Source organism: Vibrio sp. V38_P2S17PM301, assembly GCF_009904845.1.
GTDB classification, from domain to species: Bacteria; Pseudomonadota; Gammaproteobacteria; order Enterobacterales; family Vibrionaceae; genus Vibrio; species Vibrio proteolyticus.
Map to the genome: position 1 here is coordinate 1 of NZ_WXWO01000054.1, position 107,933 is coordinate 107,933.

Here is a 107,933-nt window from a genome sequence, read left to right on the forward strand (position 1 = left end):
GCATTTGGTTATCAATTGCTGTGGGTTGTGCTGTGGGCCAACCTTATGGCGATGCTTATTCAGTATTTGTCGGCCAAACTGGGGATCGTGACGGGTAAGAATCTGGCCGAGCACCTTCGTGACCATCTACCCAATAAATGGGCGGTGGGCTTCTACTGGATTCAGGCAGAAGTGATCGCCATTGCGACTGATCTGGCCGAGTTTATTGGGGCTGCCGTTGGGTTCCAATTGCTGTTTGGCATCAGCCTGATGCAGGGAGCCGTGGTAACTGCGGCGGCGACGGTGATGATTTTGATGTTCAGCAGGAAAGGGCAGAAGCCTCTTGAAATGATAATCGGTGCTTTGTTGCTATTGGTCGCCATGATCTACGTCGCTGAGTTGATCTTCGCGCAACCTGTCGGCACAGAGATGCTGAGTGGCTTGTTGACGCCAGGGTTTTCAGACTCTCGTCAGGTTTATCTGGCTGCGGGTATTCTTGGCGCTACGGTAATGCCACACGTGATCTACCTACACTCCGCATTGTTTAAAAACAGCTATGGCGAAAGCAAAGTGACTCGGCTTCGCTCAACGCGGTTGGATGTGGTTATCGCGATGGTGATTGCCGGTTTCGTTAATATTGCGATTGTGGCGATGGCGGCTGCGGTTTTTCATGCCAGCGGACATCCACATGTTGCTGAAATTGAAACCGCATATCTGACTCTGACCCCGCTGGTCGGTCAGGCCGCTGCTGCGCTGTTTGGGGTGTCGTTGATTGCGTCTGGTTTATCGTCAACCGTGGTCGGCACGATGGCAGGACAGGTCGTCATGCAGGGCTTTGTTCGATTCTCGATACCCTTATGGTTGCGCCGTACGATCACGATGGCACCATCTTTTGTCGTGATTGGATGGGGAGTCAACACCACCGATATTTTGTTGATGAGCCAGGTGGTACTGAGTTTCGGAATTGCGCTGGCGATCATTCCTTTGTTGATGTTCACGAACAGCGAGCGATTGATGGGGCAGTTCAAAAACAACAAATGGGTAGCATATGCTGGCGTGGTTATCGTGGCCTTGGTTCTGGCATTAAACGCTTATCTGCTGGTAGCGCTGCTTTGATCTCTGAAGAGAAAAGTGAGCCCGGCTGGGGGCCGGGCTGATTGTATTCAGGCGTCTATATTGAGCAGGTCGAGAAAAAATGCGTATTCCAGCGCATCTTCTCTGATTGGCTTAAACCGTCCGGAAGCCCCGCCGTGACCTGCATCCAGATCGGTTTTAAACAGCAAGATATTATCGTCTGTTTTGAACTCTCGCAGTTTGGCCACCCATTTCATTGGTTCAAAGTACTGCACCTGAGAGTCATGCAGCCCGGTGGTGACCAACATATTCGGATACGCCTGAGCACTGACATTGTCATAGGGAGAGTAGCTCAGCATGTAATCGTAGTAGAGCTTCTCATTCGGGTTGCCCCACTCATCGTACTCGTTGGTGGTTAAGGGCAGAGATTCGTCGAGCATGGTGGTGACTACGTCAACAAAAGGCACGTGAGCAGCTACGCCGTGGTATAAATGCGGGGCCTGATTGACAACCGCCCCCATCAATAACCCACCGGCGCTGCCGCCGACCGCAAACACTTTGTCGCCGGCTGCGTACCCTTGGTCAATCAGTGAACGTGTGACGTCGATAAAATCATTAAATGTATTCTGCTTGTTCAGTTTTTTGCCATCTTCATACCAGGGACGGCCAAGCATTTCAGATCCACGAATATGTGCGATTGCATAAACAAAGCCGCGGTCCAGCAGGCTGAGTCGGGTAGAGGAGAACCCTGGTTCGATGGTATGTCCATAGGAGCCGTATGCATACTGGTAGAGCGGATTTGTGCCGTCTTTCTTAAACCGATCCTGACGGTAGACCAGAGTCACCGGAATGCGTTGTCCGTCGCGAGCGGCAATCATCAATCTTTCGGAGCGATAATTCTGTGGCTCAAAGTCACCCAGTACTTTGGTTTGTTTGAGAAGCGTGCGTTTTCCGTCGGCCAAAGAGAAGTCATAATAGGTGACGGGCGTGGTCATGCTCGTGTAGTAGACCCTTACGTTGTCGCTATCGAGCTCGTGGTTGTCCGCCAGATAAGCGGTGAACGCGGTGTCGTTAAACTGAAGCCCGAACTCGTCACCGGTGGAAAGGCGTCTGACGGTGATGCGTGCCAAACCATTCTCTCGCTGCTCGTACACCAGATGATCGTTGAACAGCGTAAAATCCACTAACTGGACATGTTCCTGAGGCGCAATCACATCCTGCCACTGGTTTCGTTCACTGCGCTGACTGGCATGGACTTTCATCAACCGGAAATTGACTGCTTGGTAATTGGTGTAGATAAAGTACCACTCGCCCAATTTTGCGATCTCGTATTCGACGCCGTCTTCACGCGGGAAAAATGCGATGGGCAGTGCTTCCGGGTCGTTTGCATCCAGTATCGACACGCCACTGGTTTCCGTGCTGGAGTGGTAAATGTAGATTTCCTGCCGGTCTTTGCTTTTCCCCATGAAGGTGAAGTAGCTGCTGTCTGGCTCCTCGTAAACTAATTGGTCCTCGCTCTGGGGTTGTCCGAGTCTGTGGCGGTAGACTTGATAGCCGAGCAGAGTTTGTGGATCTTTACGCACATAGTAAAAAGCTTGGTTATCATTTTGCCAAACGGCATAGCCAGCGGTATTTTCAATCACATCAGGCAGATATTCCAAGGTTGTCAGGTTTTTTACCCGTAACGTGTAGACTCGGCGACTGAGCGTATCTTCGCCATACGCCAGCAGGTTGTTGTCGGGGCTGACACTCAAGCCACCAATGCTGAAGTAATCATGGGCTTTAGCCAACTGGTTGGCATCAATGAGCACCTGTTTGTCCGTGCCTTCAGCATCTGTGGCACGCACATAAATGGCATATTCGTTATCACCTGTTACTTCACTGGAGTAATAAAACGGCCCCTTGCGTGTGGGGACCGAGCTGTCGTCTTTAACAATTCGCCCTTTAATTTCGTTAAACAGACGTTGTTGTAACGCCTGGGTGTGAGCCAACTGTTCATCGACGTAACGGTTTTCTGCTTTTAAATGCGAGAGAACGGCCTCGTTGGTGCGGCTGTCGTCGCGCATCCAATAATAATTATCGACACGCGTGTCGCCATGCATTGTCAGGGCGTGAGGGATTTTTTCCGCGACGGGCGGAGTAACGGAGGACGTTTTTTTCAAAGCAGAGGTTCCTTGATAACTACAACCAGAGACAAGTAGAGACAAGTGTGGCAGCGATAATCGCCAAGATAAAGTGTATTGATACATCCTGATGCAATTAGGAAAGGGTGTTTGGTTTTACAACTTGTTAACATGTCACATCCTGAGCATCCCAGTGTGGCACGGATCGATGCCTCACAGTAAAGTATTAATAAGTATTGGTCTGACCAGATTGCTAGGGAAAGTCAACAGAGGCAGGAACACTGTGCAGCTCCACTGTATTAAAGGTTATATACAAAACATTTATTTGGCCGAGTACCCGGATAAGCTGATGCTGCTCGACGGTGCTAGCCGGGCGGATATACCACATTTGCGTCATTTCATTGAAGAAGAACTGATGCGTAGCTTTTATGATTTGCGTGTGGTGGTGGTGACTCACATGCACCCGGATCATGCCGGTGCAGCGCATAAACTGCGTGCGCTGACGGGGTGTTTTATTGTCAGCGCTAACAAAGAGGCTGATTGGTATCAGGGAATTGATGGTTTCTTAATGCACCTGACGGATTTAGCTTTGGCACGCTGGATGGCGAATCGACTCAGAGCCCCCAAGGCCAACTTATGGTATTCACGCCGGTTGGTTGCAGATCATAAACTCAACGACGGCGACTGCATTCCCGGTTTTGAAGATTGGATGGTGATGGAAACACCGGGGCATACCGACCGCGATCTCTCGGTTTATCATCCACAGCAGGACATTCTTTACGTTGCGGACTTAATGGTTGAAGTAAAACGCAAACTGATTGCGCCTTTTCCGGTGTTTCACCCCAACAAGTACCGAGCGTCTCTGGCCAGAGTGTTTGCCATGCAGCCCCAGCTTTTGTTGGCAGCACACGGCGGCGAGATTCGCTTAACGCCTGACGCGTATCAACATTTGATCGATACCGCCCCAAGACGGCCGACCACACACTGGCGGGCGACCAAGATCAAAGCGCGAACACTACTGACTTCCATTATGAAGTTTGGCTTCCTGATCCGGAAAGATAAGCTTTGAGGTATCAAATCCTGCTTTGGCTGCGATGTCGATGTAGTATTCCAGCTTCTCTTCTGCAATGACGGAGTTGCGTGACAGGATCCATAAATAATCCGTATTGTAGCCGCTGACCAAGGCAGTGGAGTAATCCGGTTCTAAGTAGAACACCACATAGCTGCCATAAAACGGGCCGAAAAAGGAGACTTTGAGGTGGCCAATATCTGGTGTGTCGACGAATTTTGCTTTGCCTTCTGCCTCATCCCACTCTTGAAGCTCCTCATTCCAACCTCGGTTAATGACTTTCACGCTCCCGTCCGGATTCAGAGAGTAGGTCGCACTCACCCGGTTTAATCCGCGTTCAAAACTGTGGTCCAGCCGGGCGATTTCATACCAGGTACCGAGGTAGCGTTGCAGATTAAAAGACTGTACCGGCTCGACTTTCGCAGGGATACCTGTACAGCCAATCAAGGTTGTCAGGGCGACAAGCCACATCACTCCCAATTTCATCAGTTTCATTTCAGCTCCTTTAATATCAGGGTATTACGCGACATAGATTCATTATTGGTTATAAGTGACTGATTGAAAAGTGGATCACTTCACATAGGTTGGAATGAAAAAAAATTACATCAAAATGGGATCTGAGGGTTTTCGCTCATCCTGAGTGTCACTTAGTAAGTGAGTGTCTTTGCCTGAAATGTACTGATAAACCAGGATGTTGGTAAGGTTACCTCTTTCGTTCTACCCCTTTAGGGTAGTTTGAGGTTGTAATTGATTTACATCATCTTTTCATTTTCTTTCACATTTAAAAATGCGCTTAGTACAAAACGAATTCGCAGGAAAGAATATGAGCAAGCTGAAGCTGGTCGTCATCGGGAATGGCATGGTCGGCCATCGTTATATCGAAGACTTAGTCGAGAAAGCCGATGTCTCTGAGATGGACATAACGGTTTTCTGTGAGGAACCTCGCGTGGCATACGACCGCGTTCACCTTTCCTCTTACTTCTCTCATCACACCGCTGATGAGCTGTCGCTGGTTAAACACGGTTTCTACGAGAAACATGGCATCAACATGTTGATTGGTGAGCGCGCGATTAATATTAATCGTGAAAACCGCACAGTCTATTCCAGTACCGGTCGTGAAGTGCAATACGACAATCTGATCCTCGCTACTGGTTCCTTCCCATTTGTTCCACCGATCAAAGGCCATGAGAGCAAAGATTGCTTTGTTTACCGCACCATCGAAGATCTCAAAGCGATCGAAGCGTGCGCGAAGAACAGCAAATCAGGCGTGGTGATCGGTGGTGGTCTGCTTGGCCTTGAAGCCGCGGGGGCACTGAAAGCACTTGGTGTCGAAACACACGTGGTTGAGTTCGCGCCGAAACTGATGGCAGAACAGCTTGACCTTGCTGGTGGTAACCAACTTCGTCAAAAGATCGAGCGTATGGGCGTGAACGTTCACACCAGCAAAAACACGCTTGAGATTGTAGCAGAAGGCACAAACGCACGTAACGTGATGCGTTTTGCTGATGGCACTGAGTTAGAAACAGACTTTATCGTCTTCTCCGCGGGCATTCGTCCACAAGACAAACTGGCTCGCCAAATGGCGCTAGAAGTTGGCCCTCGTGGCGGTGTTGCCATCAACGATCATTGTCAAACCTCGGATGAAAGCGTCTACGCCATCGGTGAGTGTGCATCTTGGAACGATATGTTCTACGGCCTTGTTGCTCCGGGTTACAAGATGGCGACCGTAGCGGTTGACCACTTGCTAGGTAACACAGAAAGCAAATTCGAAGGCGCTGACATGTCTGCCAAGCTCAAACTGCTCGGCGTGAAAGTGGGTTCTATCGGTGATGCGAATGGCCGTACTGAAGGTTGTAAGAGCTACGTTTACCAAAACGAAGAACAAGAAGTTTACAAACGCCTCATCGTGTCTGAAGACAATAAGAAGCTACTAGGCGCCGTACTAGTGGGTGACACGTCTGACTACGGCGATCTGCTTCAACTTATGCTGAACGGCATTGACCTGCCAGAACACCCAGATGCGTTGATCCTTCCCGCACACGCAGGCGCTGAGAAACCCGCTTTAGGGGCCGATGCACTACCAGAAAGTGCAGTGATCTGTTCATGTTTCGACGTGACCAAAGGCAAGATCGCTCAGGCAGTGGCTGACGGTCACCATACGCTAGCGGACATCAAAGCAGTGACTGGCGCAGGTACAGGCTGTGGTGGTTGTATCCCGCTAGTGACGTCTGTTCTAAACGCTGAGCTTGCTAAATCTGGTATCGAAGTGAAGAACGACGTGTGTGAGCACTTTGCTTACTCGCGCCAGGAGCTGTTCCACCTAATCCGCATTGAAGAGATCGAAACCTTTGATGAGCTTCTGGAGAAGTACGGTAAAGGTTACGGCTGTGAAGTTTGTAAACCACTAGTGGGTTCTATTTTGGCGTCTTGCTGGGGTGAGCACATCCTTAAACCACAACTAGTTAAGCTGCACGACACCAACGATAACTTCCTGGGTAACATCCAAAAAGACGGCACTTACTCTGTTATTCCGCGTATGGCGGGTGGTGAAGTTACGCCGCAAGCACTGGGTGCTCTAGCAACAGTCGCAGAAGAGTACGACCTATACACCAAAGTAACCGGCGCACAACGTATTGGTTTGTTTGGCGTGCAAAAAGACGATCTTCCAGAGATCTGGCGCAAGCTGATCGACGCTGGTTTTGAAACCGGTCAGGCGTACGCAAAAGCACTGCGTATGGCGAAGACCTGTGTTGGCTCAACCTGGTGTCGTTACGGCGTTCAGGATTCTGTTGGTCTGGGCTCTTACATCGAGAACCGTTACAAAGGCATCCGCACGCCGCACAAGATGAAGTTCGGTGTATCTGGCTGTACTCGTGAGTGCGCGGAAGCACAAGGTAAAGACCTTGGCATCATCGCGACAGACGCAGGTTGGAACATGTACGTATGTGGTAACGGCGGTATGAAACCACGTCACGCAGATCTACTGGCCAGCGACCTGGACAAAGACACGCTGATTAAGTACATCGACCGCTTCATGATGTTCTACATCCGCACCGCTGCACCACTACAACGAACATCGGTTTGGATGGAAAACTTAGAAGGTGGTGTCGACTATCTGCGCGAAGTGATTGTTGAGGACAAACTGGGCATCAACGCGCAACTTGAAGCAGACGTAGCCAAGCTTGTCGACGAGTACGAATGTGAGTGGACGGCAACCATCAATGACGAATCACAACTGACTCGTTTCGCGCACTTCATCAACTCTGACAAGCGCGATGACAACGTTGTGTTTGTACAAGAACGCGAACAACACCGCCCAGCGACCTTCACGGAGAAACACCCTGAAGCGAAAGGCGACATCCTACACGTAGCGATCACTGAAGCATAAGGGAAGGTTGAATATGTCATTTGAAAAGATTTGCCAAATCAGCGACATCGTACCGGGCACTGGCGTTTGTGCTTTGGTTAATGGTCAGCAAGTGGCGGTATTTCGCCCAACAGAATCGGAAGAAGTGCTGGCGATCAGCAACACCGACCCATTCTTCCAATCCAACGTGCTTTCTCGCGGTTTGATTTGTGAGCATCAAGGTGAGCTTTGGGTAGCAAGCCCGCTGAAGAAGCAACGTTTTAACCTGACAACAGGTGCTTGTATGGAAGACGAGCGTTTTAGTGTTCGAGCATACAAAGCCCGGGTCATTGACAGCGGCGTTGAGATTAGCGCGTAGCCGTTTCGCCCCTCCTTCATGTTGGGAGGGGCGGCAGTTTCAATAGACAAAGGTTTCCGTTGTTTATGGTCGGGGGACAGGAAGCAACACTGCACACTGAGTGTTCAGTCTTGGGAAATCTTTCTCTATTTAATCTTTAACTTTCACTTTTTGAATAAGGACACTGACATGTCTACAGACTTTAAACCTGCTGAATTCGTGCAAAGCATGATTAACGTTGGTGAGGCCAAAACGAATACCAGCACACGCGATCTTCTGCTGCGCGGTACCATGGCGGGCGTCATTTTGTCGCTGGCAGTGGTTGTCGCGATTACTGCAATGGTGCAAACGGGGATTGGCCTGGTGGGCGCGCTTGTTTTCCCTGTGGGTTTTGTGATTCTCAGTGTGATGGGTTACGACCTGGTGACTGGCGTATTTGGTCTGGCTCCTTTGGCTAGATTTGCCAACCGTCCGGGCATCACCTGGGGACGTATTTTTCGCTGTTGGGGACTGGTTGGTTTGGGTAACCTGATTGGTTCTCTGATCGTTGCTTACCTTGTGGCTATCTCGCTTACGGGCAACTTTTCATTAGAGTTAAACGCAGTGGCGAAGAAGTTTGTCGCCGTATCGACTGCACGCAGTCTTGGGTTTGAAAACATGGGTATGGACGGGTGGATCACCTGTTTCGTTCGCGCCCTCTTTTGTAACCTCATGGTGTGTCTGGGGGTTATCGGCAACATGACTTCACGTTCCGTATCGGGTCGCGTAGCAATGATGTGGCTCCCAATTTTCATCTTCTTTGCGCTGGTCTTTGAGCATACAGTCGTGAATATGTTTCTATTTCCGCTGGGTATGATGCTTGGCGCCGATTTTGGCATCGCGACCTGGTTCAACTTCAATCTTATTCCAACCATCTTGGGTAACATTATTGGTGGCCTTGTGATGACTTGTCTGCCTCTGTACCTGACTCACGCAAAAACCGCGCCGGCTCTGAATGCAGAAGAGAAGCCAGTCCCTGCAACCACGGCGATGGCAAAATAAGCCTTTGGGTTGGCCCCATTTCTAACGGGTGGGGCCAGCATTAGATTGACGTTTCTATTTCGGATGTTTCTGGCTTAGCTATAAAAAGTCGTCACTCGCAGCGGTGTACTCTGAGTGCTACTTCTTATATCTAAATCTGAACAGGCAGGCGTTGCTATGACTACCAACCACACTCCAGCGAATATCGGGTTTGTCTCACTCGTCGGCGCTGGGCCGGGCGATCCGGATTTGCTGACGGTAAAAGGATATCGAGTCATTCAACAGGCCGATGTGGTTGTTTATGACCGCCTGGTGTCACCGGAAATTCTGGCTCTGGCCAGCAGTGATGCGGAGATGATTTACGTCGGTAAAAAACTCGATTTTCACTGCGTTCCTCAAGAGCAGATAAATCAGATCCTGGTGGAGAAAGCCAATGCAGGCTTGCGTGTAGCACGCCTGAAAGGCGGTGACCCATTTATTTTTGGCCGCGGCGGAGAAGAGTTGGAAGAGCTTGCTTTGCACGGTATTGCTTTTGAAGTTGTGCCTGGGATCACCGCCGCAGCGGGCGCCACAGCATACGCAGGTATTCCGTTGACCCACCGGGATCATGCGCAAAGTGTTCAGTTTATCACCGGGCATGTACAAAAAGATGGGCGTGAAATCGAATGGGGCTCATTGGCACAATCCAATCACACTCTGGTGTTTTACATGGGGCTCAAACAGAGTGGCCACATTACGCAACGGTTACTGAAACATGGCCTGTCAGCGGAAACGCCGTGTGCAATCATCGAGAATGGTACGCGGCGCACGCAACGTGTTTTTACCGGGACACTGGAGCAGTTGCCTGTGTTAGGGAGGGTTGCCGAGAGTCCGGCATTGATTGTGGTGGGGAGTGTGACATCGTTGCATGAAAAGTTGACCTGGTTTAACCGTCAAGAATGATGCTTCAGTCGCAGGGTCTGATGCTGGTAATTTTCCGGCGAACACGGGCGGGAACTGTTATCATAACCGCAATTTAGTGATGAGAGACACGTTCGAGCTTATGGAAAAAATCGCCATCTTTGTGGATGTACAAAACATCTATTACACCACCCGCGAGAAATACCGGGCTAATTTTGACTACAACTTTTTTTGGTCAGTAGCCACCGAAGGGTGTGACGTTGTCACTGCAAATGCTTATGCGATCGCCTCGACCGATCCTGGTCAAAGGCAGTTCCATCACATTCTGCGGGGCGTCGGCTTTAACGTCATACTCAAACCATTTATTCAGCGCCAGGATGGCAGTGCGAAAGGGGACTGGGATGTCGGTATTGCTCTGGACGTATACGAAGCCGCTGCACAAGTGGACAGGGTGATTCTGCTCTCAGGTGACGGCGATTTTGACATTCTGGTTGAGCGTATTCAGCAACGGTTTAATACTCGTGTGGATGTTTATGGCGTCCCTGGGCTCACCGCTAAGAATCTGATCGAGGTCAGTGATCGATTCATTCCTGTAGATGATAATTTTCTACTGCGTAGGCATTGATGTCCTCTGGCCGGGCTGTATTTAGCTCGGTCAATTTTATTACTAATTGTCTGCAGCACATCGTTGGTAACTCTGTTCTATTTCTCCGTAACTCGGATTTTCCCTCCTCAATACCATGCGCTCATTGGGAGTGTTCGTCTCAATTTTATTCAATTAAGACAATAAATTAACGCAAATTGGTGATTTTGTGTCCGATAGAAGTTTATGTGCTCATAATTTCCTATTGAATAAAAATGATAATTGATCTCATTATCGTTTGTGGTTAGTATACGCGCCTTATCAATGATTTGAATGTTGTAGTTTATTGTATGAAACGAGTGAATGTTGTTCTGTTGTCCGTATCAGCATTAACCACCAATCTGTCTGCCAGTGAAGACTTTTCCTGGCTCAGAGATGACACCCGCAGCAGTGAACGGGTACAAACGTATCTGTCTGAACAAAACAAGCTGGCCGATTCATATCTACAACATTTGCAGCCCCTTAAGCAGGCGTTAATCAAAGAGTGGAGTGACAGCACGCCGACCAAAGCGCAGGAGCCCTGGACCATTCTTGGTCAAAGCGAGTTTCTACTGACGGTTAAAGACGAGAAAAGAGTGCTGCTTCAGCGAGACCGAACCACCAAACAATCCAAACTATTGCTTGATGTTGAATCCAGAGCTGCTCGCAACGGCTATTATCAATTGGCGAATTGGTCACTGAGTCCGAATGGCCGTTTGCTGGCTCTGGCTGAAGATAATGAAGGCAACGAAGCGTACCGGATAACTCTGATTGATTTGAAAACTCAGCAAGAGCGGGTGATCGACGAGCACAGTGATACGGAGATCCTTTGGTCGACGAACAGTACGCGTCTGTACACCATCAGAAAAACCAACGGCGACCTGAGACCAGCCAATCTGGTTGAATACAACCTAGAGTCGGGGGACTCTCGTACAGTGTATTCAGAGGCGGATGCGGGATGGTTGTTGTCTGCTTATGTTGCCAGCGACAAACGCTATGCCCTGTTGCAGGTAAACAATGAGTTGTCCAGTGAGCAGCGGATACTGAACCTGAATTCTGGCATGTTATCCGCGCCAATCCGCACGCGTAAAACTGGTGTTGAGTATTACGCCGATATCGCAGAAAACGCTGTCTACCTTGTCAGTAATTTGTCTGGCATGAACCGACTGTATCGGGCGGCTTTGAGCAATACCTCTGACTGGCGAGCCATCTACCAGCCACAAAATGGCGCTCAACTTAACACCTATTATTTGTTCGAACACGGCATTGTGCTTTCCGAACGTGTAAAAGGACAAGAGACATTCGTCATTTTGGACCGCAGCGGCAAAGTGCGGATCAGACAACCGCTCGCTGAATCGGGTACGGTTGGTTGGTTAAGCCGCCCGGGAGATTATGCCAGCAACACCATACATATTCGTTCTATGTCTATGATTCAGCCGCCGAAATGGGAAGCTCTTGATGTGGCCGATGCATCACGTCAGTTGCTGAGCCAGGACGAATACCCAAATTACCGAAGTGATCAATACCGAACCGAACAGATTGACGTAGTGTCGGAAAACGTACAAATCCCCGTCACACTGGCATACAAGCCTTCCGCATTAAGCAAGCATTCGCCTGTGATTTTGTACGGCTACGGCGCGTATGGTTTCACTATGAAGCCTTATTTTATGCCTCAGATCACTTCGCTACTGGATCGTGGATTTATCTACGCCGTTGCTCATGTGCGCGGCGGTGGGTATTTCGGTGAATTCTGGTATGCAGCTGGGCGGGGTGTAAATAAAACCCAAGGCGTAGCGGATTTTGTACATGTGGCCAAAGCGCTCAGTGAGTTTCAACAAGGGCAACGCAAAGTCGCTGCTATCGGAGCCAGTGCCGGTGGAACTTTGGTTGCCGCGGCGATAAATCAAAGCCCGGAAAGTTTTTCGGCAGCCAGCCTCAATGTGCCATTTGTTGATGTGATCGCCAGTATGTCTGATACCCGTCTGCCTCTCACCGCGCAGCAGTATCAGGAGTGGGGTAACCCGGTCAAAGATCGTGCGGCGATGACGCGTTACGATCCTATGAGCAATATCCGCATCCAGGCGTATCCGCCTTTGCTCGTCCGAGTCGGTTGGCATGACCAGCGCGTGCCGTACTGGGAGGGAGCAAAATATCTGGCTCGAATCTCGAAATCAAGTACCACAGCCGGACCGTATCTTCTTAAAACCGATTTTCAAAGCGGGCATGCAACGGACAGGCGCAATGCCCTCGCGCAGCAGGCGATGGATTACGCATTTCTGATTGAACAATTACAACCATCTGATTAACCGGAGTCGTTAATGAAACTTTCCCCAGTGAACGTTGCTGTGCTGAGTGCACTGGCAACAGGCTTCGTGCACGCTGAATCTGAGCCAGGCACGTATGAAAAAATCGTTGTGACCGCCAACAAATATGAAGAACCTTTATCACAAACGGCTGGCTCGGTGGCGGTGATCAGCGGTGACGACATCCAGAAAGAAGGTGCAACAGAGCTGTATGACGCATTAAACCATGAACCAGGCGTCAGTGTGACTGGCGGCGCTGGCCGGCCACAAAACATCACGATTCGAGGGATGTCTGGCAACCGTATCGTAATCGTTAAAGACGGTATCGCAATGTCGGATGGTTATGGGGCGGATGATTTAAATGATAGCGCCGGTCGCAACTCGTTTGACGTTGCGACGCTCAAACAGATTCAGGTGGTAAAAGGGGCCAGTTCGACCAGCTATGGCTCCGGTGCGATCGGTGGTGTTGTGATCCTCAAATCCAATACACCGGAAGACTTCCTCAACGGCGAAAATATTTACGTTGATGCCAGCGGGACGTACACAGGGATCAGTAATAAATATCGTGCTGCGTCTAATCTGGCGTTTCGTGTCGGCGATACCAGTAGCCTTCTTAGCGCGGCGTATTGGACTGGAGAAGAGACGCGCAACCACCGTCAGGATCTCTATAACCGGGATGTCGACGGTGTCAGTGCGGAATACACGCTGCATCACATAGTGAATGATCAGTGGCTGTTGAAAGCAAAAGCTGAGTTGTATTCAGAAACGATGAAGCGCCAAGAGGGCATTGCGTCGATTCAGACTGATGGCCTGTGGAATATAAAGGATTACAACGAAGAGAACACAACGTCGACGTACCTATTCTGGGTTGGGGCTGAGTACGATGCGTTACACACCTGGATGGACGCGCTCGATACTAAGTTTTACTACCGTACCACTGAGTACGATCAAGACACCAATCGCCTGATGAACCGTGACAACAATGGGATCACAGAGCAACGGCGCGAAATCGAACGTCGCCGCTTCAATGATGAATTAATAGGCTGGTCGCTGGATGTGAACAAAGTGCTGGATGTGGGCCGTGTAGAACACACCATGGTGTATGGTGCTGTGATTGAAACCACATACCACGATCGTCCGGTCGATGAAACGCGCTCCGACTGGAATGGGAGAATCAGTGACTCTTCGACGCCATTTGCGCCAGCGCGCGGCTATTCTATGGGGGTATTCTTCCAGGATGCCATGCAGTGGAACAGGTGGACAGCCATGCTCGGGCTGCGTTTCGACGCGCATCGCCTGACCGCTGATGATGCCAATGCGATCGGCTACGAAGACTTGAAAGATAACAGCAGCAGCGAGCTGTCTCCGAGCGCCTCTTTAGCTTACCAGTTTACGCCGGATCTCAATGCCTATGTCAGTTACAAGCACGGCTACCGATCGCCTGAATATGACAAAACATACGGTTACGTCAGCCATGATTTTGTTCCGATCACTCCGTTTGTGATTCTGCCGAATTTCGATTTGGAAGCAGAAACCAGCGACAGTTTCGAAATCGGTACCAAATACGATGACGGTGCGCTGCGTGTTTATGGTGCGATTTTTTACAATAAATTCAATGACTTCATTAGCGTTGTCGACAAAGGTTTTAACGGTGCTAGCGGATTGTTCGAAAAACGCTATGAAAACATCGACGGTGTCGAAACTTACGGTGCGGAAGCGACGGTGGAATACGCGTTTGCTGACGACTGGACCGCTTCGACCAAAGCAGGCTGGGTGAACGGCAAAGATGATGACGGCGAATATGTTCGTTCCATTACACCTCTGGAAGGTAACGTCAGTTTGCGATATGACAATCGCCACCTGAACGGGTACGCACGTCTTAATTGGGCCGATGCCATGGACAGAACGCCAAGCTGCGCGACGGATCTCGGTTTGAAAGCGGATTGTGCCACCACATCTGGTTGGGCAACGGTGGATCTGGGCGTCGGCTACAACTTCAATGCCAACACTTATGTCAGCCTCAACGTGATTAACCTTTTCGACCGCGAATATGTGCGCTACCAGGATGTGGCTGGCGTTGCTGAGTCTCAGACCCGCTTTTCTACTGAGCCGGGTCGCTACTTTACCGTCAACGCGCGTTATGCGTTTTAAGGAGTCAGCATGAAGCCTCAATTGAGTTTACTGGCGTTGAGCCTTGCGGCGACCACAGTGAATGCGGGTGAGTGGGATTACCCCGCGGGCAATGAAGTGGTGGCCGACCCGGCGGCGGCACGCACTTACGTCGAGCTGCATTACCCAACGGCAGGAACCGCAACGCTACGTTATGAGTCGAATAGCCAGCTTGGTCATTACTACAATTTTGATATCCGCGTCGATGGCGCCTATCAACCGCAACGTACCCTTGTGATTCACACCGACACCAGTGGGGTGGTGCAACGTGTGTTTAAGAGCCTCGAAGATACAGTGCTGCGTGACGGCGTGGCGATTACAGCCGCTGAGCTGGAACAACCGCGTCGACTTGAGGCGACAACGCCGCCCGATCTGGCCAGTGGGACGGTCACGACTGCCAGGGTGAACGTAGTGGATCCAGATCTACGCACAATGGACAAGCAACCTGCGCCGGATGGCCCCTGGCTGAGTGTGTCTGACTATCCTAATGCGCCTCGTTTTGTCGAACGTCAGGTGGATGTACTTGATGTGGGTGGACAAATTTATCTGTCAAATTCACGCGTGATGCAAGTTGATGCGGCGTACCTTGAGCAGCAGGACCCGGATAGCGGTACGTGGTCGCAAAGCGACAGTGCCTCCTTTCTGCCGCAAGAAGGTTTGACGCAAATCGCTGACTTAAACGCGCTTAATCGTCTCACATTTGCCTCTGAAGACTTCGTTCAGGTGATGGCTTTTTATCAGATTGATCAGTCGTTGCAGTACCTGCAATCACTGGGCTTTGATCTGTTTGAAGATCCACTTGTGTTTGATGCGCGAGGGTTAGCCAATAACAACTCCAGCTATTTCTTCGGCCCTAAAGCGTTGATGTTCGGTGTCGGTGGTTCTCCGGATGCTATGGACGCTGACGTTGTGGTGCATGAGTTAGGGCACGCCATCCACTATCAAATCGTACCAGACTGGGGCTACGGGCACACCGGCGCTCTGGCAGAAGGATTTGCCGACTATTGGGCGGGTTCCAACAGTTACCGCAAACTGTATCAGCAGGGCAGTGACTTTGAGATTGATACCTTATTTAACTGGGATGGCTATTTCGGTAACAAAGTGTCGACACGCAGCTTGTGGAATCAGCGAGCGCGATACTTCGAACAGAGTGAATACCGAGCTCACGAGAGTGTGGCTGGAGAGTTAGGTGACGAACTGTGGTCAACACCGCTGTTTCAGACGCTGAAGCAAGGTGTGGCTCTCTATGGTGAAGAGGCCTTTAAAGAAGTCGACACCTTAGTGCTTGAGTCCATGTATGGTCTGGGCCGCGGGATGAAAATGCATGATCTGGCTGAGAGTATGATGTTTGTTGCAGACAAGCTCTATCCGGCACGTGAATATAAGCGATTGCTGAAGGAAAACCTGGCGTTGCACGGGTTGTTGAAAGCACCGTTTAATACCGAGTTTGAAGCGCGTTACGTCGACAGCGGACAGCCCGTCAAGATTCGGTTGCTTAGCAATGGCAGGCAAGCCAGTGTTGAGGGGCGCGTTCAATCGTCGACTGGCGAATCTCAAACGCTGCGTTCGGACAAGTTTGAAACGTTGAACACAGAGCTTAAGCTCTCTGAAAATAACGTATGTGGCGAGGTGTTCACTGTCACCACTCAACTTGATTATCAGTACCAGCCGAACTTGCAGACACACACTTGGTCGGATGTGCAGTCTCTTATCGCTGGCATTCCTCAGCTCAACCAAACCGTGCGGGTGCAAAACTCGGTTATCCCGGATGCCACGCAAGCAGACAACGGAAGTGTGAATTACGGATTCAAGAGTTTTAACTTCATTATTAACGACGATAGTCAGCGCATCGATGATGATCTGGTCATTTACGTCAAACTGGCACATGACAACCTGCAAGACGTAAAGTTGGTTCTGGTTTCTCCGGCCGGAACACGTCAAACCTTGATGGCCAATCAGGCTTACTCTCAGTCGTCTCGCTCACTTTACTGGGTGGGTCAGCATGATGCTCAGGCAAAGGCGTTTACGGGCGAATCTCTGGCGGGCACTTGGCGGCTGGAAATCACCGATTTTTCTCTGGGCGATGCAGGCTCTTTGATCGAGTGGTCAGTTGGACGGCTGACAGGCTACAACTGTCGTCAAACGACGGATAACACTACTGAAAATAACAATAACGAATCCGGGTCCGGTGGCGGGTCACTCTCGTGGGGACTACTGCTACTGAGTGGCCTGATGTTCTGGCGTCGTGAGCGCTTTAATTCATCATCTAAATAAAGAATGATTATTATGAAATATCAACTATCTGCTTTGGCCGCAGCTGTGTTGCTGGCAGGCTGTGGTGGTTCAGGTTCCGGCGGGTCTGACACCAGTGCTCCAACTTACAGCTTATCAGGAACAGTGACCGCACAAGCGGCCAATGGCAATGAAAAAGTGTGTGCTGATCTTAACGGAGATTTTCGTTGTGACAGCGGTGAGCCATCCACCACATCACAAAATGGCGCTTTTACCATCACCAGTACCAACAAGGCCATCTTGGAATCGCCATTGGTAGTAGCGCTGGATACCGGCATTTCTTCCTTGTCTCGCGATGCGAACAGAATGTCGTCAGCGAACGCATTTCTTGTCGCGCCAGGTCAACGTAAAACCTCAGGCAACCAAATCAATGCCATCACGACATTGGTTGCAGGGCAGATGGCGGCGGGGGCCAGCTTGTCTGTTGCGGTATCGAACGTCATTGCTGAGCTCAAAGCGATGGGGTTGCCGGCGTCAAACAACCTTCTCAATGAGGGCGACAGCAACGACTACGCGACACTGGAACAGAACATGCTGACATTAATTGCCGCTATGGATAAATCCAAAGCGGATGCGATGCTGGCTGCGTTGAGCAGCAACTTGTCCGACTATCAGGACGTCATTTTGGCGACTGCGCCAACAGATGAGATGATGAACGCCTTGTTGGCCGAGCTAGTGAATGCTACTGCGGAGCTGGGGCACAATGACACCGGTATCGTCAGCTACTTTTCCGATGCCGGTGACAGTTCGGATCCGCAGGCGGACTACCCGGGGCAGGACGCTGATTTCGGTTACGACCACGCAGACGGTGGATTCAAGCTGACCAAGCTGGATGCCAATGGTCAGCCGCTAAGTGCCGATGCAGAAGAATGGTCATGCGTGCGCGACGAGCGAACCGGTCTGGTATGGGAAAGTAAAGTTGACGATGCTGCTTCACCTCAGTTTAAGGACCGTCTGTTCGTTTATCAGGTCAGTGGTCAGTTTGAACCATATGCAGCGGATATTGACGCAACAGGCTGTAAAGCCACTGACGGTATCTGCTCAACCGAGGAGTACGTCGCGTATCTGAATCAACATAAAGTGTGTGGCATTGACCAGTGGCGACTGCCGACCTTTGGCGAATACTACGACCTGATCGATTTTGGCGAAACGCAAACGGATGATGACGGTCGCGTTTATGGCCTGACGACACAGTACTTTCCTCGTCAATCAGTGGCCAGCGAATTTGCTGAGGGAGAAGTGTGGACATCAACCGAATTCTTTACCGAATACGATGCATACAAAGTAGAAGGGGCGCGTTACATCCAGATTGCCCAGACGCGCGGTGAGACTCGCGGCATCACCTATGGTGTCGAGATATACAGTGACCAGGTTGAAGCTGGAATGGGTACGTCGTATCAGCTACCGATCCGTCTGGTATCCAAGGAGGCAAAATAATGAAAAAATTGACGACCAGTATCCTGCTATCACTGATGCCAATAGTTGGGATGGCAGGGCAACAATGCTCGATTGATTTACAAAAGAGCGCACCTAATGTGCGCTATGCGTTCAATAGCAACGGCACCATCAAAGACAAAGTCACCGGTTTGACCTGGATGCGCTGTCCACTCGGGAAAAAGTGGAACAGCACGAACCAGCGCTGTGATGGCGAAGGTACAGGAATGTTCTGGCAGGCGGCATTGAATGAGGTACAGTCAATCAACCAAAGTCAGAACCACGCGCTGTATCACTTTGCTGGCAAAAGTGAATGGCGTATGCCCAGCGTTAAAGAGTTAATGACACTGGCAGAGCATGCGTGCATGAAGCCAGCTCTGAACAGCAAAGCCTTTGCGAATGCGTTTCCTTATTCAACCAATGAAGAGGGGTATGGCGCCGGAGATGTGCGCTCGTACGTCTGGAGTAGCAGCCATATTCAATCAACCAGTGAAATCATACTGTTTGATGTGCGTAATGCAGAAGTGGTGAGTTACGGCCCGACGATGCTTGAAGCGAGTGTGCTTTTGGTCAGCGATCAATAAGCCTGACCATCCAAAGCCCTGCATATGCAGGGCTTTGATTATATTATTCGCAGATATTCGACATTGTCTGATTGCAAAAATGGTGAAATTCGCTAGTATGTGACCTTTATTGATAATGATAGCTTTTATCAATTGGGACAAGTTCCATACGTTAAGCGACCGATAACCATTATGAATCTTTCAAAATCTACCTTTGCTTTGCTGATTGCGACAACTATCAGCAGTGCAAATGCCACATCGCTGAATCAAGCCGAAGCGATTCAAAGCAAAACCAACAAGGCGTCCGCAGCCAGTCAGCAACGCATCGACAACAGCGCTGATACCACTCTTTCCCACAAAGCCGAAATTGAACAGCTTCGGGAAGAGATCAAAAATCTCGAGATTTATCGCAATCACCTGTCTGCCTTAGTTGAAAACCAGCAGCAGGAAAGCGTTTCGTTACAAACTCAGATCGAAGACATCAAACAAACCCGTCAGGGCATTGTGCCCTTGATGTACCAGATGATTGATGGGCTGAAAACCAGCATTGAAAACGACAAACCGATTAAAAAAGCGCAGCGTGAAGAGCGCGTGAACAAGCTCGAAGCGCTGATGACTCGCGCAGATGTCAGTGATGCGGAAAAATATCGTCGCATTCTGGAAGCGTATCAGATTGAAGTGGATTACGGCACTAAGCTGGGTAGCTATCAGGGACCAATCGAACTTGGTGGTAATCTCATCGAAGCAGATGTGCTGTACCTTGGCCGAGTGTCGCTGGTTGCACGCAGTTTGAATGGTGGGCAGTACTGGAACTGGAATCAGTCAGCGAAACAGTGGCAGCCGTTGGATTCAGGCGTTAAAGCCGAGCTGGATAAAGCGTTCAGTATCGCCAATCAACAAATTGCACCGGGTCTGGTGACCTTGCCGGTTTCTGTTGCGGAGGCACAATAATGAAGATGAAAACATTAGTCGCCGCACTGTGTTTGGCGGCATTACCATTAACGTCATTTGCAGATACTGGCCTGGTTAACAAAGCGGCACAAGAGGCCAAGCAGCAGCAGGCACACAACGTACAGCGTGAAGCGGGCTTTAAACAAACAGAAAAAGAGCTTGCGGCGCTTCGAGCGCAGTTGGTGGCAAAGCGTAACGCTATTCAAGCCGATACCGATGCTTTGGCCAAACAGTTCAGCGATAACGAAGACACGTTGGCGCGTCTGGAAGAACAGCTGCGTCTGGAAACCGGCAGTCTGGGTGAGTTGTTCGGAGTCGTGCGTCAAAACGCGAAAGAGCTGGATTCGGAACTGAAATTTTCCGTTATCAGCTGGGATCACAATCAATACAATTCTGTGGTCGATGAGATTGTCGCAGCCAAATCGTTACCGTCTATGAAGCAGTTGCAAGGGCTATGGCTGGCGATGCAAGACCAGATTAATGCGAGTGCTGAAGTCACAACTGGTGCATTGAACTTCATAAATGGTGACGGGGCGACCGAGCAGGTCAACGCAGCGCGTATTGGCGCGTTTGGTTTGGTGACCGAGCAGGGCTACGTTCATTGGAATGGTCAACGACAGGATGCGATTGCTTATGTGAAACAACCGGACAATGCACCGACACTTTCTGTCGCGTCGCAATTGGCTTCCGGCGAGACACAACATTTAGCTCTGGACCCGTCGCGTGGCATCATGCTGGAGCAACTAGCGCAAGAGCCAACGTTGGCGGATCGCTTCGATGCAGGTGGTGTGGTCGGTAAGATCATCATTGCTTTGTTGTTGGTTGGGTTGGGCATTGCGCTGTTCCGTGGAGCGTCACTGTCGATTGCGCGTCAGAAAATTCGTCAGCAGTTGAAAACACCCGACCAGCCGGGTAACAACCCGCTTGGTCGCGTGCTGTCAGTTTACAACAAAGAACAAAACCGCAGTGTTGAAGCGCTGGAGCTGAGATTACTTGAAGCCGTGGTGGATGAGCAGACGGGCCTGGAACGTGGTCTGTCAATGCTGAAACTCTTAGCTGCTCTGGCACCGATGCTGGGTCTGCTTGGAACGGTGACAGGTATGATTGAAACATTCCAGGTCATTACTCAGTTTGGCAATGGCGATCCGAAAGTAATGGCTGGGGGAATTTCTATGGCACTGGTGACGACAGTTTTAGGCCTGGTCGCGGCGATGCCTCTGCTGCTGGCCCACAACATCTTGAGCTCTCAGGCTGAAGCGATTCGCAATATTCTGGAGAAACAGGGTATTGGTCTGGTTGCGGCGGAAGCTGAAAAGGAATCGGCTACCTATAACGCGAAACAAGCTGTAGGGAACGCTGCGTAATGAATACGTTATTCTCCTTTTCCTGGCTACCTGCCTCGATAACGTCCAGTGACTGGGCTTTGTCGTTGTCGCAGTTTATGCAGCAAGGGGGGCAGGTTTTATGGTGGTTGGCGGCTGTTGTACTGGTCAGCTGGTTGCTGGTAACGGAACGTATTTTGTATATCACAATGACGTTTCCGAAACAGAAGGCCGAATGGATAGTGCGTTGGCAAGAGCGTCACGATCAATCGTCTTGGTACGCGCGCTCTATCCGTGAAGGATGGATCGGTGAAGCGCATATTGCGCTGAATCAGAACCTCAGTTTTATTAAAGTGTTAGTCGCTATCTGCCCCATGCTGGGATTACTTGGCACGGTAACAGGCATGATCTCGGTCTTCGATGTGATGGCCGCACAAGGCAGCAGCAATCCAAAATTGATGGCGTCTGGCATTTCGCTGGCCACGTTACCTACCATGGCAGGCATGGTCGCTGCATTGGCCGGGATGTTTGTCCATGCCCGGTTGGCAAAAGCCTGCAACTTGCGTGAATTAAAATTAGAACAAGCTTTAAGGAGTCAGTCATGAGACTCGGTCGACGTCATACCCGAAACGATGAAGCGCAGATCGACTTAACGTCCATGCTGGATATCGTCTTTATCATGTTGATTTTCTTCATTGTGACCAGTTCGTTTGTACGAGAGTCTGGTGTGGAGGTTAATCGACCCCAGGCCTCGAATGTGGTTAGCCAGAAAGACGCCGGTATTTTTGTGGCGATCACTGCGGCTAACGACATCTATATAGATAAGCGCATGGTCGATGCGGAACGTGTTCAGGCAACATTGGAACACCTGATTCTGGACAAGCCTGATGCGTCGCTGGTGATTCAGGCGGATGAACATGCGTACAACGGTACCGTTGTGAAAGTGATGGACGCCGCTAAGGGCGCTGGCATCAAGAGCATTGCGCTGGCAGCGGAGAAAGGCTAATGCGGCGAGTTCTTATTGCCTTGCCTGTGGCTTTCGGCGTGACGATGGCGCTGTTTAGCTTTATGGCCTGGATGGTGGACAACAGTCAGCGCAAAGCACCGGATGCGACTGAAGCACTCAGTTTCAACATGGTAATGGTTGAGAATGAGCAGCAGACGCAACGTCGTCAGCGCAGTTTGCCGGAACCGCCGGAGAAACCGGAAGTACTCCCGCAAACCGAAGTGACGCGGTCTACCAGCTCGGTTGAGCAGGCAAAACCGATGTCTTCTTTGCAACCTATGGGGCTCGATACCGCGGTCGAGGGTGTGGCGGTCAGCGCACCACAGTTCGGTGGTTTTGGAGTCACTCAACAAGTGATGCCGCTTTACCGGGTTGAGCCGCGTTACCCGCCACGCGCCCAGAAGCGTCGTCTCGAAGGAACCGTAGTTCTGAGTTTTACCATTGACGCCTCTGGTCGTACGACGGACATTAAAGTCATGAGTGCGAACCCGGAAGGGGTGTTTGAACGTGAAGCGATTCGCGCTCTGACGAAATGGAAATATCAGCCACAAATGGTGGATGGAGAAGGGGTTGCTCAGCCAGGGCAAACCGTGAACATTGAGTTTAAGATGGACAAGTGATGAAGCGATTACTCCTTTGCATATCAGTCTTACTCCTTTCAGCCTCTGCACTTGCTGCCGAGTTGAGCCAGTACACGGCCATTCGGTTACAAAAAGCGAACGACCTGGCGCAGAAGGAGCAGTACAAAGATGCGATCCAACTGTTACAAGGGATTGATACATCGCGTAAGTACGACCAGGCGATGATCAATCGAATGCTTGGAGTGGTGTATTGGCAAAACGGTAATAACACCAACGCGATTACGTCGTTAAAGTCGGCGGTTAACAGTGGTGCGCTGGTCGACGATCAGGCGTGGCACACGGAAAAAATGCTGGCCGATTTGTTGCTCAATGACGGCCAGTACACGCAGTCACTCAAGCACTACTATGCGTTGGTGAAATCGGTACCTAAGACGCAAAAGGCGGATGAAGTTTGGTTCCGGATCGCTCAGGCGAACTATCAGGTTGAGAAGTGGCAGCCGGTGTTGAACGCGATTGCAAAGTATGAAGCTTTCGGAAATCGTAGCAATGCCAGTGCACTTCAACTTAAGCTGGGTGCGCAGTTAGAGTTAGAGCAGTGGAAGCCCGCTATCCCGACGCTGAAGTTGTTACTCGCACTGGAACCGCAGAAATCAGCCTGGTGGCGTCAGTTGGTGAGCCTTCATTTACGCGTCGGGCAGAACCGCAGTGCGCTGGACACGCTGGCACTGGCCAAGATGCAAGGTGTCGAGTTAAGCCAGCAGGATTTACGTTTGTTAGCCCAACTCTACGCGCAACGTGGGATCCCTGAACGAGCTGCACAGCAATTAGCAGAGTTAAACGGTGCGGCTTCAGACGCTAAATTGCTCAAAGAACAAGCCATATACTGGCAACAGGCAAAAGAGTGGGACAAAGCAATTGAGTTCTGGTCAAAAGCCGCGAAATTCAATGCGCAGTACCATTGGAATGTCTCACAACTGTTGGTACAGGAAGGGCACTATCAGCGCGCGTTGAAGGAGTTAGATAAAGTGACCTCACCGGCGCGTAAAGCCGATGTCGCGTTGGCGAAAACCCGGGCTTTATACAAACTCAATCAAATTGAAGCCGCATTGGTCCAGGCAAAACGTGCAGATGCTACCGAACCGTCTCGCCAGGCCAAGAGTTGGATCAAGTATCTGACAAAGCTGCGCGAACAGACAAAGGATCAAGCGCAAACCAGCTAAACGCTGTTGTTGGTGGGATAACCAAGCCGGAGTCATGTTGCTCCGGCTTTTTTGTAAGTGACTCTTATTCACGAGCGCAAATGAGAACTAATTGCTTTTATTGGTAAAAAAGGCATAATCGTGTCGTCAGTTACTTGTAGGGAAACAACAGGCGGAACATGCAGCACGGGTTTTTTGATGAGTTGTTTCATCACGCAAAACAGATCACGCCTTATCTCGCCGGAGAAATCGGGCCAGTTCCGGAACTCTCCATTCATATCAGTACCCCGGCCTCGGAAACGATTCAGGCGTTGTACCATCGATTAGCTCAGTCAAATCCGGATGCGGGCAGTGCTTACTGGTTAACGCGTACCTGGGACTTATTATGCTGGCAGCCGGTTTATATTGCTTTTCTCTCCATCTATGGTTTTCGCACCTTGCCTGACATTCATCGCATGGCGCAACTGGTGCAGCCGGAATTCATCGCAGGATACCGGTTTGCCGATGCCAATCATATACATGGTGATGAGGAAACCCTGATAGCTGAGGCTGGTCGGCAGCTAACGGAGTTATTGGCGTTTTACCGTGACCAGATTAGCCAATGGAGCCGAATCCGTCCTGGCTTTACCAATCATCTCCTGGCCGATCTGCTGCTTGGTTGTATTATCAAAGTGCAACAGTTCTTTCCTGAGCTGACGAATGACTACTTAACTGAGCAGGCTGCGTTATGGTTGAACGCCTGCCAACTGCCGGATAAACACTTAAAAAGCCTGAGCGTTCACCCTCAAAGTGGACGACTGCAACTGGTACGAACAAGTTGCTGTTTGGTGTTCAAATGTCAGGGCAGGGAACTGTGTGCTGATTGTCCACGTCATCCGGATAACCGCAAATAAACACCGATTAATAGGTGCAGTCTATCTGATCGATAAGCACAATCTATTTTCCCTAACTCGCTGATCCCGATACCCTAATTACTTGGTTGAGTGATTAAATGGGGAAGGCCGATGTCAAAAAGTGCAATCGTTGTGGAAGGTGGCGCCATGCGGGGCGTGTTCGCCGCTGGTGTATTGGATGCTTTTCTGGAGCTGGATCATAAACCTTATGATTTTGCCATTGGTGTTTCGGCTGGCGCATCGAACCTGATTGGTTATCTCGCGGACTACCCACACCGAAGCATTAATGTCATTACTCAGCTTGCCACCAGTAAGCGCTTTTTTGACCCGACCCGATTTATTAAAGGTGGCGATCTGATTGACGTAAAATGGCTATTTGAAGAGTCCAACCGCCGTTATCCCATCGATGAAGAACGTGTCTTCAGTTCGATTCCGTTTCTTGCCGCCGCCACCAATGTGAACACTGGATCAGCAGACTATTACCGCGTGACCCGTGAGAACTTCAGTAAAGCGATTGAGGCAACGACAGCACTACCAATCGCGTACAAGCACACGCCATGTTTTTCTGGTGGGTGTTACACTGACGGTGGTGTGGCCGATTCCATCCCTGTCAAAGAAGCATACCGTCGTGGTGCGCGCGATATTACGGTGATTCTGTCTCATCCGGTCAGCTATGAAATGCCTCAGGCACGTAATCCCTGGTTAATGAAGAAACTGTTTGCTCGTCATCCTGTGTTGGCGGATGCCATGCTTAAACGCGCCGATAACTACAATGACTCGCTGGCGTTTATTCATAACCCGCCAGCCGATGCTGTGATTCGTGTTATTGCACCGCCGGAAGATTTTCACGTACAGCGCTTAACCATGAAACAGTCGGTTCTGATGGAAGGGTATCAAATGGGTTTAGTGACCGGGCGGGAACATGCCAAAGCATTCAAATTCGAATTGACGCCGGAGCGGAAAATCGCGTAGCAGCTCATTTGGCTAACGGTTTTGAATAAAAGAATCAATAATAAAAAAGAGCCAGCCTTAAGCTGGCTCGAGTTCAATCGAGAGTCACTGAAAAGAGTCCGGATAGACTACTTCATCGGCAAACAGCAAAACTCTGCTCGCCAGATGAGGCTCTTGGAATCCTGCATCGTATTGAGGACTTCCTGCCCGGACATTTGCGGATAAGATTTCATTACCCGCACATCGTCACTTCGCTCGTCTGATTGGTAAGCCCGCACATGAGTAAAAGTGGCGCCTAGATTATTATTTAGCATGGATTTGGAAAGGCAAATCCCAAAAACATCCCGTCTCATTTTCTATCCCTCTGACCTCGTTATTGCCCCGCGACGACAGCTGATTATGTTGTAATTGCCGCGCTGAACATTCGCATCCTTATGTGGCCGCTGCATAATAATTATACAATTCGTACAGCGCCTTCGCTGATTATATCGACTAAAATTGATGTGACTCAATTCACATATTCAACTTGATTAATATTTAGCTATTTTCACCTTTTTGGAAGTACTGATAGTAAGTGACTAATTTACATACAGAACTCCATTCTGTCGGCCTTTTTCCTTACTCATCCTCACAGATATTGGCTGACAGCTTAGAGCCTCACAAGATTCAGTGGTAACTTAGCGCCAGATAACTAAGGATAGTGGTATGAAATGGAGTCAAGTCAGCTTTCGTAAGCGAATGCTGATCATCATGACCTTATCAGGGCTGATAGAACTGCTGTTGCTCGTCGCAGCAGGGTTCATTTACGTTAAACATGCCCAAGAGGAAGAAATGGGGCAGAAAGCCTTGGGTGTCGCTGCATTTCTGGCTCGCTCTCCTTATGTGATCAATATGGTCGAGAATCGTGAAATTGTTGAACATCAGCAGCGTTTTCGCGAACTGACGGATTTGATTGGAGCGGCGTTCATTGTGATTGGAGATGCCCAAGGCGTGCGTCTTGTGCACCCGATAGATCAGCGTATCGGACTACCAATGCGTGGTGGTGATAATGACGGCGCTTTGATTGAGGGCCGCGCCTACGTATCGACGGCAAAAGGATCCCTTGGTGTTTCGGTGCGTGGAAAATCTGCGATCTTCAATGCCAATGGCGACATCATTGGTGTGGTGTCAGTAGGCTATCTTATTGAGCGTTTGCAAGATAGAGTCGAACCGTTCCTGACATTTCTCATCCTCATGGCACTTGGTGTGGTTGGCGCGAATGCGATCGTTTCCAGCTACGCATCACGCCGCTTTCAAAAAGCCATTTTAGGGTTTGAGCCTGAGGAGATCGGCCGCTTGTACGTTGAACTCGATGTCACCATGAGTACGCTCAAAGAAGGCATTTTGAGTATTGATGGTGCTGGTAAACTGCGCTCAATCAATCGCAGTGCGTGCGATATTCTCGGCATCGACAAAGACACAGCGCTGAATCAGCCACTTTCGAAAGTGCTGCCGGAAAGTGACTTACACACCGTTCTTCAGACAGGCAAAACCGATCATGATATTAATCTGTATCTCAATGGTCAGCGACTGATTGCGAACCGTAGCCCGATTATTGTTGAGGGCAAGGTGGTTGGCGCGGTATCGAGTTTCCGGCTCAGAGATGAAATTAATGAATTAACCGAACAACTTTCCCAAACCAAAGCGTATGCCGAGCTGCTGCGCTCCCAAACTCATGAGCACCGCAACAAACTCAATACCATCAGTGGGCTGGTACAAATGGGCGAGTTGGAAGCGGTACAACATCTGATCGGTCAGGAGACGGCACACTATCAGAGTCTGATCGAATTTTTACGCGAAACCGTTCGAGATCCGTTGATTGCTGGTATGTTACTGGGCAAGTCGGAGCGGGCGCGCGAGCTCGGGTTGGAACTGGTTGTGGAGGAAGGTTCAAGGCTAAATGGTTTACCTGAGCGCATCAACGCAGAGGATGTAGTGACGATTCTGGGTAATCTGATCGACAACGCGTTTGATGCCACGATGAGTGCAATAAAAGCGGAGCACCACATTGCCCGGGAACGGCGCCAAATTGAAGTGTCCATCAGTGACTTTGGCCATGAGATCATTCTGGAAGTCGATGACCAGGGATGTGGACTGCCTGACGGCATTGCACCAGACACACTGACCGAGCGGGGAGTATCGAGCAAAGATAACCATACCCGCGGCGTGGGGTTGTATTTGGTTAATCAGTTAGCTCAGCGTTACCACGGAGAGTTGGTAATTAATGGACATAAAGAATTTGGAACGAGGATGACGGTGTATTTGCCCAAGGAAGATCAATTATGAGTACGTTAACCCGAGTCATGATCATAGAAGACGATATCGCTATCGCTCAATTGCACCATCGCTATCTGGAGCAGATGGGCGGTTTTGACGTCGTCGGGATAGCGACAACTCAGGCAGAAGCTGAAATGCAGCTTGAGCTGCTTAAACCCCAGCTGGTCTTGCTGGATGTGTATCTGCCAGACGGAACCGGACTCAATATTCTTAATCAGTTACGGGGTGAAAATCTGGGATGCGATGTCATTCTTATCACCGCTGCCCGTGACGTGGAAACACTCCAGACGGCGATGCGTGGTGGTGTGGTGGATTATCTACTTAAACCGGTCATGTTTCCTCGCTTAGAGGCGGCGTTGAAAAAATATCAGTCACGTCAACAGGAGCTGGGGAGTGTGGATGATCTCAATCAAAGCCTGGTTGACAAAATGCTTCAGGCCAATGTCGGGAGTGATAAACCTTCCGGACGTCTGCCCAAGGGGATTGACAGTGTGACGCTGGATAAAATCCGTGCGCTGTTTACCTCACCAGTCAGTCTGACTGCGGATGAGGCTGGGGAAAAAATAGGCGCCAGTCGAACGACTGCCAGACGTTATCTGGAGTTTCTGATCACGGTAGGGGAACTGGAAGCGGATTTAAATTATGGAACGGTTGGACGCCCTGAACGGCGATATGTCAAGGTGTCCCGTTAGTTCCTGGCAGGTTCTGCTTGCGTAAGTATAAGAAACGCATAAGAATTACAACTTAGCGGGGTAAACGGGTAATGAGTGGTTAATGGAAAATATTTTCTTTATTGTCGTTATTTTAGTGATCTTCTTTTTTGTGGTGCAGAAAAAACTGCTCAGGCAAGAGAGCATTAAAGATTCCAGTTATAAGAAAAAAGGACCACTGTTAAATTTACAGGAGGGGGCTTTCTTCAATGCGCTGAAAACCGCTGTTGGTGAGCATGGTGTGGTTATGACAAAAGTAAATATGGCCAATGTGCTTGCCCCTATCGCAACCAACAAAAAACAGTGGTTTATCGCGAACGGTCGGATCGCGAAAAGTTATTTTGACTACATTGTCTGTGATCCAAGAACGCTGGAAGTGCGCGTCGTGATTGAGCTGGATAACGGAAAACCGCTCGATAAAGGAAAAGCCGAGCGGCAGAAACTGCTGATGCACGTGTGCAAATCGGCAGGTATTCCATTAATTGGTACGTCCATCAAGCACAGCTATCAGGTCGGACGTCTGCGCCGTTTGCTGGCTGCACATATTGATTTAATTGAGCCAGACAAAGAGATACGATTTTGTAAGAAATGCGGCAGTCCTATGGTGATAAAAACCGCCAGCCAGGGAGAGTTTCGAGGTCGCCGGTTTTTTACCTGCAGTCGGCAGCCACAGTGCAGTTATACCGAAAACTATAATGTGGTCTTTGAAGACGATGAGTTACCTGAATAACCCGAACGCCCTCTGTTGAGGGCGTTTATGTATTTGTCTTTTCTAATGTTCAATGGGCTGAAGATCAAATTTATGCGCATTGAGTAAAATGTAGTTTTTCTACAGTTTAAGCCCTCTTTCAATCTACAAATTGCCTAGTAACTCACTGTTTATCAGGCAGTGAGAAAAATTCCTACGAGTCCAGCGCTTCATTTTGTGACTTCTCTTCTATCTTAGTTTTCTCCTCCCACCACTCTACGCCCTGAATCCTCTACTGATGGGGTGAGGTAATAAAATAGCTGAAATAGATAAGGTTAACTTGTGGTGATGTTTGCTTATTGCTTCCACATCGGGAAGGACCCAGGTAAGGGGTCCCCCAATTACGTGAACAAACATGGATATAACAATGAACATCAAGTTAACGAGAATGACTTTGGCTTTTGCATCGCTTGGAATGCTGGCAGGGTGCAACGACCAGCTGGATCTCCGGGTGATGGATGGCTATTTGAGTGACGCCGCTGTCTGGCTGGATGTTGACGGCAACTTTCAACCCAATGGTTCGGAGCCGCAAGCCCGCACGGACGATCAGGGATGGGCGAGTTTGGATGCCTCTGGTGTCAGTCGCCAGCAGCGCAGCAGCTTGATTGCCGCGCAAGTTGAGCGTGGACAAACCGTCGACCAGGATATCCCGGGCGTGGCAGCAACACGTGATTATCTGCTACTGGCGCCGGCTGACTATGCGCACGTCAGCCCTCTGACAACCTACATCAGCCTAAAGATGTCTCAGGGCGTCAGCGAAAAACGTGCGATCGCTATGCTGCGCAGGCAACTGCGACAGCCGGATTTAATCCCGGACAGCGACTATGTCGCTAACGAAAATCTATTGGCAGCAAGAGCGGCAAAGGCACTCGCGCAGTTAATGCCGGAAACCCTGAGCGATACAGAGGTAAAGCCGCTGAGTAAAACGTTGGAACAAGCGGCCAAAGTGTTGGGTAAAGAACTGAGAAAAGGCGACAGTGATTTACGCTATAAAACCTTGATGTTGGATTCACGTGGTAAGCCAGTTGTGGTGAGCGACAGTGATGAGGATGGTGTGGCAGATACCCTGGATCTGTTTCCGAATGACAAACTCGAGTCTGCGGATGCGGATCTAGACGGAATTGGTGACCATGCGGATCAGGATGACGATAACGATGGTTTCAATGATGAAGTTGAACGTCAGGTGGGGACTGATCCGTATGATGCGATCAGTCAACCCGCTGATCTCGATGGCGATAAAATTCCGGACTCGCTGGATGCGGACATAGATGGGGACGGATGGTCGAATGAGGACGAAATACGCTTAGACAGCAACCCGTACGATAGCGTCAGCCAACCTGCGGACTACGATGGCGACAAGGTTGCAGATGTCGAAGACAGCGATATCGACGGTGATGGCGTGGCAAACAGCGCAGATGCATTTCCGAAAAACCGTTTCGAAAGCCTTGATACCAATGGTGATGGGTTGAGCGATTTTGCCTCCAGTGATGACGATGGCGACGGTATTCCAGACAGCGTTGATACTAACCCAAAAAGCCCAGACAACAGCACCACTGAACCGACACCTGTGTATCAACAGGCGGTGATCTACTACAAGCGCGACGACGGCAACTATGAAGGCTGGGGTCTGCATTTGTGGAATAACGCGACCTGTGATGCGATCAGCGAAGATGCCCTGAGTGGTGTCGAGTGGGGCAGTCCTTACACGTGGAGCGAGATTGATCCTGAATTTGGCGCCAAATTCACCGTGCCACTGAAAGGTGAACACGGCGCGTGCATGAATTTCATTGTGCATAAAGGCGACGATAAAGCGCTCGGAGGCGATGATCTACAAATAGAGTTTGCCAAAGGCAACACGCTGTACACATCTCATGGCAGTACCACATTGAAGTACTCGCCGGATGAACAGAACACCGTTGCCTTGTCTGGGGCTGCGGCGCATTGGCTGGATGTCACTTCCATTGCCTGGTTCGATCACAGTGAAGCGGCTCGTTACCAGATATGGAGCAGAGAGGCTGGCAACGGTGATATTGCTCAGCCACAACAATTTGAAAAATATGATCTGTCTTTGGCTGGTACAACAGACAACCCGGAATTTCCCCACTTGCGTGGACGCACTGAGTTCATGCTTGACGTGGATGAAAGCACAGCCAAAGCCTTGCTGAAGACACAACTGATCGCCGTGGCACTGGATAATGAAGGTCAACTCTTAGTGGCGACGCAGGTTCAGATTCCTGGTATCACGGATACACTGTATACCGCCGGACCAGATGATGCAGATGAGGCTCGACTGGGCAGCTGGATCGAGGGTGACTCGGCGCAATTTGCCTTGTGGGCTCCAACAGCACAAGACGTCGAATTGTATCTGTATGATCAGGATAAAGCGCTGATCCCTTCGTCACCATTGTCCATGAAGCTCGATCCAAAAACAGGTATCTGGCGTTATCAGGGCGGTGCAGAGTTGGACAATGTGTTCTACCGCTATCGAGTGAAAGCTTACCATCCGAAAACCAGTCAGGTTGAATGGATGATGACGACGGATCCATACTCGCTGTCACTGAGCACATCCAGTCTTCATTCACAACTTGTCGATTTGAACTCGCCCCTTTCTAAGCCCGCAGGTTGGGATAGCCAGACCATTCCGGTGTTGGATAACCCAGAAGACAACATCATTTATGAACTGCATATTCGTGACTTCAGCGTCAGTGATACTAAAGGAACCGAAGAGCGAAATGGTAAATATCTGGCATTTCTGGAAGATTATCGTGACAGTGTCACTCATCTAGAGGCGCTGAAACAAGCCGGATTGACCACCATTCACCTGCTGCCAAGTTATGACTTGGCTTCAATCAACGAGAACGAAGACAAGCGGGTTGACCTCAACGACACCGTTGCCAAATTGTGTGACGTGAGTCCGGGTGCCAGTTTGTGTCAGGATAACACTCCGCGCAGTGCGACGATTCTGTCGTTGTTAGAACAGACCGATCCCAATTCGGGAGAGGCTCAGGCCTTGTTGGCGGACATTCGCTCGCTAGACAGTTTTAACTGGGGTTACGACCCATTCCATTACAGCGCACCGGAAGGTAGTTATGCAGTTGAAAGCGACGGCATATCTCGGATTCGTGAGTACCGGCAGATGGTGCAAAAACTGCACACCATGGGATTCCGTGTCGTACAGGATGTGGTGTACAACCATACCTATTCATCCGGTTTGTACGATAAGTCTGTACTGGATAAGACTGTTCCCGGTTACTACCATCGCCTGAACCCTGTTACGGGAGCCGTCGAAAACTCCACGTGCTGTGACAATACGGCGTCCGAAAACCGGATGTTTGAAAAGCTGGTGGCAGACAGCGTTATGATGTGGGCCCAGGACTACAAAATTGACGGGTTCCGCTTCGATCTGATGGGACATCTGATGAAGTCCAGCATGCTGCACATCTATGAGCAGACTCAAAAAGTCGATCAGGATACTTGGTTCTATGGTGAAGGATGGAACTTTGGTGAAGTGGCCAATGGCCAGCGCGGTGAAAACGCTACTCAATGGCCGATGGCAGGGACGGGAATCGGGACGTATAACGATCGCCTGCGTGACGGTGTGCGTGGTGGCGGACCGTTTGATAGTGGTGACGCGTTATTGCAAAACCCAGGTTTTGCTAATGCCGGCGACCGTTTCTCAGAAGAGTTGCAATCACGTATGGATCTGATTCGCTATGGTATGACGGGGAATTTGCAGAACTATCCGCTGCAAACTCATAGCGGGGCAACAGTCTATGGCCGCGATTACTTATATGGCGATCAAGGCGCGGCGTACACACTCGACCCTCAAGAGTCGATCAACTACGTGTCTAAACATGACAACCAGACCTTATGGGACTTCAATCAGTACAAAGCGCAAGCTGATATTTCTCCGGCGGACAGGGCGAGAATGCAAATCGTTGGTCTGTCGACGGTTATGTTAGGGCAAGGTGTACCATTCCTGCATATGGGCTCCGAGCTATTGCGTTCTAAATCGATGGAAAGGGACAGCTACGACAGCGGTGACTGGTACAACAAAGTCGATTTCAGTATGCAAACGAACAACTGGAACGTTGGTCTGCCAAGAGCCGATAAAGATCAGGCGAACTGGAGTGCGATTCAATCCATCATCAGCAATCCGAATACCGTGGCCACACCAGACGATATTCGCTGGACAGACGATGCATTTAAAGCACTGCTCAAAGTGCGTTCATCGACGCCTTTGCTGAGACTGGTTTCCGAGCAGGAAGTATTGGAAAGGGTACGTTTCCATAATACAGGTCCTGATGCGCAACCAGGTATGATCGTGATGTCAGTCAACGATGGTATTAACGCCGGGGCGGACCTCGATCCGAGTTACGATGCAATCGTGGTAGCCATCAATGCCAACACGTCTGCGCAAAGCCTTCGTATCGATGGGGCAAATAGCTTTGTGTTGCATCCGGCACTCACTTCATCGGCCGATCCACGCGTTAAACAATCAACGTTTACAGATCAGACGTTCTCGATCCCACCACTAACGGCGGCGGTATTTGTTCTACCCCAGATTGGTGAGCAAGGTGAAGGGTTAGTGACAGAGGCGACTCCGGTCGATGTCGCGCCGTATGGCAACACCAAAGTGTACGTGCGAGGCTCGATGAATGACTGGAACACCGAAAATGAGATGACTTATCAGGGCGACGGACTTTATGCTTTTGACGGTTACCTGACCCCAGGTTCGTATGAGTTTAAAGTTGCCTCTGATGATTGGAGCAGTGTGAATCTCGGATACGGTTCTGTCGTTACGGGTTCAGGTTCGATCACTCTGGAAGATGCAGGTAACGGCAACATCAAAGTCACCGTGACGGATCAGGGAGTCTACCAGTTTACGTTGGATGCGTCGCAACAAGACCAACTCAAACTCGCGGTGCTCAACCAAGATTTGGATTACGCCTGTTATCAGGACGACAATCCGGCGTGCGATCTGAGAATCTATCAGGTCATGATGGAGTCGTTTGTCGATGGAGATGCCAGCGCAGATTACGGTGTGGGGTATGGGACGTCTCATCACAAAGGTGATTTGCAGGGCGTCATCGATAGCCTGGATTACATTGCCAGCCTGAACGTCAATGCAATCTGGCTGACCCCGGTATTTGACTCCTGCGCGGGAGAGGGCGTGGACAACAAACTCGACGCTACGGGCTATTTTGCGTGTGACTATTTTAATGTTGATCCGAACTTTGGCAGCAATGCCAAACTGAAAGAGTTGATTGATAAGGCACATCAAAAGGGACTGTATGTCTTCCTGGATGGCGTATTTGGTCACACCCACGTGAATGGCGTTAAACCCTCACCAAGTGGCAAGTTACCTTCTTTACGCAGTGAAGCCGGATATCCCGGGATGTACGTCAATTACCCGAATGAAACCAGCGAAGCGTTCTTTAGCGAAGTCGCGACCTATTGGGTGAAGGAGTTTGGTATTGATGGATGGCGTCTTGATCAGGCGTATCAGGTACCTTTACAGACCTGGGCCCGAATTCGCGTTGCAGTTGAACAAGCCTCGGCAGAGAATCAACAGGCTGGACTTGATTGGGGAACGTTAGGTTACATGGTCGGTGAAGTGTGGAAAGGTGCGGACGAAATTTCTCGTACGACGTACGGCACCGATGAGGAGCCGGGGTTATCATCGGCATTTAACTTCCCACTGCGTTATGGTCTGGTCCAGGCTTTAGCGGTGGAAGAGTCGGGGGCCCGCGGCAACGCACGTGCACTGGATGCCGATTGGAATAAGCGCGCGAAATCTCCGTATCACGCGATGCCGAATCTGATGTTGGGCAATCACGATCTGGTGCGTTTCGGGGATTTGATTCAACGAGGTGGGTTGGGAGACGATCAACTGCGTCATCAGGCGGCGTTCAGTTTCTTGGCGGCGTATTCTGGCCCTATCACATTCTATTATGGTGAGGAAATTGGTGACGAGGTTGCGGATTTCGCGGCGAAAGTGACCTCAGATTGCGCAGCGCTAGGCGTATGTGATGACCATGTCGCACGCTCAAGCGCAAAAATTGAAGGAGTGACCGCAGCTTTAACACCTGAGCAACTGACGCTGAAAAACTATCTGGCTCAACTGATGCAGGTTCGCAGTGAGCATCCTGCGTTGTATAAGGGAGAGCGTCGAAACTTATGGATTGACGATCAATTGTATGTGGATCTGAAAGTTTACGATGACGAACAGATTGTTTATGCGCTGAACACGGGTACGGCTGAACGAGTGGTGTCGTTAGACAACACACAATTAAAAGCCGCCTCGCATTTGGTAGATCTTATCTCTGGAGAGCAAATCAACCTGCAACCCGGGATAACCTCAGTCACGGTTCCGGCATTGACCGGACGCTTGCTGAGCGTGAGATAATCTGAATCATAAAGCCCGCGATTGACGCGGGCTTTGTTTATCAAGACTCGTTTTACGTTACGCGGTAGATAAAGCTTCCTGTTCAGGCTCGTTTTCGTAGGAGCCACATACCATGACCTGATTACGACCGTTTTGTTTCGCGCGGTATAGTTCGACATCTGCCGCAATCAGCACATCTTCTAATGTTAATTCGGCTGCACATTCGCATACGCCGATGCTGGCCGTTAACTGAATACTGTAGCCAGAAACATGAAATGTATGGTTGGCAAACTTCTTGCGCAGGTACTCGGCTATATGCACGGCTTTGTCCACGTCAACGTTGTTCAGGGTGATACAGAATTCCTCGCCACCGATGCGGTAGGCGTTATGGTTGGGCAGTAAATCCCGTAGCAGGTTGGCCGCCTGAATTAACACTTTGTCGCCTGTGTTATGACCGTACTGGTCGTTCACTTTTTTGAAGTAATCCAGATCGAGAATAAGAACAGATAAGGACGTGCTGCTTAAAACCTTACGCTGATTCTCAAAATGGTGGAGTAGGGCATGACGATTAAAAATGCCTGTCAATGCATCGCGTGCTGCCATACGTTCTAAAGACTGCTCTGAGAATTTACGACGCACTTCGTAGATGTGGGACAAAATCCATAAGCTGAGATACACCCCGCTCAGGTTCATGAGCATGCGATAGTCTATTACGTGATTGACCTGATGGATTTTGAGTGAAATCACCAAGGTTTGAATCAGCAACACGCAGCCGGTACTCAGTAACCCATAACGTCGACCTAATAAAAGATAATTGATTACCGGGAATAAACAGGTCCATACGACCAGAGCGGATGAAAACACGCTAATGTATGTACCGACGGCAACAATCAGTACCAGAAAGTAAATGTAGGCCACCGACACTGCAATACGAACCTTACCTTGTCTGGCACGCCAATAGACGTAAACAGAAACCAGAAAATAGGCGAATTCAAGCCCACTCAGTAAGTAAGACTGATTAAAGTACGCATTAAACAACGCGAAAAAGAGAGAGACCGACGCAAGAAATGCGCTCAGGCACGACAGCACGGCGGCTCGTAGCTCGTGAGAAGGGTTAAAAACGTCTGATTCCATGACGAATTATCCTTAGCGCCTGGTGATTGTGGGATGGTATGAATATTCCTCCATACTAATGAAACCGAATTCATTATCAATTTTGATGTTTGAATAAGTGATCTTGATATCGCTTCTAAGTATCCATGTAAATGCTGTTAAACCTGTCATTAAATAGTGACATCGGTTAAGCGCCTGAGATTAAAATGGATAAACTTTCAACAAAGTGGTGATATGTCGGCCAAACAGTTCAAATTACTGGAAATTACGCTTGCACCTTTAAATAACAGCCGTTAATATCCTCCTCGTTCTCAGGGAATGCGTCCGTAGCTCAGTTGGTTAGAGCACCACCTTGACATGGTGGGGGTCGGTAGTTCGAGTCTACTCGGACGCACCATTCCTGATAACGATCAATATATTTTGCGTCTGTAGCTCAGTTGGTTAGAGCACCACCTTGACATGGTGGGGGTCGGTGGTTCGAGTCCACTCAGACGCACCAAATTCCAAAACAAAGCCCGCTTATACAGCGGGCTTTGTTGTATTTGGACTTTTCATTACAGGGTAAATCAGGCCTAAGTAACGGTTTGCTTTGAATTGTCGATACGAAAAAAATCCGGGCATCTGCCCGGATTTGAATTAGCCAAATGATGTTGTTATTTTTATTTGCTGCTTAACGCACGATCATCTGTTCACGGCCAGGGCCAACAGACACCATTTTCACTGGCACACCCATCAGTTCTTCAATGCGCAGTACGTATTTTTGTGCCGCAACTGGTAGGTCTTCAAATTTACGACAAGCAGTGATGTCTTCGCTCCAGCTTTCCATCTGTTCGTAAACCGGAGACAGGGCTGCCGTTTGAGGCCAGATTGGGTTTTCGCTGTGTTCGCCATTGTAAGCCACACAGATTTTCAGATCTTTCAGCCCGGTCAGGCAATCGACCTTAGTCAGCGCAATTTCTGTGGCTGCTTGAAGTTCAACACCGTTCTTGGTCGCAACAGCATCAAAATACCCCATGTCACGAGGTCGACCGGTCGTTGCTCCAAACTCATTCGCCGCTTCGCGGAACGCGTCTTGTTCTTCCATCGCCGTGATCAGAGTACCAGTACCAACGGAAGAGCTGAATGCTTTCGCCACTGCAATCACTCGCTCCGGACGCAGGGCCGGTAGGCCACTGCCGATCCCTGCGTACATGGAAACCACGTTAGATGATGTCGTCCAAGGGTATTCGCCATACGTCAGGTCACGTCCAGCACCCAACTGAGCTTCAAATAGCAGATTTTGGTTGTCTTGTTGCAGTGCTTTCAACGGTAAGCTGACATTACAGATAGCATCACGCCAAGGTGTGGATACGTCCAGTAACCACTGAGCCATCTCTTCTGCTGTTTGTTCAAATTGAAAGTCTGGGTACAGGGCGCGCATTTGCGGCAGTTTCCAGTCGAGCATAAATTGTAAACGTTCGATCAGGACTTCGGGCTGTTTTAGCCAGCCCACCAGAATGCCTTTCTTCATAACGCGATCGCCGTACGCCGGAGCAATACCCTGGCGGGTTGAGCCATAGGCACGATCCGCCAGACGCTGTTCTTCCAGCGTGTCTTCCATAGCATGCAGCGGGAGACACAAGGTAGCGCGGTCTGAAATGCTCAGATTGATTTTTACGCCTGCAGACTCAACTTCTTCCAGCTCTTTCGACAGTGCTTCAGGGCTGATGACCATACCAGGACCGAGTACGGCCAGACAATCGGGATTAAATACGCCGCTTGGCAGTTGGTGTAGTTTGAACGTACCAAGGTCGTTCACCACGGTGTGACCAGCATTGTTGCCTCCTTGGAAGCGAATGCTTGCCGAAGCCTGTTCAGCCAGAAAATCCACGATGCGGCCTTTGCCTTCATCACCCCAGTTAGCACCAACAACAACGATAGACGACATAAGTAATCCTCCAAAAATTAGACGGTCAAATCTTATGCCTCTCGATGTGATAAGAGAAATTAATTATACTGATTAACCCAATAAGAATTTCATATCAACAGAGGGCGGATCATGTTGGACCTGAATTGGCTCAGAACCTTTGTCACATTGGCTGAAGTGAAACACTTTGGCAAAACGGCCACGATACTGCACATGACGCAGCCTAATGTCAGCCTCCATATCAAACAATTGGAAGGAGCAACCCGGGCAAAACTAATAGAGCGAAATCCGGTGCAATTGACGCAAGCGGGTATTCGGTTATTGGACACAGCTCAGAATATGTTGAAAGCGTTGCAAATATGTCAGTCGGACCTCAATGCCATCAACGAACTGACTCAGGGAACACTGTCGATTGCAGCCAGTGACATTGTTTCCCGGTTGCTGCTGATTCACCCATTCCAGAAATTTAAACAGCAGTATCCGGGGATTGATCTGACTCTGTTTAACACAACGTCATCGCAAGCGGTTGATTTAGTTAAGAGTGCACGGGCCGATGTCGGCTTTGTTATCGCTCAGAAGGAAAGCCAGCCACTGCATTTCACGCCGCTAATGCAGATTCAGTGGTGTGCATTTGGAGACAATATCCTCGAGTGGCACGGGGAGGGGGATGAGCTGCCGACTCTCATTTTATTAGGGCACGATACCCGAACCCGAGAGTTGATTGATGCTTCGTTACCTGCGCTGACGTTACCGCGTCACAGAGTGATGGAGGTAGGCAGTGTCGAGGCGCAAATCGACTGGGCGGAAGCTGGGTTTGGTACAGCGATTGTGCCGGACTTTTCGTTGCACTCTAAGCTCAGCTTGTCCCGTTCGGTTACGCCGTTGCCGGGTTTTCCTGCCACCAATTTTGGCTATATCGTGCGGCAGAATCAGGTGTTATCGAAAGCGGTAAAACAGTTATTGACCTGGGTCGCCAGAGAGTGCGAATAAAAAGGCCGGGCAATGAGCCCGGCTTTTTCGTTATTCAAACATCAGGATGATATAGACAAAGAATAGGATCAGGTGTGTGGCACCATTGAGTGAGTTGGTCCGACCGCTGCTGAAGCTGACGCTGGCCATCAGTAGGGTAATGGCCAATAAAACCATTTCAGCCGGAGCCAACCCAAGGTGGATAGGCTCATTCATCACCGAAGAAATCAACAGCACCGCGGGTACGGTGAGAGAAATCGTGGCCAGCACCGAACCGAAGAACAGATTCATAGCACGCTGCAATTGGTTACTCAAGGCTGCCTTAACAGCACCCACGCCTTCAGGAGCCAGAATCAACAGGGCAATCACCAGGCCACCGAGCGCAGGAGGGGCACCAAAACGGCTGATGGTGTCGTCGATAGGCACAGCCAGGCTTTTTGCCAGTAAGATCACCACCAACAGATACGCAATCAGAAGAATTGAATGATAAAGGTTGGAGCCCATCGGGCCGTGGAACTCGTGTTCATCCTGGTGGTCGCCATCAATGAAAAAATGTGTATGGCTGCGAGTCTGAATAAACAAAAATACGGCATATAATGCCACGGAAGCAAAAACCAGCACGGCTGTCATGTTGGTAGTCAAAGAGCCCTGATCATCTGAGGAGGTAAAACTCGGCATGACAAGACACAGCAAAGCCAATGGGATGATCGCAACCAGATAAGCTTTTAACCCGTCAATATTGTATGACTGAGTATGGTATTTCAAACCACCGATCAGCAGCGTCAGACCCACCAAGCCGTTCAGAACCGCCATGATTACGGCGAACATCGTATCCCGTGCCATAACGGGGTTCGCATCGCCCGTGAGCATGACCGAAGAAATCATCACCACTTCGAGCGAAATCACCGAAAGTGTCAGGATCAAGGTGCCATATGGGTCACCGAGCTTGATCGCCAGTGCATCCGAATGGCGTACAACAGCAAAGATGGCGGTTAATACGATCGCGAACAGAATGATGGTTGTCAAAATACCCGTGGCTGTGCTGAGCCCACTGCTGAGTAGAGATTCACCGCCTAATTTAAAGAATGCAACAGCGATGATACCGAGAAACAGAATAAATTCGTCGGTAAGGAATTTGATCATTGAGGGAATCCTCTGGTTATGATTTTTACGCGAGCCAACCGACATAAAAGGCGGCCACTATGTGCATAAGGTTAAGTATGACGTTTCTGGTGAGACAGAAAAAGCGTCATTCATAACTTTCAGCAATATTTTTTTCGTAAATATAAGAAATTACGTGTTTAGCTGAAGGTTTTGCTCATAGGGTATTCGTGTGCGTAAAACAGATTGCCATCTTTCCAACCGGCTATACGGATTCGTGACGACGATACTTTACCAAGCCAGTGATGGCGAAACTCGCACAATGGGATCGTTTGTCTGGCCAATCGGTAGATGGAGGCCGACTGAAATTCGTTCACGAGTTGATAAGCAGGAACACTGCCGCAAGTGGCAGTGCCATCTGCCGAGCTCAGAGAGTAGTGACCCAGCCATCGAAACAGTGGCGGCACGGATGATCGTGTCAGTGTGCTTTCTTCGTCAGATTGCTCAGCGTGAGCGTCAAAAAAGAGTGCATCAGGCTCTTGTGCAGTAGCACACAAGCCTGTATCGAAGGCTTGAACACGCGACAAATCATCGGCCAAAAAGGACGACGCGCTTGCCAGTTGGGCAAACAGTGAGATCAGCAGTAAGAGACTCAGTCGAAGGATGTGATGGCGCAATTTGTGTGATCTGTGTCGTATTTTGTTGGGCCTATTATATCGGCGAATGTCGACGGGGAAATGGATAATTGTCGTCGTTCTGTTACAAACTATTACTTGGTCTCACGAGGTGAGAAAGTTTCTCTCCATAAGCGAGGAGACACGGATATTTTTTGTCTTTTTATCGTTTTGTTCGGCAGAAGTGTCGAGCGTATAACAAATGAAAACTCATTTTTGTACAAGATGTTACAAACAAACTAGAGTGTTATCGACAAAACCTCCGTACGACAGGGAATGGAATATGCAGAATAAATGCAAGACGGTGTTACATGGCAATAAGCGCATTTCACCGGCTGAGATGTTCGAAAGAATGGCTGAGTGGTGCCGCGAAAATAATGTTGAACACGACATCTACGGGCAAGGGGAGTTGATCCAGGCGTTTGAACAAAAGGTGGCTGATTTACTTGGGTTTGAAGCAGGGTTGTTCGTGATCACGGGAACCATGACTCAGCCGACAGCGTTACAGATTGCTTGTCAGGAGAAGCAATGTGCCAATGTTGCGATGCACCCGACCAGTCATGTTTATTTGCACGAACGTCAGGGCTATCAACTGCAACAACGTTTCAACGTATTGCCGGTCGGAGAACCTTACCAGCCATGGACTGTCGAGCATCTGGAAGCCATTACCGATCCGTTGGCTGCCGTACTGTATGAGTTACCAATGCGCGAAATCGGTGGTCAATTACCTGAATTTGAACACTTACAAGCTGTAAAAGACTACTGCGCAAACCATAACTTCCATCTGCATATGGATGGGGCCAGAGTGTGGGAAGCGGCGGCGTGGTATCAAAAAAGTTATCAGGAAGTTGCGCAAGGTTTCCACTCTGCGTACGTGTCTATGTACAAAGGTGTGAACGGATTAGGCGGTGCAATGCTTTTGGGTGACAAATCCTTTATCCGTCAGGCTGATACTTGGATGAAGCGACAAGGTGGGAATGTTTGGCATCGGACGCCTTACGTCGTGGCAGCGATGATGCAGTTTGATGAGCGGATTGCTGCGATGCCCGCTCTGTTTGAGCGCACGAAGCAGTTGTACACACAATTTGGAGAGTTTCCGCTGTTTACGCTCAATCCGACAGCGCCACAGTCCAATATGCTTCACATCTATTTGCCTTTGAGTGAGTCGCAAGCCAAAGTATTAAGAGATGAACTGGCTGAGGAGCACAGTATCTGGATAGGGAATCCACAACAAGCAGCGTTGCCAGAGCAGAGTTTTCTGGAATGGTATGTCGGAGACTTGCTGCTCAATATGGAAGATGAGTTGTTGCATCAAACATTGCGGACGATACATAGCGCGATAGCAGCGAAATTAACTCCGTAGGAGAGTCGGAGATGTTGATGCTACAAACCGATCGTTTGTTGTTACGACCTGTGCAGCGAGAAGACATGGACGTATACCGCCAGATCCTGTCGTGCCCCCAATTGACGCGGTTTCTGCCCAAAGGAAAGCCCTATACGGAATCAGAAATCAGTCAGCATGTCGTGAACCGGGTTGATCATTGGCGACGCCATGAGTTTGGCAGTTTTGTGATTTTGGATAATACGGACGCGCAGCGTAAACTTGGTTATGTCGGGGTTGAAGAAAGTCCTCAACCTGGTTGTTTTGATATTCGTTATGCTTTGGTTCGTGATGCGTTAGGGCTGGGGTTAGCCCTGGAGGCCGCTCAGTCGGTTGTACAGTTTATTTTTTCTCATAACAAACTTAAGCGAATCTACGGTGTCTCGCTGGTCGACAACCAGCCTTCCTTAGCCGTGTTACGAAAATTGGCCATGAAACCTGCCCGGAACGTCGACCTTTATGGCGATCGAAGTTTGATCACCTTGGTACTAGAGCAACCGGAGAGATAAGTGAAGAGGTGGAAACGATGAGTTATATCGCAACAGCTTTAGTGTTATTCGTCGCGCTGGAACACGCCTACATTCTGATTTTGGAGATGTTTCTCTGGCAGTCACCCAAAACACGTAAAGTGTTTGCGACCAGTGAAGAATTTGCAGCATCCACCAAAGTGCTGGCCGCCAATCAGGGGCTCTACAACGGCTTTCTCTGTGCGGGTTTGATTTGGGGACTTACGTATCCGGATACCGAAGTCGGCACCAGCATTCAGATGTTTTTCCTATCTTGCGTTATTTGCGCTGCCATATTTGGAGGTTTGAGCGCAAATACTAGAATATTATTCGTTCAAGGAGGGCCTGCTGTCCTGGCCGTATTGGCAACTATGTTTAGTTAATCACGTGATAATGGTGACTCAACTCATATTTCCGAGGTGCGAATAACAATAATTTTCAAACAACATTGTAGCTGTTGCATAATTTCGTTAGTCTGCTCACTCTTTCAATTCCCCCTAACACAGCGCTTGCCTTAGTCACGCAGCGCTGTGTTTCTTTCCTGCACAAGGATGTGTTAAGGATTGAAAGCCCACTTGAGGGCATTCCTTCTGCTTCTTTTATACGAGTTGCCTGAATAACATCACACCGAAGCAAAACGCTTTGTATACATGGAGTGTACCTAATCATGGCGTTTACCCGTGTCTTACGTTGCGGACAAAGCGGCTTGGCTAATGCTGACAAACTCCCATCCTAAGTATGAGTAAGGAAATGACTGACATCGTTCTGGACAAGGCGGTAAACAGCTCTCTGTACAGATAATGGATCCCAGGCGAAAAAATCAACTTTATTTTAGTGCGCTTGTTTCCATTTTTTTACTGTCAATTCACTTGATAGTCGATAGGTTGATCCTAGCTTATTTAGTGCTATCGCTATAGATTCAGGTGCATTCCGATGACATACAAATACGTCAACTCTCCTTACGATATTGTGTACAAAATCATACCGCCGCTCGATACATCATTGGGCCATCAGGATGTGCCTGCTGAAGAGCTTGAGATGCGTGAAATCCTTGAACAGTGGTACTTCGAAGGTCTTCTCCCGGTACTCAACAACCACAACCAGGCAAGTGAGCTGCGATTACACCGTCGGCTAAAGAAATTCAACCGCATAGTGATGCTATTGTTAAAAAATGACTTCTACGGCTCGGCCGCGAAACGGATCGTGTCGCAATGGCCTGAAGAAAGTTTCAGTACCCGCTATATTCGTTATTTAATCGAACAAAGCGAAGTCAATATCCCCGCTTATTACACTCGCCACTAAAACTGAAATGACAGCCCCAGCGTAAACAGGTTCACATCTTCTTGAGACGAACTTGTCGGTGGCGCAGTAAACGACCCATTTCTGTTTACCCGCTTTGCATCGATATATTGCCATTCGGCGTTCACCGCCAAATGCTGATTCAACGTATAGCGTAACCCGAGTAAATAAGATTCGCTGTCGCGGTCCCGGCGTTGTTGTGAGTAGGTTACATAGGGTGTCAGGCTCTGCCAGTGATAATCGAGGCTCACGTACCAATTCGCATATAAATCTCGACTTAACAAGCCTTCTGAGAGAAGCCGTACTGGCCCCCAATACTGTTCAATCCCGACGGAGAAAATGTCAAAGGTCTCTTTGGATTGTTCTGTTACCGTCTGATCGCTTGAGGGGATTGTCATTATGGCCGTTTGCTTCGCTTCAGATCTGAGGTAGGACACGTTGACCGTGCTGTCATCAAAATAAAGTTGAAGCGACAATCCCGCTGTGTAATCAGAATCCAACTTAAGTTGACCACCCACGATCCCAAAGGTCCCCTGATCTGACAGGCCATAATGCGCAGTAACAGAGGTGGTGACTTGATCGCTTAACCAACCGTTCCAAGTAAAGCTAATGCCATCGTAAGAGGTAATACCTAATGTGGCGTCATATACATCCTGTGGTGGCCGGAACCAAGGATAGGCGTAGGAAACGTAGTAGTATTCCGACATCAAAAACAAAGGTAACCTCAGACGACCAACCTTTATGGTCAATGCATTGACTTCATAGGCTGCATAAACCCACTCCCATTCAGGATCAGAATAATGATCCTGGGGACGTTTCGCGAGTTGGAATGACGTTCTGAGCGCCGGAGATATCCGCCAGTCAAGCTGTAGCCCTAGGGTTGAATCACAGTCATAGCACCAGTCATCCGTAATTTCGCGATTACGAAACAAAGGCGTGGTGTTGTCTGATTTAGCGGCAGAAACACTGCCAAATCCGCCGAGTATCACAGTGTCGCTGAGTGGGTGAGCCGCTAAAACGCAGGGAGAGAACAGCAGTGCCACGAGGCTGGAGATGTTTTTCATAGCGTCACTCCGATTCTAATGTGTACAGCACATTAAGGGATTCTGGGACAACAGCAAAATCAAAATAGGCAATGCCATTGGGATGGTTGAACAACCAGCTGAGAACCGCCTGTTCGCTGTACTCAGATAGCTGAATCGGAGGCTGTACTTTGCCTGAAAAGGCCAGGCTGGCCCACTGGGTGTACATTTGAGTAGGTGATTTCCTCAATAGTTGTCGGTAAAAATGGATTCGTGTTGGGGAGTCCACCGGGAGATCGCAAAGAACCACTTTTTGGTTCTGTACTCGGGTGACTTTGCCACGATAAAGCATCTTCGTTTGATGTTTAGTCAGCTCTGGCCACTGTGTATTAGCAGACACTACGTAGATTGTCTTTGCCTCGGTCGCCATGGAGCAAAGTATTCCGAGTGAAAGAAGCAGTATTTTTAACCACAACATCTGGTTGATCATCAACTTATACATCACAGGACGGATCAAAACAGTTCGACTTCGCCTTCGTGCATGTCTGACTGCAATGTGGAACCATGTTTGTCTACTGACGAGTGTTGCTTTAATTCACTTAGTTGATGGATCAATGTGTCGGTATCGGATTGGCCTTGCAGGTACTGTTCGACGAAAGTTCGAGAATGGTTTAACTGCACCAGACTCAACGCTATGTGTTCGTTTTGCTGCGATACGATGTCAGAAAACTGCAGGGAACGCACGCCGACGTTAACCAGTTCATTGACGCGTTTCGCGTTATGTTGCAATTGCTCGACTTGTTCATCGACCTGAGCATAGGCGGATTCAACACCTTTGAGCATGGTGTCGACTTGTGTTTTTGATTCTTCAGCGGCTGAGATGTCAATCGCTGCCATTTCCTGGATGATTTCGCTCACATCACTAATGGTTTTCTGCGCAGTGGTGACTTGGCTCTGTATCTGATTGTTCAAAGAGCCCGCCTGATTAGAGAGGTTTCGTACCTCCTGCGCCACCACATCAAATCCGCGGCCTGCTTCTCCCGCTCGAGCCGCTTCTATTGCGGCATTTAGTGCCAGCAGGTTAGTTTGATCGGAAAGATCCCTGACTTGCTCAATGAGCCGGAACATCCCTGATAACTGTACTGACATGGTCTCCATGGATTGGCAGGCCATCTTACTCTGAGAGCGAATTTCTTCCAGGCTATGGACATAGCTGGCAATCACTTTTTCTGTCTGGGGGGCGACATTGCTCAGACTGAACTCTTGATTGTTGTCATTCAGCAATTTTCGCGTCAGTTCGGTGGCGCATGCGGTTTGCTGTTCACATGCTTGCTGCATATCAATAAAGCTTTGATTGAGATTTAACGAAGAATCCTGGATGACACTTAACTGATTGGTCAGGGAAGTGGACGCCTGAGTCAGGTCGTCGTTTGTGGCGTCATACACGGCTTGAAGTACCTGTTTTGTTGAAGCATCGTCTACGGTCATCACTGGCTCGTTACTGCGTTCGACGCGTATGACTAACCAACTGGACGCCATGATTCCAGTGATGATAACGGGAATGAAATACGCTGAATATTGAGTCAACCCTGCGTTTAGAACCAGCAAAACGATCACTGCCAGGTTCAATATCAGTACAGGCCGAAGATAGGAAGCTCTATCCATAGCACTTCTCCATAATTGTTTTCGGTATTTGTTGTAAAGGAAGAACTTCATGATGCGCGTTGAGTTCATAAGCGACTTTTGGCATTCCCCAGACAGTCGAGCTACGTTCATCCTGAACCAGGTTATAACTGTTTCGCTGTTTTAAGTTCAGCATGCCCTGGGCTCCGTCGTTGCCCATGCCAGTCAGCAAAATAGCTAATGTTTTCAAGCGAGGGAAACGTGCGATGGAATCAAACATGACGTCAACGGATGGCTTGTGCCGATTCACTTTTTCGCCATCATCCAGTTGTGAAAATAACTGACCACCACGAAATTCAACGCCCAAATGCTGATTACCAGGGGCAACATAGATATGGCCAGGTTTTAGCATCAAGCCGGAATCCGTGACTTCAATAGAGTTCAGACTCGTTACTTGTTTGAGACGTTTGGCAAACGCAGCACTGAAGGCTGGATTGATGTGCTGGGTAATGACGATTGGTGGCAAGTTATTGGGCAGTTGAGACAGGATATAGCGTATGGCTTCTGTGCCACCGGTTGACGCGCCAATGGCGATTAATTGCACTTGGCTTGCGTGACTGGATTTTTTCATCGGTGACTGAGCGGGGTCATGCAGGTTACCGCTGATGTTTGCCCGGGCCGCTGTAATCACCTTTTCAATCACCAATTGGCGATAATTCATTAATTCACTGAGAATTTCTTGGGTCGGTTTAGGGAAGTAGTCCACAGCCCCTAACTCAAGAGCTTCTAACGTCACTTGCTGACCATGTTGGGTCAGCGACGAAATCATCACCACCGGAAGCGGATGGAGACGCATCAGATTTTTCAGAAACTGCAGGCCATTCATGCGAGGCATTTCTATGTCCAGTGTTATCACATCGGGTTTGTGTTTTTTTATCTGCTCACGAGCCTGATACGGATCTTCCGCCGTTGCTACGACTTCGAGGCGTTTATCGGAATTAATGATTTCGCTTAGCAGTGAACGAAATAGGGCAGAATCATCAACGACAATAACTTTAAACACTTTCATCAGAATAACTCCACACGTTGTTGAGCAGCTTCTGTCACCAGTTCAGTATCAAGTTGCTGTTGATAATAACGTTCAAGTGCAACCGTTTGTTGCAGCAGTTCCATATCGATTTTCTTGATCAGTGCGCGACCCGTTTGAGGATCAAACACCAGTCGCCGGGCAACGCGTCCCCCAAGGTCGCGATTAATGACGGTTAATTGCTCAGTGTCGACAAACTCGCTGATGAAGGCTTTATTGCGCTCTCCTACACAATACCCGTTGCTACTGAACGTGCCGCCTCCAAACAATTTAAAAACCAAATCAGACTTCAAAGAGCCCATCTTGAGCATGCTGTTTATTAACAACTCCATCGCGTGCAAGCCATAACGTGATTCCACAGAGAGTTGCTCAGAGCGTTGCCAATGATCGACATGGGCGCAGTTTGGTAATAGAAAATGATTCAACCCACCAAAACGCAACCGGCTGTCCCAGACACAAACGCTGACACAAGAGCCCAGCCCGGTGAGGATCAGTTCGTTTTGCTTACTGCAATAAATTTCGCCTGGTGCGATCTTGACCACTTCTTTGCCAAACTCCGGACTGTAAAAGCGGGTGAACCCATCGCTGCCAGTGGACTGGCTGAAATGACCAGAGTGATAGCCAATAACTGAATCCATCAATCCTCACGTTTTCTGAAAATGGTCATGCCCTTGTGTTCGAATAGATGACTCAATTCGCCTAAACCTTCGGAGTGACCGATAATGAGGTATCCGCCTGGTTTCAGTTGGTCATAGAAGCGCTGAATCAGACTCTTCTGCGTTTGTTTGTCAAAGTAGATCATGACATTCCGGCACATGATGAGGTCAAGCTCTGCCTGGATAGGCCAAGGGCGTTGCAGATTGAGCTGATTGAAAACCACTTGCTGTGCGACTTCCGGTTTGACCTGGATATGACCGAGATTCTCGCCCCGACCTTTACGAAAGCAGCTTTTCAGATAACTCTCAGGGATAGAGTCCAGCGCTGACTCGCAATACACACCACGTTTTGCTCTCTCTAACACGTTGGTATCAAGGTCAGTCGCCAATATCCGAGCATCCTGAAATGACGCCGACGAGCCTTTTGAGCGCAAGTACACAATGAATAGGTGAATCAGGCAGGCCAGGGAATAGGGCTCTTCACCAGTAGAGCAGCCTGCTGACCAAATCCGTGTCTTGGGTTGTTGTGCCCACTTTGCCAACAAGTGCTGCTTGATAAAATCAAAATGATGTTGCTCACGGAAAAAGTGGGTTTTGTTGGTGGTCAGGGCATTGATGAGTTTTTCTTTTTCATCCTCAGATTGGCGCATTTTGCGCAGGTACGCAGCAACCGATTGGCAGCCACAGTAACGGAGGCGTTTAACCACACGGCCATACACCATTTGCCGTTTAATCGGTGATAAAGAGATCCCCGTCTCCTGATATAGGAATTGACGAATATAGTCGAAATCCTGATCTGTAAAGGAAAACTCGGTTTGCGGCTCCGTCGTAGTTGGTTTATTTGGAGAGCGCTTTTGCTCTCCAATCGGAGCCAGATCAATCTGCGCCATTAGAACTCTTCCCACTCGTCACCGTTAGACACACGGCTTTTGGCTTGTAAACTCTGCTTTTGTGCAGCCGGTACCGACGAGAGGCTGATGGTTTCGGCCGTCATGGGCACTGAACTGAGATTATTATCGGTGGCAAAGAAATTCATCAGTTTCAAAAGTTCGCCGGCTTCGTCTTTGAGCGACTGGCTTGCTGCGGATGCCTCTTCCACTAGTGCGGCGTTTTGCTGCGTCATTTCGTCCATCGTAACAATGGCTTTACTGATCTCTTCGATGCCGGTCGATTGCTCTTGGCTTGCCTGATTGATTTTGCTGATCAAATCGGTGACTTCAGTCACTGACGCGACAATCTCGTTTAACGTTTCACCCGATTCGTCTACCAGTCGAGTACCTTCTGATACTTTGTCTACGCTGTCTTTGATGAGCGCTTTGATCTCTTTGGCGGCACCAGCTGAGCGTTGGGCCAAATTGCGAACTTCACCAGCCACAACCGCAAACCCTTTACCTTGCTCTCCGGCGCGTGCAGCTTCGACTGCCGCGTTGAGCGCCAGCAGGTTGGTTTGGAATGCGATTTCATCAATCACACCGATAATGTCAGAGATCTTCTTGCTGGCATCGTTAATCTCAGCCATAGCAGACACTGCCTGACCGACAACTTGCCCCCCCTTGGTGGCCTTGCTGGTGGCATCGATAGCGAGATGATTCGCTCCCTCTGCGCTTTCTGCGTTCTGGCGAACGGTGGCCGTCATCTGTTCCATACTGGCTGCCGTCTCTTCGAGGCTGGAGGCCTGTGCCTCGGTTCGTTGACTCAAATCGTTGTTACCATCAGCAATTTCTGTGGATGCCGTTGCGACTCGGGCGGAAGAGGCGGTGATTTTCTCAACCATGTTTCGCAAGTTCTGAATTGATGCATTCACTGAGTTTGCGAGCTCTGCAAATTCACCTTGCATGTCATCGGACATGGTTTGCTTGAGGTCGCCGTCGGCGACTTTGGACATCACATCAATACACTGGCGGATAGGGTTCACGACGGCGTCTAATAGCCCGTTGACGCCTTCGCTTAACTGAGCCATGAAGCCTGAGTATTGGCTGCTGTCGATCCGAGACGCCAGCTCACCGCAAGAAGCATTGGCAATCAGTTTTTCGATTTGCTGCTGACCATCAACTTGTTCGGTGATATCAACCCACTGCAGCGCAGGGCCGATAAAGTTACCGGCAGGATCGCGCATGGCAATGCAAGTCAGAGTGAATTTCAGATCTCCAACAGTGATGTTGGAAGTAAATGGCAACCGATCCGGATTTGAGATAATTGAACGTTGATGCTCGGGACGTTTGTGGAATATATCAATGCTCTGTCCCACCAATTTATCCACCGCGAATCCCGGAAAGATCTCAGCTAACTGACTTTCCCGGCTCTTAAGCAGTTTGTGCAGTGACGGATTAAGGTAGGTGATGTTTCCATCCAGGTCAGACATCATTAGATTGGTTGTCATACCATCTACCGCGGAAGCCAGACGGCCGATTTCCAGTTCTTTTTTGCGCTCTTCTGTTACATTACGCCATTCGAGCGTCGAGCCTATGTATTCGCCGCTGCCGTTTACGATTGCCGCAACGTTAAGCTCTATTTTGATCTCGCCAACGGTAATATCGGTTGAAAATGGCAGATTGGAGGGATCGGCCAATAAACGACGTTGATGCTCAGGCTGTTTGTGGAACTGGTCGATACAACGACCGAGCAACCAGTTTTCTTCGGCAGTGAAATCGGGCCAGAATTTGCGGAATTCGGGCTGACACTCTTTAAACAGTTCCAGTGTCTGGCGGTTTACGTAAGTAATGATGAGATCACGGTCCACCATTACCATCGCTGTCTGAGCCTGATCGACAGAAGCTTGGAGCGTCGCGATTTCGTTTTCTTTCCGGCGTTCTTCGGTAACATCACGCCACTCAAGCGTCGATCCTATGTGTTGGCGGCTTTCGTCAAGCACCGCACCAACATTGAGTTCAATGATCAACTTACCGATGCGTATGTCTGTACGAAAGGGGAGGTTATTGGGATTCGACAAAATTGCGCGTTGATGAGAGGGGTCTTTGTGAAACTCATCAATACAACGACCGATCAGAAAGTCATAGCTCGCTTCAAAACCTGGCCAGACGGAACGGAATTCGGCTTCACATTGTTTGAGCAATTCGACGGAGGTTTCATTAACATAGTTAATCACGAGGTCACGATCGACCATCATCAACGCGGTCTGCGCGCTGTTCAGGGCAGAGGAGACTCGGTTCAGTTCCTGAGATTGTTGCTCCAGTTGCTGTTGGAGTTGTGCGTAGTCTTTTTTGACTTGTTCTAATTCACGGCTGTTAAAGAAACCCATTGCTGTATCCTCTAGCTGATTTTGTCGCTCAAGACTTGATCTAATTCCTGCAGATCAAAAAATTTTTCTAGTTTTACTAAGATGATGTGTTTGTTATTGATATTCGCGATGCCCTTAATGTAACGATATCTGGGGTGCTCACCGCCCAACGGTGGCGGTTGCACTTGTTCCTGAGTCAGTGGATAAACGTCTGCGACGGCATCGACGATAATGCCTAAACTGCTGCTGTTGAATTTGAGTAAAATCACCACCGTTAAATCGGAGATTTGACTGGGTTCGAAGCCGAATTTCTGCCGCAGGTCGATGATAGGGATGTACTCCCCGCGGAGCTCTAAGACTCCCAGTATGTAGCTGGGTGAGTTAGGCAATGCTCTAATGTGAGTCCAGCCTCGCACTTCTCTAACATCCAAGATATCAATCGCATACTCTTCCTCCTCAATCACAAAAGAGAGGTACTCTTTACTGTCATTGATCACAGAATCCCTCCTCGCTTTCTTCAGTCAGGTCCATTAGTGGACGTGTGCTGAGTATGGTTGCAAGCCCGTTTTTCTGACGAGTTATCCCTTCGATAAACCGTGATAGCGATGTAACACGCTGCAAAGGGGTGATCTCGTGCGCCATACACGTAATAACATCGGCAACACCATCCACCACGACGCCCACATGCTTTGTATCACCCTGTGAATTGGTGCCTTTGAGGACGATAATGACGGTGGTTGGCTGGTAGTCAGGCCGGATACGATGGAAGCGAATGCGCAAATCGAAAATCGGCACGATCATCCCGCGCAAATTGATAACGCCCATCACGAAATCTGCACTGTTCGGAATCAAAGTCGGAGTCTGCCAGACTCGAATCTCTTCAATGTCGCAAATATTAATGCCATACAACTCTTCGCCAATTAAGAAGCCGAGAAATTCGCGATAGGTTGTGCTCTGTGCATCGTCTGAACTGTTGTGGCTTATTTGTTGAGTATCGGTTAGCTCTCGCATGACACCCCCTCAATCACATGTGGTGCTTCATGCTCTGTCACTGACGACTTCATGCTGGTTGAAATCAAACTTTGAATGTCCAGAATCAGGGACACGGAACCGTCACCGAGTATGGTTGCACCAGAAATGCCATGCACTTTGCGAAAGTTGGATTCGAGAGATTTAATGACAACTTGCTGCTGGCCAAGCAAATCATCGAGTAACAGGCCGACTTTTTGTCCATTAGCTTCAACAAAGCACAATAAGCCGTCTTCGATTCGCTTGTTGGAACTCAGGCCAAATTCATGGTGTAACCGGACAATAGGCAAATTTTGATCCCGTAGCTGATACAGTTCCTGGCCGCCGGCTGCGATATTAATTTTTCCTTGTTCCACTTGAATGGATTCCACAATTGAAATCAAAGGAATCACGTAAATTTGCCCGCAGACGTTGACCAACTGACCATCAAGAATGGAGAGTGTGAGTGGAAGTGTTATCGTGAAACGGCTTCCGGCATCGATGTAAGATTCTACAGCGATAGCACCGCCGAGAGACTCGATGTTCTTTTTCACTACATCCATACCAACCCCGCGACCAGACAAATCTGAAACGACATCAGCAGTGGAAAAACCGGGCATAAAAATAAGCTGGAAAATCTGGTCGTCGCTCATTTCGTGTCGTTGGGTATGCGGGGGTAATAATCCTTTGTTAATTGCTTTGTCGAAAATTACCGAGGGGTTAATGCCTGCGCCATCATCCTGAATTTCGATCACGACATTGCCGCCCTGATGACTGGCTTTTAATGCCACACGACCTTGCGGACTTTTGCCTTTCTGCTTTCTTGCGTCGGGCGTTTCAACGCCATGGTCGACGGCATTACGGATCAGATGCACCAATGGGTCGGTAATTTTTTCCAGCACAGTTTTATCCAGCTCGGTGTTTTCACCTTCAATATCCAGTTGGATCTCTTTGCCGAGTTTGGGCGCCAGATCGCGAATCAAACGCGGGAAGCGGTTAAAGGCAAAGCTGACCGGAAGCATTCGTATGTTGAGTACGCTGTCTTGAATTTCACGAGTATTTTGCAGTAGCTGTTCGATACCGCTTTGTAACGGCTCAAGCTTACTCATGTCAAAGTCATGAGAGAGTTCGTTGATCATTGACTGGGTGATGACCAGCTCTCCGACCAGGTTAATAAGGTGGTCGACTTTTTCGATATCCACACGAATCGAAAAACCACTGCGCGGGCTCTGCGGAGCAGCAGGTTTGGAGACTTGTTGTGTTTCGGTAGTGGTGACTTCAATATGTTCTTCGTCTTGTGTGTGGCCGTGCAAAATGCGTTTGATACTGAGATCACATTCATCTTCGACCCACTCGAACACTTCTTTTATATCGGATTCGCTTACGCTCTCGTCAAGCTTAATTATCCAGGAAAGGAAACAAGACTGAGGTTCGAGCTGTGCGAAATCAGGGACTTCATTTATCTGACAGATGACGTTGCTTTCACTCGCGAGGCTGGTGAGCTCCTTTATAATTCGGGCCGGATCGTTACCGGAAAAAAACAGATCTTCATGAGGGGCGAAGTGTATTTCCCATTCACCGTGCTCTTGCAGTTCAGTGTTCTGCTTTTGAAGTTCACGGTTTTCGTCGCCGTCAAGCGTGCCCAGCGACTCACTTTTCAGCAGTGATTGAAGCTCTAGAGTCAGCTGGGCCATGTTTGAGAGATCAATTTCGGTGTCTGATTCGTAATTCGAAAGCATTTGTTCAGTGAAATCATTTGCTTTTAGCAGCAGATCAATACTGCCACGATCAAGCTTCCGCTTTTCGTTGCGAGCTTCATCTAACAGTGTTTCTACCAAATGTGTGAAGTCACTGATGTAGTGGTAATCAAAAGTCCCCGCACCGCCTTTTATCGAATGGGCGGCGCGAAATATAGTGTTGATTGTTTCTGCATCCGGGCTTTCACAGTCGAAAGCCAGTAGCTCTTGTTCAATAAGCTGGAGATTGTCGCGACACTCTTCTTGGAAAATGCCGCGTAATTGGTCCATGTCCAATGCCATACCACCACCTTACTCAAACCACGCGTTGAATGGTTTTAATCAACGTCTCGGGGTTGAAAGGTTTGACGATCCAACCGGTTGCGCCTGCCTGTTTGCCCTGAGACTTTTTCTCTGCACTGGTTTCTGTAGTTAGCATCAGAATCGGGATAAATTTGTGAATAGCCTGGCTTCTGACTTGTTTGACAAATTCCAAGCCGTCCATGTTGGGCATATTGATATCTGAAATGATGATGTCGTACTTAGCCTGTTTTGATTTGCTTAGCGCATCCACGCCATCAACCGCTGTTGTGACTTCGTGACCTGCATCCTGCAGAGTATGGCTGACCATCTGACGAATAGATTGTGAATCGTCCACAGCAAGAATTTTCATATCGAGTTCCTTTTGATAATCAAAAACAATTCTGTTTACTGGAAGAGAGTTGAATCCAACCCCAGCAATTTAGCGACTGTGCTTAACTCGTCTGATGGGCTTTTCCAATGAACTTCTGTTCCTTGTTGTTTCAAACCAAGTACATACGAGAGCAGTAACTGCATACCCGCTGTATCCACTTTGCACACTTCACTGGCGTCTAACTCCACCGCTTCCCCTTGAGTCAGCGATGTGGTGAGTTGCGCTTTAACTTGTTCAATATTGGCGATGTTTACTTCGCTTTGAAGGGTATAGTGCATAGGCCACCTCTGTTTTTTTAGCAGTATAGGATGCGATTTTTTGTTTCAACTTTTTTATTAATGTTTTTCTTGATAACTGAGATAGATAGCGTCAATTTGATGTGTTGTATTTGCAAAAAACACAACCTCACGCTTTATTTGGATGTTTACAGAACAGAAACCGAATAATACTTTGGTATAAAACGTGTCCATATACCTCGCATCTTTTGCCTATCGATAAAATTAATCGTTGAAAATACACCGTGTTTTCCTAACTTGCTTGTTGCATACCGAAGAATAAGGCTAGGGTAGGTACAGCATGGCGCAGATGGGTCAGTACCCGAATTCAACACAAGCATTGTGGTCCGTCGATTTAGAGAGCAAACAGGTCCTCGTTCACGATGCTTTGCACGAACGGACGCTGATCAAAAGCGGTGCGTTGCGTGACGTTTTAAAACCTATGTCAAAACGTACGCGGCGTAGTTTTTATGACTTTCTTAAAATCTGTATCGCTCAGGACAAAATGTATGTCACAAGTATTCTTTACAGCACCAAAGGTCTGCTATCAAAGGTGATACGAGTTTCGGGGTCGAAAGTCGCTGACGACGTTATTTCTGGCAATTTAGAAGTCATCTCCGAACTGCCCAAAATGATGCACACCTACCGATCAATAGACAGCATTCTGGATGATGACCGAAAGTCGGTGGTCATTGTTGATGAAGATTTCGATGTGTTGTTTGTTAACCAAACCTTTTTGAACTGTTTTGGACTGAGTGCTTCTCAATGTATCGGTAAACCTCTGACGGACAGCAGCTCAGGGATGGCAAACGAGGTATTTTTGCAACGTCTGAAAGCCGCACTCAAACACTCGGACCGATGGGTGGGGCGCATCGAGAATCAGACTCGCCAAGGCGAGTTTATGATGCAGGAACTTGATGTTAAGCGCGTTTCTATGAGCAGTACCCATTCGGTATTAATTGTGCGTTTCTTTAACTTGGAAGGTGTACACAATGAGCTTGGCAATGTTGAACCAGACTTTACCATGCAAGATATCGCCATCCCGGATGAACACGAATTCAGACGTCTAGCAAGTGAGTATGTATTAGACAATCAATACTATGTCTGTTTATGTATCCGACCCGATTTCAGTCAAATGTCGCGAGAAATGATGTCGAGTCGTTTGGCGATTGGCTTAAAAAACATCCCACAAGATTTGCTGTTGGGATATGCGCCTGGTGGGGTGTTTTATCTTTTATTCGACGTTCATCTCGATAATTTGAAGGAAGCGAGTGGGTTATCACGTTCAATACGCACTTTCAAACGAGCGCTAAAGCGATGTATTGACGACAGTGTTTATCGTGATGTGCGCAATGGTCATTTTGGTGTGGATATTTTTGGCCTGGATGAAACGCCAATAGAGAAAATCATTTCGCATGCTGAAAAAGCAATGGTGACACATGATCGGCGTGTGACTAACGTAAATTTTTACGATGAGCAACTTTACCGGCGAGCAATATATGTCAGGAACCTGGAACAAACGGTTATTGAAGCGATTCGGGCTCGTAGTTTGAAAGTGCATTATCAACCCATTGTGAACCTGAAAACGGGCCGGATTGATAAAGTAGAAGCGCTGTGTCGATTCGAAGAGATGAAAGGGGACTACAGCATTCAGGAGCTGATTCGAACTGCGGAAGAGTTAGGTTTGGTTCATACACTGGACAAGATCATTACTGAAAAAGCAGTCAAGGAGTTCTCGGAGTTCTACTTAAAAAGCCCAGAACCGATTGAATTAAGCGTGAATTGTTCTCTGGCAGATCAGGAACATGGCCTAAATTATCTGGCAGATTTACATCGGCTCATCGAGCTAAAACGAGAAAAGGGCATGCCAGTTACGATCGAGATTACCGAGAGTGCTTATTTTGACGGTTCTTTGGGGAATTCGGAATTGATTAATACGATCCGCCGATCAGGCATTCATATAGCGGTGGACGATTTTGGTACTGGCAGTTCCTCCTTTGCCTACTTTAATGACTTTTCTTTTGATGTATTGAAAATTGATCGTAAGTTTATTTCTGAGCTGCATCTGATCAAGCAGAAATTCTATGCCGTAAAAATGCTGACTGAATTATCGCATGCGTTGGGTATTAAAGTTGTCGCAGAAGGTGTTGAGAGTAAAGAAGAATTAGACCTGTTGCGCACGATTGATGTTGATTATGTACAGGGGTTCTACTTTTGTCGTCCAGTCGGAAAGGAATCGCTAATCGCTGTTAACGATGTCAATGAACTCTTGATTCATCGTGCTGACTAGGACTTTCGTTGTATTTTAAAATTTTTTTAACGAAATTTTTGTCTGCTCCTGAGTGAGGTAGATTTAATTTTATTCGACTAATTAACTCCATGGCAGTATAACTGCCCGTAAAATAAGGGAAATTGGTTTGTGTTGATAAAAATACTGATGTAAGTACTTATAATTAGAAGAGCTATTAGACCAAAAATATAATTTTATGGGTTTGCACAGTTAATTCCTTGGTTCTAAACTACACATTGAGTTGAAGTGATGATTATTTCATATTCACTCAACGAAAGTACTAATTACGATTAGATTGCAAAGCCTGAAAGGAAGAGGGATTTGCGACAACAATGTTTAGTTGGACTGGAGTTGATTATGTACAATGGACGTGCTTTGAACAAACCAGGGGCGGAGACGCTCACTGGGGTTGCTCATGAAGTTGAATCTCCACAAGATCCTTACGCTAAATACATCAACGATATCGTTGGTGTCGATCTGCTTTCCCCAGAGCAAGAGGTGCACTACGCAAGACTGGCCAGACAAGGTGAGCGCTCAGCCAGAGATGTTCTCATCGAGTCGAACTTGCGACTGGTTGTCAAAATTGCTCGTAAATATACCCGCCGAGGAAACCACAGCCATGGATTGCTGGATCTGATTGAAGAAGGCAACATTGGCTTGATGAAAGCTATCGACAAGTTTGATCCTGAACTTGGTTACCGCTTTTCGACTTACGCAGTTTGGTGGATTCGAGAAAGTATTGAATCATCTCTGATGAACAACTCAAGAACGGTCCGTCTGCCTATTCACGTGCAAAAAGAGATATTTAAACTCTCTCGTGATGCAAAAGAAGTGGGGCTCGAGCTTCGCCGTGATCCCTCGGTCACCGAACTGGCACAGAAAACCAATCGCTCAGTCGAGCAAGTGAGCGAACTGATCGACCTGAGTGGTTTTATTGAATCGAGCGCGAGTGTTTCAACCTTTGATTCTCCCGCATTTACCCTCGAACAATATCAAGATGAAGTGACGGCAGAACCACATAATACGTGCCAACAAACGGCACTGATGTCTGGCTTAGAAAAGCACGTCGACAGCTTACCCGATAAACACCGTACTATCGTGATCCATCGTTACGGTTTGTTTGGTCAGGAAGTCAAAACTTTGGACTGGCTGGGTAATGAGTTCGGTCTGTCAAAAGAGCGGGTGCGACAACTCCAGGCTGAAGCAATAAGAAAGCTGCGCAACAAACTCAGTTTTGATGGTTGGATGGATTGATTAGTCACAAATCAAAGCCCCTTATGGGGCTTTGGTGCATCAATGTCGCCCATAAGTCTGCAATGCTAAGGCTTGATCCAGTAAGAATTCCAGATGGTTTTTCGCAGGGCTTCTGGCAGGCCAGTTAGACAAGATACGTTTCAAAGCGGCTTGGTAGACCTGGCTTCTCAACACCAGCATTATCGTGTTGTCATGGTGGTCGAGCAGTTGTTTTTGAATGTCAAGATACTCATCTTTTGCTTCAATATCGATTTTTTGAAGCTGTTGAAGGGGATAGAATCCTTCTTCATACCAACAGTTTAGAATATCGCGCATTTCTAACTCTTCGTCCGGGACGTCAAACACGCGAAAATTGTGACCGGATGGTACTGGCGTACAGTACGTTTCATCTAACTTATCATTGACGAATTTATACACTTTTACCTCCACCAGTCACTCAACTTAAGTACTAGATTTATAATTCTTAATATCAGTATAAATTCTGGAATATAAATAAACTGTATTAAATGTGAGACTGAAACTTTTAAACACGTAATCAGTTCGTTTATATAGGCTTACGAGCCTATTTTTAAGCTGGTTTAAATTTTTTTAAATATCCATAGGTTTTTTTAATCGGAACGATAAGCCTTTTTTGTGTTTCTTCGAACGCTAGTTTAATACTAACTTAATGTTATTAATAGAAATAGTTTCAGTGACTTGTACACTAATAGCCGACTGTTTAGGTGCGCTAATGAGTCACATGCGATCTTGAAGATTACGTGTGGTTTGGCAGGCAAAACAGGAAAGATGTGATAGCCAACCCATTGCTTATTAAGCTTGCGATGTTTGATACCGAGGTTTTTGTAAGTAAATATTTGTTAGTCACCAGCGTCAATAACAGAGAACACTTACTAAATTAAACGGCGAGTTTTTGCTTCAGGCTTTCCGTTTCTGAGGAAATAAGATACGAAAAGCCTGATAGACGCCAAGTCAGTTGTTTAGACGAATGACTTTATTTTTTCTAACAAGGTGTCTTTGTGGAATGGTTTAGGCACATAGTCGTTCATGCCAACATCAAAACATCTACGAATGTCATCATCAATAACCGACGCGGTCAGCGCAATGATGGGGGTGTGACTCAGGTTGTTTTTGCTCTCATAATCACGGATGTCTCTGGTCGCTTCAAAACCGTCTTTCACCGGCATCATGCAGTCCATAAGAATGGCCTTGTACCGTTTACCCTGATTGATGAGATCTACGGCTTCCTGGCCGTTGTTGGCAACGTCGTAAGTTAAATGCGACTTCTGCAATAACGTGGTGGCAACCAGTTGGTTAACTCGATTATCCTCAACTACCAACACTTGCGGCTGAGTGCTTAAGTTACTGACGTTTACCAAAGAAGGCGTTGTAGACGGTTCAGCTAGCCGTTCTTTTTTCGCCTCCCAGATAGGCGTGACTTGACCGAGCGCCCCATCTTCGACGTTGATTGACGGACGAAGTGCTTTTAATAGCCTTCTTCCGAGTAGAGGGTAAGTCACCAGCCCATGAACCTTACCGCCGTAGTCACGATTGCCGCTATAACCAAGGCGAATTACCGTAATGTTGGACTGTGTCACGTCACTGATGGTGTTGATGTGCTCAAGTGACTGTTTGGGTTCCGATTCCAAATACACCACGGTCAAGTTTAAGCGATGTTCATCTTGTATAAACGCCGAGACATCGTTGTACATGGCTTGGACGTTGAGCCCGAAATAGGCGATCTCATCCAATATGTGTTGATGCCAACTGAGGTTATTGTGAATCAGGTAAAAAGGCGGGATATCATCAACGACATTAACGGTGTCCGTTTCAAATTCGAGTTTGGCGTCAAAAAAGAAGCGACAGCCCAATCCTTTGTCTGAATCGAGGCGAATCTCGCTGTTCATTAGGTTTACAATTTTGTTGCTAATCGCTAACCCCAACCCTGTACCGCCAAATTGTCGGGTGGTGGAAGCATCTTCCTGAGCAAAGGGGCGAAAAATAACCTTTTGTTTGTCTTTCGCGATCCCGATCCCTGTGTCGATAACTTCAAAACGTAGCATCGCACGTTGGTTTTCTTTAGAGAGACACGTGACTTTAATTTTAATGGTACCTTTTTCAGTAAATTTGACGGCATTTGATAGCAGATTGAGCAACACTTGCCCCAGACGATACTCGTCCACGAGCAATGAAACGGGAACATCGCGGTCGATACTGATGTCCAGTACCAATCCTTTATCGGAGATGCGGCTGGTGATCATGTCTGCTGTATCAAAAATGAGTTCGCGAATGTTGGTTGAGTGGAGCGACAAGCGCAGTTCACCGGATTCAATTTTAGAGAGATCCAAAATATCGTTGATGAGCCTCAATAAATGCTGAGAAGAGGTCTCAATGGTGCTTAGGTATTCCCGTTGACTGGCATACAGCTTGGTTTCGGACAGTATCTCGGAGATACCTATGATGCCATTTAGTGGTGTACGAATCTCATGCGACATATTGGCAAGAAAGCTGCTTTTTGCCCGATTCGCTCGTTCTGCTTTCTCAGCCTGTTGGCGGGCAAAGTCGCGCGATTCAATCAGATGACGCTGATTTTCCCGTCGTTCTTTAGTCAGTGTGTTAATCTTTTTAGCAAATTCTGCAAGTTCATCATTGCCTTTTACCATCACAGTTGATTGCGACGTATTGGTGTCGGCGTCTTTGAGAAAATTAAGAATTTCTGGCAGATAACCCGCAACGCGGTGGGCTAGGTTGAGACTGATGGTAAAGATAAATACGGCCAGTAAAGAAACCAGCGTGATAAAAGCGAGACGTTTGGTTTTGAAATCCGCCACTTTGCTGTTGAGCTCCCGAGTCAGGCCGATTTCAATTTGTCTTGCGACGCTATTAAGCAATGATAAGCGCTGATCCAGACTTTTAAGCCCATCTCTGATCGCTTGCTCTGACATATGAAGCGCCTCATCGTTGTTCAGCAGTTGATCACGAAACCGGGCACTGGATGAGAATGCCGGATGCGAAAACGTGTTCAACAGCATCTGAACATGGCTTTTATCAGCGTTAATCACCAAAAAGCGCTCAATATAAAGTTTCTGAAAATCGAAGTAGTTCTGAATTCTCTCATGGTTGTCATGATGAGCCTGCTCTGTGGCCCAACTGTCGCTTTGACGAGATTCGCGATGGAAAAACCAGTTCTCTTCAGCAGCCCAAAGCATTAACCATTCAAGTTGATACAGCGCTTTTAAATGTCCTTCAATCGTCGGAATCCCTGTGTGAATATCGACTTTTTCCAGGTGCAACAACATTTGCGAGTGGAGTTCTGCCAACCAAGTGGATAACTCGTCGCTCTCTTTCATGCTCTTGGTCTGAAACAAATCGGATTGAGTTTCTGACATGTCTAACAACAGGTTATTGATAAAACCTGCGTCCTGTTGAGGAAACGCAAGGGGAACAAGCTCATGCATACGATTGAACCGCTGTTGCTGTTTGGCGGCCTGATCAGCGATTTTGTCTGGGTGAATGCGCGCGATGTGAGACTCGCGGTGGTTAGTGGAAAGCAGTTGGATAAACTGGATATCGTGCGAAAGAATATCAATATTCTTCAGTTGAAAAGAGAGCTCGTCAATTTTTAGATATGCCAGATAGACGATGGTAACCAGCGGGACTACAGCCAGAATCATCACTTTATTTTTCATTTTAAAGTGGTTGAGGGAAAGCATAACGTCTCGTTTTTTATCAAGGCTTATTGGTAAGTTAGTAAATTTGAATGCACATACAAGAAAACCTAGTGGGTAAGATAAAGATTATTGGTAAGTTTTTGTGTAGAGATCACCAAGCGGCGACTGACGGGCTAAGTGGTGAGTGATAATATTGGCGAAATAGTATGCAAAGGATGGGATTTACTGTGAGCGATGTTGTTTTGCCCTTTGACACATTGAAACGCATAACACGATATTGGCCGAGTTCTGAAAGTTGCCAACGCATTGAGCCCGTTACGACTGGTGCAACCAATCAGATCTATCGGCTCTCTGAGCCAGAAACGTTCTATCTGAGGCGATTTAAAACCGGCGAACCGCAAAAGATCATTCGTGAACATGCTCTGGTGGCGAATCTGAGCGAGCAGGCGTTACCTGTCGTTTTACCACTATGTACAATGGATAATCGGACCTGGGTTGAGGAGATGGGCAGTTTTTTTGCACTGTATCCTGAGGCACGAGGTGAGATTGTAAACCAATTAAGTTTGTCTCACGCGAGGGCGGCGGGCGAAGCATTAGCCCGGCTGCATCTGGGGCTGGTCGGTTACCGGCAAGACGGTTTCCCTGTCATTCCGTTGCGTTGGAGTCAGTCAAGCTGGGTCGCTCGACTGCAAGTTATTATCGACAGACTGCAGTCACAGGCAAATCCTACCGATACAGAACGTTGGGCTTTGATTCGCGCTAAACAGCAGCAACAGTTTTTGGCCAGTGATTGCAGCATCCACCACTATCAACCTGTGTCCAAACCGCAGCTTATTCATGGCGATTATCATCAATACAATGTATTTTTTGATGCAAACCGAGAAGTCAGCGCGGTGATTGACTGGGATCTGGTGTGTTGCATGCCAGTAGGCTATGAGATCGCTCGTGCGTGTATGTACATGTTCCAGTTAGACGCCGGACATTGTGCGGAGTTCGTCCGTGGTTACATCAAGTGGTCTCCGCTAACGAACGAGACGCTGGATGATGGGGCGAAAGCGTGGGGCATCTATGCCGATCATCATGTGTGGGCTTTGGAAGCCGTCTATCTTCACGGCAATACAGCGGCAAAAAAATTTATCCCTCATCGAGAGTTCGTCCCTTTCATGCAACGCTGGCGAGCGATGTTGGAGCATACAGGTTTAAGGAATGATGTTGCGAATCATGTTTAACTTGAAGAGGAATAAGTGTCGAGATGAAAGGAGTCAGTATGGACAAGATTTTTGAGTGTGTTTCGTTCTTGCTGATCAAAAACGACCAGATACTGCTGGAGCAGCGTTCTCCTTTCAAAGAATCTTTAAGAATGCTACTCACAGACCGTACGAATTAAAATGGAGACGTCCGTGTCCCACACTTTCATTATCGGGTATTGACCAGTACGCCAACCGTTTCCGAAACGTTGCTCGCGCCTTGGTTGATTTCACTGATAACTCGTTCGGCTTCCGAAATCTGTTGATTACAGGTCTCGACCATGTGCTGAAGTGCCTTCATGGTTGCCAGCGCTGAACCTGTCAGTTGGGTATTTTTCTTCACAATGGTTTCAATCTCTTCCGTTGATGCAGTTGTGCTGGAGGCAAGCTTACGGACTTCATCGGCCACGACAGCAAACCCGCGTCCTTGTTCACCTGCTCGAGCGGCTTCAATCGCGGCATTTAAGGCCAGCAAATTCGTGCGTTCAGCGATTTGGCTGATGGTTGATACTATCTGATTAATTTCCTGAGACTGTTGATCTAAGCCGCTCATGATGTCGTTTGCTTCGTCGATCTGTTGCCCCATGTTGTGTGACGCTGACGTTATATCGGCCAAGACATTGGCTCCGCGCTCAGAGCTGGATACCGTTTGTTGCGACGTCGAATACGCCACTTCTGCTGCTTCTCGCACAGCAATCTGATGATTGACGCGTTCAGTAATATTGCTGGCAAATTTAATCACGCGTTCAACTTGCCCATGGTGGTTCTTGATTGGGTTATAACTGGCTTCCAACCATATTTTTTCACCGTACTTGTTGATACGGCCAAACAGGCCTGACTTGAAGACTCCTCGCCCAAGATCCTGCCAGAACTGAGGTTGCTCCTGGTAAAAAGATTCTTCACAAAAAATGTGGTGGTGCTTGCCCGCAATCTCATGCTGGGTGTAGTTCACTGTAGCGAGGAAGTTATCGTTGGCGCTGACGATAGTGCCATCAGGTTCAAATTCAATCATCGCCAAAGATTGATTCAGCGCGTTCATAATGGCCGTTTGACGATCGGATTCATGCTTACTTGAAGTCACGTCGGAGGCGACTTTCATGACTCGGCAAACTTTTCCTGATTCATCAACTACAGGGAAGTAGCTCGCTTCCAACCAAAGCTCCTGACCCGTTTTCGTCACGCGTTCCACAGTGCCGGTATAGCTGCCACCGCTAGCCAGTTCACGCCAGAAGCTTTGATACTCGGCTGAGCGAAGGAGTGCCTCCGGACAGAAAATCCGGTGATTTTGCCCTCGTATCTCGTCGAGCGTGTAACCGACCGTGGTGAGAAAGAGATCACTGGCGGTAATAATATCGCCATCAGGTGTGAACTCGATGGTCGCCATATTGTGCTGAAGTGCATTCAAAGTGTTCACAGCAAGCGCTGTTTGCGCCTGCTGTTCTGTCGCTTGGGTATCTTTGGTGAATAAACGGCTCAGAGACTGAAGTATTGACATGACAAGTTCCTAAATCAGGATAGACAGTACAAAAAAACTGACGAAAATTTGTAATTATTGGCCTAACTGTGTGTATTTATAATCTTTGTTCCGCATTGTCGGGGTTTAAAATGTGCTACACCAGATTTATTTTTTGAGAATAGACTCAATAGGTGTATTAACAGACACATTCATAGCGATAGATGTGTTTCAAGATGTTAACTCGGTGTCTACGTGTTTTCGTCTCACCGGGATCACCCGAGAGGAAAAAGCGGCCGTATCGTCGTAAAGGAGTGCTGTTGATCATCATGTGTTCTGTATTTCAATTTTGCGTAGTCCCATGACATTTCTCCTTGTCGTTGATACTTGGAGCTCATCACGATTCATGCCAAAAGTTATTATTAATAATAATCAAATAGTTACCAATTTTTATTCAATAGTTATCATAATAAAAAGCCGAAACTTCTCAAAATGAGAATCGAAATGCAAACCTAGGTTTAGCTCGTAACTAAATGAAATTGATAATGTTCTCAGATTAAGCTGAGCTCAAACTGGCTCTAAATGTGTCTGAGTACATATTGAGTTAGTCAGGGAATATAGTCAGAAATAACTGAAGTTTCTAACAAAAGGGCATTTTCATGGAGTTGAAGCTCACCTCAATCGCAATTGCGTTATTGATGACTCATTCGCCAGAGTCGTTCGCTCAGGAGGCACTGTATTCTATTCCAGTTGTGAACGCAGAGATGTATCAACCGGATATCGATATCAATCAGTATTGGCAAAGTGAAAAGCTGGACGGCATTCGTGTGATTTGGAATGGCACACACCTGACAACACGACAGGGTAACCTGATTCATGCGCCAAAATGGTTTGTGTCTTCCTTGCCGGGTTACCCGGTTGAAGGAGAGTTGTGGGCGGGACGGGGTCAGTTTGCGCTTGTCCAGCACACCGTTTTGGATAAAGAGCCTAATGACGTTGCTTGGAAACAAATTACTTACATGTTATTTGATCTTCCTATGGCATCGGGCAACTACCCAAAGCGTTACGCGGCACTCAAAACATTGGTGACCCAGATAGATAGTGAGCACGTGAAATACGTCGAGCACACGCCGATAACATCAGAGCAGTCTCTATTTGACTACCTCGACGAGGTCAGTGACTCTGACGGAGAGGGTGTGATGTTACGTAAAATCACGGCCGACTATCAGGCCGGGCGCAGTTCGGATCTGCTTAAACTGAAGAAATACCAGGATACAGAAGCGGTCATCGTAGGCTATAAAGCGGGCTCTGGTAAATATCAGGGGATGCTTGGTTCATTGCGAGTCAAGTTGCAAGATGAGACGGAGTTCTACATCGGCAGTGGACTGAGTGACCAATTGAGAAAGCATCCACCTCAGATAGGCTCCACCATTACATTCAGGCACAACGGTTACACTCATCTTGGTGTGCCGAGATTTGCTCGTTTCTTACGTGAGCGGGAGCACTACTGATTTCCCACACGCACACCGCAACGTTTGAACAGGTTCTGCCAGTACTGAACATGCGCTAATGTCACACGGCGAAACGCCTGGTGATCCTTTTCTATGGGGTACACATAGCGATCAGTTGCAAAATGAAACATAGTGAAGCTTGGTTCAAGCTGTCCGTATGTGCTGTCTAATTCAGCCAGATACGGTTGAATTCTTTCGACATAGTAGTTTTGGAACACGTTACTCAGGTAACGAAATCGGGTCGTATCACGATTCTGACCACAAATTATTTTGCTATCGTGACGCTGTAACTGATTGGTGGCGGTTTTAAGAAGTAAGGTGGCGTTTTTCAATGAATAATCCAGCTGGCCGATCAATGGCAGCTTTTCCAGTGATTCTTGAACGTCGATGATGTTGTTACGCGCTTCTCCAGTTTGCCATTTGGTCACTTGCCCCATGTGATTAAGCGTAAGTAAGGCATTGCGAACCACATCGGTATTCCAGCTCATTTCGTCGCTGAGCCAAGTGTTACCACTAAGCTGCTTTCGCATGGCGTCGCTGCTGTATAGCAGGTTGAAAAAATGGTGTGGAAGATCTTGATATTTCTGTTGTTGAATGGTGGTCAGTTGCTGCTTTAAGCTGGCAGGAATGTCAGCATTATTCAAACAGCGATTAAGACCATCTAGTAACTCGACTTGATACTGATAGTTGCGAAACTGATCTTGAACCTTACCAAGCAACGAGTTGCGTTGTGCGATGAGGTTAAAAAGATTGCATTTTCTCAGCTCGTAACTGTCAAGCAACCCCATGCTTATCGGCGCAATCTCAACAAACAGTTCTCGCTTGTCGGGCAAGGTGGTTGAGCTCAGGTCAGGCGCCTTAAAAGCGTCTTCATCCTGAACTCTGGCTATACGCGAGAGGTATTCTCGTAAATCAGCCTCTATCGGGGGCTGATTGTAATCACACCCTAGTAATACCAAGCTGATAATCCATATTGTCCAGCGCAAGCAGGTGCTCCTGATCGTTATCATTCTTTCATAGTTTACGTAACTCCTATAAATAAGGTCAGCTAGGCTGACCTTATTTCATTATCGTGACGCGAACGTCAGTTGGGTATCGTCAGGTTGCTTATGCATCCATAACAACCGCACGCTGAGCATTAGAGCGGCAGCCGACAAACCGATGATAAAACCAATCCAGAAGCCTTTTGCGCCCATCGGCTGAGTGACCCAATCGGTCAATGCCAAAATATAACCTGACGGCAACCCCAGTACCCAGTAAGCGACAAATGTACGGTTAAAGATCGCTGCCATGTCTTTATAGCCGCGTAATGCTCCGGCCGCAACAACCTGAATGGCGTCTGTACACTGGTATACAGCAGCAAACCACAGCAACTGCACCGCCATCGCAACCACCGCCGTGTTGTCGGTGTAAAGCAGGGCAACGTTTTCGCGGAACAAGATCGTCAAAGTGGCGGTGATCAGTGCTGTCGACAAGGCCACCATCAAGCTGACACGTGAAGCAATTGCAGCGCCTTCAACGTCTTCTTCTCCCAGTTTATGGCCAACACGGATGCTGACCGCAGCTCCGATACTCATTGGCAACATAAAGATCAAGGAAGAGAAGTTAATCGCCACCTGGTGCGCGGCCACCACCAATGGACCCAGAGGGGCGACCAGTAAGGCAACCACAGCAAACAGTGTGACTTCAAAGAATAGGGCGGCGGCAACCGGAAAGCCCAATTTAAACAGACGCAACAACGGTTTCAGTTGAGGTCGGTGAAACTCTTTAAACAGTTCAATGTGGGCAACGCGTTTGGACGTCAGTACGTAAAATAACAGCATGAAGAACATCAGCCAGTAGACAATTGCTGTGGCCACACCACAACCAACGCCACCTAATGCTGGCGCGCCAAATTCGCCGTAGACAAATATCCAATTGAGTGGAATGTTAAACAGTAACCCAATAAAACCGATGACCATCGCAGGTTTAGTCAGTGACATGCCGTCGGTAAAGCTACGTAGCGTCTGAAACAATAAAAACGGTGGCACGGCGTACATCACTGCATACATGTAGCCATTGGTTTTTGCTGCCATGAGATCTTCCACATCCATCAAGTGGAGGATGTACTGGGTCTGGAAAAGCGCCGCAATAATAGGGATTGAAATCAGCAGGGCAAGTGCGATACCTTGCTGAATCTCATAGGGGATTTTTACCTGGCGACCAGAGCCGTTGAGCTGAGCGACGACAGGGACCAAGGCCATAAGCAGGCCGACACCAAACAAGATCGATGGTAACCAGATACTGGCCGCGATCGAAACTGCGGCCATATCTGTCGCACTAACACCACCGGCCATTATGGTATCGACAAAGCCCATACCGGTTTGCGCGACAGACGCGATAAGCACAGGGGTAGCCAACTTAATCAGGTTTATTGATTCTTTTTTATAACGATGCACAAAGAACTCCAATGCAAAGGACGCGTATCAGAAATGGGGTTCTTAAGTAAGGCGTGAAGCATCAAAAGGTAGACGAAAATTGACACGCCGTTTACTACAAAGAACTGTGACTGGATTTGTCATCTGATGATAATGAAATGTTACGTTGAACACCACGAAAAAAACAACGGGAAACAGGTTATGTTTACTGGAATCGTTCAGGGGATGGCGGAAGTTGTCGCCATCGAAAAGAAAGAGTTGTTCCAAACTCACATTGTACGTCTGGAATCGGCGTTGAATAGTGAGTTAACCATCGGTGCGTCGGTTGCACACAACGGTTGTTGTTTGACCGTCACTAAAATCGAAGGTGATTTGGTCTCGTTTGATCTAATGCAGGAAACATTGAAACTGACCAACTTGGGCAGCTTACGTGAAGGTGATGTTGTTAATATCGAACGTGCGGCACGTTTTGGTGATGAAATAGGCGGACATCACATGTCAGGCCATATTGCACTGACCGCCACCATCACCGAGGTGATTGATTCCGAGAACAATCGTACGGTGTGGTTTGAAATTGCGCCAGAGTTCATCAAGTATGTTCTGCCGAAAGGCTTTATCGGCTTAGATGGTTGCTCACTCACCATCGGGGACGTTGTCGAAAATCGCTTTAACGTTCATTTGATCCCGGAAACTATGGAACGAACACTGTTTGGCCGACGTCAGGCTGGGGACTGCATCAACGTTGAAGTCGATCCACAGACTCAGGCGATAGTCGATACGGTGGAACGAGTGCTAGCAAGTCGGCTCGACTGATCGTCGTATGTGAAAAAAGCGCCGAAAGGCGCTTTTTTTAATTCTCTTATGAGATATCAGAAAATTTGTTCGTCATCGGCATCGACATATAAATCGACACTGTCTGTTACTTCATTAACCGTCATACTCAGATGAATAGCATTACAGCATGCAGGACAGTCGTCGTAAAAATCCTGACTGCCATTTGAGGCATCCAGAGTAATGCCAATCGAGTGACCACAGTGGGGGCAACGAACCGTACGCTCTGTATAATTCCGCATATCTCTCTCCTTACTTCCTTGATGAGATATTTAAATCATAATGTCGATAGTTAGTTATGGTCATGAATTAAGTACAAAGTTTGATTCGCGCCGGAAAATCTCGTTGCCTATTCTTAATTTCTTTAAATATCAATAAACTTTGTGAATATTCAGTCGCCCTTTAATAGCTGAGGATGTCGTTGATCATCTTTTCTGCTTCGTCCAGGTAATGGCCACCGAACTGATTGTAGTGGTTAAGGATGTGGTACAGGTTGTAGATGTTTTTACGTGCCTCATAACCAATTTCGAGTGGCCAGACGCTTTCGTATCCCTGGTAAAACTCGGGCTGGAAGCCGTTAAACAGCTCTGTCATGGCGATGTCGCATTCCCGATCCCCCCAATATGTGGCGGGATCGTAGCATATTGGGCCGAAAGCCGAGTTGGCGACGTTGCCATTCCACAAGTCACCGTGGAGCAAGCTGGGGCGGGGCGAGTGACTGGCTAATCGATTTTGAACCAGTTGGGTGAATTCTTCGATGTCGTCAACCAACACAACGCCTTTTTCTTTAACGAGTTGCAGTTGCCAGCCGATACGCTGCTCTGCAAAAAAACGACACCATTTTTTATCCCACTTATTGGGCTGGAGCGTTGAACCGATGTAGTTATCACAATCAAAACCATACTCTTTTTGCTCACCCCATTGGTGTAACCTGGCCAGTTGCTGGCCAAATTCATAGCTAAGGGTGCTGTCTTCGAGAGGTTTGGTTGCGAGGAAATTGAGGATGATGAATGAGCTGTCTTTGCAAGCGCCATAAAGCACTAGCTCTGGGAGAAAAACCGTATTGCTTTCTCTCATGATGCGGATGTTTTCGGCTTCGGCTTCGAATTTCGCCAGGGCTTCTTTTGCATTCACTTTGACGAAATAGCGTTCTTGTCCGTCACTGATCATGTAGCACTGATTGATGTCTCCGCCGTCTAACTTCTCTCTTTCTGATATCTGAAAGTCGAACATCAGAGTGTCAGAAAGCTGTTGGGAAATGGCTTGCCACATACAAACTCCGAAAACAGTTGCCCATATTAAGCTTTAGTCTAGAACAACTTAGCCGATAAAACTGAATACGGAGCCAAAGATTGGCGTAAAAATTCTTTGGAATGAGACAATTTTTCTGAGTTGTTGCAAGTCAGATACACGAAGGGTGAGTAAATTCACTGAGAAATTGATGTGAAAATGTCCGGTTAATCACTCATTATTTAATACAGGGCAAAATTATTTATTAAACATACGGCTTACGGTTGTTAAAGGTCTTTGATATGTCTTAAGATTAGGAAAATCAACGCCTGTGGGCTGAAGTTACACGGAGAGAATACGTGGTTGTAGAAACCGATGGCTACTTGGCTCTGATTGAGCATTTAGCAATGAATCTGGATATCTTTACCAACGACAATAGTGATACCGGTAAAGAGAGCGTCGAAGATGTCGTAACCGATATGGTTGCCAGCAATATTATGGCCATTTTCGAGCAAAACCCAGAGTTGCACTCTAGCGTGCGCTTCAAATTACTGAAAGAGGCGGATTCTGTGGTCGAGGATCTCGGTGAGGTATTGGCGGGAGTATGGTCTCGTCCGGCAACGAACCGCCAAATAGAGTTTCTGGATGAGTACATTGCACTGGTAAAAAACCTGTTCGATACCGCTGTTGCGACGTACGATTAATTGCTAAGGGGCGGGGTACTTACCCGCCTGAAATGCCAAAACTTAGAGGCCCAATACGGGTTGTCCAATCTGGATATAATCACTCCTTTTGACGTCGATGCATGCATGAATTGCTTGTTGCCCAGATAAACACCGACATGACGCGTTGTTCGTGATGTTCTGAAAAAAACCAAATCGCCAGTTCGGGCATTATCATACTCAATCTCTTTACCGTATTTTGCTTGAGACCAGGTGGTGCGCGGTAAGCTGAGATTATTAGCATCCCGGTAGGCAATTTGCACAAAAGCCGAACAATCTACACCGCTTTTAGTTTCTCCCCCCAAACGGTAGGGCGCCCCTTTCCAACGTTGAAATACCTTCATAAAAGACTGACGCAGAGCCTGATTGGCCTGAATCTGCTGACGATAAGGCGTCACCGTATTAACTTGATCCTGAGGAAGTGCGCTGGCTCGATCCACCGAGTCGCTCGAAGAACAGCCTGAAAGTATCCCTGCCGCAGAGAATAAAATGAAGAAAATCGTACGTTTATACATTGATAGTATTAGCATCTAGTCCTTGAATGAAATCTATTTGTCATATTTAAATTTTACCATTTGGCGTGCCTAAACTTTTGTATTAAAAAACCTTAACTTTTAAGTGCGCCCATGACTACTTTACATTCCGAGAGATGGTCTGTGTCGTTGATCCAAGCGATCAGCGCCATCTTCGTCTCGACTGCATTGCTGGTGATCACTATGTCAGTAATGAGCTCCAGAGGCGTTGAACGCCTTGGTCAGCAGTTTGAAAATTTATCAGAGCAAGCCTTGCCGCTTGCGATGAATAACGCCCGCCTGACTCAAAACATCTTAGAGCAGGTCAAGCAATTAAGCTACGGCTCCAGGGCTCAGAGTGCTGATGAACTCACATCAATGACCAATAACATCAATACATTGGCCGCTGAGACTCAACAATTAGTAAGCAATGTCTTTACTATTGCCGACAATTTCAGAGACGCCATTACCGGTGAGCAAAAGCAATTGCTGCAGAGTTATATCTCTCGATTGCAATCGCTATCGTCGTCTATTCTCTCCACGCAGCGTGCTTTGCTGGACAAACAACAAAGTATTGACGAACAGACAGTATCATTTCGTTATGGCCTGAGTTCTATTGGCCCAGAGATGAACCGCATTAGTTCGTTCCTGGCGGTGGACAACCCTGAGTCCGCCGATGCAGCTAATCGTTTTATTGCCAGCGCCAGCTCAATGGAGAGCACCTTCTTAATGATGATGGTGCAGACCAAGTTGCACAATGCTGAGCAAGAATACAAAGAGATGCGTAACCGCATCGCCGGGATTAATCTCGCTTATGACGACTTCAAAGAATGGCACCCCGATGTCACTGAGTTTGCCAGTCTGACAGCACCTTATGACATGGTGAAGTCAGGGTTTGAAGAAAACGGTGTGTTGAAGCAAATCCTGTCTAAGCTCCAACAAGCCGAAATCCAACAACAGGAAATTAAAGAAGCGGCAGAGGTGGCCAGCAAAACAGTGGATTTGTTAAACGCCATTTCCGCCACCGCGCAAACGTTGATCGCCGAGAGTGAAAATGTGGTTCACAGTACGATGAACAGCGTGTTGAATACTGTCGTGATAAGTGGCGTTGCACTGGTTATGCTGATTCTGGGCTCCTGGTTTACGCTACGAACCTGGATTAATCGAGGGCTACGTCACATTGTCCGCCATTTAGGTCATTTAATTGCTCACGATTTTACGGGAGAGGTTGCCGCGCAAGGCCCCAAAGAGCTAAAAGACGTCACGATGAAACTCAATCAGGTGATTTCGTCGACTCGTGAATCACTGATCACCGTAACCAGCAACTGTGAGACCTTATACCAGACTGCAGAACTGAGCCACAACGCTGCAGAACAGTCCAATCAGAGCCTGACACAGCAGAACGAATCGTTATCCAGTATGGTGACCACCATTACTCAGCTCGAAGCCTCAATCAGAGAAATTGCGTCAGTGACCAACGAATCTTACGCTGAGTCGCAAACGGCAGCCCAACATTCCGCGCGCGGTGTACAAGTGGTTGAGCAGAACCGCCAGCGTCTGCAGTCGCTCGAAACATCCATGAATCAGAATGAGACATCTATGGTTGAGCTGGATAACCGGGTTAAACAGATCCGCGAGATGGTCGATATGATTTCGGGGATTGCAGAAAATACCAATTTACTCGCTTTGAATGCTGCGATTGAAGCCGCTCGCGCAGGGGAACAGGGAAGAGGGTTCGCCGTTGTTGCCGATGAAGTGAGAAAATTGGCCAGTGATACCTCGATGCAAACGGCCAATATTCGCGAACGCATGGGTGAACTGGTTGCAGCGGCGCAACAGTCTCGAGACGCCGTGACGGAATCAAGGCAAGAAATGACCCACGCACTTGAGTCAAGTGGAGCGGTCAAAACGGCCTTTGAAGACATTCAACAAGCCGTTGATCACATCCGCCAACGTGTGGAGCAGATTACCGTGGCGACCGAAGAGCAGGAGCGGGCAACCGCTGATGTCAGCCAGTCAATCACTCGCGTGTCGGATCAAGGCCAGGAGACCAAGCGACAACTTGAAGCCATGGTCGAAAGCTCGGAACAGGTGGCTGATATTGCAGGGCACCAACAAGCCATGCTGCACAAATATGAACTGTAGCTGCCTGTTATTATTCGTGGTTACGAAACGGCTGGGTGAGCATTTTATCCAGCCATTGTTCACGCTCGGAACGAAACAGCGGCAAACCGATTGTCACTCCTTGATGGCCTTGTTCGGGCTGACTGCGGTACGTACCGAACAGACGATCCCAAATTGACAGAAAAAAACCGAAATTAGAATGCGTTTCTCGCTCAATCACAGAATGATGAACGCGGTGCATGTCTGGTGTGACTACGAGTTTGCGTAATCCAGTATCCCATTTCAGTGGCATCCAGCCATTGCTGTGATTAAACATCGCGCTGGCATTGAGGACGATTTCAAAAACCACCACGCTGAGAGGATCAAGTCCTAATAAAATAACCAGTGCGATTTTGATGCCCATCGACAACAGAATTTCTATTGGATGAAAGCGCGATCCCGTGGTGACGTCAATATCCTGATCCGCGTGGTGCATACGGTGTAAACGCCACAACAAAGGAGCGCGGTGGAATAATATGTGCTGAGCATAGATAGCCAGATCAAGCAACAGAACCGATAAGACAAGTTCTACTCCGATTGGTAACGCAACATGGTTGAATAAGCCGATTTCAGAACCCTGAGCGAGAATCGCGGTTTCAACAGCCAACACAGGCATAAGCAGGGCAAGGCACAAACTGTTCAGTCCGACAATGCCTAGATTGTTCAGCCAACGAGTGCTTTTACGCTGCGTGAGTACTTTTCGCGGTGCTGCCCATTCCCAAAGGGCACATATCACCAGCACGGACAGAAAAAAGCTCAATCGAATCCATTCCGGGTTATTCATAATAGGTTCCTGTTTGAATCTGTATTTACTCTAAGTACAATGCCGCCCATAAAACAGCATAAACTTAACATTAATGAGAATTCACGCTTTCCACCGCCTCTTTCAACATCGTCTGTCGCTCTCCACGAAACCGTTCAATGCCAGGGGGGCCAAAGTAGAACGATGCCAGTATTGTCAGGTGTCGCTCCAGCACTGTTTATGTGCCCACCAACCCGATGTTGAATCAGGAGTTGCGGTACTGTTGCTCGTTTCTGATAACGAGGTGTTTAAACCAAGCAATACCGGTCGTTTGATTGCGGATACGGTTAAAGAAACATACGTCTATCAATGGAATAGGACCGAGCCGGACTCAGAAATCATTCAGTTACTGCAAAATGAACGCTATCAACCGGTGGTGATTTTTCCTGACAGCTACGTAGAAGATCAGTCGCGTCTGCTCATTGACGCTGAAGCGTACCTTGTACCGAGCAAAACACCGCTACTCATTCTGCTGGATGGCAGCTGGCGGGAGGCCAGAAGAATGTTCCGTAAGTCACCTTACCTGAATGGTCTGCCAGTGTTGTCGGTCACACCGGACGTTGTGTCTCAATACATGATGCGGCGCTCTGACAATGACATGCACCTCTCAACCGTGGAGGTCGCGGCCATGGTCCTTGAGCAGATAGGGGAGCAGGCTACTGCCAAAACGCTCAGTCTGTGGTTCGAAGCATTTCGCGAAAGTTACCTACTGAGTAAAACACGATTCAAGCATGATCTATCGAAACCAGCGCTGAAACGTTTCCTTGAACATAAATAAAAGCGCGAAGTCACTCTAAAAGTGACAGTTTTGTTGATGGCTCCTTGTGCAATCAGCTCCGGGGCGGACGTAAATCTGCCTCTGGTCACGGATTGTAGGCGTAGCTATATGGATAATGCACTCATTATTTGTTTTTTTTGCCCCGGATTTGGGCTTGATATATTTACGGAGAGAACCTGCATGTATTACGGCTTTGACGTCGGTGGTACCAAAATTGAATTTGGTGCGTTTAATGAAAAACTCGAGCGTGTGGCAACGGAACGTGTTGCGACGCCGACAGCAGACTACGACTTATTGGTCGAAACGATTGCGGGTCTGGTCGAAAAATACGATCAGCAGTTTGGTTGTGAAGGGAAAATTGGCCTCGGATTACCCGGTATGGAAGACGCGGATGACGCCACCGTACTGACCGTCAATGTGCCAGCGGCCAAAGGTAAACCTTTGCGTGCTGATCTGGAAGCCAGAATCGGCCGCAGCGTCAAAATTGAGAATGACGCCAACTGTTTTGCTTTATCTGAAGCCTGGGACGAAGAGTTGAAGGACGAACCATCCGTAATGGGTTTGATCCTGGGCACTGGGTTTGGTGGTGGTCTGGTGTATGAAGGAAAAGTATTTTCGGGTCGCAATCACGTCGCCGGTGAGTTGGGCCACATGCGCCTGCCAATTGATGCGTGGTTTCATCTGGGAGACAACGCGCCTTTGTTAGGGTGTGGCTGTGGAAAAAAAGGATGCCTAGACAGCTATTTGTCTGGTCGCGGCTTTGAATTGATCTATGAGCACTATTTTGCTCAACCCAAAAAAGCCATCGATATTATTCACTCTTATCAACAAGGTGAAGCTAATGCCGTCGAGCATGTAGAACGCTTTATGGAGTTGCTGGCGATTTGCTTTGCCAATATCTTTACCGCCAACGATCCGCATGTGGTGGTTCTGGGCGGCGGGTTATCTAATTTCGAACTGATTTACGAAGAGATGCCTAAGCGTGTACCGAAGTACTTATTGTCGGTTGCCAAGTGTCCAAAAATCATCAAAGCCAAACACGGAGATTCCGGTGGTGTGCGCGGAGCGGCATTCCTCAATATTAAGTAACTTCGCCAGTTACGAAAAGGGCTTGCGTGATGCAAGCCCTTTCTGTTTCTCCAGAGGCGCGGCTACGCTTTTGGTTTTTTACCCACACCGAAGTTTTCTTTTGGCAGCAATGCAATTTTTCCGAAGCCAAGCTTGCGGAAATGGTTGTCACGATAGTTGCGAACGGCTTTGGTATCGGAAACCGCTTCAACCTGCAGCTCCATTTTTAGAAAGTCAGTCAGATCGATCCCTTCGGCTTCAGCCACCGCTTCGTGGATATTACGGTGTTGCTGATAAGAGAAAGTCAGGGTTTTCTCTTCGTCCTGGTAAGTATAAATAATTGTACGTGCCATAGTGTTCACTTAAAAAGAAAAGGCCAGCGGAGCCGACCTTAGAATGTCATTTGCGCTAGATTCTGCCTTGAAGCGGAATGATTGTCACGCTTTCTCCAGGTTTTACTGTATCAATGGCCGGATCAATCTCAATCAGGCAATTGGCTTCGCTCATTGAACGCAAAATTCCGGACCCTTGCTTACCTGTGGTTCGAACCTGTAACTGGCCCTGCGCACTCAGTTCGTAAACTCCGCGCGTAAATTCTGTTCGTCCTTGTCGTGAACGCAGCGACTCTATGGCGATGGCTGGCATTTTCAAAGGTTGCCAGTCCACTTCGCCCTGCATTTTACGAATCGCCGGTTCAACAAAGTTAATGAATGACACCATAACAGCAACCGGATTACCTGGCAGGCCGAAAAATGGCACTTGAGACAGATGCCCGAACGCCAGAGGCCGGCCCGGGCGCATGTTAATGCGCCAGAAATCGATGTGGCCCAATGTTTTCAGCGCCAGCTTAATATAGTCGGCGTCACCGACCGAAACACCACCCGATGTGAGCACCAGGTCGGTTTCTTGTGATGCGCGTTGAAGCGCGTCGGTCATCGCCTGCTGATCATCTGGTAAAATGCCATAGTCGACGGTGTCACAGTTCAGGTTGGTCAGAAGTCCGATTAAGGTATAACGGTTGGAATCGTAAATGGTATTTTCACCCAGCGTCTCGCCGGGAGCCTGAACTTCGTCACCGGTAGAAAAAACACCCACTCGTAAACGGCGCTTAACAGGACAGTGGCTTAACCCAAGCGAGGCCAACATCCCCATTTCAGGTGAACTGATTCGTGTGCCAGCGGAAAAGACCGTTTGTCCATAAGACAGGTCTTCGCCAGCCAGACGAACGTTCTGTCCAGGCTTGATTTGATGAGTCGATAGCGTGACAGTGTCACCGTCAATAGTGGCAGCTTCACGCATGACCACGGTGTCCGCCATTTCTGGTGTCGGAGCACCTGTCATGATTTTTACCGCCTGGCCAGCCAGCAATGGCTTGTGGTAGGCATAGCCAGCCATCACTTCAGCCACTACCTGATAGCGGTCGAGACCAATGTCTTGGGATCGAATCGCAAATCCATCCATAGCCGAGTTGGTGTATCGCGGCACATTGATTGGTGAATGAATGTCCTCAGCCAATACGCGGCCATAGGCGTGTTCAAGTGCGACCTTTTCGACCAAATCAATAGCTGTGACCTGAGTTAAGATCTGCTCCTGACCTTGTGCGACCGAAAGAAATGCGGGCGAAAGGGTATCACAGGTTGCGACTTGTGACTTTGATTGCTGGACTGACCCGTTGGCATAGTTGATCACAAACGCGGCAATGCCGTCCAAATCATTAATGGCCAATTGAGGCAGGGCGGAATCTACGCTTGAGTCAGCTGCGATAGCAATAATGTTGTCATCATTGGGATAAAGCCAGGGTTTGCCTACCGCGTCACGGTGCAGTTCGATTTTTGGAAACGCGATGTTCTTGCACCCTTCGACCAGAATGAGATCCAGGCTGTTAACATCAAAACGACTGAGCAAATAACTGAACTCAGCTTCAGCGTCCGGGGTTTCGGTCATCAGAGCATAACGATTTCGCGATGCAATCAGCATTTGAGAAGCACCGGCTTTACGCAGTCGGTAGCTGTCTTTTCCCGGTTTATCGACGTCGAAGTTATGATGGGCATGCTTTAAAACACCGAGGCGAAGTCCGGCATCAGTCAACTTGGGTAACAGCGCTTCCAGTAGGGTCGTTTTGCCAGTGCCGGAGTAGGCGGCAAAACCAAGTAGTGGAATCGAGGGGAGTGTCATGGTCATGATTGCAAAGTTCCAAATTGAGCCAGTTCTTCCGGTGTATTGAGATTGATAAAGCAATCCTGAGCATCGCTGAAATCTGCATATTCAGTATGACACTCCTGATAAAGAAGAATGATTTTGCGATCGCCGCGTTGCAGGAAGGCGGTCAGCTTTGGCAGCACGCGCTTATGAAATAGCGTGAATACGGGTTGCTGATGTTCACCATCATGTGCCACAACGATATCGGTATCGGTTTTCACTGCACGGCAGAAGCGTTCGACGAGATCATCGCAAACAAAAGGACTGTCACAGGGGACAAAACCAACCCAGTCTGTATTCGCGAATTGCAGCCCGGCATGGATGCCGCCTAATGGCCCGGGATAGTCCGGAAACGTGTCACTGACGACGGGGGCGAGCTCTGCGTAACTGCTAATATTGCGGTTCGCATTGATGATGATACGAGATGTTTGCGATACGAGTTTGTTCAGCACATGCTGAACCAGCGGTACTCCATTGAGTTCAATCAGTCCTTTGTCTTTACCACCCATACGACTGGCCTGTCCGCCAGCCAAAATCACCCAACTAGTTTGCGTTGGAATTAGCATAAGAATTCTCTTGTACTGAATCTTGAATAATGTGTAACAACGGCGACTCTACCAGAGTATTGCCCTTGATCCACCACTGCTTTTTGCAGATCTCGGTCAGGGCGTTCGCCTGATGACTGGTGATCACCAAACTTGCTCCGCGCGACAGCATGTCTTTCGCCATGATCACGAGACGCTCAATCGACTCTTGATCCAGCGATGCACTTGGTTCGTCCATCAATAGGATGGACGGCTTGAGAATCCAGGCTCTGGCCATCGCCACACGTTGTTTTTCTCCTCCGGACAATACCGAAATATGTTCGTCGGCGAGTGTTTCCAACCCTACCATGCGCAATGCAGTGATGACTTGAGCTCGCTTATCTTTTGCGGATTCTTTTTGAAAGCGAATACCATAAACGACATTTTGATATACGCTGCCATCAAAAAGATAAGGGGACTGGTGCAGGTACGTGACATCTTTTCGACCAGCGCGGCGGGTCAATTTGGCTAACCAGCTGTCAGCCGGGGCATGAATAGCGCCTGTCGTCGGCTTTAGCAAGCCAGACAAAATCTTCAATAGGGTAGTTTTACCCACCCCATTATCGCCTTTGAGATAAATGGCATCATTGGGACCGATCGACAGTTCAGGTATGTGGAACAACACTCGCTCTTTAAATCGCATCGAGAGCTGAGTTGCAGTTATTTTTATCGTCATACGACCCCTTACGTTCTCAAATAACCTTTGCCACGCATACTACTGAGCAAAAAGTTAAGCACCAAAGCGAGGGTGAGCAGCACAATTCCAAGTGCCACGCCCTGAGCAAAAGCGCCTTTACTGCTTTCCAGTGCAATGGCGGTCGGGATATTTCGGGTCACGCTCATAATGTTGCCACCGACCATCATGGAGCAGCCCACTTCAGTGACAATGCGAGAAAAACCCGCAGTTGTTGCTGCCATCAGAGGAAAACGTGTTTCCCAAATCATAGTTGCTGCTATGCGACTCGTCGAAACACCCAGCGTGATGGCTGTTTCTATGGCCCGTCGGTCACTGGATTGAAGTGCGCCATGCATCATAGAAACCAACACTGGGAAACAAACCAGCATTTGGCCGAAAATCATCGCTTTTTGAGTGAATAGCATTTCCCAATTGCCCAGCGGCCCAGAGCGGGAGAGCATCATATACAACAATAAGCCAATTACGACGGTGGGAATGGCCTGCATGGTGTTGATTATCGACAACAAAAACCACTTTCCTTTGAACTCGGTATACGCAAGGACAAAGGAAAGCAGAATCGCTGGCAGCAGCACCAGCGATATAGCGGACAAAGACACCGAGAAAGAGACCGCAACAATCTCCCACAATGCCTTATCCAGACTCAGTAAAAGCCCGACGGCTTCCAGTGTCGTTTGCCACAAACTCATCAAGAGTTACTTCTCGTTAGCGTTAGCGACAAACAGCTGTTTTCCATTGAGGCGGAATTCGTTGATCAACTGCTGACCTTTTGGGTTAACCAGCCAGTCACTGAACACTTTCGCACCTTGATAATTGATGCTTGGATAGCGCTCAGGGTTAACCAGAATAACTTGATATGGGTTGAACAGTTTTTTGTCGCCCTGGAACAGGATCTTCAAATCCAGTTTGTTCTGATAGGCCAGCCAGGTACCACGATCCGACATGGTGTAGCCCTGCAGTTCCGACGCCATGTTCAGCGTAGGACCCATACCTTGTCCAACGGCTTTATAGCCACCAAAGTTAGGTTCCATTCGGGTTTGTGACCAGAGATTTTTCTCTTTTTTGTCTGTGCCCGAGTCATCGCCGCGAGAAATGAAGGTTACGTCAGACGTCGCAATGTTCTTGAAAACGTCCAAGACATTGTTTTGCTCCGCAATATGCGCGGGGTCGTTTTTTGGTCCGACGATCACGAAATCGTTGTACATCAGTTTGCGAGGCATCACGCCGTAGCCTTTTTCAACAAAGTTGGCCTCCGCTTTCGGCGCGTGGGTCATCACCAAATCCACATCACCGTTTTCACCCATTTTGAGCGACTTGCCCGTGCCGGCTGCGATGACATCGACTTTGTAACCTGTGTCATTTTCAAATTGAGGCAGCAAGTAATCAAGCAAACCTGAATGATAGGTACTGGTGGTCGTAGCGAGGCGAATGTGTGACGTATCTTGCGCGGCAGACACAGAATAACTGGTAACGGCCAGAAGAGTGGTCGCCAAAAGCGTAATGTTTTTCATTGTTGTGTGTTCCCTCAACGTGAGTATTAACGGGGTTGTTAGCGTCGATACAGCAAGTAGGGTGCCAACTTCTCAACACTTAGTTTGGCCCATTAGGTAACCAATTTCAGTGATTTAATGAACATAAATGTTGAGCTGGGACAAAATGTCGCATGTTTACTATTTTGACATTAAGAAAAGTTGGTACACTCTGTCCCATTCAAATGAACTGAGATCTTTTGTCTATGTCACTGGAATCTAACCACTCTTCACTGTACAGCGCCTTTTCCGTTCTGGTTGTTGATGATGAACCGGGAATGCAGGCTATTTTGAAAAAAGCGTTGGGAAAATGGTTTGCCAGCGTGGATTGCGCCGGATGTGTGGAAGCAGCTGAGCAACTCAGACAAGCCAATCATTACGATTTGATTGTTCTGGACATCAATTTACCGGGGCGGTCAGGTATTGAGTGGGAAGAAGCGTTTCATGACAAAGACAAACCCGCCGACGTTATCTTTATGACCGGCTACGCAGATCTGGAAACCGCAATTTCGGCGCTCAAGCTCGGTGCGTCGGACTTCATCCTGAAACCGTTTAACCTGGATCAAATGCTTTCCGCGGTTAAGCGCTGCATGGACAAACGTGTTCAACAGCGAATGCAATACGCGCTCAACCAAGACATGCAGCGCCACATCAGAACGGAGATCGTTGGTCAATCGGAAAAAACCCGTCTGCTCAAACAGTTGATTACACAATTTGCCCCTTCCAGAGCCAGCGTATTGATTGAAGGAGAATCCGGCACCGGGAAAGAACTGGTCGCGCGTGGTGTCCATGAAGCCAGCGGCCGAAAAGGGCCGTTTGTGCCTGTCAACTGTGGGGCAATTGCCCCCGAGCTGCTGGAAAGTGAGCTATTTGGCCACGCCTCAGGCGCGTTTACGGGGGCCAAGAAAAGCCGTGAGGGCCTGTTTCGCGTCGCAAATGGAGGAACGTTATTTCTTGATGAGATTGGTGAAATGCCATTGTCAATGCAATCGGCTTTGCTGCGTGTTCTGGAGCAACGCACCATTCGGCCGGTTGGTACAGAAAAAGAGCTGGCCGTGGATGTGAGAGTCGTGGCAGCGACCAACCGTAATCTGCAGGAGGAAGTAAAGAACGGGCATTTTCGATCCGACCTTTATTACCGTTTAAATGTGCTGCGTATAGAAGTGGCACCACTGAGAAAGCGCAAGACCGATCTGGCGGAACTGGTGCCATACTTTACCCACATGCTGGCGACGGAGTTGGGCATACCTAAACCAAAATGGGCTCATGAAGATATTCTGGCGCTGAACGAATATGACTGGCCGGGTAACATCCGTGAACTGAAAAACCAGATTGAACGCTGTATTCTGCTGGGCAAACCGCCAGCACACCAATGGCGTGACGTACAGGCCGCGAAACACGTTTCCATGACAGTGTCGAGTGGTGCAGAGTTACTCAACCTGCAAGAAGAGCAAGTGCATCAGGGAGAAGGGTACCCTGACGACTGGTCTCTCAAAGAGGTAGAAAAAGCCCATATTCAGCAAGTTGTCGATGCCCATGATGGCAATAAGTCTGCTGCCGCCAGACGATTAGGCGTAGCTCGTAAAACGCTGGAGCGTAAGTTCAAAGAGTGGGAAGCGGAAGGAAGTTCCTATGTCGGCTGAGCATGGGTGGCTGGCCAAGTGGCGTTACCGGTTCAAAACCATGGTGCGCTACCGCCTGCTGATCCTTACCTCAGCGCCCATCGTCTTTACGCTGATCGCTTTAATTGCCATCAGTGTTTATTGGTCAATTCACTACACCTGGAAAAGTGCGTTGATTGACGTATCCGAACGCCTTGGCGTTGCCAGCAACAGCATCGCACTGTTGCAGCAAAAACAGGCCAATTTTGTGAAGGCTTTTGCTGAGTCATATTCGTTTCGTAATCACGTTAATCAGCTCTCCGATCCCGCTGAGCTTACCGCATGGGTGCAACAACAGAAAAATCGTTATGGGTTGGATTTTCTGCGTTTTCATACTGTGGACACCATAGATAAAAAATTCCGCTTCCTGGATTTGACGCGCAAAGCGTCATTCTTTGATGTCCTGACGCAGAAAGAGCTGAGTGAGCTTGACCCCAACTTAGCCAGCCGGGCGCAAATCGCGATCCTTAAGACTCAGCGTATCGAAGGCCGCGGTCTGATCAGTCGGACGGTGATACCTGTTTATAACCTGCATAATGATCTTATCGGCTTTCTGGACGGAGGGCTGTTGCTGAACAACAGCACCGTGTTGGTCGACCAGATTCGTGATCTGATCTACCCCGACAAAGAAAACTCACTACGTCCGGTCGGCACGTTAACACTGTTTTTAGATGATTTGCGAGTCAGTACTAATGTGCCGCTCGACAGCGATGATCGTATTGGCCGCGCGATTGGTACCCGAGTCTCAAAAGAAGTCCGACGCGTCGTCCTCACGCACGGGAAAGAGTGGGTCAATCTGGCGTATGTATACGATGCCTGGTACATCACGGCCTATCAACCAATCAGGGATCAGTACAATAATGTCATCGGCATGTTGTATACCGGCTATCTGATGTGGCCTTTCTTAGAGGCCTACGTCACGAACATCTTTGAGATTGGCACTGTGACACTGGTGTTATTGCTTGTTTCGGGGTTCGCTGTTTATCGGGGATCACGAGATTTGTTCGCACCGATTGAACGTATTCACCGAGTGGTGAAGCTGGTTCAGATGGGCAAGCATCAACGTATTGGTGAGCTGGGATTGGATAAAGAACATGAACTTGCCCAGCTCGCACGCCAGTTTGACCACATGCTGGACTCTCTCAATGCTCGTAGAGAAGAAGTCAAAAGTGCCGCGAAGCAGTTGGAGCATAAGGTGGCGGAACGGACAGCCAGCTTGTCGGAGAAAACCGAACAGTTGGAGCTGCACATCAAGTTGCTCCATCAAACCCGAGATAAACTAGTGGTCAGCGAAAAGTTGGCAGCACTGGGGGAACTGACCGCAGGCATTGCTCATGAGATCAACAACCCGACAGCCGTAATCCTGGGTAACGTGGAACTGATAAAATTTGAACTGGGCCCCGAAGCGGCAAGGGTTGACGAAGAAATTGGAGCCATCATGGTTCAAATTGACCGTATTCGTAACATTACACGCAGCTTGTTACAGTATAGCCGTCAGGGCGGCGTGCAGGATGAAGTCACCTGGCAACACGTGAATCCGATCATTGATGAGAGCATTACGTTGGTAAAAACTGGTGCGAAGAAACGCGATATTCAGTTTGCAACTCATCTGGACGCCCATTCCCCGGTTGAAGTGAACCGTCATCACCTATTGCAAGTGATGGTCAATTTGCAAATGAACGCCATTCACGCCATGAAAGGCGAAGGGTGTCTGACAATTATTAGTGAAGACTGGATTGAAAACGAAGAGGTGTGCGGCGCGATCATTCATGTAAAAGATGAAGGATGTGGTATCAGGCCACAGCACCTCAAGCGAGTGTTTGATCCATTTTACACCACCAAACGCGACGGAACAGGGTTGGGTCTGTCTGTCTCTCAAAGTCTGTTAAGCCAAACAGGCGGAGAAATCAGAGTCACGTCTGAACCTGCCCAGGGGGCGTGTTTCAGTATTTATCTGCCAAAGAAAGCCGAAACCTATCTCAACGTAACCAACCTATAAGCAGATCCTCTCGGAGGTCTTGCTATAACATTGACTTTCATATAGTTATGAGAGGTGTTTGTACGGGAGAGGTTGAATGGAGCTTATCGCATTTGAGGAGCAGCACTATCCGTTGCTCATAAATTGGATAGATAATGCTGAGCTGAATTTCTTATGGGGCGGGCCATGTTACCGTTTTCCGTTGACTCACAAACAGATTCGGCAACATTGCGCCCAGAAGGACGTGCAACCCTATGTGCTGATGGATGAAGGTGAACCCGTTGGATTTGTCGAACTGTTTATTTTACAAGCACAAAGTTGCCGGATTTGCCGGGTATTCGTTTCACCAGACAAACGTGGGCAAGGGTACAGTTCGAGCATGCTGACTCTGGTCATGGATAAAGCCCGAGAGCAGTATAACTGTTTGAATGCATCTTTGGCGGTCTTTACACACAATGAAACCGCACTACATTGTTATCGCTCACTTGGGTTTGAAACTTACGCTCTTGAACGTGGGACGCGTTACTTAAATGGCCGTTGGTGGGATCTGTTGCTAATGAGTAAAACGCTGAGTTAACCTCCCAAACAAAAACGGAGTGCCTTGGCACTCCGTTACAACTCTCTGTCGTGAATCACATATCTACAGACATACCTAACGCATCCAGCCGGTCTTTGAACTCCTCTAAGTTCTCTCCCCGATAAGTCGGGTGACCATTAAAGTAACGTGGCTTTTCAGGAAGCATCGCATTTTTCAGCTCTTTTTCCTGCTCATCGCTATCATGGTAAACCGTCACTCGATGTGGGATTTCCTGTCTGATTGCCGCCATTTTGGTCTCCTTGTTTTTACGAACACGTAATGTAACCCTAGTTCATTTGGCGCGACTATCCATGTTTAGGTTTCGTCATGTCATCAGGTTTCGTCCGGGCTCACGTTTTTACAGCGCACTGACAATTGGCCAAAAGAGGTGCCAGAGGAAACCTGACGACTTACTAACCTTAATGACAGAATATTTGGTGTAATATGAACCGATAGGCACGTAGACAGGAGTCATGATGAAACGTTTCAGAGCTATTCTAAATGGCAAGAAAGCTGGCGAACCGGCGCTAAGAGAGGCTATTTTCGCGATTCGCGAACAGGGGGAGCCCTTAGAGGTTCGTGTTACCTGGGAATCGGCCGATATGCTCCGTTTGGTTGAAGAAGCCAGTCAGGACGGAATTGAACGAATATTGGTCGCGGGCGGGGATGGGTCGCTAAACGAAGCGGTGAATGCGTTAGACACACTTGCTCACGAGCAACGACCAGAGCTGGCGGTGATCCCTATGGGAACAGCCAATGACTTTGCTACTGCGAATCGCATTCCCACCACCATAGCCGCTGCGCTTGAATTGGCGATCCATGGGCAAACCCATCAGATAGATTACGTGAAAGCCAATGATCGCTGTTTTATCAATGTCGCGGCAGCAGGGTTTGGGGCCGAGATAACCGCGGAAACTCCGATTGAATTAAAAAACTTCCTCGGCGGTGGCGCCTATACGCTGACTGGTATTGTAAAAGCTCTGGGGTTTCGCCCATATGAAGGCACTTTATCCGTAAGCAAGGGAAGCTGGACTGGTGACATTCTGGTCGGGGCGTTTTGCAACAGCCGTCTGGCTGGCGGTGGACAAGAGATGGCTCCTTCCGCGCTAATAAACGATGGCGATATGGACGTCACTGTAGTTCGGCCATTCTTGCCACACGATTTACCTCAGGTGATCGAAGAGATCAAAAATCCTAAGGAAAACGGTGAGTTTGTGGTCCACTTGAAAACCAACTGGCTGGAAATCGATTTTCCGAAAACGCTGCCACTCAACCTGGATGGTGAACCTTATCATTCTCAGAAAATTCGTTTTGAAGTCCAGCACCAGGCGCTGGCGATGGTCTTACCGGATGACAGCCCTTGCCTGAGATAAACAGTTATTTAAAGATGCGGGGATCGAACTCAAACTGCAGTTTCTCCGCTTTGGCGAATACCTTTTTCAAAGCAGGATGGTTGGGGTTGATCAGATAATTTTTGTCTCGCGGAGAAATAACGGATGGCACCTGCAAGACAGCAAAATCGGATGCAGCAATATTGAGAAATTCATCACCGATCAACTGGGTTGATTCACTGGGTGGAATCGAACGCCAGTTAGGTGGGAGGTCTGAACGGCTGAGTTTTACGATCAGCTTGTCCGGTACATCTATCCGGTACAAATCGTACCTATCGATCATGTCTGGCGTATTGTTGAGATGAACAAACACTTCCAGAGAACACAATGATTCAGATTCGGAAAAGTAGAGGGCTTCGGTACCTTTAGAGTTCCATCGCCCCCCAAACCACTTGGCGCCATTGGGGCTGAAAGGAGAATCGGCGTATTTTTTCTGAGTCAGCCGATACATGAGCATCAGGAAAAGACCCCGTGCTCAATACGGCCGATGAGATCACGCACCACTTCAAAATCCGCCGTAGTGGAAATCATATCCAGAGGACGTTTTCCGGCCAGGCCGTAGACACTCTCTTTGAGCCACTCCAACGCACGCTCTTCATCATCAAACAGATCCGTTGCCAGTTTGACCAGCAGGGCAAGGCGATACATCACATCGCTTTCCTGCATACTGAAACGTTCACCTTTCGCTAAACGGCGTTTGATGGTGCTGATGGGAATATGAGTAACATGATGGAACTCACTTTGCGATAAGTTGGCCTTTTCCAGAATGTTGATGTACACCTGAGGCTCGAAGCCTTGGTGCACGGCTTCATTCTTAGCGGTCGATTCGTTTTCAATCCCCATGCTAAACCAGAAGTTGTTCTTATATGACGACTTCGGTTTGAAGCTTTTCATCGCTGTTGCTGTCATATCTCAGTACCTCTTGGCTCATTTGGTCTAGCAATTATGGACCAAATGAGCCGAGTTCGCAATGCGCTTGATTTATGAAAACAAACAGCCCCTGAGTATTCAGGGGCTGGGGATCATCCGGCGTTGACTGCGATTTTCGGTGGCTTGATGCCGTGTTTCTTAAACTCTTTCATCACCCTTAAGGTAATGTCTGTCTCAAACAACTTTTCGTAGGCCGTATCCACCACATACGCTTTACAGGTTAGCTGTATCGCCAGGTAGTTGTCTGCGATGGTTTGTTTAACCAACACGGTCACCGGTTTGGGCAAATGAATATAGCGACTGGAAGAAGCCGCCTCCTGAATCAAATCTCTCGCTAACACAATGTCTTCATCCATGCCGACATAAAATGGAATGACGACCTGCATGTCTAATGCGCCATAGTTGCCACTGGTGGTTACTTCATTTAGGAATTTGTTGTTCGGAATCGTAATGATGTCATCGCTCAATGTACGCATTCTGACAGAGCGAAGACCGATGGCAATAATGTCGCCATAGTTCCCCTCAAACGTGACGCGGTCACCAACCTGAAACGGACGATCAATCATGACCGTCATTCCGGCAATGAACGACGCCGCCAAATCTTTGAGCGCAAAACCCACCGACACTGCCAGCGTACCGCCAATCAATGTCAGGATCTGATCGTTGATACGAAAACTCATCATGAACACAATCAAACCCGCGGTCATATAAACGAAAAACTGCAGGAAAGACTGCAACTTTTGCAGCAGCATCCGGTACTGGGCGAACTGTGAACCAATGCTCTCAACCATTGAGTTCATGAACTTGATCAGGACCCAGGTTGCGGCAATCACCAATACGGAGAAGAACACGCCACTCCAACGAATTAACGTGGCAATCTGGGTGATATTTTCTACTTGCGCCAGTTCCTCTGACGCCAAAGTCGGTGTCGTAACCAGCAAAGAAAGAATCAGAAAAAGGACTCTGTACATAACTATTTCACCAATAAATGCTGACGGTCTAATACGTTGGTAATATGACGGAACCAGTGATCCGAAACCCGTGCTTTATCTTCGTTCCACTCGATGTAACCGCGACTTTGGAAATAGCGCAGCGTGCCGAGTACTTCAGCGACACTTAACTGGGTACACTCCGACAGCTCTTCTGTGGAAGCAACTTCCAACTGAACAATTGAGCGCAGTACTGCGAGCATGGGTTTGGGCATTTTTTCCAGCTCTTGGGACTCCGGCGCGGTAAACAAACGAACCACCACTTGTTGTGTTTCTTTGTTTCGATTAAGTGACAGACGGAAAAAACGCAGTGCCACCGTGGGGTTGCCATCAGAGTAGTGCCAGAGAATGCGGTAGAACCCTTGTTTAGCGCGGTCTTCTTCAGTGATGTCTTCCTGATCCCACTGTTTAGGCACAACCAAGCCATCAAAACAAACCGGATGCTCGACGTCTCGGTTGATACGACTGTCGAGCAATTCACCAATCTGTTTTTCTGACCAGCGAGGCAAAAAGGTGACTAAATCAAACAGCAGACGCTCGCCGCGCGCTCGGTCGACAAAACGCCAACTCGCTTTTTCAACCGCCATAACCACCCGGTGGTTTTTCTTGGAACGACGTAGCAAGTTAGTCAGGCGAATCAAATCCGACAGACCGCCAACCATGGGTTTAACCAGGCGCTGAGCGTTGTCGACCGCGATGAGATAACTGGTGTCACTTTTTCGCAACTGGGACAGGATCTGAATCTCACTGCTTTCTTCTTCCATCCCGAGACTCACCGCTAAATGTTTCAGTAAGGCGCTGTAACCGGCGTAAGGGCAATTGAGATAAACGGGTTCGGCATTTTTCACTTTATCGAGTAGCTGGCGTAACAGCGTGGTTGTACCGATACCGCGTTCGCCGGATATCACACAAATTGCAGGACTGTCGCTCATCAGGTAATGCGACAGTTGCTTGATTTCATCCGAGCCATAGTCAAACAAACGGCTGTCGGCCGATCCGGGAAGAACATATTCAAAGGCCTGATTACCTTTGATGCGCACGAAATTAGGGTTCGTTTGCACATTGCCTGTCTGCTTAGCAACTTCTATCCGAAACAGGTAGGCAAGCGCCTGACTAAACAGCGTATAGCCAGATAAGGCACTAATGAGACGATGTTTAAAACTGTGTACGGTAATCCAGAATGCGGCTACCGCCGTCGCCGCAATACTCACCAAAAACGTCTCTTTGTGATCAATTGCCCAGTTGACCCAAACAGGACGGTCGGAGATGCGCTCTGCTACTTCAAATACTTTTTTTCGCCACAGTAGCAGAACATTCATGGTCACCAGCACAAACCAGAAAAACAGCACATTGTAGATCCAGTAATAGATCGTGCCTTTACCAACAGTACGCATCGATATTTGCAAGATCACGCCAGCAACAATAATGCTCCAGATGTATCGGCGAATGGTCGATAAACGGAGCGCGATCAGCGCTTTACTGGACGAACGACTGTTGCGGTAAACAAACTCAAGAATGAAACTGACCGCAATAGAACCGCCCAATATCCACCAGGTAAAAATCTCAAGAAAAATCAGATGTTGCAGGCTGTCGATATTGGCCAAAACCCGCAATGAAAGCGTGATGGCAATTAAGACCGCGATGGCACGGTGAGCACGACTGATATACCACACTAAGCGCACCCATAGTGGTGGATTCGTTTTGGACTCCAGATGGTACTGGTAAAACAGATTAATAAGGCGCTTGCTGTTTTTAAGCCACCAGGCGAGCACCAGATAAATAAAGAATACTTTGACTCCGACCCAGATCACCGGAACAGGGGAAATCAGCACTTCTCCAATGAGAGCTTTCACACTGCGAATTTGAAAAAACACCAGATACTTCATATTCAGCCGGGTGTTTTCCCACTCTTTTTTAAACTGAAGCACGCCGTACGGGCCGAAACCGGTCAAGCGGTCACGAGTCACGGAAGAGGTGAGTTGCAGCAGTGCTTCTTTACTCTGGGCAATACTGCGTAATGTTTTGTAGGTTGACTCGGTTTTAAACCAGTCTTCTTCACTGCCTGAATGCTGATACGCCAACAAATCCTGGCGGAATAGTTCAATCTGGGCATTTTGCTCACGCAAGGAGGCTGAGAGCAGTTGTTCGACTTTCGCCATGTCTTTGTCTGTCATGAACAAAGGTTCGGGAAGCGTACGAATTTCCTGACTGATATTGTAGGCAACGGAACTGACGGTGGGCTCTTTTTTAAATGTGTATTCCCACTGCGCTAAAGCTGGCTGGGCCAAACACAAAGATAACAAGAGCATTAAGCGTAAGACCTGACGCATAGAACTCACTTATAAGTTGTTGATTTTTTGAATTAGTGTAGACGGAAAACCGACCGAACGCGCACTCAGAATGAAGCGAAAGAGGGGATTCGAAAAGAAACTCTTTCGTTGAGTCACGGTTCAGAGTCAGAAAACCAAGGACAATCGAACCAGATTCTAAACACAACTGCGTCTAAGATGTGAGACAGGGATGACGTGCAGGCGTGCCATCACGTTGTCACAACGGGTAGATAATCTAAATCATTACTTGAAGTTGCCGCTATGAACCAGTAGTGTGGCGCGGTTTTTTACACATTTAAGGTAAAGGTTTTGATCTCCACAGCGAATATAACTCAGCAGTTCGGCGCGAAGCCGCTTTTTGAAAACATCTCCGTGAAGTTTGGCGAAGGGAATCGCTACGGCCTTATCGGCGCTAACGGTTGTGGTAAATCGACCTTTATGAAGATCCTAAGTGGTGAGCTCGAGCAAACCAGTGGTAACGTCAGCTATGATCCCAACGAACGGATCGCCAAGCTGAACCAGGATCAATTTGCCTACGAAGAGTACACCGTTATTGATACGGTCATCATGGGTTACAAAGAACTTTGGGAAGTGAAAAAAGAACGTGACCGCATCTACTCTCTGCCAGAAATGAGCGAAGACGAAGGTATGCGCGTTGCTGATCTTGAAGTTCAGTTTGCGGAAATGGACGGTTACATGGCCGACGCCAAAGCGGGTGAACTGTTGCTTGCGGTTGGTATTCCGGAAGAGCAACATTACGGTCTGATGAGCGAAGTTGCCCCTGGTTGGAAACTGCGTGTGCTTTTGGCACAGATTCTGTTTGCAGACCCGCATATCATGCTACTTGACGAACCAACCAACAACCTGGACATCGATACGATTCGTTGGCTGGAAGAAACGCTGAACCAACGTAACTGCACCATGATCATCATTTCCCACGACCGCCACTTCCTGAACAGTGTATGCACACACATGGCGGACCTGGATTACGGTGAACTGCGTATTTACCCGGGCAACTATGATGAATACATGACCGCAGCGTCTCAGGCACGTGAACGCCTACTGGCAGACAATGCGAAGAAGAAAGCGCAAATTGCAGAACTGCAAACGTTCGTCGCTCGTTTCTCTGCCAACGCATCAAAAGCCAAACAGGCGACATCGCGTGCGAAGCAGATTGATAAAATCAAGCTGGACGAAGTGAAAGCCTCTAGCCGTCAGAACCCATTCATTCGTTTCGAACAGTCGAAAGAGTTGTTCCGTAATGCACTGGAAATTGAGAACCTGGCGCAGGGTTATGAAAACGATCTGTTCACAAATTTCAACGCCATTTTTGAAGTTGGTGAACGTGTGGCGATCATCGGTGAGAACGGCGTAGGTAAAACGACCTTACTCAATACACTGGCGGGAGTGAAGGCACCAACAACCGGCAGTTTCAAATGGTCTGAGAATTCGAACATCGGCTACTACGCACAAGATCATGCGCATGAGTTTGAAACCGACATGAATCTGATGGACTGGATGGGGCAATGGCGCCAGGAAGGCGACGACGAGCAGGTTGTGCGTAGCTTCCTTGGTCGTATGCTGTTCTCTCAGGATGACATCAAAAAGTCAGTTAAAGTGCTATCCGGTGGAGAGCAGGGGCGTATGCTGCTGGGCAAACTGATGATGCACAAACCGAACATGCTGTTGATGGACGAGCCGACCAACCACATGGATATGGAATCGATCGAATCACTGAACACGGCGTTGGAGCAGTACAAAGGTACGCTGTTCTTCGTGTCCCACGACCGCGTGTTTGTAGACTCTCTGGCTACCCGTATTCTGGAAATTCGCGACGGTAAGATCACCGACTTCCGCGGGACTTACTCAGAATTCCTGAAGTTTAAAGGGGTAGACGGATAATCAGAAAAGGCCTCCATCGGAGGCCTTTTTCTTTATGTCGAAATCTACGAATTACTCTGCTGGTGCGCCTTTTACATCAAACTCAATCTTATCTGCACCAGTAAATACCTGAAAGCGAAGACCTTTAGCTCGGGCAATGGTGGTGATACCGAACTGTCTGGCCAGATCGAGCCCCATCTGGGTAACTCCGGAGCGGGAGAGCAGCAGAGGAATCCCCATTTGTGCGATCTTAATGACCATCTCTGATGTCAGGCGTCCGGTGGTATAAAAAATCTTATCCGCGCCTTTTTGGTCATTGAGCCACATTTCACCCGCCAGGGTATCCACGGCATTGTGACGACCCACATCTTCCACAAACGATAGCACCTGATTCCCCTGACAGACCGCACAGCCATGCACTGCGCCGGCCTTTTTGTAGGTGTCATTAAAGTGCGTCAGCGCTTCCAGTGCAGCGTAGATTTCAGATTGCTTGATCGTAATTTGAGGCACCTGATAATTTTCCAGTTGCTTCATGACATTGCCGTACATGGTTCCCTGACCACAGCCAGAGGTGACGGTCTTTTTCTTCAATGCTCCTTCTAGGTGGTCAGTGTTTTCTTGTGTCACCACCGCGGCAGAATGGGTCTGCCAGTCAATTATGACCGATTCGATGGCATTGGGATCAGAAATGAAGCTTTGATTTTTAAGATATCCCAGCACCAGCGCCTCAGGCCTTGAGCCAAGCGTCATTAACGTCACCACTTCTTTCCAGTTAAGCATCACCGTCAATGGTCGCTCACAAGCAATCTGTTTCACCAGACGCTCGCCGTATTCATCGAACACTTCAACCTCAATGGTCTGTAACGGGTTTTCACTGGTTTTTATGATAGTTGGTTTCCCCACAATCTAATCCTGTCTGCGACTCATGTTAATACCATTAAAGCAATTCCTGTTCCAAAAGGCGCATTTTTCTTTGTTCGGTGAATCGAGGTTGTTCCTATAAATAAGACACCTGAGCATTGGTTTGATGTCTATGGTTATGTGGCGTAATACTTGCTTTGAGTCTTTAATTAGTAAACGTTTGATCGGATTAAACACAATGTCACAGTTAGAGTCTGCCCCGATGAGCAGCGAAAAAGATGAAAATCACTGGCCCCTTGACTGCCAGTTGACTGCACATGAAATCAGCACGGGCTTGTGGGTCAGCACGCAATGGCAACTGACAGGTTTTGGGCTTCACCCAGATCCACAAAGCCGCTTTACCGCAAGCTTGGAACTTTTTCGGGATGAACGAACGGACTATCGATTTAACCTCAGTTCAACCCAGCCCAAACTGTTTCTCGTCCTCGACACGATGGACGATGAGCACAATCCGGTCATAGTGAAGCTGACGGCTTCCCAAAGCGTCGCTGGTCAATTCATGGATGGCGATTATCTGGTGCTTTCGACCAATATGCCTCTACCGGTTCAGGCCTGGATGGAAGCGTTTATTGGTCGTCATGGCGAGTTACTCGAAGCTCGTCGTAAGAAACGAAAAGGCGCGGGGCGTTCTAGTGGCAACTGACAACAATCCATTCTTCTCACGCTGGTCCAGACGTAAGCTTGATCCTCAATCTCAAGCGGCCGACGAACACGGTGTGAACCAAACTGAGGTCACTGAGAACGCGTCAGACGTTCCGGTTATGGAACAAGTACCTGACGATTCACCAGATAAAGACCCACAAGAAACTCGTGACCTTAGTGTCGCTGAGCTGCTTGTCAGTGGTGCGACGGCTGCCACCAAAAAGGCAGCACTAAGAAAGCTATTTTTAAGTGGGGAATTCAGTGAAGTCGACCGGCTCAATGACTACGATCATGACTATTCCGCGGTGAAACCGTTGTCCACTGACGTCGCGGAAAAACTCAGAGAGTGGTTGAATGAACACGAGGAGGAACCGCCGCACAAAGTGGCAGAAGAGCGAATCTCAACTAAAGTTGAGAAGGAAGAGGCTGCCGAGTTGCACAGTGATTTGTCGTCCATTCAAACTCAGCACAACCAGGATGTGTCAGATGAAGAAGTGGGACAAAATATACCACATAAAAGTTAGGTACATTTTGACCAATAAATGGTTATCTCAATAGAGACAAATTGTCTCAATAACAAAAACCTGAAACTTAATCTCACGATTTTGGTAGTAATTAGCTGATATTAAAGATAATAAAAGTTGGAATGGTATTTGCTGTAGCATCTGAAACTGAACGCAAACGTTCTAAAGATGGAACAGAGCAATGCTGAAACAACAACTAAAACGCACCAGATCTGCCAACGGAAAAGCACGCTTATTTGCTTTTGAGAACACGGTTGAGTTGACCAATCTTATTCCTCCCACCGTAAGCTACGAGAGCGGTGGGAATACGCTGATTGTTGGTCCGACCGCGATCATTGAAAGCGCCGCGCACCAACTCACACAAATGCATTCCCTGACCTTGCTGTCGACCGATGGTGAAAGGGCCTCACATCCAAACCTCTATTTTGCCAGTTCCGTTCAGATCTCAGGATATTTGGGCACCTTTGAAGTTCTGATAGAAAATCAGGGACAGACGTACAACTTGGCCAAAGTCGCACTGGATCACGATTGTTTCGATATTGTTTTGGATATGACACTCAGCGGGTGTATGAGCGAAGAAGTTCCCGTACCGGGCTATTATCCGGTGGGGCGAGGGTATCCGAAACTGGCGGAAGCATTAGAAGAGATCCCCACATTGATGGGGACATTTGATAAGCCTAAATTCTTTCGTCTCGATACCGACCTGTGTGCGCACAGTTCACGTGGTGTAAAAGGCTGTGAACGTTGTGTGGATGCATGCCCAGCTGGCGCGCTAAGTAGTGAAGGCAACGATAAAATCGGACATCGCATCGCCATCAACCCTTATCTTTGCCAAGGCGTGGGGACTTGTGCCACTTCCTGTCCGACAGAAGCGATCAGTTACGCCTTACCGAATCCGCAAGATACCCAGAAATTCATTGAGCGCACTTTGGCCAATTACCATCAAGCCGGCGGCGAAAGTCCGATTGTTCTTATCTGCAGCTCTCGCCATGAGAGTTATAACGTCATGGCGCTCAATGCGCTTCCCGATAACGTCATTCCGGTTGTCGTTGAAGAGTTGCCATCTGTGGGTATCGATTCCTGGTTTTCGGCTCTGGTCAATGGTGCAACACAAGTGCTGTTTGCCGCCAGTCGTTTTATGCCAGAAACCATCCTCCGAGTCCTCAATAGTGAAGTAGGGACAGCTCAGGCTTTGTTAACTCAAATCGGGCTGGAAAAAGAGCGCGTTGACATTCTATATCTCGAATCGCTTTGCGAAACCAGGCCGTCTCTGTGTGAAGAGCCGTTGTGCCTGTCTGTCGGTGAGTTGCACGGCAATAAACGTCAGCGGCTATTCGCGGCTCTGGACGCACTCGCCAGTCAGTATCCTCCTCAAGCGTCTGTTGTCACACTGCCTTCGAGTGCGCCTTACGGCAAAGTGACGTGCCGCACTGATGATTGCACTTTGTGTATGGGCTGTGTTGCGGTGTGCCCGACTCGAGCGCTGCATCATGACGGTGACATCCCAGGCCTCAAGTTTGTTGAACAGGATTGTGTTCAGTGTGGATTATGCAGTCAGGCTTGTCCGGAGAATGCGCTGACTCTGGAACCACAAATGAACTGGGATCAAAGCTCGCGACAACAGGTGCGTACATTACACGAAGAGAAGCCCGCACTGTGCCTGCGTTGCCAAAAACCATTTGCGCCGCAGTCGATGATCGCCATGCTTCAGGACAAGTTACGCGGTCACTCTCATTTCGCTGATGAAGCGTCTTTGAATCGTATCGCGATGTGCGAAGACTGCCGTGTTATCGATGTGTTTGAAGCCATGGCAGAAGACCCTGCCAAGCAATTGAAATACTAAGGAGCGTTTCGTGGATATACCAACAGATAACCAGACGCTACATCGGGAAATTTATCTGATGCTGGCTTCGCTTTTCCGCCAGGCTCCAAACGAGGCCGTGATTGATTTTCTGGCCACTCTTGATATCGAAGCCGAGCAAAGCAACATGCAAAAAGCCTGGTTAACACTGAAACACGCCGCGAGTAACACCTCTCAACAAGCATTAGAAGATGAGTACCAGTCATTGTTTATCGGTATCGGCCGTGGAGAGGTTGTGCCTTTTGCCTCATGGCATCTGACGGGCTCACTGATGGAGAAGCCGCTGGCAGAAATACGACATGATTTGGTGCAGCTAGGCTTTGAGCGTGAAGCTGATGTGAAAGAGCCCGAAGATCATATCGCCGCATTGTGTGAAGTCATGGCTTTGATGACCGATGACCACGATGCGACTCTGCAACAGGCGTTTTTTAATAAGCATCTTTCGCCTTGGACTCACAAACTGATCGGACAGATGAAAGAGGCGCAAAGCGCTGATTTTTATCGGGCCGTCGCTGAGTTGGCTGACGCGTTTTTTAACCTGGAAGCCGTGCGTTTTAGCGAAAACATCGCCAGCTCAAGAAACAAATCAAAAATTGACGTAAAAAATGTGACTGACTCACTGCAATAGGACGTCGATAAGAGATGCACCAGCATCCGGAACTACCTTTGGGTAAGGAAGCAATCCATGAAAAAGAAAAGTGAAATCAACGAAAGCCGCCGAGATCTTCTCAAGGGCTTCACGACTGCCGCGGTCGCTGGTGCAGTTGTCGCTGGAACAGCCAAAGTAGCTACAGCGTCAGAAGTTGAAGCGCCGAAAACGGAAGTAAAAAAAACCGGTTATCACGAAACTCAACACATTCGTGACTACTACGACTCGTTGTAAGGAGTGAACAGATGAAACTGATTAAACGCTCCGACAATGTGTCGAAAGAGCAAAATCAACTCGGGATCAGCCGCCGCACATTTATGAGAAACTCTTCGATTGCGGCTGGCGGAGCTGTGGTTGGCGCCAGTTTATTTACCCCGGGCATGATCAAAAAAGCCCAGGCGAAAACGGTGGATCCTGATGCCAAAACGGAAGTGAAGCGCACAATCTGCTCACACTGTTCGGTAGGGTGCGGCATATACGCCGAAGTGCAGAACGGTGTTTGGACAGGGCAAGAGCCGGCATTTGATCATCCGTTTAATGCTGGTGGCCACTGCGCCAAAGGTGCGGCTTTGCGTGAGCATGGTCATGGTGAACGTCGCCTCAAGTACCCGATGAAGCTTGAAAACGGCAAATGGAAACAGTTGTCGTGGGAAGAGGCAATCAACGAAATCGGCGATAAAGTGCTGGATATCCGCAAAGAGTCCGGACCGGATTCCGTGTATTGGCTAGGCAGCGCCAAACACAGTAATGAGCAAGCTTATCTGTTTCGTAAAATGGCTTCGCTGTGGGGCACCAATAACGTTGACCATCAAGCACGTATTTGTCACTCGACCACTGTAGCCGGGGTTGCCAATACCTGGGGTTACGGTGCGATGACCAATTCGTTCAATGATATGCATAACTGCAAATCGATTCTTTTTATCGGTTCAAATCCGGCGGAAGCGCACCCAGTGGCGATGCAGCATATTCTGATCGCCAAAGAGAAAAGTCGATGTAAGATCGTGGTGGCAGATCCTCGCCGAACGCGCACGGCTGCAAAATCAGATTTTTATGTGTCTCTGCGCCCTGGTACAGATGTCGCTTTCATCTGGGGCATTTTGTGGCACGTCTTTAAAAATCAGTGGGAAGACAAAGAGTTCATCCGCCAGCGTGTATTTGGTATGGATGAAATTCGTGCTGAAGTCGCGAAATGGACACCCGCAGAAGTCGAGCGTGTTACCGGCATCAGTGAGCAGGATGTTTACCAAACCGCGAAAATCCTGTCAGAGAATCGTCCAGGTTGTGTGGTCTGGTGTATGGGCGGAACTCAGCATACCACAGGGAACAACAATACCCGGGCATACTGCGTACTGGAGCTGGCCCTGGGGAACCTTGGCAAATCCGGCGGTGGTGCCAACATCTTCCGCGGGCACGATAACGTACAAGGGGCAACAGATCTTGGCGTACTGTCACATACCTTACCGGGCTATTACGGGCTGGCTGACGGCTCCTGGAAACACTGGGCAGGCGTGTGGGATATCGACTTCGATTGGATCAAAGACCGTTTTGATCAAAAAGAGTACCGCGGCACCAAGCCAATGAACAATATGGGTATTCCGGTCTCACGCTGGATTGATGGTGTTCTTGAAGACAAAGGCAATATCGAGCAGAACGACAATATCCGCGCCATGTTCTACTGGGGCCATGCGGTTAACTCGCAGACCCGTGGCGTTGAGATGAAAAAAGCGATGCAGAAGCTGGATATGATGGTGATTGTCGACCCTTATCCTACGGTTGCAGCGGTCATGAACGACCGCACCGATGGGGTCTACTTGTTACCTGCAACGACTCAGTTTGAAACCTACGGCAGTGTTACAGCATCCAACCGCTCGCTGCAGTGGCGTGATCAGGTCATCGAACCTCTGTTTGATTCTAAGCCGGACCACGAAATCATGTATCTGCTGAGTAAAAAACTGGGTTTTGCCGAACAATTGTTCAAGCACATTGAAGTGAAGAACAACCAGCCGGTCATTGAAGACATCACCCGTGAATTCAACCGTGGCATGTGGACCATTGGCTACACAGGTCAAAGTCCGGAGCGTCTCAAAGCACACCAACAAAACTGGCATACCTTCCATAAAACTTCTCTGGAAGCTGAAGGTGGGCCTGTCAACGGAGACACCTACGGTCTGCCATGGCCTTGTTGGGGCACACCCGAAATGAAGCACCCGGGCACGCATATCTTGTACGACACATCGAAAACGGTCGCTCAGGGTGGCGGCAACTTCCGGGCCCGATTCGGGGTCGAGTTTGAAGGCAAAAACCTACTGGCGGAAGACAGTTACTCGGCCGGTTGTGAAATCCAGGACGGCTATCCTGAATTTAGCGACAAGATGCTAAAACACTTGGGATGGTGGGATGATCTGACTGCAGAAGAGAAGCAAGCGGCAGAAGGCAAAAACTGGAAAACGGATCTGTCCGGTGGTATCCAACGTGTCGCGATTAAGCATGGCTGCATTCCATTTGGTAACGCCAAAGCACGGGCAATTGTCTGGACCTTCCCAGATCGAGTGCCACTGCACAGAGAGCCTTTGTATACGCCCCGACGTGACTTGGTCGCGGATTACCCAACCTGGGATGATGCGGAATCGATCTATCGTCTGCCAACGCTTTATAAGTCGATTCAGGATCAGGACAAATCAAAAGAGTATCCGATTATTCTGACTTCTGGTCGTTTGGTGGAATACGAAGGTGGTGGTGATGAAACGCGCTCCAACCCTTGGCTGGCAGAACTTCAACAAGAGATGTTTGTTGAAGTAAATCCAAAGGATGCCAACGATCTCGGCTTTAAAGATGGTGAGATGGTGTGGGTTGAAGGGGCTGAGAAAGGCCGAATTCATGTGAAAGCCATGGTCACCCGCCGCGTCAAACCGGGGATGGCGTTCATCCCATTCCACTTTGGCGGTAAGTTTGAAGGCGAAGATCTGCGTCATAAATACCCGGAGGGCAGCGATCCCTATGTGATTGGTGATTCAGCTAACATTGCGACCACTTATGGTTATGACCCAACAACGCAGATGCAGGAAACCAAAGTCACCCTGTGTAACATTCGTAAAGCGTAAGGAGCCTCCACATGGCACGAATGAAATTTCTATGTGACACCAAACGCTGTATCGAATGTAATGGCTGTGTCACGGCATGTAAAAATGAAAACGACGATGCACTTGAATGGGGCATTCAGCGTCGCCGCGTTGTCACCTTAAACGACGGTGAACCGGGAGAAAACTCTATCTCGGTCGCGTGTATGCATTGCACCGATGCGCCATGCATGGCGGTGTGTCCGGCCGATTGTTTCGAGCACACAGAAGATGGCATTGTGTTGCACAACAAGGATTTGTGTATTGGTTGCGGTTATTGTCTGTTTGCCTGTCCATTTGGTGCACCGCAGTTCCCGAAACAAACCGCATTCGGTGAACGGGGCAAAATGGACAAATGTACCTTCTGTGCAGGCGGCCCTGAAACTGAACCTGGTTCTGAAGAAGAGCGCCTGAAGTACGGTGCTAACCGGATTGCAGAGGGAAAACTGCCTATGTGCGCTTCGCTGTGTTCGACCAAAGCACTGCTCGCCGGCGATGCCGAAAAAGTATCCGATATTTTCCGTCAGCGCGTTGTTGAACGTGGAGCGAAAAATGCCGGATGGACCGACGGTGAAGATCTGTCTTATGACGCAACCAAGAGCTAATGGTGGAAAGAGATATGTTGCAACGTTTCAAACGCGTATCTCTGACAGTGCTGTCGATAATGACAGCGCTGTTGCTCGCCTTTGTCACGCCAGCCTCTGCCGAAGAACCTGCTTCTTCGGACGTCGCTCAACGCGAGATAACTCAACTTGCGGGAGCCGATTATTGGCGGCAGTTGCGTGAAGGGCAAGAGGGATACACAACCTCAACCTCTCCTGAGCATGGCGTTTTGATCAGCAAGCCAGGTGAGACTTGGTACATTCTCAAGGAAAAGTGGATGTCTCCGGCGGGCGCTGTCGCCATTTTTGGCAGCATTGCTCTGGTGGTGCTGGCGTACGTTGTTGTCGGCCCATTGATGCTGAGCAAACCGCGTACCGGGAAAAAGATTACACGCTGGTCACGCCTCGACAGGGCGCTGCACTGGAGTATGGCCTTTACCTTCCTGACATTAGCCTTCAGTGGCCTTATGCTGGTTTACGGAAAACATTTCTTGAAACCTTACATTCCCACTGAGCTCTGGGGTTATATCGTATATTCAGCCAAGCAATACCATAACTACATTGGCCCGCTGTTTTTTATCTTGTTAATGTGCGTTCTGCTTAAATGGTGGCGAAAGTCACTGTTCAACAAAACCGATGTACAGTGGTTTAAGAAATTGGGCGGAATGGCTGGCAAGCATAAAGGTACCCACCCATCTGCGGGCTTCTCGAATGGTGGTGAAAAAGCCATTTATTGGCTATTGATCATCTTTGGAGCGGTCGCTGCAGCCAGTGGACTGAGCCTTGATTTCCCAATTTTTGGCCAAACCCGGCGCGATATGGAGTTTTCTAATCTGGTCCATATGGTCTCGGCATTGATTCTGATCTGTGGTTTTATCTTCCACATTTACATTGGTTTGTTTGGTATGGAAGGCGCTTTAGAAGGGATGGTCACTGGTGACGTTGACGAAACCTGGGCTAAGGAGCATCACGACTTGTGGTATGAAGAGGTCAAAAACGGGGAGCCTACGACCAATTCCGACGTGGCCAGCCAAAACGCTAAGGGAGGGGTTCGCGGCAATGAACAAACATCATAGCGGTATCTGGGTTGCGTACATCTTGAGTCTTCTGACGCCATTTACTTGCCTTATTTCCGGCGTGATCGCCATCGTGTACGCTGGCTACCGACTGGATAAAGGGGAAGACTCCGAAGTAGTGAACTCGCACTATTATGGTCTGATTCGCAGTTTTTTTCTTAACTTGACCTTTTTCGTTGTCCTTCTGGTCACGGTGGCGACATCGAACGGATTGCTGGTTGGCGTTCACGATTACTGGTACAGAAACTCACTGATCGATTCCGTCGCGCGTTTTATTCCTTATGTTGGCATGGTGATCGCTGCAGGAGCCATATTGTTGTGGATCGTCCGCATGGTGCAGGGGATGCAACAACTCAGAGCCAACATTGCTCACACCCCTTCAACCGGCCCGAATCTTTGAACCAAATCGGCGCACGACACTTAGCCCCGGCACGATTCGGGGCTTTTTTGAACCATGATTATGCGCATCGATATGGTGCAGCCTCACCTAAATAGTGCGCATTTCGCTTGTTGAAGTCACTATCAACTTGAAACATGCGCATGCGAACTTATTTTTATCTTCATGATTTTTATAGTTTTGTTTTCAAGTTCTTCTTGTTTTCCTTATTTAAAATAAACTGGAACGCATTTTGCTGTGTTGACACTTTTGTAAATAAACTCACCAATTTGGTGAAAATAAAAACAATGTCGCACAGGTAAAGTGCGCTACACGACATGGAGAATTGAATCAATGAACGAGACTGTCAGTCCGGTACAGGGCGCCGTTCAAACCCTGACCCAAAGTTCAGATACCTTATTTTTGCTGCTTGGAGCCATTATGGTGTTTCTGATGCACGCTGGTTTTGCTTTTTTGGAAGTAGGGACCGTCCGACGAAAAAATCAGGTAAACGCGCTGGTAAAAATTCTGGCGGATTTTGGCGTCTCTGCAATCGCTTATTTTTTTATCGGTTATTGGGTGGCTTATGGGGCAGATTTTTTTGCTGATGCACAGACCTTATCTCAGGATAACGGCTATCAGTTGGTGAAGTTCTTCTTCCTACTCACATTTGCCGCAGCGATCCCGGCGATTGTCTCGGGAGGTATCGCTGAGCGAGCGCGATTCTATCCCATTTTGATTGCTACGTTTTTTACGGTCGGATTGGTTTATCCATTGTTTGAAGGCATCATCTGGAACGGTAACTTTGGCCTACAGACATGGTTCGAATCAACGTTTGGCGCTGGATTTCACGATTTCGCCGGCTCAGTGGTAGTGCACGGAGTCGGAGGCTGGATTGCCCTCGTTGCGGTCAGTTTCCTCGGTATGCGTAAAGGACGCATTCGGGCAGGTAAACACACCAACTTCGCCCCGTCGAATATTCCGTTTCTGGCACTTGGTGCCTGGATTCTATGTGTGGGTTGGTTTGGTTTTAACGTTATGTCCGCACAAACACTGAATGGGATCAGTGGCTTGGTGGCAATGAACTCCTTGATGGCTATGGTGGGCGGCATCATCGCTTCATTGATCGCTGGCAAGAACGACCCGGGCTTTATTCATAATGGTCCTTTGGCTGGACTGGTCGCGGTCTGTGCTGGATCGGACCTGATGCATCCGCTCGGCGCATTGCTCACCGGATCCATAGCAGGCGCGCTGTTTGTTTACCTGTTCACTTATTTGCAAAAAACAAAAATCGATGACGTACTCGGTGTGTGGCCTCTGCACGGTGTTTGCGGAGCGTGGGGAGGAATTGCGGCTGGAGTCTTCGGTCAGCAAGCTTTAGGCGGTCTCGGAGGCGTAAGTCTCACGGTACAAGTGCTGGGTACAGTGGCAGGCATTGTGATCGCTGTATCAGGCGCTTATTTGGTGTACGGATTACTCAACAAGTTGTGCGGACTGAGGCTTTCAGAAGAGGACGAATTTAATGGCGCCGATCTGGCAATCCATAAAATCTCCTCAGTCAACGAAGACTAACATTAATTAGGAGCGGCGCTCGCTGATCCTTACATTTCCACCATCTGGGATGGTGTTTAAAACATGCCGTGCGTTAGACCATGGTCTAATCCGTATCACTTCTGATGTTATTCGAACAGTGTTAGTCTAGATGTATTATTACGGTTGAAGGAAGTAGCATGAAATTCCCATATCGAAACATTGTCGTGTTGACTGGCGCCGGCATTTCAGCAGAGTCGGGGATACAAACTTTCCGCGCTCAGGATGGTCTGTGGGAAAACCACCGAATCGAAGACGTCGCGACACCCGAGGGGTTTGAACGGAACCCCGACTTGGTTCAGGATTTTTATAATCAGCGCCGACGTAACTTACAAAGTGACACCATCCACCCAAACGCGGCGCATATTGCTCTGGGTAAACTGGAAAAAGAGTTACAGGGTAAAGTCACCGTCATCACCCAGAACATCGACAATCTACACGAGCGAGGCGGCAGCACACACGTGATTCACATGCATGGTGAATTACTTAAAGCCCGTTGCAGTGAATCTAATCAAGTGGTCGAGCACAACGATGACATTCATACCGGAGATTTATGCCATTGTTGTCAGATGCCAGCACAGATGAGGCCTCATGTTGTTTGGTTTGGTGAAATGCCGCTTAGAATGGGGGAGATATACTCATCGTTGGAAGAAGCGGATTTGTTTATTTCTATAGGCACGTCCGGCGTAGTGTATCCCGCGGCTGGATTTGTTCATGACGCGCGAATGCATGGCGCCCACACGATAGAAATCAACCTTGAGCCGAGTGCTGTAGAAAGTGAGTTCGAAGAAAAGCGTTATGGCAAGGCCAGCATCGAAGTTCCTAAACTGGTTGAGGAAATCCTGTCACTGCAAGACCCAATACAACAACATGCCTAAACCGATGTCATACGGCGAGCATGCTTCATTTGATACATGGCCTCATCAGCGCGTTTGATCGCCTGATGCAGGTTATGTTTTTCTCCGGCTGCAATGCCATAGCTGAACGCCAGATGCCCGCACCTGAGCGTTTGTTCAATCTGGCCGACGAATGCCTGCCCACGGCCGCGAGCCACCACCACAATAAATTCATCACCCCCCAAACGAAAAGCTTGTTCATCAGAGCCTAGGTTTTCTTTAAGTGTTTGTGAGAAATGAATCAAAGCCCGATCACCTTCAGCATGCCCGGAGGTGTCGTTAATGAGCTTGAGGCTGTCTAAGTCCATATAAACCAGATCATATTGGCGAAGTGGTATCGACGTCAGTAACTTGCGATTTTTCAGCCCGGTAAGCTCATCTGACGT

At 48.5% G+C, this 107,933-nt stretch carries 95 protein-coding genes and 2 tRNA genes; 56 read left to right on the forward strand and 41 right to left on the reverse strand.

Annotated features, from left to right (window positions below):
* A partial coding sequence (locus CAG64_RS12445) for an Nramp family divalent metal transporter (protein WP_161489316.1) occupies positions 1 to 1,095 on the forward strand: 1,095 nt, incomplete at its 5' end.
* 47 nt (positions 1,096 to 1,142) lie between these two features.
* Here the strand turns inward: CAG64_RS12445 and CAG64_RS12450 are convergent.
* Entirely contained in the window at positions 1,143 to 3,302 is a 2,160-nt protein-coding gene (locus tag CAG64_RS12450) for a S9 family peptidase (protein ID WP_161447467.1), read from the reverse strand.
* Between the two features lie 157 nt (positions 3,303 to 3,459).
* Here CAG64_RS12450 and CAG64_RS12455 point away from each other — a divergent pair, with 157 nt between their 5' ends.
* Complete coding sequence (locus CAG64_RS12455) at positions 3,460 to 4,245, forward strand: MBL fold metallo-hydrolase (protein ID WP_337247453.1); 786 nt, start codon at positions 3,460 to 3,462, stop codon at positions 4,243 to 4,245.
* On the opposite strand, the gene CAG64_RS12460 is transcribed toward CAG64_RS12455, so the two are convergent.
* Complete coding sequence (locus tag CAG64_RS12460) at positions 4,192 to 4,740, reverse strand: lipocalin family protein (RefSeq protein ID WP_021703390.1); 549 nt, start codon at positions 4,738 to 4,740, stop codon at positions 4,192 to 4,194. The genes CAG64_RS12455 and CAG64_RS12460 overlap by 54 nt on opposite strands.
* 328 nt (positions 4,741 to 5,068) lie before the next feature.
* Between CAG64_RS12460 and nirB the strand changes: the two genes are divergently transcribed.
* The 18 genes from nirB (at position 5,069) to CAG64_RS12550 (ending at position 26,176) form a co-directional block, all read left to right on the forward strand.
* A complete protein-coding gene (nirB, locus tag CAG64_RS12465) occupies positions 5,069 to 7,633 on the forward strand; it encodes a nitrite reductase large subunit NirB (RefSeq protein WP_161447462.1) in 2,565 nt (854 codons plus the stop codon).
* A gap of 13 nt (positions 7,634 to 7,646) precedes the next feature.
* Positions 7,647 to 7,970 (forward strand): nitrite reductase small subunit NirD, encoded by a 324-nt coding sequence (gene nirD / locus CAG64_RS12470; protein WP_161447460.1) that lies wholly within the window; start codon positions 7,647 to 7,649, stop codon positions 7,968 to 7,970.
* 168 nt (positions 7,971 to 8,138) lie between these two features.
* Positions 8,139 to 8,990: a formate/nitrite transporter family protein gene (locus tag CAG64_RS12475; RefSeq protein WP_161447458.1), complete on the forward strand. Its 852-nt coding sequence runs from the start codon at positions 8,139 to 8,141 to the stop codon at positions 8,988 to 8,990.
* Between the two features lie 156 nt (positions 8,991 to 9,146).
* Positions 9,147 to 9,911: a uroporphyrinogen-III C-methyltransferase gene (gene cobA, locus CAG64_RS12480; RefSeq protein ID WP_021703386.1), complete on the forward strand. Its 765-nt coding sequence runs from the start codon at positions 9,147 to 9,149 to the stop codon at positions 9,909 to 9,911.
* Between the two features lie 100 nt (positions 9,912 to 10,011).
* Entirely contained in the window at positions 10,012 to 10,494 is a 483-nt protein-coding gene (locus CAG64_RS12485; RefSeq protein ID WP_021703385.1) for a LabA-like NYN domain-containing protein, read from the forward strand.
* A 308-nt stretch (positions 10,495 to 10,802) separates the two neighbouring features.
* Positions 10,803 to 12,797 (forward strand): prolyl oligopeptidase family serine peptidase, encoded by a 1,995-nt coding sequence (locus CAG64_RS12490; protein ID WP_161447456.1) that lies wholly within the window; start codon positions 10,803 to 10,805, stop codon positions 12,795 to 12,797.
* Positions 12,798 to 12,809: 12 nt separating this feature from the next.
* A complete protein-coding gene (locus CAG64_RS12495; RefSeq protein WP_161447454.1) occupies positions 12,810 to 14,945 on the forward strand; it encodes a TonB-dependent hemoglobin/transferrin/lactoferrin family receptor in 2,136 nt (711 codons plus the stop codon).
* A 9-nt stretch (positions 14,946 to 14,954) separates the two neighbouring features.
* Positions 14,955 to 17,237, forward strand: coding sequence for a proprotein convertase P-domain-containing protein (locus CAG64_RS12500; protein ID WP_161447452.1), 2,283 nt, complete (start codon positions 14,955 to 14,957; stop codon positions 17,235 to 17,237).
* 12 nt (positions 17,238 to 17,249) lie between these two features.
* The gene (locus CAG64_RS12505; protein ID WP_161447450.1) at positions 17,250 to 18,692 is read left to right on the forward strand and encodes an Lcl domain-containing protein; all 1,443 of its coding nucleotides are present in this window, start codon (positions 17,250 to 17,252) and stop codon (positions 18,690 to 18,692) included.
* Positions 18,692 to 19,273: an Lcl C-terminal domain-containing protein gene (locus CAG64_RS12510; protein WP_161447448.1), complete on the forward strand. Its 582-nt coding sequence runs from the start codon at positions 18,692 to 18,694 to the stop codon at positions 19,271 to 19,273. The genes CAG64_RS12505 and CAG64_RS12510 overlap by 1 nt, the downstream gene beginning before the upstream one ends.
* A gap of 171 nt (positions 19,274 to 19,444) precedes the next feature.
* Positions 19,445 to 20,203: a DUF3450 domain-containing protein gene (locus CAG64_RS12515; RefSeq protein ID WP_021703379.1), complete on the forward strand. Its 759-nt coding sequence runs from the start codon at positions 19,445 to 19,447 to the stop codon at positions 20,201 to 20,203.
* Complete coding sequence (locus CAG64_RS12520) at positions 20,203 to 21,567, forward strand: MotA/TolQ/ExbB proton channel family protein (protein WP_161447446.1); 1,365 nt, start codon at positions 20,203 to 20,205, stop codon at positions 21,565 to 21,567. The genes CAG64_RS12515 and CAG64_RS12520 overlap by 1 nt, the downstream gene beginning before the upstream one ends.
* Positions 21,567 to 22,130: a MotA/TolQ/ExbB proton channel family protein gene (locus CAG64_RS12525; protein ID WP_161447444.1), complete on the forward strand. Its 564-nt coding sequence runs from the start codon at positions 21,567 to 21,569 to the stop codon at positions 22,128 to 22,130. Before CAG64_RS12520 ends, CAG64_RS12525 begins: the two co-directional genes overlap by 1 nt.
* Positions 22,127 to 22,531, forward strand: a complete 405-nt coding sequence (locus CAG64_RS12530; protein WP_021703376.1) for an ExbD/TolR family protein — start codon at positions 22,127 to 22,129, stop codon at positions 22,529 to 22,531. Before CAG64_RS12525 ends, CAG64_RS12530 begins: the two co-directional genes overlap by 4 nt.
* Entirely contained in the window at positions 22,531 to 23,151 is a 621-nt protein-coding gene (locus tag CAG64_RS12535; RefSeq protein ID WP_161447442.1) for an energy transducer TonB, read from the forward strand. Before CAG64_RS12530 ends, CAG64_RS12535 begins: the two co-directional genes overlap by 1 nt.
* The gene (locus CAG64_RS12540; RefSeq protein ID WP_161447441.1) at positions 23,151 to 24,332 is read left to right on the forward strand and encodes a tetratricopeptide repeat protein; all 1,182 of its coding nucleotides are present in this window, start codon (positions 23,151 to 23,153) and stop codon (positions 24,330 to 24,332) included. Before CAG64_RS12535 ends, CAG64_RS12540 begins: the two co-directional genes overlap by 1 nt.
* A 158-nt stretch (positions 24,333 to 24,490) precedes the next feature.
* Positions 24,491 to 25,204 (forward strand): siderophore ferric iron reductase, encoded by a 714-nt coding sequence (locus CAG64_RS12545; RefSeq protein WP_161447439.1) that lies wholly within the window; start codon positions 24,491 to 24,493, stop codon positions 25,202 to 25,204.
* A 111-nt stretch (positions 25,205 to 25,315) separates the two neighbouring features.
* Entirely contained in the window at positions 25,316 to 26,176 is an 861-nt protein-coding gene (locus CAG64_RS12550; RefSeq protein ID WP_161447437.1) for a patatin-like phospholipase family protein, read from the forward strand.
* A 107-nt stretch (positions 26,177 to 26,283) separates the two neighbouring features.
* On the opposite strand, the gene CAG64_RS23835 is transcribed toward CAG64_RS12550, so the two are convergent.
* On the reverse strand, positions 26,284 to 26,508 hold the full coding sequence (locus CAG64_RS23835; protein WP_040902084.1) for a hypothetical protein: 225 nt from the start codon (positions 26,506 to 26,508) through the stop codon (positions 26,284 to 26,286).
* 352 nt (positions 26,509 to 26,860) lie between these two features.
* Between CAG64_RS23835 and CAG64_RS12555 the strand changes: the two genes are divergently transcribed.
* The 4 genes from CAG64_RS12555 to pulA all read left to right on the forward strand — a co-directional run bounded on the left by CAG64_RS12555 (position 26,861) and on the right by pulA (position 36,338).
* Positions 26,861 to 28,480, forward strand: coding sequence for an ATP-binding protein (locus tag CAG64_RS12555; RefSeq protein WP_161457935.1), 1,620 nt, complete (start codon positions 26,861 to 26,863; stop codon positions 28,478 to 28,480).
* Positions 28,477 to 29,163 carry a response regulator gene (locus CAG64_RS12560; protein ID WP_161453547.1) on the forward strand — a complete coding sequence of 229 codons (687 nt, stop codon included), beginning with the start codon at positions 28,477 to 28,479 and terminating at the stop codon, positions 29,161 to 29,163. The genes CAG64_RS12555 and CAG64_RS12560 overlap by 4 nt, the downstream gene beginning before the upstream one ends.
* 82 nt (positions 29,164 to 29,245) lie before the next feature.
* Positions 29,246 to 29,911, forward strand: coding sequence for a DUF2726 domain-containing protein (locus CAG64_RS12565; protein WP_161457936.1), 666 nt, complete (start codon positions 29,246 to 29,248; stop codon positions 29,909 to 29,911).
* 385 nt (positions 29,912 to 30,296) lie between these two features.
* Positions 30,297 to 36,338, forward strand: a complete 6,042-nt coding sequence (pulA, locus tag CAG64_RS12570) for a pullulanase-type alpha-1,6-glucosidase (RefSeq protein ID WP_161457937.1) — start codon at positions 30,297 to 30,299, stop codon at positions 36,336 to 36,338.
* A 57-nt stretch (positions 36,339 to 36,395) separates the two neighbouring features.
* Here the strand turns inward: pulA and CAG64_RS12575 are convergent, their stop codons facing one another.
* Positions 36,396 to 37,451, reverse strand: a complete 1,056-nt coding sequence (locus CAG64_RS12575) for a GGDEF domain-containing protein (RefSeq protein WP_161457938.1) — start codon at positions 37,449 to 37,451, stop codon at positions 36,396 to 36,398.
* 299 nt (positions 37,452 to 37,750) lie between these two features.
* Between CAG64_RS12575 and CAG64_RS12580 the strand changes: the two genes are divergently transcribed.
* Positions 37,751 to 37,827: transfer RNA gene (locus CAG64_RS12580), tRNA-Val, on the forward strand.
* A gap of 25 nt (positions 37,828 to 37,852) precedes the next feature.
* Positions 37,853 to 37,929, forward strand: a tRNA-Val gene (locus tag CAG64_RS12585).
* A gap of 171 nt (positions 37,930 to 38,100) precedes the next feature.
* Here the strand turns inward: CAG64_RS12585 and CAG64_RS12590 are convergent.
* Positions 38,101 to 39,357, reverse strand: a complete 1,257-nt coding sequence (locus CAG64_RS12590; RefSeq protein WP_161448064.1) for an adenylosuccinate synthase — start codon at positions 39,355 to 39,357, stop codon at positions 38,101 to 38,103.
* A 111-nt stretch (positions 39,358 to 39,468) separates the two neighbouring features.
* Here CAG64_RS12590 and CAG64_RS12595 point away from each other — a divergent pair, with 111 nt between their 5' ends.
* A complete protein-coding gene (locus CAG64_RS12595) occupies positions 39,469 to 40,326 on the forward strand; it encodes a LysR family transcriptional regulator (protein ID WP_161457939.1) in 858 nt (285 codons plus the stop codon).
* Positions 40,327 to 40,356: 30 nt separating this feature from the next.
* Here the strand turns inward: CAG64_RS12595 and CAG64_RS12600 are convergent, their stop codons facing one another.
* Positions 40,357 to 41,448, reverse strand: a complete 1,092-nt coding sequence (locus CAG64_RS12600; protein ID WP_021703364.1) for a calcium:proton antiporter — start codon at positions 41,446 to 41,448, stop codon at positions 40,357 to 40,359.
* Positions 41,449 to 41,606: 158 nt separating this feature from the next.
* Positions 41,607 to 42,083 carry a hypothetical protein gene (locus CAG64_RS12605; protein ID WP_161457940.1) on the reverse strand — a complete coding sequence of 159 codons (477 nt, stop codon included), beginning with the start codon at positions 42,081 to 42,083 and terminating at the stop codon, positions 41,607 to 41,609.
* Positions 42,084 to 42,363: 280 nt separating this feature from the next.
* Between CAG64_RS12605 and CAG64_RS12610 the strand changes: the two genes are divergently transcribed.
* The 4 genes from CAG64_RS12610 to CAG64_RS12625 all read left to right on the forward strand — a co-directional run bounded on the left by CAG64_RS12610 (position 42,364) and on the right by CAG64_RS12625 (position 45,269).
* On the forward strand, positions 42,364 to 43,443 hold the full coding sequence (locus tag CAG64_RS12610; protein ID WP_021703363.1) for a threonine aldolase family protein: 1,080 nt from the start codon (positions 42,364 to 42,366) through the stop codon (positions 43,441 to 43,443).
* An 11-nt stretch (positions 43,444 to 43,454) separates the two neighbouring features.
* On the forward strand, positions 43,455 to 43,970 hold the full coding sequence (locus tag CAG64_RS12615) for a GNAT family N-acetyltransferase (RefSeq protein WP_081693103.1): 516 nt from the start codon (positions 43,455 to 43,457) through the stop codon (positions 43,968 to 43,970).
* 17 nt (positions 43,971 to 43,987) lie between these two features.
* Complete coding sequence (locus CAG64_RS12620) at positions 43,988 to 44,350, forward strand: DUF1304 domain-containing protein (protein ID WP_161457941.1); 363 nt, start codon at positions 43,988 to 43,990, stop codon at positions 44,348 to 44,350.
* Between the two features lie 550 nt (positions 44,351 to 44,900).
* Positions 44,901 to 45,269, forward strand: a complete 369-nt coding sequence (locus CAG64_RS12625; RefSeq protein ID WP_161457942.1) for a hypothetical protein — start codon at positions 44,901 to 44,903, stop codon at positions 45,267 to 45,269.
* On the opposite strand, the gene CAG64_RS12630 is transcribed toward CAG64_RS12625, so the two are convergent.
* From CAG64_RS12630 to CAG64_RS12685, 12 genes are read right to left on the reverse strand one after another with little or no spacing between them, the layout of a single operon-like run.
* Positions 45,266 to 46,330 carry an outer membrane beta-barrel protein gene (locus tag CAG64_RS12630; RefSeq protein WP_161457943.1) on the reverse strand — a complete coding sequence of 355 codons (1,065 nt, stop codon included), beginning with the start codon at positions 46,328 to 46,330 and terminating at the stop codon, positions 45,266 to 45,268. The two genes, CAG64_RS12625 and CAG64_RS12630, sit on opposite strands and share 4 nt — an antisense overlap.
* Positions 46,331 to 46,334: 4 nt before the next feature.
* Positions 46,335 to 46,778 (reverse strand): hypothetical protein, encoded by a 444-nt coding sequence (locus CAG64_RS12635; protein WP_161489148.1) that lies wholly within the window; start codon positions 46,776 to 46,778, stop codon positions 46,335 to 46,337.
* Positions 46,779 to 46,801: 23 nt separating this feature from the next.
* Positions 46,802 to 47,953, reverse strand: coding sequence for a methyl-accepting chemotaxis protein (locus CAG64_RS12640; protein ID WP_161457945.1), 1,152 nt, complete (start codon positions 47,951 to 47,953; stop codon positions 46,802 to 46,804).
* Positions 47,946 to 48,980 (reverse strand): protein-glutamate methylesterase/protein-glutamine glutaminase, encoded by a 1,035-nt coding sequence (locus CAG64_RS12645; RefSeq protein ID WP_161457946.1) that lies wholly within the window; start codon positions 48,978 to 48,980, stop codon positions 47,946 to 47,948. The genes CAG64_RS12640 and CAG64_RS12645 overlap by 8 nt, the downstream gene beginning before the upstream one ends.
* A complete protein-coding gene (locus CAG64_RS12650; RefSeq protein WP_021703355.1) occupies positions 48,980 to 49,636 on the reverse strand; it encodes a chemoreceptor glutamine deamidase CheD in 657 nt (218 codons plus the stop codon). Before CAG64_RS12650 ends, CAG64_RS12645 begins: the two co-directional genes overlap by 1 nt.
* Entirely contained in the window at positions 49,636 to 50,544 is a 909-nt protein-coding gene (locus CAG64_RS12655) for a CheR family methyltransferase (RefSeq protein ID WP_161457947.1), read from the reverse strand. Before CAG64_RS12655 ends, CAG64_RS12650 begins: the two co-directional genes overlap by 1 nt.
* Complete coding sequence (gene aer2, locus CAG64_RS12660; RefSeq protein WP_021703353.1) at positions 50,544 to 52,913, reverse strand: aerotaxis transducer Aer2; 2,370 nt, start codon at positions 52,911 to 52,913, stop codon at positions 50,544 to 50,546. The genes CAG64_RS12655 and aer2 overlap by 1 nt, the downstream gene beginning before the upstream one ends.
* A gap of 11 nt (positions 52,914 to 52,924) precedes the next feature.
* Positions 52,925 to 53,389, reverse strand: coding sequence for a chemotaxis protein CheW (locus tag CAG64_RS12665; RefSeq protein WP_021703352.1), 465 nt, complete (start codon positions 53,387 to 53,389; stop codon positions 52,925 to 52,927).
* Complete coding sequence (locus CAG64_RS12670; protein WP_161453041.1) at positions 53,379 to 53,903, reverse strand: chemotaxis protein CheW; 525 nt, start codon at positions 53,901 to 53,903, stop codon at positions 53,379 to 53,381. Before CAG64_RS12670 ends, CAG64_RS12665 begins: the two co-directional genes overlap by 11 nt.
* Positions 53,891 to 55,939, reverse strand: a complete 2,049-nt coding sequence (locus CAG64_RS12675; protein WP_161457948.1) for a chemotaxis protein CheA — start codon at positions 55,937 to 55,939, stop codon at positions 53,891 to 53,893. The genes CAG64_RS12670 and CAG64_RS12675 overlap by 13 nt, the downstream gene beginning before the upstream one ends.
* A gap of 13 nt (positions 55,940 to 55,952) precedes the next feature.
* Positions 55,953 to 56,309, reverse strand: coding sequence for a response regulator (locus CAG64_RS12680; RefSeq protein ID WP_161453044.1), 357 nt, complete (start codon positions 56,307 to 56,309; stop codon positions 55,953 to 55,955).
* 35 nt (positions 56,310 to 56,344) lie between these two features.
* Complete coding sequence (locus CAG64_RS12685) at positions 56,345 to 56,608, reverse strand: STAS domain-containing protein (RefSeq protein ID WP_021703348.1); 264 nt, start codon at positions 56,606 to 56,608, stop codon at positions 56,345 to 56,347.
* Between the two features lie 298 nt (positions 56,609 to 56,906).
* Here CAG64_RS12685 and CAG64_RS12690 point away from each other — a divergent pair, with 298 nt between their 5' ends.
* Entirely contained in the window at positions 56,907 to 58,895 is a 1,989-nt protein-coding gene (locus CAG64_RS12690) for a sensor domain-containing phosphodiesterase (protein WP_161457949.1), read from the forward strand.
* Between the two features lie 357 nt (positions 58,896 to 59,252).
* Positions 59,253 to 60,149 carry a sigma-70 family RNA polymerase sigma factor gene (locus CAG64_RS12695; protein WP_021703345.1) on the forward strand — a complete coding sequence of 299 codons (897 nt, stop codon included), beginning with the start codon at positions 59,253 to 59,255 and terminating at the stop codon, positions 60,147 to 60,149.
* A 39-nt stretch (positions 60,150 to 60,188) separates the two neighbouring features.
* On the opposite strand, the gene CAG64_RS12700 is transcribed toward CAG64_RS12695, so the two are convergent.
* Both CAG64_RS12700 and CAG64_RS12705 read right to left on the reverse strand, forming a co-directional pair.
* A complete protein-coding gene (locus tag CAG64_RS12700; protein WP_161489317.1) occupies positions 60,189 to 60,566 on the reverse strand; it encodes a hypothetical protein in 378 nt (125 codons plus the stop codon).
* Between the two features lie 560 nt (positions 60,567 to 61,126).
* On the reverse strand, positions 61,127 to 63,859 hold the full coding sequence (locus CAG64_RS12705; protein WP_161488561.1) for a hybrid sensor histidine kinase/response regulator: 2,733 nt from the start codon (positions 63,857 to 63,859) through the stop codon (positions 61,127 to 61,129).
* A gap of 185 nt (positions 63,860 to 64,044) precedes the next feature.
* Here CAG64_RS12705 and CAG64_RS12710 point away from each other — a divergent pair, with 185 nt between their 5' ends.
* Positions 64,045 to 65,046 (forward strand): phosphotransferase, encoded by a 1,002-nt coding sequence (locus CAG64_RS12710; protein ID WP_161488562.1) that lies wholly within the window; start codon positions 64,045 to 64,047, stop codon positions 65,044 to 65,046.
* Positions 65,047 to 65,233: 187 nt separating this feature from the next.
* Here CAG64_RS12710 and CAG64_RS23975 read toward each other — a convergent pair whose 3' ends face one another.
* Positions 65,234 to 66,559 carry a methyl-accepting chemotaxis protein gene (locus CAG64_RS23975; protein ID WP_161488563.1) on the reverse strand — a complete coding sequence of 442 codons (1,326 nt, stop codon included), beginning with the start codon at positions 66,557 to 66,559 and terminating at the stop codon, positions 65,234 to 65,236.
* A 617-nt stretch (positions 66,560 to 67,176) separates the two neighbouring features.
* On the opposite strand from CAG64_RS23975, the gene CAG64_RS12720 reads away from it, so the two are divergent.
* The gene (locus CAG64_RS12720) at positions 67,177 to 68,028 is read left to right on the forward strand and encodes a DNA ligase (protein ID WP_161457593.1); all 852 of its coding nucleotides are present in this window, start codon (positions 67,177 to 67,179) and stop codon (positions 68,026 to 68,028) included.
* Here the strand turns inward: CAG64_RS12720 and CAG64_RS12725 are convergent.
* Positions 68,022 to 69,014, reverse strand: coding sequence for a DUF3080 domain-containing protein (locus CAG64_RS12725; protein WP_161457592.1), 993 nt, complete (start codon positions 69,012 to 69,014; stop codon positions 68,022 to 68,024). The genes CAG64_RS12720 and CAG64_RS12725 overlap by 7 nt on opposite strands.
* Before the next feature lie 81 nt (positions 69,015 to 69,095).
* Positions 69,096 to 70,466: an MATE family efflux transporter gene (locus CAG64_RS12730; protein WP_161457591.1), complete on the reverse strand. Its 1,371-nt coding sequence runs from the start codon at positions 70,464 to 70,466 to the stop codon at positions 69,096 to 69,098.
* Between the two features lie 180 nt (positions 70,467 to 70,646).
* On the opposite strand from CAG64_RS12730, the gene CAG64_RS12735 reads away from it, so the two are divergent.
* On the forward strand, positions 70,647 to 71,258 hold the full coding sequence (locus CAG64_RS12735; RefSeq protein ID WP_021703319.1) for a riboflavin synthase: 612 nt from the start codon (positions 70,647 to 70,649) through the stop codon (positions 71,256 to 71,258).
* A 56-nt stretch (positions 71,259 to 71,314) separates the two neighbouring features.
* Here CAG64_RS12735 and CAG64_RS12740 read toward each other — a convergent pair whose 3' ends face one another.
* Together CAG64_RS12740 and CAG64_RS12745 are read right to left on the reverse strand one after the other, a co-directional pair.
* A complete protein-coding gene (locus CAG64_RS12740) occupies positions 71,315 to 71,518 on the reverse strand; it encodes a CPXCG motif-containing cysteine-rich protein (RefSeq protein ID WP_021703318.1) in 204 nt (67 codons plus the stop codon).
* 160 nt (positions 71,519 to 71,678) lie between these two features.
* Positions 71,679 to 72,548 (reverse strand): fructosamine kinase family protein, encoded by an 870-nt coding sequence (locus CAG64_RS12745; protein ID WP_021703317.1) that lies wholly within the window; start codon positions 72,546 to 72,548, stop codon positions 71,679 to 71,681.
* Between the two features lie 317 nt (positions 72,549 to 72,865).
* Between CAG64_RS12745 and CAG64_RS12750 the strand changes: the two genes are divergently transcribed.
* The gene (locus CAG64_RS12750) at positions 72,866 to 73,210 is read left to right on the forward strand and encodes a DUF3802 family protein (protein WP_161453479.1); all 345 of its coding nucleotides are present in this window, start codon (positions 72,866 to 72,868) and stop codon (positions 73,208 to 73,210) included.
* Here CAG64_RS12750 and CAG64_RS12755 read toward each other — a convergent pair.
* Positions 73,207 to 73,743: an NlpC/P60 family protein gene (locus CAG64_RS12755; RefSeq protein ID WP_202599332.1), complete on the reverse strand. Its 537-nt coding sequence runs from the start codon at positions 73,741 to 73,743 to the stop codon at positions 73,207 to 73,209. The two genes, CAG64_RS12750 and CAG64_RS12755, sit on opposite strands and share 4 nt — an antisense overlap.
* 111 nt (positions 73,744 to 73,854) lie before the next feature.
* Between CAG64_RS12755 and CAG64_RS12760 the strand changes: the two genes are divergently transcribed.
* Entirely contained in the window at positions 73,855 to 75,885 is a 2,031-nt protein-coding gene (locus CAG64_RS12760) for a methyl-accepting chemotaxis protein (protein WP_161489004.1), read from the forward strand.
* Positions 75,886 to 75,895: 10 nt separating this feature from the next.
* Here the strand turns inward: CAG64_RS12760 and CAG64_RS12765 are convergent, their stop codons facing one another.
* A complete protein-coding gene (locus tag CAG64_RS12765) occupies positions 75,896 to 76,687 on the reverse strand; it encodes a sterol desaturase family protein (protein WP_161489005.1) in 792 nt (263 codons plus the stop codon).
* A 73-nt stretch (positions 76,688 to 76,760) separates the two neighbouring features.
* Between CAG64_RS12765 and CAG64_RS12770 the strand changes: the two genes are divergently transcribed.
* On the forward strand, positions 76,761 to 77,483 hold the full coding sequence (locus CAG64_RS12770; RefSeq protein WP_161489006.1) for a tRNA-uridine aminocarboxypropyltransferase: 723 nt from the start codon (positions 76,761 to 76,763) through the stop codon (positions 77,481 to 77,483).
* Between the two features lie 180 nt (positions 77,484 to 77,663).
* On the forward strand, positions 77,664 to 78,572 hold the full coding sequence (nagK, locus tag CAG64_RS12775; protein WP_021703311.1) for an N-acetylglucosamine kinase: 909 nt from the start codon (positions 77,664 to 77,666) through the stop codon (positions 78,570 to 78,572).
* A 62-nt stretch (positions 78,573 to 78,634) separates the two neighbouring features.
* Here the strand turns inward: nagK and CAG64_RS12780 are convergent, their stop codons facing one another.
* Genes CAG64_RS12780 through CAG64_RS12805 form a run of 6 tightly spaced genes read right to left on the reverse strand, consistent with a single transcriptional unit; the run spans position 78,635 to position 83,539 of the window.
* A complete protein-coding gene (locus CAG64_RS12780; protein WP_161453484.1) occupies positions 78,635 to 78,904 on the reverse strand; it encodes a DUF2960 family protein in 270 nt (89 codons plus the stop codon).
* Positions 78,905 to 78,959: 55 nt separating this feature from the next.
* Complete coding sequence (locus CAG64_RS12785) at positions 78,960 to 80,732, reverse strand: bifunctional molybdopterin-guanine dinucleotide biosynthesis adaptor protein MobB/molybdopterin molybdotransferase MoeA (RefSeq protein ID WP_161489007.1); 1,773 nt, start codon at positions 80,730 to 80,732, stop codon at positions 78,960 to 78,962.
* Positions 80,729 to 81,316, reverse strand: coding sequence for a molybdenum cofactor guanylyltransferase MobA (mobA, locus tag CAG64_RS12790; protein ID WP_161489008.1), 588 nt, complete (start codon positions 81,314 to 81,316; stop codon positions 80,729 to 80,731). The genes CAG64_RS12785 and mobA overlap by 4 nt, the downstream gene beginning before the upstream one ends.
* Positions 81,294 to 82,010 (reverse strand): energy-coupling factor ABC transporter ATP-binding protein, encoded by a 717-nt coding sequence (locus tag CAG64_RS12795; protein WP_161489009.1) that lies wholly within the window; start codon positions 82,008 to 82,010, stop codon positions 81,294 to 81,296. Before CAG64_RS12795 ends, mobA begins: the two co-directional genes overlap by 23 nt.
* 8 nt (positions 82,011 to 82,018) lie before the next feature.
* Positions 82,019 to 82,717 (reverse strand): ABC transporter permease, encoded by a 699-nt coding sequence (locus CAG64_RS12800; protein WP_161489010.1) that lies wholly within the window; start codon positions 82,715 to 82,717, stop codon positions 82,019 to 82,021.
* 6 nt (positions 82,718 to 82,723) lie between these two features.
* Positions 82,724 to 83,539 carry a substrate-binding domain-containing protein gene (locus CAG64_RS12805; protein WP_161489011.1) on the reverse strand — a complete coding sequence of 272 codons (816 nt, stop codon included), beginning with the start codon at positions 83,537 to 83,539 and terminating at the stop codon, positions 82,724 to 82,726.
* Positions 83,540 to 83,763: 224 nt separating this feature from the next.
* Here CAG64_RS12805 and CAG64_RS12810 point away from each other — a divergent pair, with 224 nt between their 5' ends.
* From CAG64_RS12810 to CAG64_RS12820, 3 genes are all read left to right on the forward strand, one after another.
* A complete protein-coding gene (locus CAG64_RS12810) occupies positions 83,764 to 85,200 on the forward strand; it encodes a sigma-54-dependent transcriptional regulator (RefSeq protein ID WP_202599330.1) in 1,437 nt (478 codons plus the stop codon).
* Positions 85,190 to 87,217, forward strand: coding sequence for a sensor histidine kinase (locus CAG64_RS12815; RefSeq protein ID WP_237668279.1), 2,028 nt, complete (start codon positions 85,190 to 85,192; stop codon positions 87,215 to 87,217). Before CAG64_RS12810 ends, CAG64_RS12815 begins: the two co-directional genes overlap by 11 nt.
* A gap of 76 nt (positions 87,218 to 87,293) precedes the next feature.
* Complete coding sequence (locus tag CAG64_RS12820) at positions 87,294 to 87,773, forward strand: GNAT family N-acetyltransferase (RefSeq protein ID WP_161489012.1); 480 nt, start codon at positions 87,294 to 87,296, stop codon at positions 87,771 to 87,773.
* Between the two features lie 55 nt (positions 87,774 to 87,828).
* Here CAG64_RS12820 and CAG64_RS12825 read toward each other — a convergent pair whose 3' ends face one another.
* Positions 87,829 to 88,023, reverse strand: coding sequence for a hypothetical protein (locus CAG64_RS12825; RefSeq protein WP_021703301.1), 195 nt, complete (start codon positions 88,021 to 88,023; stop codon positions 87,829 to 87,831).
* Between the two features lie 226 nt (positions 88,024 to 88,249).
* Between CAG64_RS12825 and yegS the strand changes: the two genes are divergently transcribed.
* Entirely contained in the window at positions 88,250 to 89,146 is an 897-nt protein-coding gene (gene yegS, locus CAG64_RS12830; RefSeq protein ID WP_161489013.1) for a lipid kinase YegS, read from the forward strand.
* A gap of 4 nt (positions 89,147 to 89,150) precedes the next feature.
* On the opposite strand, the gene CAG64_RS12835 is transcribed toward yegS, so the two are convergent.
* The 4 genes from CAG64_RS12835 to CAG64_RS12850 form a co-directional block, all read right to left on the reverse strand.
* The gene (locus CAG64_RS12835; RefSeq protein WP_021703299.1) at positions 89,151 to 89,621 is read right to left on the reverse strand and encodes an RES family NAD+ phosphorylase; all 471 of its coding nucleotides are present in this window, start codon (positions 89,619 to 89,621) and stop codon (positions 89,151 to 89,153) included.
* Positions 89,621 to 90,073, reverse strand: a complete 453-nt coding sequence (gene parS, locus CAG64_RS12840) for a type II RES/Xre toxin-antitoxin system antitoxin (RefSeq protein ID WP_021703298.1) — start codon at positions 90,071 to 90,073, stop codon at positions 89,621 to 89,623. Before parS ends, CAG64_RS12835 begins: the two co-directional genes overlap by 1 nt.
* A gap of 113 nt (positions 90,074 to 90,186) precedes the next feature.
* The gene (locus tag CAG64_RS12845; protein ID WP_161489014.1) at positions 90,187 to 91,065 is read right to left on the reverse strand and encodes a mechanosensitive ion channel family protein; all 879 of its coding nucleotides are present in this window, start codon (positions 91,063 to 91,065) and stop codon (positions 90,187 to 90,189) included.
* Between the two features lie 2 nt (positions 91,066 to 91,067).
* Positions 91,068 to 93,413: an ATP-binding protein gene (locus CAG64_RS12850; protein ID WP_161489015.1), complete on the reverse strand. Its 2,346-nt coding sequence runs from the start codon at positions 93,411 to 93,413 to the stop codon at positions 91,068 to 91,070.
* 309 nt (positions 93,414 to 93,722) lie between these two features.
* On the opposite strand from CAG64_RS12850, the gene CAG64_RS12855 reads away from it, so the two are divergent.
* Complete coding sequence (locus tag CAG64_RS12855; protein ID WP_021703295.1) at positions 93,723 to 95,315, forward strand: ABC-F family ATPase; 1,593 nt, start codon at positions 93,723 to 93,725, stop codon at positions 95,313 to 95,315.
* A 51-nt stretch (positions 95,316 to 95,366) separates the two neighbouring features.
* Here the strand turns inward: CAG64_RS12855 and CAG64_RS12860 are convergent, their stop codons facing one another.
* Complete coding sequence (locus CAG64_RS12860; RefSeq protein ID WP_161489016.1) at positions 95,367 to 96,197, reverse strand: formate dehydrogenase accessory sulfurtransferase FdhD; 831 nt, start codon at positions 96,195 to 96,197, stop codon at positions 95,367 to 95,369.
* A gap of 196 nt (positions 96,198 to 96,393) precedes the next feature.
* On the opposite strand from CAG64_RS12860, the gene CAG64_RS12865 reads away from it, so the two are divergent.
* From CAG64_RS12865 to cobB, 11 genes are all read left to right on the forward strand, one after another.
* Positions 96,394 to 96,858 (forward strand): DUF3305 domain-containing protein, encoded by a 465-nt coding sequence (locus CAG64_RS12865; protein WP_161489017.1) that lies wholly within the window; start codon positions 96,394 to 96,396, stop codon positions 96,856 to 96,858.
* Positions 96,848 to 97,381 carry a DUF3306 domain-containing protein gene (locus CAG64_RS12870; protein WP_337247454.1) on the forward strand — a complete coding sequence of 178 codons (534 nt, stop codon included), beginning with the start codon at positions 96,848 to 96,850 and terminating at the stop codon, positions 97,379 to 97,381. The genes CAG64_RS12865 and CAG64_RS12870 overlap by 11 nt, the downstream gene beginning before the upstream one ends.
* Positions 97,382 to 97,562: 181 nt before the next feature.
* Positions 97,563 to 99,224 carry a 4Fe-4S binding protein gene (locus CAG64_RS12875; protein ID WP_161489019.1) on the forward strand — a complete coding sequence of 554 codons (1,662 nt, stop codon included), beginning with the start codon at positions 97,563 to 97,565 and terminating at the stop codon, positions 99,222 to 99,224.
* 10 nt (positions 99,225 to 99,234) lie between these two features.
* Positions 99,235 to 99,870 carry a TorD/DmsD family molecular chaperone gene (locus CAG64_RS12880; RefSeq protein WP_443084073.1) on the forward strand — a complete coding sequence of 212 codons (636 nt, stop codon included), beginning with the start codon at positions 99,235 to 99,237 and terminating at the stop codon, positions 99,868 to 99,870.
* Between the two features lie 57 nt (positions 99,871 to 99,927).
* Positions 99,928 to 100,125, forward strand: coding sequence for a twin-arginine translocation signal domain-containing protein (locus tag CAG64_RS12885; RefSeq protein ID WP_161453498.1), 198 nt, complete (start codon positions 99,928 to 99,930; stop codon positions 100,123 to 100,125).
* 11 nt (positions 100,126 to 100,136) lie between these two features.
* Positions 100,137 to 102,992, forward strand: coding sequence for a formate dehydrogenase subunit alpha (locus tag CAG64_RS12890; protein ID WP_161489020.1), 2,856 nt, complete (start codon positions 100,137 to 100,139; stop codon positions 102,990 to 102,992).
* An 11-nt stretch (positions 102,993 to 103,003) separates the two neighbouring features.
* Entirely contained in the window at positions 103,004 to 103,612 is a 609-nt protein-coding gene (fdh3B, locus tag CAG64_RS12895; RefSeq protein ID WP_021703287.1) for a formate dehydrogenase FDH3 subunit beta, read from the forward strand.
* Positions 103,613 to 103,626: 14 nt separating this feature from the next.
* A complete protein-coding gene (locus tag CAG64_RS12900) occupies positions 103,627 to 104,685 on the forward strand; it encodes a formate dehydrogenase subunit gamma (RefSeq protein WP_161489021.1) in 1,059 nt (352 codons plus the stop codon).
* Complete coding sequence (locus tag CAG64_RS12905; protein WP_021703285.1) at positions 104,669 to 105,085, forward strand: hypothetical protein; 417 nt, start codon at positions 104,669 to 104,671, stop codon at positions 105,083 to 105,085. The genes CAG64_RS12900 and CAG64_RS12905 overlap by 17 nt, the downstream gene beginning before the upstream one ends.
* 330 nt (positions 105,086 to 105,415) lie before the next feature.
* Positions 105,416 to 106,633: an ammonium transporter gene (locus tag CAG64_RS12910; protein WP_161489022.1), complete on the forward strand. Its 1,218-nt coding sequence runs from the start codon at positions 105,416 to 105,418 to the stop codon at positions 106,631 to 106,633.
* Between the two features lie 158 nt (positions 106,634 to 106,791).
* The gene (gene cobB / locus CAG64_RS12915) at positions 106,792 to 107,529 is read left to right on the forward strand and encodes a Sir2 family NAD+-dependent deacetylase (RefSeq protein ID WP_021703283.1); all 738 of its coding nucleotides are present in this window, start codon (positions 106,792 to 106,794) and stop codon (positions 107,527 to 107,529) included.
* Here cobB and CAG64_RS12920 read toward each other — a convergent pair.
* A partial coding sequence (locus tag CAG64_RS12920; protein ID WP_161489318.1) for a GGDEF domain-containing protein occupies positions 107,526 to 107,933 on the reverse strand: 408 nt, incomplete at its 5' end. The two genes, cobB and CAG64_RS12920, sit on opposite strands and share 4 nt — an antisense overlap.

What these genes read in the sequence shown, in the direction of transcription:
- nirD (WP_161447460.1), top strand. Translation starts at nt 7,647, where the DNA reads ATGTCATTTGAAAAGATTTGCCAAATCAGCGACATCGTACCGGGCACT.
- CAG64_RS12765 (WP_161489005.1), bottom strand. Translation starts at nt 76,687, where the DNA reads ATGAATAACCCGGAATGGATTCGATTGAGCTTTTTTCTGTCCGTGCTG.
- CAG64_RS12905 (WP_021703285.1), top strand. Translation starts at nt 104,669, where the DNA reads ATGAACAAACATCATAGCGGTATCTGGGTTGCGTACATCTTGAGTCTT.
- CAG64_RS12680 (WP_161453044.1), bottom strand. Translation starts at nt 56,309, where the DNA reads ATGAAAATTCTTGCTGTGGACGATTCACAATCTATTCGTCAGATGGTC.
- nagK (WP_021703311.1), top strand. Translation starts at nt 77,664, where the DNA reads ATGTATTACGGCTTTGACGTCGGTGGTACCAAAATTGAATTTGGTGCG.
- CAG64_RS12500 (WP_161447452.1), top strand. Translation starts at nt 14,955, where the DNA reads ATGAAGCCTCAATTGAGTTTACTGGCGTTGAGCCTTGCGGCGACCACA.
- CAG64_RS12705 (WP_161488561.1), bottom strand. Translation starts at nt 63,859, where the DNA reads ATGCTTTCCCTCAACCACTTTAAAATGAAAAATAAAGTGATGATTCTG.
- CAG64_RS12690 (WP_161457949.1), top strand. Translation starts at nt 56,907, where the DNA reads ATGGCGCAGATGGGTCAGTACCCGAATTCAACACAAGCATTGTGGTCC.
- yegS (WP_161489013.1), top strand. Translation starts at nt 88,250, where the DNA reads ATGAAACGTTTCAGAGCTATTCTAAATGGCAAGAAAGCTGGCGAACCG.
- CAG64_RS12640 (WP_161457945.1), bottom strand. Translation starts at nt 47,953, where the DNA reads ATGGATAGAGCTTCCTATCTTCGGCCTGTACTGATATTGAACCTGGCA.
- CAG64_RS12795 (WP_161489009.1), bottom strand. Translation starts at nt 82,010, where the DNA reads ATGACGATAAAAATAACTGCAACTCAGCTCTCGATGCGATTTAAAGAG.
- CAG64_RS12785 (WP_161489007.1), bottom strand. Translation starts at nt 80,732, where the DNA reads ATGACCATGACACTCCCCTCGATTCCACTACTTGGTTTTGCCGCCTAC.
- CAG64_RS12720 (WP_161457593.1), top strand. Translation starts at nt 67,177, where the DNA reads ATGGAGTTGAAGCTCACCTCAATCGCAATTGCGTTATTGATGACTCAT.
- CAG64_RS12555 (WP_161457935.1), top strand. Translation starts at nt 26,861, where the DNA reads ATGAAATGGAGTCAAGTCAGCTTTCGTAAGCGAATGCTGATCATCATG.
- CAG64_RS12510 (WP_161447448.1), top strand. Translation starts at nt 18,692, where the DNA reads ATGAAAAAATTGACGACCAGTATCCTGCTATCACTGATGCCAATAGTT.
- CAG64_RS12535 (WP_161447442.1), top strand. Translation starts at nt 22,531, where the DNA reads ATGCGGCGAGTTCTTATTGCCTTGCCTGTGGCTTTCGGCGTGACGATG.
- CAG64_RS12560 (WP_161453547.1), top strand. Translation starts at nt 28,477, where the DNA reads ATGAGTACGTTAACCCGAGTCATGATCATAGAAGACGATATCGCTATC.
- CAG64_RS12900 (WP_161489021.1), top strand. Translation starts at nt 103,627, where the DNA reads ATGTTGCAACGTTTCAAACGCGTATCTCTGACAGTGCTGTCGATAATG.
- CAG64_RS12820 (WP_161489012.1), top strand. Translation starts at nt 87,294, where the DNA reads ATGGAGCTTATCGCATTTGAGGAGCAGCACTATCCGTTGCTCATAAAT.
- CAG64_RS12780 (WP_161453484.1), bottom strand. Translation starts at nt 78,904, where the DNA reads ATGGCACGTACAATTATTTATACTTACCAGGACGAAGAGAAAACCCTG.
- CAG64_RS12735 (WP_021703319.1), top strand. Translation starts at nt 70,647, where the DNA reads ATGTTTACTGGAATCGTTCAGGGGATGGCGGAAGTTGTCGCCATCGAA.
- CAG64_RS12810 (WP_202599330.1), top strand. Translation starts at nt 83,764, where the DNA reads ATGTCACTGGAATCTAACCACTCTTCACTGTACAGCGCCTTTTCCGTT.
- fdh3B (WP_021703287.1), top strand. Translation starts at nt 103,004, where the DNA reads ATGGCACGAATGAAATTTCTATGTGACACCAAACGCTGTATCGAATGT.
- CAG64_RS12610 (WP_021703363.1), top strand. Translation starts at nt 42,364, where the DNA reads ATGCAGAATAAATGCAAGACGGTGTTACATGGCAATAAGCGCATTTCA.
- pulA (WP_161457937.1), top strand. Translation starts at nt 30,297, where the DNA reads ATGAACATCAAGTTAACGAGAATGACTTTGGCTTTTGCATCGCTTGGA.
- CAG64_RS12530 (WP_021703376.1), top strand. Translation starts at nt 22,127, where the DNA reads ATGAGACTCGGTCGACGTCATACCCGAAACGATGAAGCGCAGATCGAC.
- CAG64_RS12525 (WP_161447444.1), top strand. Translation starts at nt 21,567, where the DNA reads ATGAATACGTTATTCTCCTTTTCCTGGCTACCTGCCTCGATAACGTCC.
- CAG64_RS12595 (WP_161457939.1), top strand. Translation starts at nt 39,469, where the DNA reads ATGTTGGACCTGAATTGGCTCAGAACCTTTGTCACATTGGCTGAAGTG.
- CAG64_RS12845 (WP_161489014.1), bottom strand. Translation starts at nt 91,065, where the DNA reads ATGTACAGAGTCCTTTTTCTGATTCTTTCTTTGCTGGTTACGACACCG.
- CAG64_RS12490 (WP_161447456.1), top strand. Translation starts at nt 10,803, where the DNA reads ATGAAACGAGTGAATGTTGTTCTGTTGTCCGTATCAGCATTAACCACC.
- CAG64_RS12575 (WP_161457938.1), bottom strand. Translation starts at nt 37,451, where the DNA reads ATGGAATCAGACGTTTTTAACCCTTCTCACGAGCTACGAGCCGCCGTG.
- parS (WP_021703298.1), bottom strand. Translation starts at nt 90,073, where the DNA reads ATGACAGCAACAGCGATGAAAAGCTTCAAACCGAAGTCGTCATATAAG.
- CAG64_RS12825 (WP_021703301.1), bottom strand. Translation starts at nt 88,023, where the DNA reads ATGGCGGCAATCAGACAGGAAATCCCACATCGAGTGACGGTTTACCAT.
- CAG64_RS12460 (WP_021703390.1), bottom strand. Translation starts at nt 4,740, where the DNA reads ATGAAACTGATGAAATTGGGAGTGATGTGGCTTGTCGCCCTGACAACC.
- cobA (WP_021703386.1), top strand. Translation starts at nt 9,147, where the DNA reads ATGACTACCAACCACACTCCAGCGAATATCGGGTTTGTCTCACTCGTC.
- CAG64_RS12815 (WP_237668279.1), top strand. Translation starts at nt 85,190, where the DNA reads ATGTCGGCTGAGCATGGGTGGCTGGCCAAGTGGCGTTACCGGTTCAAA.
- CAG64_RS12475 (WP_161447458.1), top strand. Translation starts at nt 8,139, where the DNA reads ATGTCTACAGACTTTAAACCTGCTGAATTCGTGCAAAGCATGATTAAC.
- CAG64_RS12885 (WP_161453498.1), top strand. Translation starts at nt 99,928, where the DNA reads ATGAAAAAGAAAAGTGAAATCAACGAAAGCCGCCGAGATCTTCTCAAG.
- CAG64_RS12755 (WP_202599332.1), bottom strand. Translation starts at nt 73,743, where the DNA reads ATGTATAAACGTACGATTTTCTTCATTTTATTCTCTGCGGCAGGGATA.
- CAG64_RS12650 (WP_021703355.1), bottom strand. Translation starts at nt 49,636, where the DNA reads ATGGATTCAGTTATTGGCTATCACTCTGGTCATTTCAGCCAGTCCACT.
- CAG64_RS12745 (WP_021703317.1), bottom strand. Translation starts at nt 72,548, where the DNA reads ATGTGGCAAGCCATTTCCCAACAGCTTTCTGACACTCTGATGTTCGAC.
- CAG64_RS12615 (WP_081693103.1), top strand. Translation starts at nt 43,455, where the DNA reads ATGTTGATGCTACAAACCGATCGTTTGTTGTTACGACCTGTGCAGCGA.
- aer2 (WP_021703353.1), bottom strand. Translation starts at nt 52,913, where the DNA reads ATGGGTTTCTTTAACAGCCGTGAATTAGAACAAGTCAAAAAAGACTAC.
- CAG64_RS12630 (WP_161457943.1), bottom strand. Translation starts at nt 46,330, where the DNA reads ATGAAAAACATCTCCAGCCTCGTGGCACTGCTGTTCTCTCCCTGCGTT.
- CAG64_RS12600 (WP_021703364.1), bottom strand. Translation starts at nt 41,448, where the DNA reads ATGATCAAATTCCTTACCGACGAATTTATTCTGTTTCTCGGTATCATC.
- CAG64_RS12835 (WP_021703299.1), bottom strand. Translation starts at nt 89,621, where the DNA reads ATGCTCATGTATCGGCTGACTCAGAAAAAATACGCCGATTCTCCTTTC.
- CAG64_RS12770 (WP_161489006.1), top strand. Translation starts at nt 76,761, where the DNA reads ATGAGAATTCACGCTTTCCACCGCCTCTTTCAACATCGTCTGTCGCTC.
- CAG64_RS12515 (WP_021703379.1), top strand. Translation starts at nt 19,445, where the DNA reads ATGAATCTTTCAAAATCTACCTTTGCTTTGCTGATTGCGACAACTATC.
- CAG64_RS23835 (WP_040902084.1), bottom strand. Translation starts at nt 26,508, where the DNA reads ATGAGACGGGATGTTTTTGGGATTTGCCTTTCCAAATCCATGCTAAAT.
- CAG64_RS12485 (WP_021703385.1), top strand. Translation starts at nt 10,012, where the DNA reads ATGGAAAAAATCGCCATCTTTGTGGATGTACAAAACATCTATTACACC.
- mobA (WP_161489008.1), bottom strand. Translation starts at nt 81,316, where the DNA reads ATGCTAATTCCAACGCAAACTAGTTGGGTGATTTTGGCTGGCGGACAG.
- CAG64_RS12540 (WP_161447441.1), top strand. Translation starts at nt 23,151, where the DNA reads ATGAAGCGATTACTCCTTTGCATATCAGTCTTACTCCTTTCAGCCTCT.
- CAG64_RS12625 (WP_161457942.1), top strand. Translation starts at nt 44,901, where the DNA reads ATGACATACAAATACGTCAACTCTCCTTACGATATTGTGTACAAAATC.
- CAG64_RS12875 (WP_161489019.1), top strand. Translation starts at nt 97,563, where the DNA reads ATGCTGAAACAACAACTAAAACGCACCAGATCTGCCAACGGAAAAGCA.
- CAG64_RS12800 (WP_161489010.1), bottom strand. Translation starts at nt 82,717, where the DNA reads ATGAGTTTGTGGCAAACGACACTGGAAGCCGTCGGGCTTTTACTGAGT.
- CAG64_RS12545 (WP_161447439.1), top strand. Translation starts at nt 24,491, where the DNA reads ATGCAGCACGGGTTTTTTGATGAGTTGTTTCATCACGCAAAACAGATC.
- CAG64_RS12590 (WP_161448064.1), bottom strand. Translation starts at nt 39,357, where the DNA reads ATGTCGTCTATCGTTGTTGTTGGTGCTAACTGGGGTGATGAAGGCAAA.
- CAG64_RS12910 (WP_161489022.1), top strand. Translation starts at nt 105,416, where the DNA reads ATGAACGAGACTGTCAGTCCGGTACAGGGCGCCGTTCAAACCCTGACC.
- CAG64_RS12565 (WP_161457936.1), top strand. Translation starts at nt 29,246, where the DNA reads ATGGAAAATATTTTCTTTATTGTCGTTATTTTAGTGATCTTCTTTTTT.
- CAG64_RS12635 (WP_161489148.1), bottom strand. Translation starts at nt 46,778, where the DNA reads ATGATCAACCAGATGTTGTGGTTAAAAATACTGCTTCTTTCACTCGGA.
- CAG64_RS23975 (WP_161488563.1), bottom strand. Translation starts at nt 66,559, where the DNA reads ATGTCAATACTTCAGTCTCTGAGCCGTTTATTCACCAAAGATACCCAA.
- CAG64_RS12740 (WP_021703318.1), bottom strand. Translation starts at nt 71,518, where the DNA reads ATGCGGAATTATACAGAGCGTACGGTTCGTTGCCCCCACTGTGGTCAC.
- CAG64_RS12450 (WP_161447467.1), bottom strand. Translation starts at nt 3,302, where the DNA reads ATGTATCAATACACTTTATCTTGGCGATTATCGCTGCCACACTTGTCT.
- CAG64_RS12850 (WP_161489015.1), bottom strand. Translation starts at nt 93,413, where the DNA reads ATGCGTCAGGTCTTACGCTTAATGCTCTTGTTATCTTTGTGTTTGGCC.
- CAG64_RS12495 (WP_161447454.1), top strand. Translation starts at nt 12,810, where the DNA reads ATGAAACTTTCCCCAGTGAACGTTGCTGTGCTGAGTGCACTGGCAACA.
- CAG64_RS12760 (WP_161489004.1), top strand. Translation starts at nt 73,855, where the DNA reads ATGACTACTTTACATTCCGAGAGATGGTCTGTGTCGTTGATCCAAGCG.
- CAG64_RS12645 (WP_161457946.1), bottom strand. Translation starts at nt 48,980, where the DNA reads ATGAAAGTGTTTAAAGTTATTGTCGTTGATGATTCTGCCCTATTTCGT.
- CAG64_RS12675 (WP_161457948.1), bottom strand. Translation starts at nt 55,939, where the DNA reads ATGGCATTGGACATGGACCAATTACGCGGCATTTTCCAAGAAGAGTGT.
- CAG64_RS12670 (WP_161453041.1), bottom strand. Translation starts at nt 53,903, where the DNA reads ATGCGAGAGCTAACCGATACTCAACAAATAAGCCACAACAGTTCAGAC.
- cobB (WP_021703283.1), top strand. Translation starts at nt 106,792, where the DNA reads ATGAAATTCCCATATCGAAACATTGTCGTGTTGACTGGCGCCGGCATT.
- CAG64_RS12805 (WP_161489011.1), bottom strand. Translation starts at nt 83,539, where the DNA reads ATGAAAAACATTACGCTTTTGGCGACCACTCTTCTGGCCGTTACCAGT.
- CAG64_RS12620 (WP_161457941.1), top strand. Translation starts at nt 43,988, where the DNA reads ATGAGTTATATCGCAACAGCTTTAGTGTTATTCGTCGCGCTGGAACAC.
- CAG64_RS12865 (WP_161489017.1), top strand. Translation starts at nt 96,394, where the DNA reads ATGTCACAGTTAGAGTCTGCCCCGATGAGCAGCGAAAAAGATGAAAAT.
- CAG64_RS12505 (WP_161447450.1), top strand. Translation starts at nt 17,250, where the DNA reads ATGAAATATCAACTATCTGCTTTGGCCGCAGCTGTGTTGCTGGCAGGC.
- CAG64_RS12695 (WP_021703345.1), top strand. Translation starts at nt 59,253, where the DNA reads ATGTACAATGGACGTGCTTTGAACAAACCAGGGGCGGAGACGCTCACT.
- nirB (WP_161447462.1), top strand. Translation starts at nt 5,069, where the DNA reads ATGAGCAAGCTGAAGCTGGTCGTCATCGGGAATGGCATGGTCGGCCAT.
- CAG64_RS12520 (WP_161447446.1), top strand. Translation starts at nt 20,203, where the DNA reads ATGAAGATGAAAACATTAGTCGCCGCACTGTGTTTGGCGGCATTACCA.
- CAG64_RS12890 (WP_161489020.1), top strand. Translation starts at nt 100,137, where the DNA reads ATGAAACTGATTAAACGCTCCGACAATGTGTCGAAAGAGCAAAATCAA.
- CAG64_RS12655 (WP_161457947.1), bottom strand. Translation starts at nt 50,544, where the DNA reads ATGGCGCAGATTGATCTGGCTCCGATTGGAGAGCAAAAGCGCTCTCCA.
- CAG64_RS12550 (WP_161447437.1), top strand. Translation starts at nt 25,316, where the DNA reads ATGTCAAAAAGTGCAATCGTTGTGGAAGGTGGCGCCATGCGGGGCGTG.
- CAG64_RS12685 (WP_021703348.1), bottom strand. Translation starts at nt 56,608, where the DNA reads ATGCACTATACCCTTCAAAGCGAAGTAAACATCGCCAATATTGAACAA.